The organism is Acinetobacter sp. I-MWF, assembly GCF_025433935.1.
Taxonomy (GTDB): Bacteria; Pseudomonadota; Gammaproteobacteria; order Pseudomonadales; family Moraxellaceae; genus Acinetobacter; species Acinetobacter guillouiae.
The window spans coordinates 424,026-506,740 of the sequence record NZ_JAMBAR010000001.1; the positions used below are offsets into that span (position 1 = coordinate 424,026).

86 protein-coding genes and 1 pseudogene (1 of these 87 only partly in view) are annotated in these 82,715 nt (G+C 39.3%); 50 read left to right on the forward strand and 37 right to left on the reverse strand.

Going from position 1 to position 82,715, the window contains the following annotated elements:
- Positions 1-1,651, forward strand: partial view of an acyl-CoA dehydrogenase family protein gene (locus M2R48_RS02040; RefSeq protein ID WP_262084946.1) — the 3' portion only. It extends 8 nt beyond the left edge of the window; the window shows 1,651 of its 1,659 coding nt (coding positions 9-1,659); its start codon lies off the left edge, out of view; the stop codon is at positions 1,649-1,651.
- 213 nt (positions 1,652-1,864) lie between these two features.
- Here M2R48_RS02040 and M2R48_RS02045 read toward each other — a convergent pair whose 3' ends face one another.
- Positions 1,865-2,059: a hypothetical protein gene (locus tag M2R48_RS02045; RefSeq protein WP_004718119.1), complete on the reverse strand. Its 195-nt coding sequence runs from the start codon at positions 2,057-2,059 to the stop codon at positions 1,865-1,867.
- Between the two features lie 431 nt (positions 2,060-2,490).
- Positions 2,491-3,516 (reverse strand): OmpA family protein, encoded by a 1,026-nt coding sequence (locus M2R48_RS02050; RefSeq protein WP_262084947.1) that lies wholly within the window; start codon positions 3,514-3,516, stop codon positions 2,491-2,493.
- 327 nt (positions 3,517-3,843) lie between these two features.
- Between M2R48_RS02050 and M2R48_RS02055 the strand changes: the two genes are divergently transcribed.
- Positions 3,844-4,032 carry a hypothetical protein gene (locus M2R48_RS02055; RefSeq protein ID WP_004718115.1) on the forward strand — a complete coding sequence of 63 codons (189 nt, stop codon included), beginning with the start codon at positions 3,844-3,846 and terminating at the stop codon, positions 4,030-4,032.
- A gap of 31 nt (positions 4,033-4,063) precedes the next feature.
- On the opposite strand, the gene ptsP is transcribed toward M2R48_RS02055, so the two are convergent.
- The gene (ptsP, locus tag M2R48_RS02060; protein ID WP_004718112.1) at positions 4,064-6,358 is read right to left on the reverse strand and encodes a phosphoenolpyruvate--protein phosphotransferase; all 2,295 of its coding nucleotides are present in this window, start codon (positions 6,356-6,358) and stop codon (positions 4,064-4,066) included.
- A gap of 77 nt (positions 6,359-6,435) precedes the next feature.
- Positions 6,436-6,939 (reverse strand): RNA pyrophosphohydrolase, encoded by a 504-nt coding sequence (locus M2R48_RS02065; RefSeq protein ID WP_004718109.1) that lies wholly within the window; start codon positions 6,937-6,939, stop codon positions 6,436-6,438.
- 184 nt (positions 6,940-7,123) lie between these two features.
- On the opposite strand from M2R48_RS02065, the gene M2R48_RS02070 reads away from it, so the two are divergent.
- Complete coding sequence (locus M2R48_RS02070; RefSeq protein WP_096732890.1) at positions 7,124-7,774, forward strand: HAD family hydrolase; 651 nt, start codon at positions 7,124-7,126, stop codon at positions 7,772-7,774.
- Positions 7,775-7,952: 178 nt separating this feature from the next.
- A complete protein-coding gene (locus tag M2R48_RS02075) occupies positions 7,953-8,195 on the forward strand; it encodes a DUF2789 domain-containing protein (protein WP_004718105.1) in 243 nt (80 codons plus the stop codon).
- Between the two features lie 118 nt (positions 8,196-8,313).
- On the opposite strand, the gene M2R48_RS02080 is transcribed toward M2R48_RS02075, so the two are convergent.
- Positions 8,314-9,171 carry a LysR family transcriptional regulator gene (locus M2R48_RS02080; protein WP_262084949.1) on the reverse strand — a complete coding sequence of 286 codons (858 nt, stop codon included), beginning with the start codon at positions 9,169-9,171 and terminating at the stop codon, positions 8,314-8,316.
- 208 nt (positions 9,172-9,379) lie between these two features.
- Here M2R48_RS02080 and M2R48_RS02085 point away from each other — a divergent pair, with 208 nt between their 5' ends.
- Positions 9,380-10,231, forward strand: coding sequence for a hypothetical protein (locus M2R48_RS02085; RefSeq protein WP_262084950.1), 852 nt, complete (start codon positions 9,380-9,382; stop codon positions 10,229-10,231).
- Positions 10,232-10,260: 29 nt separating this feature from the next.
- Here the strand turns inward: M2R48_RS02085 and M2R48_RS02090 are convergent, their stop codons facing one another.
- Positions 10,261-10,509 carry a DUF2061 domain-containing protein gene (locus M2R48_RS02090; protein WP_171066891.1) on the reverse strand — a complete coding sequence of 83 codons (249 nt, stop codon included), beginning with the start codon at positions 10,507-10,509 and terminating at the stop codon, positions 10,261-10,263.
- A gap of 424 nt (positions 10,510-10,933) precedes the next feature.
- On the opposite strand from M2R48_RS02090, the gene leuC reads away from it, so the two are divergent.
- From leuC to leuB, 4 genes are all read left to right on the forward strand, one after another.
- Positions 10,934-12,382 carry a 3-isopropylmalate dehydratase large subunit gene (gene leuC, locus M2R48_RS02095; protein WP_004718099.1) on the forward strand — a complete coding sequence of 483 codons (1,449 nt, stop codon included), beginning with the start codon at positions 10,934-10,936 and terminating at the stop codon, positions 12,380-12,382.
- 21 nt (positions 12,383-12,403) lie between these two features.
- Positions 12,404-13,054, forward strand: coding sequence for a 3-isopropylmalate dehydratase small subunit (gene leuD, locus M2R48_RS02100; RefSeq protein WP_004718096.1), 651 nt, complete (start codon positions 12,404-12,406; stop codon positions 13,052-13,054).
- Between the two features lie 105 nt (positions 13,055-13,159).
- Positions 13,160-13,729 carry a hypothetical protein gene (locus M2R48_RS02105; RefSeq protein WP_262084951.1) on the forward strand — a complete coding sequence of 190 codons (570 nt, stop codon included), beginning with the start codon at positions 13,160-13,162 and terminating at the stop codon, positions 13,727-13,729.
- Positions 13,730-13,771: 42 nt separating this feature from the next.
- Positions 13,772-14,851, forward strand: a complete 1,080-nt coding sequence (gene leuB / locus M2R48_RS02110; RefSeq protein WP_004718091.1) for a 3-isopropylmalate dehydrogenase — start codon at positions 13,772-13,774, stop codon at positions 14,849-14,851.
- 144 nt (positions 14,852-14,995) lie between these two features.
- Here the strand turns inward: leuB and M2R48_RS02115 are convergent, their stop codons facing one another.
- Positions 14,996-15,397, reverse strand: a complete 402-nt coding sequence (locus tag M2R48_RS02115; RefSeq protein ID WP_262084952.1) for a hypothetical protein — start codon at positions 15,395-15,397, stop codon at positions 14,996-14,998.
- 360 nt (positions 15,398-15,757) lie between these two features.
- Positions 15,758-15,979, reverse strand: coding sequence for a translation initiation factor IF-1 (gene infA, locus M2R48_RS02120; RefSeq protein ID WP_004718087.1), 222 nt, complete (start codon positions 15,977-15,979; stop codon positions 15,758-15,760).
- A gap of 228 nt (positions 15,980-16,207) precedes the next feature.
- On the opposite strand from infA, the gene M2R48_RS02125 reads away from it, so the two are divergent.
- Positions 16,208-17,218, forward strand: coding sequence for an AraC family transcriptional regulator (locus M2R48_RS02125; protein WP_004818793.1), 1,011 nt, complete (start codon positions 16,208-16,210; stop codon positions 17,216-17,218).
- Between the two features lie 87 nt (positions 17,219-17,305).
- Here M2R48_RS02125 and truA read toward each other — a convergent pair whose 3' ends face one another.
- The 5 genes from truA to asd all read right to left on the reverse strand — a co-directional run bounded on the left by truA (position 17,306) and on the right by asd (position 23,266).
- Entirely contained in the window at positions 17,306-18,103 is a 798-nt protein-coding gene (gene truA / locus M2R48_RS02130; protein ID WP_004718082.1) for a tRNA pseudouridine(38-40) synthase TruA, read from the reverse strand.
- 8 nt (positions 18,104-18,111) lie between these two features.
- Entirely contained in the window at positions 18,112-19,086 is a 975-nt protein-coding gene (locus tag M2R48_RS02135) for an asparaginase domain-containing protein (RefSeq protein ID WP_262084954.1), read from the reverse strand.
- 48 nt (positions 19,087-19,134) lie between these two features.
- Positions 19,135-20,433 carry a hypothetical protein gene (locus M2R48_RS02140; protein WP_262084956.1) on the reverse strand — a complete coding sequence of 433 codons (1,299 nt, stop codon included), beginning with the start codon at positions 20,431-20,433 and terminating at the stop codon, positions 19,135-19,137.
- Between the two features lie 46 nt (positions 20,434-20,479).
- Positions 20,480-21,985 carry a hypothetical protein gene (locus tag M2R48_RS02145; protein ID WP_262084957.1) on the reverse strand — a complete coding sequence of 502 codons (1,506 nt, stop codon included), beginning with the start codon at positions 21,983-21,985 and terminating at the stop codon, positions 20,480-20,482.
- A gap of 162 nt (positions 21,986-22,147) precedes the next feature.
- On the reverse strand, positions 22,148-23,266 hold the full coding sequence (asd, locus tag M2R48_RS02150; protein WP_004718072.1) for an aspartate-semialdehyde dehydrogenase: 1,119 nt from the start codon (positions 23,264-23,266) through the stop codon (positions 22,148-22,150).
- A gap of 185 nt (positions 23,267-23,451) precedes the next feature.
- Here asd and M2R48_RS02155 point away from each other — a divergent pair, with 185 nt between their 5' ends.
- The gene (locus M2R48_RS02155) at positions 23,452-24,570 is read left to right on the forward strand and encodes an endonuclease/exonuclease/phosphatase family protein (RefSeq protein WP_262084958.1); all 1,119 of its coding nucleotides are present in this window, start codon (positions 23,452-23,454) and stop codon (positions 24,568-24,570) included.
- A 331-nt stretch (positions 24,571-24,901) separates the two neighbouring features.
- The gene (locus M2R48_RS02160; RefSeq protein ID WP_209828099.1) at positions 24,902-25,219 is read left to right on the forward strand and encodes a hypothetical protein; all 318 of its coding nucleotides are present in this window, start codon (positions 24,902-24,904) and stop codon (positions 25,217-25,219) included.
- 38 nt (positions 25,220-25,257) lie between these two features.
- Here the strand turns inward: M2R48_RS02160 and M2R48_RS02165 are convergent, their stop codons facing one another.
- Both M2R48_RS02165 and M2R48_RS02170 read right to left on the reverse strand, forming a co-directional pair.
- Entirely contained in the window at positions 25,258-25,821 is a 564-nt protein-coding gene (locus M2R48_RS02165) for a hypothetical protein (RefSeq protein ID WP_262084959.1), read from the reverse strand.
- Positions 25,822-26,014: 193 nt separating this feature from the next.
- Positions 26,015-26,950: a lauroyl acyltransferase gene (locus tag M2R48_RS02170; protein ID WP_262084960.1), complete on the reverse strand. Its 936-nt coding sequence runs from the start codon at positions 26,948-26,950 to the stop codon at positions 26,015-26,017.
- A gap of 117 nt (positions 26,951-27,067) precedes the next feature.
- Between M2R48_RS02170 and M2R48_RS02175 the strand changes: the two genes are divergently transcribed.
- Together M2R48_RS02175 and M2R48_RS02180 are read left to right on the forward strand one after the other, a co-directional pair.
- Positions 27,068-27,619: an O-acetyl-ADP-ribose deacetylase gene (locus tag M2R48_RS02175; RefSeq protein ID WP_262084961.1), complete on the forward strand. Its 552-nt coding sequence runs from the start codon at positions 27,068-27,070 to the stop codon at positions 27,617-27,619.
- 37 nt (positions 27,620-27,656) lie between these two features.
- The gene (locus M2R48_RS02180) at positions 27,657-28,634 is read left to right on the forward strand and encodes an acyltransferase family protein (RefSeq protein ID WP_262084962.1); all 978 of its coding nucleotides are present in this window, start codon (positions 27,657-27,659) and stop codon (positions 28,632-28,634) included.
- A gap of 127 nt (positions 28,635-28,761) precedes the next feature.
- On the opposite strand, the gene M2R48_RS02185 is transcribed toward M2R48_RS02180, so the two are convergent.
- On the reverse strand, positions 28,762-28,977 hold the full coding sequence (locus tag M2R48_RS02185; RefSeq protein WP_224964682.1) for a hypothetical protein: 216 nt from the start codon (positions 28,975-28,977) through the stop codon (positions 28,762-28,764).
- Between the two features lie 365 nt (positions 28,978-29,342).
- Between M2R48_RS02185 and M2R48_RS02190 the strand changes: the two genes are divergently transcribed.
- On the forward strand, positions 29,343-29,792 hold the full coding sequence (locus M2R48_RS02190) for a GNAT family N-acetyltransferase (RefSeq protein WP_262084963.1): 450 nt from the start codon (positions 29,343-29,345) through the stop codon (positions 29,790-29,792).
- Between the two features lie 121 nt (positions 29,793-29,913).
- On the opposite strand, the gene M2R48_RS02195 is transcribed toward M2R48_RS02190, so the two are convergent.
- A complete protein-coding gene (locus M2R48_RS02195; RefSeq protein ID WP_262084964.1) occupies positions 29,914-31,824 on the reverse strand; it encodes an ATP-binding cassette domain-containing protein in 1,911 nt (636 codons plus the stop codon).
- 35 nt (positions 31,825-31,859) lie between these two features.
- Here M2R48_RS02195 and M2R48_RS02200 point away from each other — a divergent pair, with 35 nt between their 5' ends.
- The 8 genes and pseudogenes from M2R48_RS02200 (at position 31,860) to M2R48_RS02235 (ending at position 40,859) form a co-directional block, all read left to right on the forward strand.
- Positions 31,860-32,105, forward strand: a complete 246-nt coding sequence (locus M2R48_RS02200) for a SlyX family protein (protein ID WP_004718047.1) — start codon at positions 31,860-31,862, stop codon at positions 32,103-32,105.
- 123 nt (positions 32,106-32,228) lie between these two features.
- Positions 32,229-33,137, forward strand: a complete 909-nt coding sequence (gene mumR, locus M2R48_RS02205; protein ID WP_004818810.1) for a LysR family transcriptional regulator MumR — start codon at positions 32,229-32,231, stop codon at positions 33,135-33,137.
- A gap of 331 nt (positions 33,138-33,468) precedes the next feature.
- Positions 33,469-34,720, forward strand: a pseudogene (locus M2R48_RS02210) (NRAMP family divalent metal transporter).
- A 35-nt stretch (positions 34,721-34,755) separates the two neighbouring features.
- Complete coding sequence (locus M2R48_RS02215; protein ID WP_262084965.1) at positions 34,756-35,514, forward strand: LamB/YcsF family protein; 759 nt, start codon at positions 34,756-34,758, stop codon at positions 35,512-35,514.
- Positions 35,515-35,533: 19 nt separating this feature from the next.
- On the forward strand, positions 35,534-36,340 hold the full coding sequence (locus M2R48_RS02220; RefSeq protein ID WP_004818813.1) for a putative hydro-lyase: 807 nt from the start codon (positions 35,534-35,536) through the stop codon (positions 36,338-36,340).
- A 19-nt stretch (positions 36,341-36,359) separates the two neighbouring features.
- Entirely contained in the window at positions 36,360-37,940 is a 1,581-nt protein-coding gene (locus M2R48_RS02225; RefSeq protein WP_262084966.1) for an urea amidolyase family protein, read from the forward strand.
- Between the two features lies 1 nt (position 37,941).
- Positions 37,942-39,681: an acetyl/propionyl/methylcrotonyl-CoA carboxylase subunit alpha gene (locus tag M2R48_RS02230; RefSeq protein WP_262084967.1), complete on the forward strand. Its 1,740-nt coding sequence runs from the start codon at positions 37,942-37,944 to the stop codon at positions 39,679-39,681.
- A gap of 140 nt (positions 39,682-39,821) precedes the next feature.
- Positions 39,822-40,859 carry a hypothetical protein gene (locus M2R48_RS02235; protein ID WP_262084968.1) on the forward strand — a complete coding sequence of 346 codons (1,038 nt, stop codon included), beginning with the start codon at positions 39,822-39,824 and terminating at the stop codon, positions 40,857-40,859.
- A 105-nt stretch (positions 40,860-40,964) separates the two neighbouring features.
- On the opposite strand, the gene M2R48_RS02240 is transcribed toward M2R48_RS02235, so the two are convergent.
- Complete coding sequence (locus tag M2R48_RS02240; protein WP_262084969.1) at positions 40,965-41,711, reverse strand: SDR family oxidoreductase; 747 nt, start codon at positions 41,709-41,711, stop codon at positions 40,965-40,967.
- 149 nt (positions 41,712-41,860) lie between these two features.
- Here M2R48_RS02240 and M2R48_RS02245 point away from each other — a divergent pair, with 149 nt between their 5' ends.
- The 5 genes from M2R48_RS02245 (at position 41,861) to M2R48_RS02265 (ending at position 46,954) form a co-directional block, all read left to right on the forward strand.
- A complete protein-coding gene (locus tag M2R48_RS02245; RefSeq protein WP_034611662.1) occupies positions 41,861-42,199 on the forward strand; it encodes a winged helix-turn-helix transcriptional regulator in 339 nt (112 codons plus the stop codon).
- A gap of 106 nt (positions 42,200-42,305) precedes the next feature.
- Positions 42,306-42,755, forward strand: a complete 450-nt coding sequence (locus M2R48_RS02250; protein WP_004718027.1) for an ammonium transporter — start codon at positions 42,306-42,308, stop codon at positions 42,753-42,755.
- A gap of 26 nt (positions 42,756-42,781) precedes the next feature.
- A complete protein-coding gene (gene topA, locus M2R48_RS02255; RefSeq protein ID WP_004818820.1) occupies positions 42,782-45,424 on the forward strand; it encodes a type I DNA topoisomerase in 2,643 nt (880 codons plus the stop codon).
- Between the two features lie 70 nt (positions 45,425-45,494).
- On the forward strand, positions 45,495-46,253 hold the full coding sequence (locus M2R48_RS02260; RefSeq protein WP_034611666.1) for a hypothetical protein: 759 nt from the start codon (positions 45,495-45,497) through the stop codon (positions 46,251-46,253).
- 137 nt (positions 46,254-46,390) lie between these two features.
- Positions 46,391-46,954 (forward strand): HdeD family acid-resistance protein, encoded by a 564-nt coding sequence (locus tag M2R48_RS02265; protein ID WP_004718021.1) that lies wholly within the window; start codon positions 46,391-46,393, stop codon positions 46,952-46,954.
- A gap of 187 nt (positions 46,955-47,141) precedes the next feature.
- Here M2R48_RS02265 and M2R48_RS02270 read toward each other — a convergent pair whose 3' ends face one another.
- The gene (locus M2R48_RS02270; protein WP_262087434.1) at positions 47,142-47,591 is read right to left on the reverse strand and encodes a carboxymuconolactone decarboxylase family protein; all 450 of its coding nucleotides are present in this window, start codon (positions 47,589-47,591) and stop codon (positions 47,142-47,144) included.
- Positions 47,592-47,690: 99 nt separating this feature from the next.
- On the opposite strand from M2R48_RS02270, the gene M2R48_RS02275 reads away from it, so the two are divergent.
- The 5 genes from M2R48_RS02275 (at position 47,691) to M2R48_RS02295 (ending at position 52,457) form a co-directional block, all read left to right on the forward strand.
- Positions 47,691-48,827: a glycerate kinase gene (locus M2R48_RS02275; protein WP_262084970.1), complete on the forward strand. Its 1,137-nt coding sequence runs from the start codon at positions 47,691-47,693 to the stop codon at positions 48,825-48,827.
- Positions 48,828-49,014: 187 nt separating this feature from the next.
- A complete protein-coding gene (locus tag M2R48_RS02280; protein ID WP_154130137.1) occupies positions 49,015-51,006 on the forward strand; it encodes an ATP-dependent helicase in 1,992 nt (663 codons plus the stop codon).
- An 86-nt stretch (positions 51,007-51,092) separates the two neighbouring features.
- Entirely contained in the window at positions 51,093-51,344 is a 252-nt protein-coding gene (locus M2R48_RS02285; RefSeq protein ID WP_004718014.1) for an RNA recognition motif domain-containing protein, read from the forward strand.
- 222 nt (positions 51,345-51,566) lie between these two features.
- Positions 51,567-52,070 (forward strand): DUF6586 family protein, encoded by a 504-nt coding sequence (locus M2R48_RS02290; RefSeq protein ID WP_004718012.1) that lies wholly within the window; start codon positions 51,567-51,569, stop codon positions 52,068-52,070.
- A gap of 108 nt (positions 52,071-52,178) precedes the next feature.
- Complete coding sequence (locus M2R48_RS02295; RefSeq protein ID WP_004718010.1) at positions 52,179-52,457, forward strand: hypothetical protein; 279 nt, start codon at positions 52,179-52,181, stop codon at positions 52,455-52,457.
- A gap of 247 nt (positions 52,458-52,704) precedes the next feature.
- Here the strand turns inward: M2R48_RS02295 and M2R48_RS02300 are convergent, their stop codons facing one another.
- From M2R48_RS02300 to M2R48_RS02315, 4 genes are all read right to left on the reverse strand, one after another.
- Positions 52,705-54,423: a cation:proton antiporter gene (locus M2R48_RS02300; RefSeq protein ID WP_262084971.1), complete on the reverse strand. Its 1,719-nt coding sequence runs from the start codon at positions 54,421-54,423 to the stop codon at positions 52,705-52,707.
- A 182-nt stretch (positions 54,424-54,605) separates the two neighbouring features.
- The gene (gene rpmG / locus M2R48_RS02305; protein WP_003654787.1) at positions 54,606-54,761 is read right to left on the reverse strand and encodes a 50S ribosomal protein L33; all 156 of its coding nucleotides are present in this window, start codon (positions 54,759-54,761) and stop codon (positions 54,606-54,608) included.
- A 12-nt stretch (positions 54,762-54,773) separates the two neighbouring features.
- A complete protein-coding gene (gene rpmB, locus M2R48_RS02310) occupies positions 54,774-55,010 on the reverse strand; it encodes a 50S ribosomal protein L28 (protein ID WP_000048256.1) in 237 nt (78 codons plus the stop codon).
- A 165-nt stretch (positions 55,011-55,175) separates the two neighbouring features.
- Positions 55,176-56,624: a coniferyl aldehyde dehydrogenase gene (locus M2R48_RS02315; RefSeq protein ID WP_016539261.1), complete on the reverse strand. Its 1,449-nt coding sequence runs from the start codon at positions 56,622-56,624 to the stop codon at positions 55,176-55,178.
- 111 nt (positions 56,625-56,735) lie between these two features.
- Here M2R48_RS02315 and M2R48_RS02320 point away from each other — a divergent pair, with 111 nt between their 5' ends.
- From M2R48_RS02320 to M2R48_RS02340, 5 genes are all read left to right on the forward strand, one after another.
- On the forward strand, positions 56,736-57,428 hold the full coding sequence (locus M2R48_RS02320; RefSeq protein WP_034611676.1) for a TetR/AcrR family transcriptional regulator: 693 nt from the start codon (positions 56,736-56,738) through the stop codon (positions 57,426-57,428).
- An 84-nt stretch (positions 57,429-57,512) separates the two neighbouring features.
- Positions 57,513-58,379: a formyltetrahydrofolate deformylase gene (purU, locus tag M2R48_RS02325; RefSeq protein WP_016539263.1), complete on the forward strand. Its 867-nt coding sequence runs from the start codon at positions 57,513-57,515 to the stop codon at positions 58,377-58,379.
- 221 nt (positions 58,380-58,600) lie between these two features.
- Positions 58,601-59,425, forward strand: coding sequence for an energy transducer TonB (locus tag M2R48_RS02330; RefSeq protein WP_262084973.1), 825 nt, complete (start codon positions 58,601-58,603; stop codon positions 59,423-59,425).
- A gap of 31 nt (positions 59,426-59,456) precedes the next feature.
- Positions 59,457-60,080 (forward strand): MotA/TolQ/ExbB proton channel family protein, encoded by a 624-nt coding sequence (locus tag M2R48_RS02335; RefSeq protein ID WP_004717997.1) that lies wholly within the window; start codon positions 59,457-59,459, stop codon positions 60,078-60,080.
- Positions 60,080-60,484 carry an ExbD/TolR family protein gene (locus M2R48_RS02340; RefSeq protein ID WP_004717995.1) on the forward strand — a complete coding sequence of 135 codons (405 nt, stop codon included), beginning with the start codon at positions 60,080-60,082 and terminating at the stop codon, positions 60,482-60,484. The genes M2R48_RS02335 and M2R48_RS02340 overlap by 1 nt, the downstream gene beginning before the upstream one ends.
- A gap of 115 nt (positions 60,485-60,599) precedes the next feature.
- On the opposite strand, the gene msrA is transcribed toward M2R48_RS02340, so the two are convergent.
- On the reverse strand, positions 60,600-61,121 hold the full coding sequence (gene msrA, locus M2R48_RS02345; RefSeq protein WP_004717992.1) for a peptide-methionine (S)-S-oxide reductase MsrA: 522 nt from the start codon (positions 61,119-61,121) through the stop codon (positions 60,600-60,602).
- 253 nt (positions 61,122-61,374) lie between these two features.
- Complete coding sequence (locus M2R48_RS02350; RefSeq protein WP_056516927.1) at positions 61,375-61,713, reverse strand: TIGR01244 family sulfur transferase; 339 nt, start codon at positions 61,711-61,713, stop codon at positions 61,375-61,377.
- Positions 61,714-61,839: 126 nt separating this feature from the next.
- Between M2R48_RS02350 and M2R48_RS02355 the strand changes: the two genes are divergently transcribed.
- From M2R48_RS02355 to M2R48_RS02365, 3 genes are all read left to right on the forward strand, one after another.
- Positions 61,840-62,736, forward strand: a complete 897-nt coding sequence (locus M2R48_RS02355; protein WP_262084974.1) for an alpha/beta hydrolase — start codon at positions 61,840-61,842, stop codon at positions 62,734-62,736.
- Positions 62,737-63,168, forward strand: a complete 432-nt coding sequence (gene trxC, locus M2R48_RS02360) for a thioredoxin TrxC (protein WP_056516933.1) — start codon at positions 62,737-62,739, stop codon at positions 63,166-63,168.
- A gap of 74 nt (positions 63,169-63,242) precedes the next feature.
- Positions 63,243-63,611 (forward strand): acyl-CoA thioesterase, encoded by a 369-nt coding sequence (locus M2R48_RS02365; protein WP_154130156.1) that lies wholly within the window; start codon positions 63,243-63,245, stop codon positions 63,609-63,611.
- A gap of 80 nt (positions 63,612-63,691) precedes the next feature.
- On the opposite strand, the gene M2R48_RS02370 is transcribed toward M2R48_RS02365, so the two are convergent.
- From M2R48_RS02370 to M2R48_RS02380, 3 genes are all read right to left on the reverse strand, one after another.
- Positions 63,692-64,213: an ester cyclase gene (locus M2R48_RS02370; RefSeq protein WP_262084975.1), complete on the reverse strand. Its 522-nt coding sequence runs from the start codon at positions 64,211-64,213 to the stop codon at positions 63,692-63,694.
- Positions 64,214-64,384: 171 nt separating this feature from the next.
- Positions 64,385-64,888 carry a DUF4442 domain-containing protein gene (locus tag M2R48_RS02375; RefSeq protein WP_004717985.1) on the reverse strand — a complete coding sequence of 168 codons (504 nt, stop codon included), beginning with the start codon at positions 64,886-64,888 and terminating at the stop codon, positions 64,385-64,387.
- 28 nt (positions 64,889-64,916) lie between these two features.
- The gene (locus M2R48_RS02380; RefSeq protein WP_004717983.1) at positions 64,917-65,405 is read right to left on the reverse strand and encodes a YajQ family cyclic di-GMP-binding protein; all 489 of its coding nucleotides are present in this window, start codon (positions 65,403-65,405) and stop codon (positions 64,917-64,919) included.
- A gap of 91 nt (positions 65,406-65,496) precedes the next feature.
- Between M2R48_RS02380 and M2R48_RS02385 the strand changes: the two genes are divergently transcribed.
- On the forward strand, positions 65,497-65,811 hold the full coding sequence (locus M2R48_RS02385; RefSeq protein ID WP_004717980.1) for a rhodanese-like domain-containing protein: 315 nt from the start codon (positions 65,497-65,499) through the stop codon (positions 65,809-65,811).
- A gap of 48 nt (positions 65,812-65,859) precedes the next feature.
- Here the strand turns inward: M2R48_RS02385 and mnmC are convergent, their stop codons facing one another.
- From mnmC to M2R48_RS02405, 4 genes are all read right to left on the reverse strand, one after another.
- The gene (gene mnmC / locus M2R48_RS02390) at positions 65,860-67,788 is read right to left on the reverse strand and encodes an FAD-dependent 5-carboxymethylaminomethyl-2-thiouridine(34) oxidoreductase MnmC (protein ID WP_166783085.1); all 1,929 of its coding nucleotides are present in this window, start codon (positions 67,786-67,788) and stop codon (positions 65,860-65,862) included.
- Between the two features lie 99 nt (positions 67,789-67,887).
- Positions 67,888-68,409 (reverse strand): hypothetical protein, encoded by a 522-nt coding sequence (locus tag M2R48_RS02395; RefSeq protein ID WP_056516941.1) that lies wholly within the window; start codon positions 68,407-68,409, stop codon positions 67,888-67,890.
- 4 nt (positions 68,410-68,413) lie between these two features.
- Positions 68,414-68,716, reverse strand: coding sequence for a YciI family protein (locus M2R48_RS02400; RefSeq protein ID WP_004717974.1), 303 nt, complete (start codon positions 68,714-68,716; stop codon positions 68,414-68,416).
- Positions 68,717-68,742: 26 nt separating this feature from the next.
- Entirely contained in the window at positions 68,743-69,357 is a 615-nt protein-coding gene (locus M2R48_RS02405; protein ID WP_004717972.1) for an inner membrane-spanning protein YciB, read from the reverse strand.
- A gap of 44 nt (positions 69,358-69,401) precedes the next feature.
- Between M2R48_RS02405 and M2R48_RS02410 the strand changes: the two genes are divergently transcribed.
- Positions 69,402-70,253 (forward strand): PHP domain-containing protein, encoded by an 852-nt coding sequence (locus tag M2R48_RS02410; protein ID WP_034611696.1) that lies wholly within the window; start codon positions 69,402-69,404, stop codon positions 70,251-70,253.
- Positions 70,254-70,375: 122 nt separating this feature from the next.
- Here the strand turns inward: M2R48_RS02410 and ybeY are convergent, their stop codons facing one another.
- From ybeY to miaB, 3 genes are read right to left on the reverse strand one after another with little or no spacing between them, the layout of a single operon-like run.
- Complete coding sequence (gene ybeY, locus M2R48_RS02415; protein WP_004818840.1) at positions 70,376-70,861, reverse strand: rRNA maturation RNase YbeY; 486 nt, start codon at positions 70,859-70,861, stop codon at positions 70,376-70,378.
- A 9-nt stretch (positions 70,862-70,870) separates the two neighbouring features.
- Positions 70,871-71,980 carry a PhoH family protein gene (locus M2R48_RS02420; protein WP_004717967.1) on the reverse strand — a complete coding sequence of 370 codons (1,110 nt, stop codon included), beginning with the start codon at positions 71,978-71,980 and terminating at the stop codon, positions 70,871-70,873.
- A gap of 38 nt (positions 71,981-72,018) precedes the next feature.
- Complete coding sequence (miaB, locus tag M2R48_RS02425; protein WP_004717965.1) at positions 72,019-73,473, reverse strand: tRNA (N6-isopentenyl adenosine(37)-C2)-methylthiotransferase MiaB; 1,455 nt, start codon at positions 73,471-73,473, stop codon at positions 72,019-72,021.
- Between the two features lie 289 nt (positions 73,474-73,762).
- On the opposite strand from miaB, the gene M2R48_RS02430 reads away from it, so the two are divergent.
- From M2R48_RS02430 to M2R48_RS02445, 4 genes are all read left to right on the forward strand, one after another.
- Positions 73,763-75,736 carry a lytic transglycosylase domain-containing protein gene (locus tag M2R48_RS02430; RefSeq protein WP_262084976.1) on the forward strand — a complete coding sequence of 658 codons (1,974 nt, stop codon included), beginning with the start codon at positions 73,763-73,765 and terminating at the stop codon, positions 75,734-75,736.
- A gap of 38 nt (positions 75,737-75,774) precedes the next feature.
- Positions 75,775-76,434, forward strand: coding sequence for a ribonuclease T2 family protein (locus M2R48_RS02435; protein WP_004717962.1), 660 nt, complete (start codon positions 75,775-75,777; stop codon positions 76,432-76,434).
- A 170-nt stretch (positions 76,435-76,604) separates the two neighbouring features.
- Positions 76,605-77,591, forward strand: a complete 987-nt coding sequence (locus M2R48_RS02440; RefSeq protein ID WP_004717959.1) for a malate dehydrogenase — start codon at positions 76,605-76,607, stop codon at positions 77,589-77,591.
- A gap of 232 nt (positions 77,592-77,823) precedes the next feature.
- The gene (locus M2R48_RS02445) at positions 77,824-78,078 is read left to right on the forward strand and encodes a DUF2789 family protein (protein ID WP_004818847.1); all 255 of its coding nucleotides are present in this window, start codon (positions 77,824-77,826) and stop codon (positions 78,076-78,078) included.
- Positions 78,079-78,192: 114 nt separating this feature from the next.
- Here M2R48_RS02445 and M2R48_RS02450 read toward each other — a convergent pair whose 3' ends face one another.
- Both M2R48_RS02450 and M2R48_RS02455 read right to left on the reverse strand, forming a co-directional pair.
- Complete coding sequence (locus M2R48_RS02450; protein WP_262084977.1) at positions 78,193-78,720, reverse strand: hypothetical protein; 528 nt, start codon at positions 78,718-78,720, stop codon at positions 78,193-78,195.
- Between the two features lie 104 nt (positions 78,721-78,824).
- Positions 78,825-79,427, reverse strand: coding sequence for a 2OG-Fe(II) oxygenase (locus M2R48_RS02455; protein ID WP_056516955.1), 603 nt, complete (start codon positions 79,425-79,427; stop codon positions 78,825-78,827).
- 116 nt (positions 79,428-79,543) lie between these two features.
- Here M2R48_RS02455 and M2R48_RS02460 point away from each other — a divergent pair, with 116 nt between their 5' ends.
- From M2R48_RS02460 to M2R48_RS02470, 3 genes are all read left to right on the forward strand, one after another.
- Positions 79,544-80,401: a 23S rRNA (adenine(2030)-N(6))-methyltransferase RlmJ gene (locus M2R48_RS02460; protein ID WP_262084978.1), complete on the forward strand. Its 858-nt coding sequence runs from the start codon at positions 79,544-79,546 to the stop codon at positions 80,399-80,401.
- A 164-nt stretch (positions 80,402-80,565) separates the two neighbouring features.
- Complete coding sequence (pssA, locus tag M2R48_RS02465) at positions 80,566-81,393, forward strand: CDP-diacylglycerol--serine O-phosphatidyltransferase (protein ID WP_004717950.1); 828 nt, start codon at positions 80,566-80,568, stop codon at positions 81,391-81,393.
- A 34-nt stretch (positions 81,394-81,427) separates the two neighbouring features.
- Positions 81,428-82,513 carry a DUF6670 family protein gene (locus tag M2R48_RS02470; protein ID WP_056516960.1) on the forward strand — a complete coding sequence of 362 codons (1,086 nt, stop codon included), beginning with the start codon at positions 81,428-81,430 and terminating at the stop codon, positions 82,511-82,513.
- Positions 82,514-82,715: the final 202 nt, after the last annotated feature.

Sequence of the window (82,715 nt, forward strand, 5' to 3'; positions counted from 1 at the left end):
AGCAGAGAATTGGCAAACACATGAAATCAGCAATCAGTTTGACGAACTGCAAAATTATAATTTATTGACTACAGATCAAGTCTTACAAGAAATTTTGCAACGTTATGGCAGTCAGGATCAGCAACGCCTAACTGAATTTTCACAGATTGCGGGTTCTACTGAATATTATGAATATGCCGATTTGGCCAATCGACATACTCCTGAGTTACATAGTTTTGATGCTCGTGGTCGCCGTAAAGATTTTCTAGAATTTCATCCTGCATGGCATAAATGGATGCGGCTAAATCGACAATTTGACACACACGCACATCCATTTAATCATCCACAATCAAGTTCAAAATGGGTCGATTGGGCGGCTCGATTTTTCCTGAGTGGACAAGTTGAGTGTGGCAATCTATGCCCTAATTCTATGACGTTAGGTAGTATTCCCTTAATTCAAAATGAACCAGAATTGTGGGCAAAAGTCGGTGAAAAGCTCTTATCGACGGAATACGATGAACGTGACATTCCGATTTCTCAGAAAAAATCAATTTGGTTAGGTATGGGGATGACGGAAAAGCAGGGCGGGTCAGATGTGCGCGCCAATGAAACACGGGCTGTTCCTGTAGCTGAGTCAGGACGTGGGCAAGCATATTTACTGACAGGACATAAATGGTTCTTTTCCGCACCAATGTGTGATGCACATTTAGTCGTGGCAAAAACTGAACAAGATGGATTGGCCTGCTTTTTTGTACCACGTTGGCTAGAAGATGGGACAAAAAATCCGGTTCAAGTACAACGACTCAAAAATAAAGTAGGTAATCGCAGTAATTCAAGCTCAGAAGTTGAATTTAAAAATGCTTGGGGCATTATGATAGGTGAAGCTGGGCGCGGGATTCCCACGATTATTGAAATGGCAAACTATACACGTTTGACCTGTTCAGTCGGTTCAAGTGCGATGTTACGCCAGGCTTTGGTGCAATGTATTGCCTATACCCGTCAGCGTAAGGCCTTTGGTAAACATTTGGCGGAACAACCGTTGATGCAAGCGGTATTGGCGGATTTAGCCTTGGAAACAGAAGCAGCCATGCAATTGAGTTTTCATCTTGCGCATTGCTATGAGAGTGATGATGAATTATCTCTGGCATGGAGACGAATCATGACACCAGCAGCAAAGTTCTGGGTGTGTAAGCGTGCTGTAGAGTTGACGGGTGAGATGATGGAAGTCTTCGGTGGCAATGGATATGTCGATACAGGAATCATGGCTCGTATTTTTAAAGAAGCCCCTGTAAATACTATTTGGGAAGGTTCTGGTAATGTGATGTGTTTGGATGTATTACGTGCAATCCAACGTGACCGTGAATCAATTGAAGTCTTATTTAAATCATTTGCACAAGTTGCAGCTCAAGATTCAATTTTACAAGATGAATTACAAGCTTTATTTAAATTATTTAGTGGCTTACAAGCAGATGAATTGCAATTTATGGCACGTAGCTTAGTCAGTCGTTTGGTCATCTTGGCACAAGCTATCTTACTGAAACAACATGCACCAGATTTTGTTGCGGATGCTTTTATTGCAACACGTTATAGTGCGTTTTATGGACGCGTGGTCGGGATGTTAGATGCACAAACTGTGGATGTAAAACGTTTGTTAGATAGAGCTTTAGCTTAACCCCTTCGAAAACGCAAAAAGCGGCATTATGTAAATAATGCCGCTTTTTTTAAGCCACTTTTATCAAAGTTCAAGCTTGGGATGTGTAATCGAAATTACTTTTGTTTTTTAAGCTTTTTTTTGAGCTTTTTCAATTTACCTTCGTGTTTGGAGATTTTTTCCAAACGTGCTTTGATTTTCTGTTTTAAAGATTTAACTTGCTTAGACATCATGTTACTCCTTAGTTTGAGTATCCGTTGGCTGATGTTTTTTGATAAAACTACGGATAAATTTTCTTAACTCACGTGCTGCACTGGTATCCATCGTTTCACAGAGTTGTAAAAACTGGTCACGCTCAGCACTGTTAATGCGAATTAAGAGTTGCCCATCTTTTTTATTCACCTTTGTCTTTTTGGGTAATTCAGCCATGACGTATTTATCCCCAAAGGTGATAATCAAAAAAATGTATATACAATATATATGCATTTTTTGACTTCGGCAAATTTATATTGTTGAAAATATTTAATATTTTTGTTTTTTTATTGAAAGTTGTTGTAATTAAGCTTTTATTTCTGTAAATAAGTTGTTGTTATCGCAGTTTTTATCTTTTGATAAAAATTTGTTTGTGAGCGGAAGAATCAACAGTAGATTACAAGCGAATGCTTTTATTAAAACACCTTATAGTGTGTTTTATGGACGAGTGGCTGGAATGTTAGATGTGCAAGCTGTGGATGTAAAACGATTGCTAGATAGAGTTTTACTGAGTACATCGTGTATGTAGTGAGTGAGCTATTTTTAAAAGAAAACTCATTTATTTATAATGAGTTTTCTTTGTTCATTGAACTCAGCATTTCACAGAATTAATTAGATTTAATCAGCTCAACTCTACGATTTAAAGCTTTACCGTCTTCAGTTGAATTATCCGCAATAGGGTGTGTATCTCCCAAGCCTTTGGCTGTTAAACGGCTTTGTTGAATTCCAGTATTATTGGTTAAAGCCTTAACAACAGCATTTGCACGTTGTTCTGAAAGCGTTTGATTATGTTTGGTATCACCTGAATTATCTGTATGACCATTAATACTCAATTTGAGTTCAGGATTGTTTTTTAGCAGTTGAATGACTTGTTCAATTTGGGGTTGAGAGTCAGGCAAAATATTCGCTTGATCCGTGGCAAAGTTAACCTCAATATTGACTTTATTGTCCTTATCCAAAGCTGCTTTGAGTTGGTTTGAACTTAATGCTTTTGCAGTAATTTCAACAGGTTTAGTTTCTGCGACGAGTAGGCCAGCATGTCCATTCCCTGTCTGTGTCAATTGAAACCAAATATTTTTATTCGCTTGGCGTATCACAAAGGTCTGTGTCGGGTTATTAAAAACATCTCCCAATCCTGCAACATAATCGACTTGGAATTTTTGTGGGATCTTTTCTAATTCTTGTTGAGGAATTTTACTCTGGGTAATTTGTTTGCCACCCAATTGCTGGATTACATTTTCCAAATTACGTTGCAATTCTAAAAAACTTCCTTCTTTATAATTTTCATTTTGTTGAATGGCTGCACTATATAATTGACCTTCAACATTTTCGATATGTTGACCTGTCCAAAATGGTATTTTCTCAAAATTTACGCTTGTTGCTTCGTGAAACTGATAGCCATTTGGCAAAGAAATATATGGAAACTGACCGAGTGTAATATTTGAAATTGGAATCTTGGAGAGATCAAAAGTGTTCTCTGTAGATTCAGTTTTCACAGTTTCAGATGGTACAGAACTCGCACTTGATTCAGTTGTTATGACTTCCGCTTTTTCAGGTTTACTACATGCGATTAAACCAAGTGTAGGGATAACCAACAATAGTAGAAAACTCGATAATTTCTTTTGATTGAACACATGATCCTCCAGTTCTAATTCATTACCCTATATTTTATTGAGTATATTTATATTCAAATTTCTTTAAATACTATAGATAACAATACTCATGAATTACATGAAGTTTTCAATCTGATTTGTAAAATTTTAATTAAATTAAAGATGACCTTCTGATGATTAAAATCAATTTGAGATAAATCTGTAAATTTGCCTTGATGTAATAGGTAAAAAGAGTGCACTAGGAAATTGTCACAAACTTGATCAATACAAATACTTGTATTCTACACAAAAAAGCGTAATATCAGATTCCCACTGATCAAGTGGTATACAGCAAAATAGGTAAAGAAAATGGCAAAGAAAAAAGCAATGCCAGAGGTTGTGATTCACAACTTTGTGGCTAAACACATGCATGAAGTCAACAAAAGCCAAGTGTTTGTAGATCGTAAAAAGAATGCAAAACGTGGTTACGATAAACACAAAAAAGGTCGATATTCTGATGATTATCGGCCTTTTTTGTGGACTGCAATTTTTGCTTGAATAATTATAAAAATCTAATAAAAATAAACAATTAAATATTGACTAGACGATTCGATTTCACCATATCAGCCAGACCATGATGCTTAAAGTAATACTCCATCCAGCTCTTGACCATGAGTGGGTTATTCATCGCAATCACTTCTTCTAATAGCTTTTGTGCATCTGTCATTGATACATGACAAATCGCTTTACGCACTCGCAGAATATTACTTGAACTCATCGACAAGGTATTGAATCCCATTGCCATAAGTAAGATAGCTGAGAGTGGGTCGCCTGCCATTTCTCCACAAATACTGATCGGTTTTTCATACTTATGACATTCTTGAACCAAACGCGTTAAAGCACGAAGTACAGAAGGGTGGAAATGTGAATAAACACTGGATACACGTGGATTATTACGATCAACTGCCAATAAATATTGAATCAAGTCATTTGAACCGACTGAGAAGAAATCGACCAATTCAGCAAATTCACCAATTTGTAAAAGTACACTCGGTACTTCAACCATAATCCCGATTTTCGGTTTGGCGAAGTTAACTTGCTCTTCTTCTTGAACCGCAATCCAGTCACGTTCCAGTAAGTAAAGTGCTTCTTCTACTTCACTGACACTGGTGACCATTGGCAATAAAATATGTAGATTGTTTAAGCCGATACTGGCTTTTAACATTGCTCGGATTTGTGAGGAAAAGATTTCAGGGTGATCGAGAGTAAAACGAATGCCACGCCACCCCAACGCTGAGTTTTCTTCTTCAATTTGGAAATATGGCAGGTCTTTATCCGCACCAATATCAAGTGTACGCATCACCACAGGTTTGTTGGCAAAGTGACTAAGCTGTTGACGATAAATCGCACGTTGTTCTTCTTCGCCTGGGAAGCGTTCACGCAGCATAAATGGAATTTCAGAACGATAAAGCCCTACACCTTTTGCACCACGTTGAACCCCACGTACCACATCAATCATCAGACCAGTATTTACATACAGCTTTACAGCAACGCCATCAGGTGTAATGGCATCTTTGGTTTCATATTGCTTTAAATCTTTGGCAATTTGTTCTTCTTCTTTTTGGATCTCTTTATAACGTGTACGTAAACGACGTGGTGGATTGACAAAAACCCGACCTTGATAAGCATCGACAATCATTTCAACGTCATCAAGGGTATTTACCGGCAGCTCAGTAACACCCACCACAGTTGGAATACCGAGTGCACGGGCGACAATTACCATGTGGGAGTTGGCAGCCCCTTCAGAGGTTACAATCGCGGCGATTTTATCTACAGGAAGCTCAACCAAAGCAGCTGTACTGATCTCATCTCCAATTAAAATACTTTCAGAGGTGATCTCTTTATGGCTGGTATCGCCTTCTTGTAATGCTGCGAGGATCCGGCGTCCCAAGTCTTTTAAATCAGATACACGTTCACGTAAATAGTCATCTTCCATTTGTGCAAAAAGTGCAACATGGCGTTCAATCACATTTTTAACTGCACCTTGCGCCCAGCTTCCATCTCGAATAATTTCTTTAATTTCAGCAGGTAGGGCATTTTCATCCAACATACGTAAGAACACGCTAAATAAAGCACGCTCCTCCGCCATGAGCGAATCTTGCATTTTGTCATCAAGCGATTGAATTTCATTGCGTACAGAAGCAATGGCTTGATCTAAAAGCTTAAGTTCTTCACTAATATCATCCGCATCACGGTCTGGAACTGAAGCTAAATCTGCCGGAGGGTAAAGGATGATGGCACGGCCAAGTGCAATACCGCCTGCACCAGATGAACCTTGGAAGGTCTTGTAGTTAGATGAATTGCTGGGTTTACGGAAAACATCAATATTGCCCACTGCATGTGCATGAGCAATTACCCCAGAGAGTTGCGCACATAAGGTCACCAGAAATGATTCTGCTGCCTCGCTAAAATCTTGAGGTTCGGTGTTCTGAACCACCATCACGCCCATCACTTTGCGGCGATACATGACTGGAACACCAAGGAACGAGTTATAGATCTCTTCCCCTGTCTCGGGGAAGTAGGCAAACCGTTCATGTTTAAACGCATTGTCTAGGTTGACAATCTCTTCACGTTGCCCCACTAAACCAACTAAACCCTCGCCAAGTTGTAAGGAAACTGTCCCCACAGATTCTTGGTTTAAGCCTTTAGTTGCCATGAGTACATAACGTTGGTTACGTTCATCTAAAAGGTAAATAGAGCAAACATCAACATGCATGGCTTCGGAAACTTGATTGACCATGATTTCCAAAGAATCATGCAAACTGACTGACGCATTGATCTCTTGTACAATACGTCTTAATGTGTCCAGTTGCATGTTCGACATGGATGTATGCTCCTAATTTAAGCTATGTTTTAAAGCGACTTCATCAGTATTATTTATAACAGTACTACCTTGAAAAATCATTCATATTTTGAAGAAATTTCAGCTGTATATTGCGGCATTCGCATACATAACTCCATCATCGCTTTACGATAAACATCTCGTTTAAAATTCACCACTTGTCCAAGCGGATACCAGTAACTAACCCATTGCCATTGATCAAACTCCGGCGGGTCAGAGAGATTCAACTGAATATGTTTCGTTGAAGCTGTGAGTTTCAGTAAAAACCATTTTTGCTTTTGTCCAATACAAATCGGATCGGAATCCGAGCGAATGTATCGAAGCGGCAAACGATAATGCAACCAGTCATCTGTCTGGGCAATAATTTGGACATGTTCGGGTAGGAGCCCAACTTCTTCTCGTAGTTCTCTAAATAGAGCTTGCTCAGGAGTCTCTCCAAACTGGATACCTCCTTGAGGAAATTGCCAAGCATTGTGTCCAATGCGTTTTGCCCATAAAACTTGTCCAATATCGTTTGCCAAAATGATCCCGACGTTGGGTCGGAAACCTTCTGAGTCGATCATTTGGCTACCTAAAATTTGTTAATTTCATTTGACTTTATATATGGGGACATACACTCTTTTGTCCAACTCGATAAAGTCAAAGTAATAATGTTTTAAAATTGCTATGATCTTAACGAATTTCTATCGACTAGCGGTGATAGATTTACAATTTTTTTCTTAAATTTCAGTTTAAACGAGTATTTTCATGGAATTGGCGCTGTTTGACTTAGATCACACCTTATTAAATACAGATTCTGACCATTCTTGGGGAGAGTTCTTAGTCAATGAAGGCTTGGTCGATCCAGTCCGACATCGTGCGATGAATGATCAGTTTTATGAAGACTATAAAGCAGGCAAGCTTGATCCAATTGCTTATAATGAATTTGTGTTTGAGTTTCTTACTCAACACGATAATGATTATTTAACTGAATTACATCAGTTGTTTATGCAAAAAGTGATTCGTCCACAAATGCGTCCAGCTGGTTTTGCCGCGATTCAAAAACATAAAGATTTAGGCCATGCGTTGGTTGGTATTACGGCAACTTCAGATTTTATTACAGCACCTATTTTCCGTGAATTTGGTATCAGCGAAATTATTGCGACCAATGCTGAAATAAAAGATGGCAAGTACACAGGGAAAGTGACCAATATTCCATGTTACCAAAAAGGTAAATTGGCACGTTTGGATCAATGGCTCGATGGTCGTACTGTCACTGAATCATGGGCTTATTCAGATTCGATTAATGATCGTTTTTTATTGGAATATGCTGACCATGCGATTGCAGTAAATCCTGATGATCGTCTTGAGCATCTGGCAAAAGAACAGGGTTGGGATATCCAAGATTGGTCGATTTGAGCTGGGCCGATTATTGTGATTTAAAGCAGTGTTGATCACTGCTTTTTTATGGCTTGATTGTTTTGTCAAGAATGAGAAGTTTTGTAAATATTTTTATAAATGAAGATTTTGTACTTCATTTATAGTGTAAAAATGCTATGTTGATTTGAGCACTTTTAAAACTGACGGAGATTATATAATGAGCCAGACACGTCCAAGAATGACCAATTTATTTGAACAACTCGGCTTGGATTCTAGCGAAGAAGCAATTCAAAGTTTTATTGAAAATCACCAGTTGGATGCAGATACTCTAATTACAGACGCATCTTATTGGAGTGAGGGACAACGTCAGTTTCTTGCTGAAAAAATTAAATCTGATGGTGAATGGGCATTAGTGGTTGATCAGTTAAATGAGTCTCTACATGAAGACTCAGTAAAGTAAAAAATTGTGCAATGAAGACTTTATAAGGGAATGAAGGGAAAGATAAGTACGACTATCCCTGTGTAATATGTAAATCCCTTATCTTGAGTAACAAGATAAGGGATTTTTATTGTAGGGATTATTTCATCATCTCAATCAATTCCTGCACAGCTCTAGACTGGGTACGTCCAGGATGCCAAACCATACCCAATTGGCGGTTCATTTCAAAACGAATATCAAGTTGTTGTAAGTCTTGATTTAACAAGGTTTTAGGTAGAACAGACCAGCCTAAACCAATGGAAACCAACATCAGAATAGATTCAAGCGGATTATTGCTCATGGTAATTTTTGGCTTTAAACCTTTCTTTTCAAATTCTGCCAAGGTGATTTGACTGGTATAAGTCTGTGCTGCTGGTAATAAGCTTGGGTATTCGATCAGATCTTCAAGCTTAAGGTTCTTTTTTTGTGCCAAAGGATGAAAAGGTGCAACCACAAATACCAAAGGATCATTCCAAATCGTGATATAACGCAAACGCTCATCACCTTGTGGCGGAAGGGTTAAAAATGCCAGTTCTAAATCCCCAGCAAGCACTTGTTCATGCGCTTGTTCAGAGTCCACAAAATGTACATCTAGTTTGACTTCAGGAAAGTGCTGTACATATTTTTTTAAATGCTGTGGTAAATGGTGTAGGCCAATATGGTGACTGGTGCCAATCTTGAGTTTTCCTCGAACTTCACCTTGCTCATGACTCAGGGTATGGTGAATATCTCCCAATTCATTTAACCAGTTTTTTACTTTAGGTAATAATGAATGCGCTGCATGTGTGGCTTGAACACCACGACCTGCAGACTCAAAAAGTTTGACGCCGAAATATTCTTCTAAGCTATGTATGCGCTTGGTGACAGCTGGCTGAGTAATAAACAGATGTTCTGCTGCCATAGAAATCGAACCAGTTTCCATAACTTTGACAAAGGCTTCAAAAGCAGCGAGATTCATAATATTTCCATCCATAAAGAATTTTTATGCGTAATTCATTATTTAGAAAATTTAAGAATTAATCAAAGTAATTTTCAAATTTTTTTATTTTTAGCAAAGTGATTGGTTCTATTCGTGCTTTGGAAAAATTTTAATACAACTTTTTACTGTACAATTTAAGCAAAGCTCATTTATATTCAGCGCATAAAAACAACAAAAGGAAAGCTATTTGAATCAACCAACAAACACCACCATTCACTATTTTCAACAACATACTAGAAATACCTTCTCTAAAACTTGGCTTCGATTTTTTACCACGATACTGATATTTTCTGCTCTAGGCTTAATCTTTGTATATTTTTTCAATATCTATTTCCCCAGCATTATCATCGCTATTCTCAGCATAATTTGGTTGAAGCTTCGGTTAAATCGCCTAAGAAAAATGCAAGAGTTGGAGAATTTTAAATTTCCAAATCGTATTTGGCTTGCTTTTAAACAAAGACACCCAAACATTCGACAATCTTCTTATCCATTGATTGAAGAAGGTTTTAAAGACTATTTAGCAATTCATTTGTGGCGTAGGGGAGCTTATGCAATGCCTTCACACTCAGTGGATGCGCTATGGCATATATTGATTGAAGAATTTGATGACTTTTATCAGTCCATGAGCCAACGTTTTTTAGGCTATGAACTGATTCATAAACCGCATGATTTACAAGTAACAGAATCACAGCGAGCTGCTCAAAGACAGCAATTGCTCAATACTTGGCATGGGGCATGTGCTTTACATGGATTGAATCCACAAAACACGCAGGTCTTAGCTCGAATTTTTCAGGTTGATGCCCATGTTCGATGGGAGCGGGGTTTAATTTTTAGCTTACCGTTTATGATGACAATGTATAGCCAAATGATGAGTTCAACTTCAGATTTTCCACAGGCTTCTGCAACATCGTCATGTTCTTCTAGCTCATGTTCAGGATCAAGTTCATCCAGTGATTCGAGCCATTCACATAGTACAAGTTCTGATTCATCTTCCTCTTGTAGTAGTTGTAGCAGCTGTGGAGGAGGCGGTGGTGATTAGCAGCTCCAACCACAGAAAATACATATGATTTAGATTTTAATTTCAGTGCTTTGTGCTGCCTTTTGGTCTCGTTTATTCCAAGCCTTTTCATGGAAAAAGAATGCAAATGCTTGTACAGTCGGTTCAAGTAAACTTAATGTCACAGCCATCCAAAAATTACCAGTCACTGCATAAGCAACCAGCATTGCTACTGTGATATGCATGATGTAATAGCTTAAGGTTTTTTTGAAAACACGTTGATTGCTTTGTAGGAAATTTTGGATACTCGCCATGAGAATCACCACTTATTAATTCAATAGTTAAATAATAATCATTATCAATTGTAATGTAAAAAGGTTTTTTTGATTAATGTTGATTGGATAAAGCGATATTTTATTCTTTATACATTGCATCGTGATTGTTGATATAGGACGTATTGAGTTCTTTTTAAATCATGGATTTGCTTAATTTATGGTTTAGGACATACATTTATTTGTCTAAGCTCTATTTTTTTATTGATGATTAAGCCAAGTGCTTTTAAAGTCATTGAAAATATATCATTGATTTAAATACTTTATAAAGGTGATTTTAGGAGCATTTATTTGGATAGGATTAATTCCAAAAAGTTTTTAAATTAATAAAAATGATAAATTAGATTTATGTAAAAACGTGGTTATAATTGAGTGAATGAAAGAATTACCCAGTCCAGTGGAGCATTTCGACATGGCAGGCGAAAACCAAAAAGCAAAAACAGAATCAGTAAAAACTTTGTATGACAAATTGTGGGATGACCATCTTGTAACACAACGTGATGATGGCTCAGCATTACTTTATATCGACCGTCATTTATTGCATGAAGTGACTTCTCCACAAGCATTCGAAGGCTTACAACTTGCTGGACGTAAACCTTGGCGTTTAAGTGCTAACGTTGCAACACCTGACCATAATGTTCCTACATCAACCAAAGAGCGTTCAGAAGGGATTGCTGGGATTGAAGATGATACTTCTCGTATCCAAGTTCAGACCTTAGACGATAACTGTAAAACCTTTAATGTAGTGCAGTTTGACATTAATGATGTCCGTCAAGGTATTGCACATGTCGTTGGACCAGAACAAGGTTTAACTTTACCGGGTATGACGGTGGTATGTGGTGACTCGCATACAGCGACACATGGTGCATTCGGTTGTTTGGCACACGGGATTGGAACATCAGAAGTTGAACATGTATTGGCAACACAATGCTTAGTACAGAAGAAAATGAAAAACATGTTGGTGCGTGTTGACGGAACATTAGGTCAAGGCGTTACCCCAAAAGACGTGGTTTTGGCAATTATTGGTAAAATCGGAACGGCTGGTGGTACTGGGCATGCGATTGAATTTGGTGGTCAGGTATTCCGTGATATGTCGATTGAAGGGCGTATGACTGTGTGCAATATGGCAATCGAAGGCGGTGCGCGTGTTGGTATGGTTGCTGTCGATGACAAAACGATTGAATATGTTAAAGATCGTCCTTATGCACCAACAGGTCAACAGTGGGATGCGGCAGTCGCGTATTGGAATACTTTACATTCTGATGAAAATGCACATTTTGATACGATCGTGGTTTTAAATGGTGAAGAAATTGAACCACAAGTGTCTTGGGGGACTTCTCCTGAGATGGTGATTCCTGTATCTCAAGCAGTTCCAACTTTGGAACAGGCCAAAGATGATGTACAGCGTAATGACTGGACCCGTGCGTATCAATATATGGGTTTAAATGCAGGTCAGGCATTGGCTGATATTCAATTAGACCGTGTATTCATTGGTTCTTGCACCAACTCACGTATTGAAGATATTCGTGCTGCTGCAGAAGTGGCAAAAGGTAAAAAAGTAGCGTCTAGTATTAAACAGGCCATGGTTGTTCCAGGCTCTGGTTTAGTGAAACAACAAGCGGAAGCGGAAGGTTTAGATAAAATCTTGATCGAAGCTGGTTTTGAGTGGCGTGAGCCAGGTTGTTCAATGTGTTTGGCGATGAATGCTGATAAGTTACAACCCGGTGAACATTGTGCATCGACTTCAAATCGTAACTTTGAAGGCCGTCAGGGCAATGGTGGACGTACTCACCTTGTCAGTCCAGCAATGGCAGCTGCGGCAGCAATTGCAGGTCACTTTGTTGATGTACGTTCATTCTAATCAGGCTTAAGGAGCAAAGAGATGAAAGCTTATACCGTTGAACAGGGTATTGTTGCACCCTTAGACCGTGCCAATGTAGATACCGACTTAATCATTCCAAAACAGTTTTTAAAATCAATTAAACGCACCGGTTTTGGTGATAACTTATTTGATGAATTACGTTATTTAGATGAAGGTTATCCGGGGCAGGATAATTCTAAACGTCCGAAGAATCCTGATTTTATTTTGAATCAGCCACGTTACCAAGCGGCATCTGTGCTTATTTCTCGTGCCAATTTTGGTTGCGGTTCGAGTCGTGAACATGCGCCTTGGGCATTGGAAGAGTATGGTTTTCGTACTGTGATTGCACCAAGCTACGCAGACATCTTTTTCAATAACAGTTTTAAAAATGGCATGTTGCCAGTGATTTTGCCTGAATCTGTTGTGGATCAATTGTTTAAAGAATGTGCTGCTCAGGAAGGCTATCAATTAACTATTGATTTAGAAGCTCAAGAAGTCCGTACACCAAGTGGTGAAGCTTTTAAATTTGAAGTCGATCCATTTCGTAAACACTGTTTATTGAATGGCTTGGATGATATTGGTTTGACTTTACAGGCTGCGGATGAAATTCGTGCTTATGAAGAAAAAACCAAACAATCACGTCCTTGGGTATTTGCTGAAATTCAAGGTTAATTTTCAGCGAACATTTTACACATAGCGTGAATGCCCAACTCTTGCTAACATGCGAGTATAACAAAATGAATGTTGACTCAGTGAAGTGAGGGTTGGGGTTGAGCAATGACTAAGTTTTTGAGTTGCAGTGTTTTAATCGGTTTAACAAGCTTTATGCTTAGTGCGTGTCAATCCACTCAAATGGTTGATTTAATGCGTATCAAGCAAGCTGAAAATAAACATATCAGCCAAAATTCGGTTTCTGTCTATTGTTCAGGTGCAGAGCATTGTGAATTTGCGCGCTTAAATGATGTGATTATCATGGATGAACGTGCACAACGTGCCAATCGTAGCGCCATTCAAAAGGGTTATCTCAAATTAACGGGTGAGCCTTTAGATCAAAATGGTGTTTATTTAACGATTCCACCTCAGCAATATGAGATGGTGATTCGATTCTATCCAATCACTAAACAACATGCTGAAGTTTTCCATGTTATTCATGATTTTAAAGCAAATCAAAAATACACATTTAAGATGTATCGCTTAAGGTCACAGGGTTCAGGAAGTTTACTGAATGTTTCTTCACCGACACCGCTATGTGTCGATATGATTCAAGAAAAACGGACAATTCGCCGTTTTTGTCGCCCGCATAATGCGGTGACTGGCGTGAGCGAATTTGTTGAACAGAAGATTTAATCTCACATCAGTATAGATACTGAAAAATAAATGGAACTACAAATGTCTAAACAAATTTTGATTTTGGCAGGTGATGGTATCGGTCCTGAGATCGTTGCTGCTGCTGAAAAAGTACTGACACGTGTCAATGATAAATTTAATTTAGGTTTAACATGGGAACAAGGTTTGTTAGGGGGTGCAGCAATTGATGCACATGGCGAACCTTACCCAGCAGTGACAGCGGAACAAGCGAAAAAAGCAGATGCAATCTTACTGGGTGCTGTAGGCGGTCCAAAATGGGATAATATTGAACGTTCAATTCGTCCAGAACGTGGCTTATTGAAAATTCGTAGTGAATTAAATCTATTTGCTAACTTACGCCCTGCAATCCTTTATCCGCAATTGGCGGATGCATCTAGTCTTAAACCAGAGATAGTTTCGGGGTTAGATATCCTTATTGTTCGTGAACTGACGGGTGGCATCTACTTTGGTCAACCACGCGGTATTCGTGAACTCGAAAATGGTGAGAAGCAAGGTTATAACACCGACGTTTATTCAGAGTCTGAAATTAAACGTATCGCAAAAGTTGCTTTTGAAATGGCAAACTTACGCGGCGGTAAAGTTTGTTCAGTGGATAAAGCCAACGTGCTTGAAGTGACTGAGCTTTGGAAGCAGACAGTGACTGCACTTAAAGAACAACAATATCCAAATATTCAACTTTCACATATGTACGTCGATAATGCAGCAATGCAATTGGTTCGTGCGCCAAAACAGTTTGATGTGATTGTGACGGGGAACTTGTTTGGTGACATTCTTTCCGATGAAGCAGCAATGCTAACTGGCTCTATTGGTATGCTTCCATCTGCTTCTTTAGATGAGAATGGCAAAGGTATGTATGAACCTTGTCATGGTTCTGCTCCTGACATTGCTGGCCAAAACGTTGCTAATCCACTTGCAACCATTCTTTCTGTGGCAATGATGCTACGCTACACCTTCCGTGAAGAAGTGGCTGCAAAAGCCATTGAGGATGCTGTAGGGCAAGTTTTAGACCAAGGCTTGCGTACTGGCGATATTATGTCTGATGGTATGCGTAAAGTTGGTACGGCTGAAATGGGCGAGGCTGTCGTTGCAGCGATTGCATAAGCACTTGTTTTAGATACTTACTCATAAAAAACACAGCTTAAGCTGTGTTTTTTATTGTTAAATTTTGACTTCTGATAAGTTTTGATAAAAGTCTATCCATATTCTCGCCATTATACCGATGGGTATTAGATTCGCTTTAAACAGCTAACAGGCTCGACCTAAATACTCGATAGATTCAGCAACACCATCTTTTAATTGAAAAGTGACTTTACAATTAAAATTAATATCATAGCTTGGCGTGCCCATCGTATCATAACGAATCACTGGCATACCCATTGCATTAGGGCCTACAGTCGCATTGCCTCCTGCCATTGGGATATTGATTGGTCTAAGGATGGTATAGCTTAAGGTGCTATTACTGGTTTGGACTTTATCGCTTACCTGATATCCCATTGCCTTAAAATTTAAATTGCTTTGAATTTCAGCACTGGTTTTACCAATGAATTGCTGTAAATATTGATCTAAATTTGCAGGCCGGGTGTTTAAGCTTTTACATCCAACAAGTGCAATAGATGCCAATAAAAACATACATACATGTATTTTCATAAGCTTCACCTGATCCATAGTTAACTTAATTTAGAAATGATCTCTACTTAGTATAATAAATATACACGCATATGTATCTAGATCTTTTGCTGGGCAAACCAAGTGGTATAGATTTTACTAAAAAAGCATCAAACAGACTGGACTGGTGAAGCTGTGAAAAGATCAGTTGTATTAAAATTTAGAACAAATTAGTGCTATCAACTTTGAAGTAAATGGATTACAAATGATAAATAGGTATAGGAAACAGATTTTAATGTGTCAGATGTATAGTTGCCAGACGATAAAAGATCGTAAGCAGGAGGGTAAATCTTGTGGATAATGAAAAAGCCACCTAAAAGTGGCTTTTGCTTACACTAAAACTTAGCGTGCACGATATGTAATACGACCTTTTGTTAAGTCATATGGTGTCATTTCAACTTTTACATTATCGCCTGTTAAAATACGAATATAGTGTTTACGCATTTTACCAGAAATGTGAGCAATCACTTCGTGACCGTTTTCTAAACGCACACGGAACATAGTATTAGGAAGCGTTTCGGTGACAACGCCTTCGAACTCGATAAGTTCCTCTTTATTGGCCATAGCCTACCTGATGATCAAATTGGAAAGGCGCAAATTATAGGCAATTTTTTGCAGAAAGACAAGAATATTCGGCATTACAAGGCGGTAGATGACTTGAAAATAAGCGAACATATTGTTAAACAATTTCTACAAAAAAAAGCGGATAAATATTGTCAGTTTGGTCAATCGACTGTAATCTAAATTAAATGTTTTAAGTATAAATGAATAACATACAAGGAAGGGCACTGCGTGAGTCAGCTAACTGATGCTTCGGTTGTTTTACGATTAGGCTATCAAGCGATCCGTCGTGCAGGATTGCCGACAGAAGAAATATTATCAAAGGCTGGGGTAGCATTGGGTCAGGTTGACCAAAATGCTCGAACACCGTTGAATGCACAATTTGCATTTTGGGTCGCTGCGGAGGAAGTCAGTAATGATCCAGATATTGGTTTACACCTCGGAGAGCACTTGCCACTGTATCGTGGGCAAGTAATCGAACACCTGTTTATTTCAAGTGAAAACTTTGGCGAAGGCTTAAAGCGTGCCTTGGCTTATCAACGTTTAATTAGCGATGCATTTCATGCCAAACTGATCATTGATGACGATGGACGTTGTTATTTAACCAATGGCGAACAACCTTGGGGGGAGAACATCGTTAATCGTCATTTTTCAGAATGTGCTATTTCAGGGATTTTACGCTTCTTTAAATTTATCACTGAAGGACGTTTTGAACCGATTTACATCGATTTTAATTTTACCAATGGCGCTTCTGATGGTGAGTATTATCGTGTTTATGGTTGTCCTGTCAGTTTAGGTCAAAAAGAGACGCGTCTTTATTTTGATCCATCAATTTTAGAATATCCATTGTGGCAAGCGGAGCCTGAGTTATTGCAATTGCATGAACAACTTGCAATTGAAAAACTACAAGAGCTTGCACGTTATGATTTAGTGGGTGAAGTACGCCGCGCGATAGGCTCAACCTTGGAAAGTGGTGAAACAACCCTTGAAACTGTTGCTGCACAACTCAGCATTACCCCACGTCGTTTACGTACACAGCTTTCGGAAGCCAACACCAGCTTTCAGCAAATTCTTTCAGATTATCGTTGTCGCTTAGCCAAGAAATTATTGGCCAATACCACTGAAAGTGTTGAACGTATTGTTTATTTAACTGGATTCTCTGAGCCAAGTACTTTTTACCGCGCATTTAAACGCTGGACCAATGAAACGCCTGTGGAATATAGAAAGCGTAAACAGCGTTAATTCGTATGTTTGCGGGAAATGAACTGAACAGTTTTAATATAAAAAATCCTTCTATTGAGAAGGATTTTTTATATGTAGCCGCAAAAATTATTCAGGCATATTTAACCAATGTGGCCCTAACGGTGGTTGAGGCAATTCAAATTGTTCTGGGTAATCTGCATGAATAAAATAAAGTCCATCTGGTGGCGCGGTGATTCCTGCCGCTTTACGATCTTGTGCCGCAAAAATTTCATCAATATGATCCACTTCATATAGACCTTGGCCAATCTCAAGTAAGCAGCCCATGATATTACGTACCATGTGGTGTAAGAAGCCATCTGCCTGAATATCGAGAACTAGATAGTTGCCATGGCGAATTAAGCGGCAATGTTTGACATGACGTACAGGTTGATTGGACTGACATGCCGCAGCACGAAAGCTTTCAAAATTATGCGTACCTTGAAATTTTTGCGCCGCTTCAATCATCTTATCCACATCGAGTGGATAATAGGCATGTGTCACTTGTTTATGTAACAGGGCTGGGCGATTTGCCGATTGATAGACCACATAACGATAACGACGTGCCTTTGCCTTAAAGCGTGCATGGAAATCGTTATCCATTTCTTTAATCCATTGGATTGAAATGTCTTTGGGCAATTGACTATTTGAACCCATTAACCAGCCACGTATAGGGCGAATAGCATTGGTGTCGAAGTGGGCCACCATATTGGTCGCATGGACACCCGCGTCAGTACGACCTGCACCATGTAAAATAATGGGCTCGTCGGCAATTTTACTGAGCACCTTTTCCATGGTTTCCTGAATACTACGTACGCCAGGCTGTTGAGTTTGCCAACCTTTATATCGCATGCCACAAAACTCAATACCAATTGCAAAACGTTGCATAAATACCTCTATTCAGGATGATCATACCAATGGTCATGCCATTGTTCCGAAGAGGGGTATTGTAAATAAATTTTAACAATTTTGGCATAAAGATCTGCTTGGCTCAGTGCATCACTGACTAAAATTTTTGAATCTTTGATCCATTGGCTAATCGCATAGCGTTGATCCATGCCACCTAGAGGCACTTGAGTCGATAAAATGATTTGGCAGCCATTTTCCTGCAAGCTTTTAATTTTTTGGATAATGCCCGCATTTATGGCTAAATTACCTACCCCATAAGCTTGAATAATCAGGAAATGCGGAGCATGTTTGGAGAAAATTTCCAGATTATGTTCAAACTGTAATATTTCAGTCGGCACCATCATCCAATTGATGATATTGAGCGATTTGGCTTTTTCAATATGTGAAAGTTGTACCTGAATGACGGAATGATCTACCGCTATTTGTTGTTCGGCTTTGAGTCCTTTAAACGCATCTAAAGCAGTGCTATGGGCTTTTAATGTGGTTCTTGCATGAATCACTTGATGGTAGAAAGCCAAATACACGCCTAAAGGAAGTCGAGTAACGGCATCCAGTGCGGTATTTAAATTATCCAGCGCATCGGTGAATTCTCGAGTATTGTCCCCTTGAATATTGAGCAGTGGATATTGGCTTCCAGTAAGGACGACATGACAGGACTCAGCTAAAAAGCGTGATAAGGTCGCCGCAGCATAACTGAGCGTATCTGTACCATGAATAATGACAAAGTGCTGGAAATTTTGGAGTTGTAGGCTTTGTATTTGTTGAATCAGCATAAGCCAGTCAATTGCCGTGCATGCACTACTGTCTTTAATACTGGGCGCCTTAAAGCACTCAATTTTAAACTGAGGTGCTAAGACTTTTTTGAGTTGGGGAATAAACTCAGCATCAGGCATCGGCGCTAAAGGCTCGCCAATACAGCCAAAAGTTCCACCCATGTAAATTAAAGCAATTTTTTTGTTCATAATAAAAAAGCAGCCATTCATGACTGCTTTATCTTAAGACGAATAGATTTAAGAAGCTATTTGATTGAGTAAATTTTGTGATTGTTGGCGTTGTTCAGCGGTATACGCTACTTCATTTTGTGAGAGTAGCTCACGAACGGAAGCGTATGCACCCAAATTTAGATATTGTTGAGCAAGGTCTAAATTTAATTGAACTTCATTCACTTGAGCCAGCTCAGGGAATGAATGGAGTAATGGGTCGTTTACATCTATGGCCAGACTGGTTTCAGCTTCACTAGGCGTTTCAAGGTTAAGTGTTGCTGTGCTATGCACTTGCTCAACTGTTTCAGGTTTTGGATCTAAATCAAAACTAAAAGTAGGCTGTGTTTCTGGTTCAGTAGGTGTGAGTTTAAATTCAAAATCACGTACTGGTGTATTTTCTTCAGTAGCTACTGGCGTAATCGGTTCAGCAAAATCAAGTTTGAATTCTGGTGCGATTTCAACTTCTGCTGCTTTTTCAACTGGAGCTGCTGTAGGTTCATTTGCTGTAAACGTGAACTCTAACGGTTTGACAGTTTCAGTTTTAATTTCTGGGGCAGGAGGAACTACTTCAAAAGAAAGCTCAGGTGTTGCTGTTGGTGTTTTTTCAGGTGCAGGATCTAGATTAAATTCTAAAGGCTGAACAGGTTGTTGCGGTGTCTCAACTTTCTGTTCAACAAGCGTTGAATGATCGAATTCTAGCGCATCGACTTGTGCCAGATTTTGCGTTTCGGTTTTAGATACAGCGGGTTGTGAAATTGTTTCTGTATTTTCAATCAAGGCATCAAAGGCAGCTGTATTTTTGCTTTCTGGCACGACAGGGCTTGATGGCTCAAAAGCAATCGATTCAACTGGCTGATCAGCTTGATTGGCTTTTCGTCGTTCTTCGGCTTGAATGACGATTTCGTCTAAGCCCAATGAACGAATATGATTAATCAACTGATTCACTGCAAATTCATCTTTTTGTGCCAGATGCACATCTAAAAGATAAAGATAAAGTTCATGTTGAGCATTGTCTTGGTTTAAAACTTGATTGATTTTTGCTTCAGCAGAGAAATAGTTTTTCTCAGCAATCAGCTTTTCAATATTACTTTTTAATTCAGGGCTTAATGGTTTTGTTGCTTGTTTAACAATAACTTCATCTTCAACAACAGTGGTCTGTTGTTTTTTTGAGGTACGCGCAGTGCGTGCAACATTTTTCTTTGACGTCTTTTTATTGTTACTTTTTTTGTTATTGGTACTGGCGCTCTCTTTATTGGCATCCTCTCGTTTTTTGAGCACGATCGCCACGACCAAGAGTAGAACAAATGGAATCACATACAACAACATTTTATTTCCCCTTCATTGAGCACAATGAATCAATATTTTGAATATCCTAACTATTTGGTTTTTTTGCATTCTGCTGTTGTAATTGCTGTTGCAATTGAGCGAGCTGAGCATTTAATAATTGAATTCGCTGATTCTTTTGTTGTAAACCTGCTGCAAGTTGGTTCACATTCTTCTGTAATTTAACCGTTTTTTCACGAGAAGTCATAACTTTTGTAGATAATTCAGTAGTGGTCTGATTCAACTGTGTATTTTGCTTTCCTTGACTCTGAGCAGCGGGTTGTTCATTGTCTGCGACTAAACTCATTTCTGCTTGGTCTAAACGATATTTGGCAGAACCCGATTGCTTTTTGGCAATTTCAGGTGCAGCCGTTGCAACTTTATTTTTGCTTTGTGGTATTTGACGATAGCTTGCTGCAAGATTGAGCGCAGCACCACGACGAATACGGTTTACATCACCTTGAATAAACGCATTGGCATTATTTGCTTTAATTTGTCGCATCACTTCTGGAACGCTTTGATTGGTTTCTGCTGCAATCCGAGATGCAATTTTCCACAGTGACTCATTGGCCTGAACAATATGCTTAGGTTGTTTATCTAATGCTTTATTGGCTTTTTCCTGTTTAAGCGCTTTTTGTGACTCCGCTTTCGATTTCTCTACGCGAGACTCATTCGATTTTGCTTGCTTGGTCTCAGCTTTGGAATCTTTTGGCTTTTGTGATTCTGCTTTTTGCTCGTCTAATTTAGCGGGTGGGGTCTGAGCTTTTGTAGATTGCACTGGTGCTTTTTCGGTTGGTGGCTGAGGCACTTGTTGTACAGTTACCGCCATTGTTTGTGGGGTATTCTGAGCACTGCTTTGATGATTGCTTTGAAGAGAGTTCGGAGTATTGGTTGTAGCCGCAGGCGGTGTTTTTGTCGCAACTGTGGTTGGTTTTTGTTCTGTTTTGAGAGCTGGTGGTGCAATCACATTAATTGCTAAAGTACCAGCTGAATCCGTTGTCGTCGTTGCTTTGGTTGCCATAGCTGGTGGAGTTACGACTTCTGGCGTTGTCACGTGGTATTGCGTGCTGGTTGGTAAATTTAATGCAATATCTTTTTCGCTGACGATGATTTGAGGTGTCAGAGGCTTTTCTTTGACTAAAGCATTGCTCATTGGAGCAGGAACGTTACTACGCCCACGGGTCAATGGGGCTTTGACTTGCTGAATATGGGTCGCACTCCCTTCTTTGACTTTTAATAATATATTTAATTCAGACTCAACAATCGGACGAGAAGAGGTAATCACAATCACCCCAGTGCCATCTCCTGAACGACGAGTATAAAAATTTAAATGTCCAGGTGCTTGCGTGGAAATACCAATATTTTGAATATCATCTGCATCAGCTAATCCGACTTCTATTTTTTCATTTGGATTTGCATTACTAAACTTCATTTCAGCATAAAGCAGATCACCAGCCCCTGATTGAACTTGGATCGGGTCTATTGTAATCGCACTCACCGCTTGCGACGTCATGATGGCTAAAATGGCAATTTTTAATTTGTTATATACAGTCATCTCTATCCATTGCTCTGACAAAGTTCAAGGCATCCCCATAATACAATATTTAGCTGTAGTCTATATGTAAAATATTAACATTAGAGTTACATAAATATAGTTACATAAAAAAGCCGATCAAGATAGATCGGCTTTTTCATTGTTTATGAGTTTTTTGTGACTTTAAGCATTTTTATAGTCGATTAAGATACGTAACATACGACGTAAAGGCTCAGCAGCACCCCAAAGTAATTGGTCACCTACAGTGAATGCGCCTAAATACTCTTTACCCATATTTAATTTACGTAAACGACCTACTGGCACAGATAGAGTTCCTGTTACAGCGACTGGAGTAAGATCCGTCATTGATGCATCACGTGTATTTGGAACCACTTTTGCCCATTGGTTAGACTGACGAATCATGTCTTCAATCTCATCAAGCGGAACATCTTTTTTCAATTTCAATGTTAATGCTTGAGAGTGACAACGCATTGCACCAATACGTACACAGTGACCATCAATTGGAACAATCTGAGCATTCCCTAAGATCTTGTTGGTTTCAACTTGACCTTTCCACTCTTCTTTAGATTGACCGCTTTCAAGTTGCTTATCAATATAAGGGATCAACGAACCCGCTAAAGGCACACCGAAGTTTGCTTTCGGGAAACCTTCGCCACGTTGTAATTCGGCAATTCGGCTGTCGATGTCTAAAATCGCAGAACGTGGATCATCTAACAAGTCTTGAGTATTGTTATATAAATACCCCATACCTGTGATCAGCTCACGCATGTTTTGCGCGCCAGCACCTGAAGCGGCTTGATACGTCATCGCCGTCATCCATTCCACCAAATTGTGTTGGAACAGTGAACCCATGCCCATCAACATCAAAGAAACCGTACAGTTACCGCCAACAAATGTTTTAATACCATTGACCAAACCGTCTTTGATAACATTTAAGTTGACTGGGTCGAGTACGATGATTGCTTCATCATCCATACGTAATGTAGAAGCTGCATCAATCCAATAGCCTTTCCAACCTTCAGCTTTTAGCTGAGGAAAGACTTCTGATGTATAGTCGCCACCTTGACAGGTAATAATGACATCCATTTGCTTCAGACTGGTAATGTCCGTCGCTTCCATAAGTGCTGGAGCAGTTTTACCACCAAAAGCAGGCGATTCACCACCTGCGTTACTGGTAGAGAAATAGAATGGCTCAAAATGAGCAAAATCATTCTCTTCAACCATACGTTGCATAAGGACAGAACCAACCATCCCGCGCCAACCGACCAGACCTACTTTCATGTCACTTTGCCTCGGTGCGTTAAAAAATAAAAGGGGGTTTGAGTGTATCAAAAGAGTGTGTAACTGCAATAGCATACACAATGAAAACACAACTATATTGTGCAATATATCTTGTTTATGATACATGCAAAATTGATATTAATTTATGAATCATTCAAAAATTAAGAATATAAGAGTGACAAAATATGATCTGGATAGAAGTACTTGCGTTGATCGTGATTTGGCTAAGTTTCTGGTCACTGATTCCCCGTGATGAATGGTGGTTTAGATGTGCTGATTTTCCACGCTTGCAGATATTATTTGTTGGTTTGATTGCCTTGGTCTTGATGTTGTTTTGGACAGCGCCGTGGGACTTGGCTCGTGAAGTGATTTTATTTTTATTGATAGCTGCCTTAGCTTTTCAATTAAAGATGGTTTTGCCTTATACCTTCATTTGGAAGAAACAAGTCAAACAGGTGAGCAAAGATCAGCTTAATCCTGATCAGCAAATTTCAGTGATTGTGTCGAATGTGCTGACACCGAATGATCAATATCACTTATTGCTTGAGCAAATTGAACAGCACCAGCCAGATATTGTTTTGACACTTGAAACTGATCAAACTTGGCAAAATGAATTGGCTCAAATTGAAAAAGACTATCCTTATCGTGTGGCGATACCTTTAGACAATCTCTATGGGATGCATTTGTATAGCAAACTCAAGCTGGTCGATACAGAGGTTAAATTCATCCTCAGTGATGAAATTCCGTCTATTCATACCACGGTGATTTTACCATCTGGGCAAGCGGTGCAACTGTATTGTTTACATCCCAAACCACCAAGCCCAACAGAAGCCAAAGACTCGACTTTACGTGATGCTGAATTGCTTATTGTGGGGGATCAGATCAAAGACTTGGATGAGAGCTGTATTGTTATGGGTGATTTAAACGATGTTGCTTGGTCACGCACAACACGTTTATTTCAACGTATCAGTGGTTTGCTTGATCCACGTGTGGGGCGCAGATATATCAACACCTTCCATGCTGACTATAAATTTTTAAGATGGTCTTTGGATCATTTATTTCACAGTACAGATTTTGCTTTAGTACATATGCAACGACTGCCTCATGTGGGTTCAGATCATTTTCCGATTTATGTGGTATTACAAACAGGGCGTATTTTTGAGCAAACTCAAGAAGAGTTAGAGCAAACTGATGCAGATGAAAGGGAAGCGCAAGAGGCAATTCAGGAAGGGATTGAAAAAGCAGAGAAAGAGGAGAAGTTGGTGACTGATGAAATTGCGCAAAGTTATAAAGCTGGAACCTGATTGTCTAACAATAAAATTAAAAAATGGCTGATTTTTGTAAGCAATTACTTACATGGATTTAGGCCCTAAGCGGATAGCATGCAAAGCATATTCGTTTTAATCTTTACTTATCGACACAGGGAATGAGAACGGAAAATCTCACTAAGGAAGACGAAGTCGATGGAGCAATCATCAAGGATTTGATGTTGGAATGGATAACCAAGAAAATAAGAATAAGATGTGAAAGCACAACCTCATGAACCCGAGTTTTGCAGGATGCAGAACTCGGGTTATGCTTTATTTATGGTATATAATTTAGAATAGACAAGATTGAAAATAAAAAAGAGTGGCTATGTTTCTCGCAAAAGTTCAAGAGTTTGCTTCAAGTCTTAAACATTTTACTGGTTTAAGTAGTGATGCTTTATTTATCTATGCAGGTTTAATCATCTATTTTATTGTTGCTGCAATTCATAAAAGACAACTTAAATCAAATCTTGCGATTATCGCCACAGTGGTACTTGCCTTTGTAATAGAAATCTTTAATGCACGCGCAGATATTTTTGGTAGAGGTTATTGGCGTATTTGGGAAAGTATCCATAGCATAGTCAATATGATTTTTTGGCCTTATGTGATTTGGGCGATGGCACGTTTTCGGGTATGGAAAGGTTAGGTCTTTCTACTTAACCTGCTTATGATCCAGATTGTTTTTTATTTTCCATAATCTTGATTTAAGGCGTCCATTTCAGCAGAAATTTTTTGTTGAAGTGCCATTGAACGTTTACCAAGTTGCTTAAATTCATCACTGGGTGCATTTGCATTAAAATCTGAGGCTGTTGAAAGCGTATACATTTTTTGACTGGTGATTAAATTATCAATCATCTGTGTGCGTAGACTTTGTACTTCACTACTTTTTAAATTTAATGCCATGATTTGTTGTTGAGTTGTCGCTTGTATATCATTGGCTTTGAGTAAAATCTGCTGGCGTTTTTCAGGTTGGGGTGCAGCTGATTGAAGCTCTGCTCTTAATTGAAGTGCTTGAGTATTTGCTTGATTGACGATCTGATTAAGTTGAGCCAAGTCTGTTGTAATCTCTGTTGCATTGGCTGTACTCAGTTCAGTCGCTTTGCTTTTCCAATTGCCTTGAGTTGTTGCACTAGACGTAGTTTCTGAGGTTTTGTTTTGGGCGATATCTGCTTTTTGCTCAGAACATGCAGCAAACATCAAACAGGAACTGATCAAACATGAAAAAAGAACTTTATTGGTGATATTCATTGTTTTATTTTCCTTAAATTTGAATGTATTCAGCTTATTATTGATAAATCTTAATTCGCTTTGTTTGATCAAAAAAGTGGGCATGTGTAACTAGACACAGTTCGCCATGAACGATGCTATTTAGACGCGAGATGACCAAAATAAAAAAGGAGATATTTTATATCTCCTGATTGTTAAAACAAAACACTTAAACTTAATAGATTTTCTCGTAGCCTTTTGGACGTGTTTTAAAGCGACGATGAAACCACATATATTGTGTCGGTGCGATCCGCAGTTGATTTTCAATGATTTTATTGACACGAATCGCATCATCCATTTCATCTTCACTGGGTAATGGATCAACAGCAGGTTCAATAAGCACATGATATTTTGGATCTTTGATATCACCATCACGATAAAAATACAGTGGGATTGCGACAGCTTTTGATATTTTCAATAAACGTCGATGCGCTGTTACTGTTGCAGCGGGCGTACCAAAAAAGGGAGCCATCACCCCTTGTTTTAATCCAAAATCCTGATCTGGACTATACCAAATCGCATCACCTTCTTTCAGATGGCGAATCAATCCACGCATATCATCATGATCAATCTGCGCTTTATAAATCGTTGCACGACAACGATAAATCAGCATATCGAGTAAAGGATTATTCTGTGGGCGATACACCACATCGGGTTCAAAAAATTGTGCGCATAAATAACCACCAGCATCAAGCATGGTGCTATGGGTGCCGAGTAACAGTATGCCTTGACCATTTTGTTTGGCCTGTTGAATATGCTCTAGACCTTGGATGCTGACACGGTTTTTAAACCATTGTGGTGAATACCATGCATTTAAAGTTTCAAAGACCCCAATCATTTGATCAACAAAGACTTGTCTTGAGTTGTCGATGACTTGCTCAGGTGACCATTCTGGAAAGCAGACTTCTAAATTACGTGTTGTTGTTTCACGACGTGATTTTAGTCGATCAAAGGCAATATTGCCCAACAATGTCGCTAAGCGATACTGAATTGCCCAAGGCAAGATCGCGAGCATCATCAAAAATACAATTGCAATCCAGATTCCCCAATATTTCGGATGTAAAAATGCCCAATAAAATTTTCCAGGCTCGTATTGATGCTTTTTACTCATAGCAGTTTTGTAAATTTTGGGGAAGTTAAAACTGAAAGGAGTGTAGCATGAAGCGGTTTAAAGAAGAAAATTCAAGATGTCATTCACTCTCATTGAGGATACGCAAGGAAGCATGACGTGAAAATAATTCGGTTAATTCAAGGTGATATTACAGTTCAAAAGGTGGATGCAATTGTAAATGCTGCCAATACCTCGTTACTTGGCGGTGGTGGTGTGGATGGTGCAATTCATCGAAAAGGTGGTTCTGCTATTTTGGAGGATTGTCAAAAGATCCGAGCTCGACAGGGTGGTTGTGCAGTTGGTGAAGCAGTGATTACCACAGCGGGGTTGTTGCCCTGTAATTATGTGATTCATACCGTGGGCCCCACTTGGCAAGATGGACAGCATGCTGAAAATGAACTTCTTGAGAAAGCCTATCTCAATAGCTTAAGACTCGCTGAGCAACATCAGCTAAAAACACTGGCATTTCCGAATATTTCAACAGGGATTTATCGTTTTCCTAAATCAGAGGCAGCATTTATCGCCATAAACAGCGTGACTGAATTTTTAAGCCAGAGGAACAACTTAGAGGAAGTCAGTTTCGTGTGTTTTGATTTGGAAAATTTTAAAATCTATCGCCAGCATCTTGCTGAGATTGATCAAAAGCAAGTGCATGTTTTAGGTATATAATCGCAGTTATTCACTGACTATTTTAGACAACCTTGCGATGAGAGATACCTACTTAGACAGTTGTAAGGCAACACTGATATTTCTTGTGGTTCTCGGGCATTTTCTAGAACGCATGATCGGTTGGAAAGATCCGATTGATCATGTCTTATTAGGTACGATTTATTTTGTACATATGCCTGCTTTTATCTTTATTTCGGGCATGTTGTTTAAAGACAGTAAATGGTTTAAGAATATTTTATTTTTTGTCGCGCTCTATTTACCCTTTCAAATTCTATTTCCTGCATTTGATGCCATCTGGTCAGGTAAATTTCAGCTCAATTGGAATGTGTTTGAACGACCTTATTGGATCTTATGGTATCTATTGGGCATGATGGTATGGACAACGCTTAGCCATTTTTTGATAAAAACAAAATTTGCACTGCTGATTGCACTGATTCTTGCTTTATGTGTCGGCTTAAGCCCATGGAACAATTACCAATACTCAATCGGAAGAATTTTTAGCTTCTTTCCATTTTTTATTGTGGGTGCACTTTATGGCAAAACTATTGTCGAGAAAATTCAGCAATTTAAATTCACTCAAATTTTAGCTGGATTCATCGTGATGGGTATTGCAAGCTTGGTGTATTTCACCCAAATCAACCCATTTTGGTTATATGGCAGTTTAAGTTATCAGCAACTTAAGGTAAGTATGTGGGATGGTACTTGGATCAGAATAGGCTGTCTTTTGGTGTCGAGTTTGGGTATTTTCGCGATGTTTGCATGGACAAAATTATTGAATATTGGCTGTGTGCAACTTGGAAAAAACACCTTGGCGGTGTATTTGCTACATGGTTTTGTTGTGATGTTGATTGCACGCTATTGGCAACTGGATTTTAATATTTTTGTGGAAATTGGGATTTGTATTGGTTTATCTGTATTGACTTGCTGGATGTTACAACAGCAATTTTTTGATATTTTATTAAGAAAATTATCTTTATGGTTAATCAAACCTGTTGAAAAATTCGGTTTAAAGTAGCGAATGGATTTGAAGCGATCCAGAGCATTCGCTGAAAATTTAAAAGCTACACTGTTGGTGTAGCTTTTAAGCATGAGGATCATAATTTTATAAAGCGACAGTTTTAAAAACAACGTTTTAAAGTGGATTATTTGGTTGCTGCTTTACCCTCTACTTTTTTTGCTGTTGCTGATTTTTGTGCAGCGGCATGGTGTTTTTGGCTATGACCAGCTTTATGTTGTTTTTGCATTTGATGGGTTTTAACCGCTTGAGTCGAATGCTGTGCTGGAGTTGCTGCCATTGCAGAACCTGCGAAAATTGCTGTGGTGAATGCTGCAACAAGTAATGATGTAACTTTTTTCATGATCATATTCTCACTAAATAATTCGAGATCTGAACTAGATTCGATAATCATATCTTGGTGGATTTGTATGGAAACATCATGAAGTGCTTGTAGCGAAATTCAGTATAAATGAAATGATCATTGGTAAGATGAGTGGGGAATGGTAAGTGCTTTGATTTTTTAAGTTTTATTTAATTTTAATCAGTAAAGTATTGCCGTCATTTTAACTTGAATTAAGCCATTTAAATAAGTGCGTTTATTTTTAAAAATGAAAGAGTCTGTTATATATCATTTCAAGTATTATTTAGATAACGAAATGCTGATTACAGACTTAAGTTTAGCATTTTGATCTTTTACTGCTACTCCACTATTGAAATGTGCCTCACATGAATAAAACAATCAGAAGAGCAACCACAAAGGACTTAATTGCAATTACCCAATTGATTGCGCCTTTTATTGATGAATTTGCAATTAATGACAGTGGGCGACAACTGTTTTGCGCAAGTATGATTGAAAAAATGCTTGAGAATCCTGAAATTCACTATTTTGTTTATAGCGATCATCAGCAGATGATCGGTGTTATTGCGTATAAGAATCCTGCCCATTTGGTTCATTTCTTTATATCGAAAGAGAAGCAAGCTCAGGGAATTGGCCGAACAATGTGGAACTTTATCTTGCAGGAGGTGCAAAAGTCTGGTGTTTCAGTATTTACGGTAAATTCAAGCTGTAATGCACAACCTATTTATGAACGATTTGGCTTTGTGGTGAAAGATGAAACCATTGGAAATCATGGGTTACGTTATGTTCCAATGTCTTTAAATCTGGTTAATACATAAAGCTGAAAATATGTGTTGTATATCTATAAGATGATTGATCAATGTTGTTGGTTTCAATATCGGCAGGCTCAATAAAAACTCCGCATATTTGCGGAGTTTTTATTTAAAGATTTTAGAAGAATTAACCTTTGGTCATTTCTTCTAATGCATCCCAACGCTCCATTTTTTCAAGCAGCTGTTCATCAATCTCACCAAGTCGTTGCGACGCTTTGGTGGCTGCATCTGCATCAGTCACAAACCAAGAACCATCAGCAAGTTTTGCAGTCAGTTCAGCTTGTTCTTTTTCCAAAGCTTCAATTTCTGCGGGTAACTGTTCTAAAGCGCGTTGATCTTTATAACTCAACTTCACTTTTTTAACGGCTGGTTCAGCAGGTGTCGCAGCAGCTTCCGCTTTCGCAATGGCTTTTTTTACATCACTTTTCTGATCGACAACACGTTGATCTGGACGTTGTTCTAGATAGTCTTGATAGCCACCAATGTATTCATCGATATTGCCTTTACCATCAAATACCCAGGTTGATGTCACAACATTGTCCATAAATGCACGGTCATGTGAGATCAATAACAAAGTCCCTTTATAATCACTCAACATCTCTTCGAGTAATTCTAAAGTCACCATGTCTAAGTCATTGGTTGGCTCATCCATCACAATAAGGTTAGACGGTTTAAGCAATAACTTCGCCAAAAGGATACGGTTACGCTCACCACCTGAAAGTGCTTTTACTGGAGTACGCGCGCGTTCAGGCGAGAATAAAAAGTCTTGTAAATAGCTGTAGATATGACGGCGACCACCATTAACATCGACAAAGTCTGAGCCTTCAGACACATTGGCCATTACTGATTTTTCAAGATCTAGCGCATTACGTAATTGGTCAAAATAAGCCACTTCAAGCTGTGTACCTGTTTTTACCGAACCGCCATGTTCAAGTTCACCTAAAATGGCTTTAATCAAGGTGGTTTTACCTACACCATTATCACCGACTAAACCAATACGGTCGCCACGCAGTACTAACGCAGAGAAATCTTTAATAATTGGTGCATTATCACCAAAAGCCACACTTAAGTGTTCAATATCAAAGACCAATTTACCTGAACGATTTGCCTCTTGAGTCGCCATGCTCACTTTACCTTGTTGTGAGCGACGTGCTTTAGATTGTTCACGTAAATCTTTTAATGCACGTACACGACCTTCGTTACGGGTACGACGTGCTTTGATCCCTTGACGAATCCAAGTTTCCTCTTCAGCCAAGCGTTTATCAAACAGTGCATTCTGCTTTTCTTCAGCTTCCATTTGCTGTGCTTTTAGGTCGAGGTAGCGTGAGTAGTTACCTTCATAACTACGTAAAACACCACGATCTAACTCCACAATACGTGTCGCAATACTGTCAACAAAAGCGCGGTCATGGGAAATAAATAATAGGGTGAGATTGTTTTGATCGAGTAAGAATTTCTCTAACCATTCAATACTTTCTACGTCCAAATGGTTGGTTGGTTCGTCAAGTAATAAAACGTCAGGTTGCGTCAACAATGCACGTGCTAAAAGTACACGGCGTTTACGCCCGCCTGATAAATCAGCTAAATCCGCTTCAGGATCTAAGCCCATTTTGCTCAAGATAGAATTTACTTTGGTTTCTAAGGCCCAACCATCGAGCAAATCCAGCTTATGTTGTAGGTTGCCCATACGATCACAAGCTTCCATATCACCTAATACACAAGCATCGCTGGCTTCGTGGTATTCTTTTAGGACAAGCGCGGCTTCTCCTGCACCTTCGGCAACAATATCTGCAACTTTGCCCGAATCCATCGGTACATCCTGAGCAAGCATAGAAATCGTAATACCATTTTGTAATGCAATTTCACCTTGATCAGGCAATAAACTTCCCTCAATCAGTTTGAGTAAAGTAGACTTACCTTCACCGTTACGACCAATCAGACAGACTCGTTCGCCTCGTTCTAAATTGAAGTTTGCGCCATCGAGCAGGGCAGGTCCACCAAACGCAAGTTGGACATCCCTTATAGTAATATAGGCCATACGGTTTCCTAAACATCCCACACTGAGGACTAAAAATGACTAAACATAAAAATATTGATGATCAGGCGTCATTTTCCGCACCCATAGAAGATTTGCAAGTCCGAATTGCATTTTTAGATGATTTAGTCGAACAATTAAATGATCAAGTGGCGCAACAAAGCTTGGAAATCGCTGATTTAAAAAAACAAATGCAGTTAATTTACCAACGTATAGAATCTGCTGATTTGTCAGAAGGTATTGCAGCATTTGACCCAATGACCAATCGTCCTCCGCATTATTGATGCAACGGATGTGAAATATGGGTGGCTGAGGTGTGCTGAATCAGGTGTAAATTCACACATAGCAGTGATATTGGCAAAGGATTTGCATAACGCAAGCGCTAAATTTGTGGGTTAAAATGGATTATGAACTTAAAAAACCTCGAAGCATTTTATTGGGTGGTGACTTTAAACAGTTTTAATAAAGCCGCAACAAAGCTTCAAACGACACAGCCTGCAATTTCTCAAAAAATTACTGCGATTGAAAATGATCTCGGTTTTAAAGTGCTTGATCGCAGTTCTCGTCAAATCAAAGCCACGCATAAGGGCATGACCTTATTTAAATATGCTGAAAAGTTTATGCGACTGGAAACAGACTTGGTGGCTGAACTCACAGAAAGTCAGTATTTAACAGGAACGATTCGTTTGGGGGTTTCCGAAACGATTGTCCATACTTGGCTAGTGGAGTATATGGAGCAAGTCCAGCAAGAGTTTCCCAAAGTTTCCATCGAAATCGTGGTGAATTTAACTCCAGATTTACAAGAAGGCGTACGCATCGGTGATTTGGATATGGCGTTTTTACTGGGACCAACTTTGCCTTTTGAATGTATAGAACGCTCATTGTGTGATTTTGAATTAAGTTTTCTGGCATCACCTTCATTTAAAGGTGGAATCGGGCAGATGTCATTGCGGACATTGATGTCGCATACCATTTTAACCTATCCAAGAATTACCTATCCTTATAAAGAGCTCAAAGCCAAAATGAAAGAACAGAAGATCGATGAACCGCTATCCATCACAAGTTATTCATTGGTCACATTATTACGTTTAGCTGAACAAGGCTTAGGGATTGCAGTGGTACCTAAACTAACGGCAATCAAAGAAATTTTAGATGGGCGATTGGAAATTTTGGATACGCCAATCCAATTAAAGACATTCCACTTTACCGCAATCTATACACAAGGCAATAACACCGCATTAAAAGAAAAGTTGACGGATTTAGCGGTTTTAACTTCGGAAAATGCCATGAAAAAGCTGAATAATAAAATTAGATAATGAACAATAAAACGGCATTTTATGCAGCTTTGGTTTTGATTTAAAAATTGCAAAAATATGAAATATTGATAATGAGAACTTATAGAAACTGATAAACATTCATTATTAAATGATTTTAAAAATAATAAAAACATATAAATTCAATATCTTATGTTTAATGAATTTTGGATAAAGTCTTATTGTGGCCGATCTTCTCCTATGCTTTTATTTGAAATACAGATTTGGTTCAGCATAACCAGAAAATCTTAAAAGTTTAAAGGATTAAAGAATTTCGTATTTTAGAAAAATAGATGTTCTTTGTTTCACTTGAAATAGTGTTGATTAAGCTCAAATGGATGAGGAACGCCCACATGTCTTTATTGAAATCTTCTTTTTTGTCTGACCGTCAATGGGCAATTGTTGCATCTATCTTTATGATGGCAACGTCTGCGATGGGGCCAGGCTTTCTAACCCAAACCGCTGTATTTACAGTGAAATTAGGTGCTGCATTTGGTTTTGCAATCCTAGTTTCAATCATTATTGATTACGTTGTGCAGCAAAACATTTGGCGTGTGGTCACCTTAACGCAAATGCGTGCTTCAGATATTGCCAATAAAGCCTTACCGGGGAGCGGTTACTTACTCGCATTTCTGGTCATTTTAGGTGGGTTTTTCTTTAGTATCGGTAACATTGCAGGTGCTGCACTGGGCTTAAATGCACTCTTTGGGTTGGATACCAAGGTCGGCGGCGTGCTGAGTGGTGCTTTGGCAATTCTGATTTTTGCTTCCAGAAAAGCCACACTGGCGATGGACAAGAGCATGATTATTTTGGGGTTACTCAAAATCGTTTTGATCGTGATCGTTGCATTTATTGTCATGCCACCTGTGGGGCAAGCTGTTCAACAAACTTTTGCACCTGATCAAATTGATTTCGCCATCATTACAACCATTGTTGGCGGTACAGTGGGCGGTTATATCTGCTACGCAGGCGCGCACCGTTTATTGGACAAAGGTGCTGTAGGACCAGAAAATATTGATGAAGTGGCCAGAGCCGCAACCAAAGGTATTGTGGTGGTTGGGATCATGCGTTATGTATTGTTCTTGGCATTCTTAGGGGTTGTGGTCAGCGGCGCAAATATCGATTTAGCAAGTCACGATGCCAACCCAGCTGCGCAAGCATTCCAATATGCTGCGGGTACATTTGGTTTTAAACTGTTTGGCTTGATTTTTTGGGCAGCGGGAATCAGTAGCACAATTGGTGCAGCCTATACCTCGGTTTCATTTATGTCCGCATTTAAACAGAACTTAACCACCAAACATACCAACTACCTCACCATTAGCTTTATCTCTTTAGCCTTGTTGCTTTACGTGATTCTAGGTGCAACACCAGCGGGCTTACTGATCTTTGTGGGTGGTTTTAATGGTTTGGTATTACCAATTGGTTTAACGATTTTTGTCTATGTTGCGGCATGTCGTAAAGACATGATGGGTAATTATAATTATCCAAAATGGTTGCTGGTTTTGGGTGTATTAACCTGCTTACTCACATGGTGGATGGGTTATATGTCATTCACGACGGTATTTAATTACCTCACCAAGCTCTAATCAACTTCACACTCAATTGAAAAGGAATGATCACAATGTATGTCGATTTAAATAGTGACTTGGGTGAAAGTTTTGGCTCATGGAAAATGGGCAATGATGAGCAAATTTTACCTGTGGTCAGTAGCGCCAATATTGCCTGTGGCTTTCATGCAGGTGACCCGTTGGGAATATTGAAAACGCTTCAACAAGCGGTGAAGTTAGATGTCACGATTGGTGCGCATGTTTCCTACCCAGATTTGGTTGGTTTTGGTCGCCGTAATATGGATCTGTCTCAAGACGAGCTGATTGCAGATGTGCTCTATCAAATTTCGGCACTTGACGGTTTGGCAAAAGTTGCTGGCTCCAAAGTGCAATATGTCAAGCCGCATGGGGCGTTGTATAACACCATTGCCAAAGATGCTGTACAAGCTGAAGCCGTGATTGAAGCCATTAAAATGTATAACCCAGCATTGGTACTGGTTGCTTTGGCTGGGTCAAATTTGGTTGCACAAGCACGTCAGGCAGGTCTAAAAGTGGTTTCAGAAGCCTTTGCTGATCGTGCTTATAACCGTGATGGCTCACTGGTTTCACGCCGTTTAGAGGGTGCTGTTTTGCATGATGCAGAGTTTGTGGCAAAACGTGTGGTTGCGATGTTAAAAAATGGCGGGGTTGAGTCAATTGATGGTGTCTTTACCCCGATTCAAGCCGATACGATTTGTTTGCATGGTGATACCGCAGGTGCACTAGAAATGTCCGCAGCGATTAAAGCTGAGCTGTTAAAAAACGACATTCAAGTTCGTTCATTTTGTGCATAAAACAATAAGGACAAAACACATGTTTAAAGAGATTAAAGTCGATCCAGTTCAACTCAAAGCGGCATTGGATGCGCGACAACAAATTCGTGCGGGTTTTGATCAACCCACAGCAGGAATGGCTGCTGGAATGACCCAAGTGAATATGATTTCTGTACCCAAAGACTGGGCATATGACTTCTTGTTGTACGCACAGCGTAATCCACAAAGCTGTCCTGTGTTAGACGTTTTGGAAGAAGGCGTATACCACTCGCGATTGGCTACTGACTCAGACATTCGCACTGACTTTCCACGATATCGTGTTTGGAAAGACGGTGAAATGGTTGATGAGCTTACTGATGCGAGTGAGCTTTATAACGCGCATCCTGATTTAGTGACTTTTTTAATTGGCTGTAGTTTCTCCTTTGAAACAGCTTTGCAAGAAGCGGGGATTGAAGTGCGTCATATCCATGACAAGACTAATGTACCAATGTATTTGAGTAATATCGAATGCCTTTCTGCTGGACGTATTTCAGGAAATATGGTGGTTTCTATGCGCCCAATTCCTGCCCATCAAATAGCTGAGGCTGTAAAAATTACGGCGCGTATGCCGAGTGTTCATGGTGCTCCCGTACATATTGGTCATCCTGAAAGTTTGGGCATACGTGACATCAATCAGCCAGATTTTGGTGATGCCTCACGTATTGAACAGGGTGAAATTCCAGTATTTTGGGCATGTGGTGTAACGCCTCAAGCGGCAATCATGAACTCGAAAATCCCATTTGCCATTAGCCATGCACCAGGACATATGTTGATTACAGACATACCTGATCGTGCGTGGCTGCGTTAAGACAAGAAAGGATCAGTAAATGCGATTTTTATCGGTAAATTCCGACAGTTTCTTGATTGAACTTTCTAGTTTAGAAGAAACTTTGGCGTTATACAGTAAATTGCAAAATTTACACTTGAATGGAATCAAAGATTTAATTCCTGCTGCAAAAACAATTTTAATTTGTTTTGACGAAATCAAGACTGACTTTAAAACCTTGAGTGTTTTGATTGGTACTTTAAACCTTGATTCAGGTTTTGATCGCAATACGCAGGAAGTGATTATTCCGATTCGTTACGATGGCGAAGATTTAGCACAAGTGGCGGAACTGCAAGGCCTCTCTATAGCCGATCTGATATTAAAACATCATCAAAGTACTTGGGACGTTGCCTTTATTGGCTTTGCTCCAGGTTTTGCTTATATGAGTAGCCTTGATCTGCCCTTTACAGACGTTCCTCGTCTAAAAACACCGCGTAAAAAAATTCCATCAGGCTCACTTGGACTTGCTGGGCAATACTCGGGTATCTACCCAAAAGATAGTCCAGGTGGCTGGCAATTGATTGGAACAACGTTAGAAAAAATGTGGGATTTGGAGCGTCAAAATCCTGCGCTTTTACGACCGGGAATGCGGGTGCATTTTGAGGATATAACCCATCATCCTGTATCTGTGGATGTGCCTAAGCAAATCACGCCACGACAAGATTTAAATTTAAAACACCCCCTATTCAAAATCATGGCATCTGGCTTGCAAGTTTCGATTCAAGATGAAGGCCGTTTTCAGCACAGCAATATCGGTGTGGGTACAGCAGGGGCGATGGATGTCGCTTCGATGCATTGTGCCAATCGAATCGTGGGGAATCCAACGGATACGCCTGTGATTGAAGTGCTAAATGGCGGTTTAAAAGCAGTCATGCAAAATTCAGCTGTCATTAGCGTGGCAGGTGCAATTTCCAATATCCATGTGAAATTTGCAGATGGTCAAAAAGCAGATTTTGATAGCTATCAGGCGATTGCACTGGATGAGGGAGATGAATTTCAAATTCAAACGCCGAGTGCAGGGTTACGCAATTACCTTGCGGTTCGTGGTGGTTTGGATATTCAACCCGTTTTAAATAGCTGTTCTTTTGACAGTTTAGCCATTCTTGGTCCAGCCCCTTTAAAAACGGGTGATGTCATTTACCAAGGTCAAGTCGTCCCATCCAATATCAGCATCAACGAAGTGCCAAAATCCAATCTCCCATCCCTTGGCGATACGATTGAACTTGATATTGTGATGGGACCTCGAACGGATTGGTTTGAGCAAAGCAGTATTGAAAAACTGTGCAATCAAGCATGGTTAGTCACCAATGAAAGTAATCGAGTGGGATTACGTTTATCTGGGAAAGCGCCCTTAACACGTAAGATTCACCATGAATTGGAAAGCGAAGGCACATGTATTGGTGCTTTGCAGATTCCACCCAATGGTCAACCTGTATTGTTTATGAATGATCACCCCTTAACTGGTGGTTATCCTGTGATTGCTTCGGTTGCCAAGCATCATTGGGATTTGGTGGCACAAATACCTGCGGATTGCCATATCAAATTTAGAAAAATCGCCGAATTTGTAGATATCGAGAACTAAGATGAACCAGCAAAAATATGTAAATGAAAAATTATTGATTGCCAATCGTGGTGAAATTGCTGTGCGTATTATCCATGCTTGTCGTGATATGGGCATTGCTTCTGTGGCAATGTATGCAGATGACGATATCGGCAGTTTACATGTCGAACTTGCAGATGAAGCATGGGGTTTGGTTGGCGCAACCGCAAAAGAAACCTATTTAAATATTGATGCCATTATTGATATTGCTAAAAAATCAAAAGCCACCATGGTGCATCCTGGTTATGGTTTTTTATCGGAACGGGCTGAATTTGCACAAGCTGTGATTGATGCAGGCTTGAAGTGGGTCGGCCCATCTCCTGAAGCAATTACCAAGTTGGGTGATAAAATTGAAGCACGTAAAATCGCTGCTTCAGTGGGTGCTCCTTTGGTACAAGGCACAGAAGACCCATTGAATAATGCAGATGAGGCTTTAGCCTTCGCAAAACAATATGGCTTACCTATTGCAATTAAAGCGGCATTTGGTGGTGGTGGTCGTGGTTTAAAAGTGGTTTGGAAGCTTGAAGAAGTGAAAGAACTCTATGACTCTGCTGTCCGTGAAGCAAAAGCGGCCTTTGGCCGTGGCGAATGCTTTGTTGAGCAGTACTTAGACAATCCTCGTCATGTGGAAGCGCAAGTGATTGCCGACCTGCATGGGAATGTGGTGGTCTTAGGTACACGCGATTGTTCTTTACAGCGTCGTAATCAAAAATTAGTTGAGGAGTCTCCAGCACCATTTATCAGTGATGAGATTTACCAAGAGATTTTAACTTCAGCAAAAAATATTTGTCAGGCTGCTCAGTATGTTGGAGCAGGGACAGTCGAGTATTTATTAAGTCAAAACGGGACTTTATCATTTTTAGAAGTCAATACACGGTTGCAAGTTGAGCATCCTGTGACTGAAGAAACAGCGCGCGTTGATTTGGTGGTTGAGCAAATTCAGGTGGCTTTGGGCGAAGAGTTATCGATCAAAGAAACCCCTAAAGCACAAGGTCATGCCATTGAGTTTCGTATCAATGCAGAAGACCCTAGCCGTGGTTTTATTCCAGCATTTGGTACACTAAGTTTATTTGAAGCACCTTTTGGTCATGGTGTGCGTGTCGATACCGGCGTGCGCACAGGCTCTCTGGTTTCCAGCCATTTCGATTCTTTAATGGCAAAGCTGATTGTGACGGGGGAAACGCGTGAAATCGCAATACGCCGCGCAAAACGTGCTTTAAAGCAGTTTAAAATTGAGGGTGTGGCTTCAGTTTTAGATTTTCATCGTGCCGTGCTGAATGAGCCTGATTTTACCGACGAATTTAAAGTACATACGCGTTGGATTGAAAATGACTTTAAACAAGACTTAAAATCAACTCGACGTGCAATTCCTCAGCATCAACAAGCGATGGTTTTAAGCTATATCGAAATTGATGGGAAATTACACCGTCTAGGCTTGCCTGCAGGGATGTTTGCTCAAGGTGCAGTTCAGGTGGAGCAACAACCAGCGCAAAGCACAGAGTTAGCACTTCAACCTGAGCACTTACAAGCGCCTATAAACGGTGCAATCATTGCTTGGAAAGTCCAAACTGGTGAGCAAGTGAGTGCAGGGCAAGTTGTGGCAATTATGGAAGCCATGAAAATGGAAGTTCAAGTTTTGGCACATCAAAGTGGTCAAATTGAATTGCTGAAAGAGCTTGGGAGCACGTGTCAGGCTGATCAAGTGATTGCAACCATCCAATAATATTTATCTTTAAAATCTAAAACTTATACATTTAAGTCAGGTGGAATTGGGAATTTAGGATTAAATTTCCAATTTTATTTGACCTTTTGTTGAAAGCTGGTTGTAATGCTTGCCACTGTTCAGTTGCAAACTTTTTGACCATGCCGAATAAAGCTGTTCTTCTCGATCTTGAAAATAATATGCCTACAGCCAAAATGCTGCGGGAGATTATTGAACATTACCCAATACTCTATCTTTTCAATTGTACGGGGCAATTCCAGTACTCACTGGAAGATTTAACTGAATTTTCAGGCTGGGTGAGCAGTGGTCAAGTGGTGATTTTAGAAGTACCGAATGCATCTGAAAAAGAATATGAATATGCAGTTGTGGTGGGGCAATTATTGGCATTATTAGAGCCAGAGATGCAGATTGAAGTCATTTCTGCGATGCCAAGTTGTTCCTTATTGTTAGATCTGATGCGTAGCGCTGATCTAGCGTGTAGTTTTATTCAAGTCCAATCCACGCTAGAACGTCAACGCAACAAGTACTCAATACCTAGTCTACAAACCATTCAAAATAAGCCGTATTTGCAAATGGTTAAAAAGTATTGCGATGCCTTGGGAGAGATGACAGGCAAACCGAATACCATTGAAAAATTAAAGAATTCTATTGTGAATATTTTGCAGGTTGTACCAGAAAAAGCTCAGCATCTGGTTGGCATGTTAATCAATTTAAAAATTGTCAAACGCTTTGAGGATCAGGTGGCTTATCGTAAAAAAGTCTTGAAACAATGGACAAGTCTTGACATCGACAAGCCTGTTTTAGCACGCCCAGCTGAGACTGAATCCGCAGCACAATCCAATATCAAACTTGAAAAAATTGATCAAATTTTAGAAAAATTACGTGTCGATTCAGATCAGATGTTACAGGAAATGGATCAACAAGACTCAGTGGGTGCAGTACATCAGGTTTTGTTTAAAAACTTTGCCAAAATAGATCCAGTGCAAATTGAAGTGATTCATAAATTGAATAATTTAAAAACCGATAAACCTAAAGATATTTATGAGTTGCGTGATTTATTGGAGCAAATGTTTCCAAAATCTGATATCCGTTTATTGCTTAAAGAATTGATTGAAAAAGGCTATATTTATTGGAATGGTCATGAAGTTGTTTATAGTCATGAAATGTATTTAAATTAGGGCGATTTTTAAACTGCTCAGAGCAATATAAAAAAGCGCTTAGATTTGGATATTTAGCGCTTTTTTATTAAGCCATATACTATAGTTTTATAACTTTGCTTATGCTTATAAATTTGCTACGCCACCATCGACCAAGAGTTCGCTACCGACAATAAATCTAGCTTCATCAGAAGCAAGATAAATAAAGGCATTGGCAATTTCGACTGGATCTGCCAACCTTTGAATTGGCACAAGATTTTCAATACTGGCTTTGAGCTGTTCAACTTCAGCAGGCGTACTCGCAACTTTGTTGAGGGCAGGGGTTAAGGTTGGTCCTGGTGAAAGTAAGTTAAATCGTATTTTCTGGGCTAAAAGTTCTCTAGATAAGGTCTTGACCAAAGAGCGTAAGGCGATTTTTGAAGCGGCATAAACGCTACTTTTCTCTAAGGCGATATGAATACTGGTCGAACCACATAAAATCACTGAAGCATGGGGCTTGATCATTGGAAGTAAGCGTTGTATCAGAAAAAATGGACCTTTTACATTGGTATCGAAAATCGCATCGAATTGTTCAACAGTCCATTGTCCAAATGCTTCATGGCTAACACTGCCTGCATTGATATAAATTACATCGAATTTAATGGATAATTGTTGCATTTTTTCAATGAAATGATCTTGTGATGCTAAGCTTGAGTGATCACATTGGATGCCCAAACTTTGGCTGCCGAATTGTTCTTGTGTCAGTACAATTTGATCTGGATTTCGGCCAGTAAACACAACAAAAGCACCTTCTTGTATTGCGCGTTGTGCTGCTGCAAAACCAATTCCACTGGTTGCGCCAGTAATTAAAACCGTTTTATCCTTTAATCGCATGTTTTTCACTAAAATGTCTACAAACCCTTATATTGTGAAAATTTATTTGCCAAAGTAAGTACTTACCAACTGGTGACTTAGTCGTTGTTTGGTTTGAAATGGACTAAACTCAAAGGCTATAAAATGTAGCTTTATGTAAGGTAGAAAAAATGACGACACTGCAATATGAGCAAAATTGTTCGATTATGCGATTTGTTGGATTATTTTCGGGAAAATGGGTATTGCCAATTGTCTATCATCTTATTGAAGCACAGCATCCTGTTCGATTTAGCCAATTACAGAAGGCTTTAGCGCCAATCCCACAAAAAGAGTTGTCGAAACATTTAAAACTGCTGGAGCAACACCAACTTATAACCAAGCAGATTTACCCAGAAGTACCGCCTAGAGTGGAATATCAAATTACCGAATTAGGACAAACGCTGCAAAGCGCTATTCAGTCATTGGGAAGCTGGATGGAGCTTTATGAAAAAAATATGAATGAAAAATAAGAAATTAAACTGACCTCAAAATCAGTAATTGGCGGTAATTTTAATTTTAAACTTGCGTTTTATATTCAGCTTATGCAACTCTAATATAGGAATTAAAAGGTGAACTATGGAACACACTGGTCTTTGGGTTGCGCTCGTTATTATTGTTTTTGTATTGGGCTCAATTTTTGGCTTACGCGTAAGCCCTAGAGAAAAAGCATTAGGTTTAATGCGAGAGAAAGCACGCAAGATGGGCTTACACCCACGTTTAGTGGCTGCACCAGAGTGGACGAAAATCCCGATGGCAACAGAGTCTCGTGCGAGTATGGTGGCTTATTATAGTGTACTGATTCCAGATGCACGCTTAGCTTTGATGCGCGCCCGTGTAGAAGAGCAAAAGCTTCAAGTGGTCCTCGGTGATGAGAAATTTAAAGATTTTCCCATTGCATTAAAAGGGATTTATGCTATTGATATGCAGGCCAACTGTGTAGGGCTTTATTGGGATGAAGAATCTGACCTCAGAGCAACACAGCTTGATGATATGAAGGCATATTTACTTAAATTGGCTGAAATTTAACTTAATAATAGGAACAGTGGTTTATTATGGCGAACGCTCCTCGGTCCACATCCAAAAGCACAACAGCAAATTCTCCTGATGCTGGGAAAAAACGTGCATTAGTGATTGTGGAGTCGCCTGCAAAAGCGAAAACGATTAATAAATATTTAGGCTCAAATTACATTGTGAAGTCTTCGGTAGGTCATGTTCGTGATTTACCTACAGGTGGTTCAAGTAAATCGACAGAAAAAAAGCCTGCAACGCGTACCAAATTGACGGATGAACAGAAGGCTGAAAAAGCACAATCCGCTTTAGTCAATCGTATGGGTGTCGATCCTGAGCATGGTTGGAAAGCCAAATATGAAGTGCTTCCAGGCAAAGAACATGTGGTCGCTGAACTCAAAAAACTAGCCAAAGATGCAGATGAAATCTATCTCGCAACGGATTTGGATAGAGAAGGAGAAGCGATTGCATGGCATTTAAGAGAAGTGATTGGTGGTGATGATAGCCGTTACCATCGTGTGGTCTTTAACGAGATTACTAAAAATGCCATTCAAGAAGCATTTAAGCAACCTACACGTCTAGATTTAAACCGTGTGAATGCGCAACAAGCACGTCGTTTTCTCGACCGCGTGGTGGGCTTTATGGTTTCACCGCTACTGTGGGAAAAGATTGCACGTGGCCTCTCTGCAGGGCGTGTACAGTCGGTTGCAGTAAAATTGGTGGTCGAGCGTGAGCGTGAGATTCGTGCCTTTATTCCTGAAGAATACTGGCAAGTTTTTGCAGACACTCATTCTGCAAAAGATGAAATTCGTTTAGAAGCAGTCAAACAAGGCGGCAAAACATTAAAATTACAAAATAAAGCGCAAACAGATGCTTTATTGAAAATTTTAAAAGATGCTGAATATAAAGTTGCAACACGTGAAGATAAGCCAACGAAGGTCAATCCAAGTGCGCCTTATATCACTTCAACCTTGCAACAAGCTGCAAGTACTCGCTTAGGTTTTTCAGTAAAGAAAACCATGATGCTTGCACAGCGCTTATATGAAGCTGGTTTTATTACTTATATGCGTACTGACTCAACATTCTTGAGTGATGATGCTGTCAGTATGGTGCGTAATCATATTGAAACTGAATTTGGTGCAAAGTACTTACCTGCTAAAGCAAATCGTTATGGGAATAAAGCCAATGCGCAAGAAGCCCATGAAGCTATTCGTCCTTCCAATGTTGCCTTAAAAGGCGATAGTTTGGCGGGTGTTGAGCGTGATGCACAGCGTTTATATGATTTGATCTGGCGTCAATTTGTTGCATGTCAAATGACTCCAGCAGAGTATTTATCCTCAACGATTTTGGTTGATGCGAATGGTGTAGAACTCAAAGCCAAAGGTCGTACTTTAGTTTTTGATGGTTTTACCAAAGTTCGTGGTCAGAACAAGTCTGATGATGATGTTTTATTACCTGCAGTCAAAGTGGGTGAAATTCTCAAACTTGAGAAACTTGATCCTTCTCAACACTTTACTAAACCACCTGCACGTTTTACTGAAGCATCTTTAGTAAAAGAGTTGGAAAAACGTGGAATCGGTCGTCCATCGACTTATGCTGCGATTATTTCGACGATTCAAGATCGTGGTTATGTCAAACTCGACAATCGCCGTCTTTTTGCAGAGAAGATGGGTGAAATTGTTACCGATCGTCTAGACGAGAACTTCAATAACCTGATGAATTATGCATTTACTGCAGATTTGGAAGGTCAATTGGATAAAGTTGCAGATGGTGAACGTAATTGGAAAGAACTGTTAGATAGTTTCTATGGTGATTTTAAAAAGCGTTTAACCACAGCACAGGGCGAAAACGGCATGCGCCGTAATCAACCTGTAGAAGTTGAAGCTGTTCACTGTAAAGAATGTGAACGCCCGATGCAGATTCGTACAGGCACGACGGGTGTCTTCCTTGGCTGTTCTGGTTATAACTTACCACCAAAAGAACGCTGTAAAGGAACGTTGAATTTAACACCAGTTGAGTCGTTGGCTATACTTTCTGATGATGACAGTGCTGAAACTGCTGACTTAATGTCGAAAAAACGTTGTCCAGTATGTGGTACTGCAATGGACAGCTATGTGATTGATGGTGGTCGCAAGTTACATATTTGTGGAAATAACCCAGATTGTGATGGTTATGAGCTGGAAGAAGGCGAGTTCAAAATCAAGGGTTATGATGGTCCAACCATTCCATGTGATAAATGTGATGGCGAGATGCAGTTGAAAACGGGTCGTTTTGGTCCATATTTCGCTTGTATGAGTTGTGACAATACCCGTAAAGTTTTGAAAAATGGTCAGCCAGCACCACCTCGTGTCGACCCAATCAAAATGGAACATTTACGTTCAGTCAAACATGATGATTACTTTGTTCTACGTGATGGAGCAGCGGGTTTATTCTTGGCGGCAAGCAAATTCCCTAAAGTACGCGAAACACGTGCACCGAAGGTTGCGGAGTTACGTTCAGTTGCAGATCAACTTGATCCTAAGTATCAGTTTATCTTGCAAGCGCCTGATCAAGATCCAGATGGTAATCCAACATTGGTTAAGTTTAGCCGTAAAAACCAAGCGCAATATATTGGTTCAGAAACCCCAGAAGGTAAACAAACCAAATGGTCTTTGGTCTACCAAGATGGGAAATGGGTAGAAGCTTAATCCATAAATATTTAAAAATGCTGGCCTAGGTCAGCATTTTTATTGCGATTAAAAATTGAGAATATATTCAATGTGGAAAAAGATTCGAGTTGGTATTTTACTGGTCATTCTGCTGATTGTTGCAGTGAACGCTTGGCGTGATATGAACCAAGATTGGAGCAAGCCAATCGTTGTTTTATTACATCCGATCAATGCAGATGGTCAACGCTCCACATCAGCCTATATTCAGCAAATTTCAACAGATGATCTTGAGGAAATTGAACATTATTTAGGTCTACAGTCTCAAGCATTTCGTGGGCAACCGATTTCATTTCATTTTCAGCTTGGACGTGAATTAAATACCTTGCCACCTAAGTTTCCAGAATCAGGTCGTATCTTGGATACGGTTTTGTGGAGTTTAAAATTTAGATTTTATGCATGGAAACAGCATCAAGGCGAAGATGGCTCACCATCGGTAACGCTGTATTTAAATTATTATGATCCCAAGTTGCAGAAAGTATTGAAGCACTCCACTGCATTGGAGCGTGGGCGTATTGGCTCAGTGAATTTATTTGCATCACGAAAGCAAAGTTCGAGCAATAAAGTCGTTCTTGTACATGAGTTATTGCATACCTTTGGTGCAAAAGACAAATATGATTTTACAACGGGGCAGCCACTCTATCCGACGGGCTATGCCAATCCTGAGCAACAACCACGTTATCCGCAGCAGCGTGCAGAAATTATGGGCGGCTATATTGCGCTTTCAGAAAGCAAAAGCAAGACACCTGAAGATCTAGAAGATACCATGATCAGTCGACTCACTGCACAAGAAATGGGGTGGGTGAAGTAGCGTATAGAGCTGTGCTGTTTATCGCTTAGATTCTGCTCAAACAAAGCTTTATTTTGGTACAGATGCAGATTTTATACAGACAAACACCTGAATTAGATCAACAATAAAATGAATGAATAACAACCAAGAGAAGAATTATGCGTACTGTAGGAAATGATTTAGTTCGTCATCAACTCCATGAAAACCGTAAATGGTATCTTCTGCTTGGAGCTTTATTGGTGATCTTTGGATTAGTGCTATTGGCTTCACTGGGTATGGCAACATTGACGGTTGTTGCATTGTTTGGTGCTTTAATGATGATCGGTGGGGTTTTACACCTGATTGCAGCGTTTAAAATTTTTGATGGTGGTTTCCGCTGGCTTTGGGCGTTGTTTGGTGTGTTGTATATTGCAGCGGGTTATTATGCATTTAAATCTCCGATTACTACTGCAGTGGTATTAACCAATTTACTGGCAATTGCTTTATTGATTGGCGGTTTTATTCGTATTTTTAATGCGTTTATGTTAAAGCCAATGTCTGGATGGGGGTGGACATTATTTTCAGGGCTTTTAACCTTGGCAACAGGTGCAATTATTCTGGCATCACCAGACTCTCCTTTTTGGGTACTCGGATTATTTTTAGGTGTGGATATTTTGTTCCAAGGAGTCAACTATCTCACCTTTGCTGCGGCAATTAAACAAATCCCACCTGCGAGTCATTAAGGTTTCATTTAATGTTTTAAATCATATGTGCTTTTAACAAAACGCCTGATCAATGACATCAGGCGTTTTGCATTTTGGTGTAAACTTTTATGCAACTAGAGCAGTATTCAGTTAAATCTTATCTCAATTAACCTTCCTAAAAAGCGAGGTGTTACCTAGATAAATGATTTAAGCGTTGAAACTCAGCTTATTTCGCGACTTTATATTGGCTGGAAATGGCGATACGGTTCCATGTGTTGATCACAATCGCAACCCATTCAATCGCCGTGATTTCATCACTGGATAAATGCTGTGCAGCTTGTTCATAAGCGCTATCTGGAAAATGTTGATTGGCAATTAAAGTGATCTCTTCAATTAAAATTAAAGCCGCACGTTCTTTTTCAGTAAAGTATTCACTTTCACGCCAAGCACTAATCAACGCAATACGATCCGTTGACTCGCCCGCTTTAATTGCATCTTGGGTATGCATACGAACACAGAAAGCACATTGGTTAATTTGCGAGGCTCTTAATTTGAGCAAATGAGAGAATCCAGCATCAAGCCCAGCTTGCTGAACTTTTTGCATAGATAAATTTTCAAGCTCGATGACCGTTTTATATAGTTCTGGGGCAGTCTTACCAAGGTTTACACGTTGCATAGTTGTCATTTCTTTAGTCTTAATTATGAATTTATTAGTTTATCTATACTCGAAAAATCGTTATGTTAATTTTTGAATCTCACCAAAATGCATTTGCTCATGTCTAAAGTTTTTGTTCTTGCGCCTGACTCATTTAAAGAAAGTATGACAGCCGAACAAGCTTGTTTTGCAATGCAACGTGGTACTGAAAAAGTCATTGCTGATGCACAGTTTATTCATGTACCTATGGCAGATGGTGGTGAGGGAACAGTCGATGCTTTGGTCGCTGCACGAAGTGGTCGTAAAGTATATGTTGAGGTCACTGGTCCATTCGCTCAGCAACGAATATCGACCTATTGGGGATTAATTGATGGTGGTCAGACGGCTGTTATAGAAATGGCGCTGGCAAATGGTATTCACCTGATCGAAAAGTCTCAACGCAATCCTTTAGTGACGTCAACTCTGGGTACAGGCGAAATGATCAAAGCCGCTTTGGATTTGGGTGTTGGTAAAATCATTATTGGCCTGGGTGGTAGTGTCACCAATGATGCTGGTGCCGGGATGGCACAGGCTTTAGGGGCAAAATTTTTAGATGAGAATAACCATTCTGTAGACGTGGGTGGTGGGCAGCTTCAGCAGATCAAAAGCATTGATCTTTCACAACTCGATGCGCGTTTAAAAGCAACTGAAATTATTATTGCCAGTGATGTAAACAATCCATTATGTGGTCCAAATGGTGCTTCTTTTATTTTTGCGCCACAGAAAGGAGCAACTGCTGAGATGGTTGGGATCTTAGATCAAAATCTTGATCATTTTGCTGCGTTGGTGAAACAACAGTTGAATGTTGATGTTGCAAATGTACAGGGTGCTGGTGCTGCAGGCGGTTTGGGTTTCGGACTTATGGCTTTTACAGGAGCAAAAATACGCTCTGGTGTAGAAATTGTGATTAAAGAAACCCAACTTGAGGAAAAAATTGCACAAGCGGATTATGTGTTTACTGGTGAGGGCGGTATTGATTTTCAAACTAAGTTTGGCAAAACGCCTTTTGGGGTGGCGCAAGTTGCCAAGCAGTTGAATAAACCTGTGATTGCTTTTGCAGGGCATATCGGTGAAGGCGTCGATGAGCTTTATGCAGAAGGCTTTAGTGCAATTTTTGGTATTGTTGATGGTGCATGTGATTTAGCAACAGCATTAAAGCATGGTGAGCAAAATTTAGAACGCTGTTGTGAGAGTGTGGCACGGTTGTTAAGATTATAGGGTTGTTTTTATTATCGAAGCTCTCCTTTAATCTCTGCTATGGGTGATAAATTTTATTGTCTTGAATTTTTCTTCATTGGTATGTCCTGATTTAAGCGTCAATTCACGACTTGATTCTTGGGTTAAAATGCATAATTTCACTATAGCTCTGCTAAACTAGCAGCCATCCATAAAATGATGAGTGAAAATGAGTTTAGCCAACCTGATTAATGAATTAAACCCTCAACAAAAACAAGCTGCTACGACTGAAACAAAACATAGTCTAGTTCTTGCTGGGGCAGGTTGTGGCAAAACCAAAACCATTGTGGCACGAGCTGCATATCTCATTGATCAAGGCATTCCTGCCAATCAAATCCAAATTTTGACATTTACTCGCCGTTCTGCCAGCGAGATTGTGGCGCGGGTAGAGCTTGCTTTAGGTGATCAGGCCAAAGGGTTACGCGCATCTACATTTCATACCTTTTGCATGTATTTACTTAGACGTGTGCCAAAAGCTTTTGGATTAGATCAATTTTCGATCATAGATCGTGATGATCAATTGATGTTGTTCCGTTTGATTCGTGGAAAGGATGATAAAAAGAATCCCAACGCCTTACCTAAACCACAACAGCTTTGTGATTTATATTCCTTTGCACGCAATACTCGGCAAAAACTAAGTTTGGCTTTAGAAAAGCAACTGCCTGAGTTTTTAGACGATAAAGAGCAAATCGCTGAAATCATGAAAGAGTACGAAATCCGTAAGCGGGCACGTAGTTTTCTAGATTACGATGATATTCTCGCCGTGGTTGCATCTGCTTTGGCGCAGTCCGATGGTTTAGCGGATTATGTTGCGGGCTTATGCCAGTACATGCTAGTTGATGAAATGCAAGATACCAATCCTTTGCAGTGGGCAATTCTTGAACCATTAAAAGATAAAACATCACTGTTCTGCGTGGGGGACGATGCACAGTCGATTTATGGTTTTCGTGGTGCGGATTTTGAAAATATCCACCATTTTAAAGAGCGTGTGCCAGATGCAGAGATTTTCAAATTAGAAAAAAATTATCGTTCTACTCAAGAAATTTTAGATTTTTCCAACTGGTTACTCGATCAAAGTTCGATTCATTACGATAAAAAACTGGAAGCTTATCGTGGTGATGGTATTAAACCGCGAATGCATGTTTTTCCAAATGAGTTTGATGAAGCAAAATGGATCGCGATCGACATCAAAGAGCGGCATTTATTGGAAGGTTCAGCTTGGCATGACCATATGGTGTTGGTGCGCTCAGCCTTTGCGGCAAGACATATTGAGGCTGCTTTTATCCAAGCCAATGTTCCCTACCGATTTATTGGAGGGATGAAGTTGCTTGAAACAGCGCATGTCAAAGACTTATTGAGTTTATTGCGTGTTATTGCTAACCCATTGGATGATATTGCGTGGATGCGGTTTTTAACCTTATGGAATGGCGTGGGCGACGTCGGTGCGAGTAAGCTGGCGCAACAGCTCTTACTGGATGCAGATATTGAGAAAATTACAGAAAAATTAGAGAAGTTTGGGCGCATTCCTGACAATACATTGCTGATCATGAAGCAAATGAGTGTATTAAAAACCGAAGTTGAAGCCTGTGTAAAACTCGGTGTAGAGGCTATTCTCAACCAACTTGAAGAAAACTATGCCAAAAAAGATTGGCATAAACGAGTGGGTGATTTTGATCTGGTCAAGCAACTGGCGTCTAAACATACCCAACTGAGCGAGTTCTTAGAAGAATATGTACTTGACCCTGTTTCAATCAGTGAAATTGAGCGTCAGTCGCAAGATGATGTGGTGACTTTAATTACCATCCATTCTGCTAAAGGTACAGAACAAAAGGTTTGCTATGTGGCAAATGTCTCTGCTGGACAGTACCCAAATGCACGTGCGCAAGGGAATTTCGATGAAGTTGAAGAAGAGCGCCGTGTACTTTATGTGGCTTTAACACGTGCTCAAAATGAACTTATTCTAACCAAACAAAATTTAAGTTTTTGGGCACATACGCAAACAGATGAACAAGGTCGTAAGATTGAAAGTTATTTTCTCAATGATTTAACTCGAAATTTATGTAGCACAGAAACCCACTATAGACAGCGAGAGCAAACTGTAAAAAGTGCCCTAATCGAGCGTCGGGCGATTAATTTAGATTTTGGTATAGATCTAGATTAAACTATAGCAATCGTTTTTCATTCAAAAAGTAGGTAGGCGAGTGCTTTTTGATGTTTTTTGCCTCGTTTATATTTTAAGGTTGTGAGATGAAAATTTTAGTTCGTAATTTAGAACGTACTGTAACTGAAGCTGAATTGTTAGAGTTATTTAAGCAATACGGTACAGTAGATACTTGTACTCTAGTACTTGATGCGGCAACAGGTAAATCGAAAGGTTTTGCTTTTGTTGAAATGCCACATGGTAGAGAAGCAGTTAAAGCGATTAAAGGTTTAAATACCTTGCGCTTACATGGTCATGGAATTCGTGTAAAAGCAGCGGAAGATAAGCCAGAAGCATAATTGGCAGATAGTCTAAGGAGCATTTATTGCTCCTTTTTTTTATTTTAGTATTTAAATAATCTCGTCAAACCATGATAAAAATAAAAACTTAAATTGATATTCTTGCAAAAACGAGCGCTATCTATTTTATTGACATACAACATGGATAAAATTCATTGTGATTTTTGTTCAATAAAGATTAAGCTAAGACTGTAAAGAATGCCAAAATCTTAGGGAACTTCCATGTCACGTGTAGCTCGCTTTCATGCAGACCGTACCAATCAAAAACTTTATTTTGCTCGTCTTGCATGTATGCAGGGAGAACAAACTGAAAATGTTCAACAAGCTCAAGCACATCGTGAAGCAGCAGTATTTCATTTACATGGCGCGGTTTTAGCATTTCTGCAAGAGTTGGTACGTTATTACCGTTTAAATGATTTTTCCCCAACCTTAAAGTCAATCGAAGAAAATATGGCGGCTAAAGGACAAGTCTCACCAGAAGTTTTAGTGATGCAAAAATTAGCCAAAGAAGGATTTATTGCTGAACTCAAAAGAGCGTATCGACTTTGTCAATATGCACCTGAACCAAGTGCGCCAGAACCAGAGGATGAAACATCATCAAACTTAATTATCAAAGTGACGCAAACACCACAAGCTTGGTTGCCTGATACAAAGATTTTAAGAGAGTGGCACCGAGATTTATCGCAACTTATTGATGGTTTTCGTAATGAAATGGTTGAATTCTGATCTTTTTGATCAGATATACTTGAAATTTTGTTTTAAATGACTATATAAAATATCTACAAGATGCAAAGTGCATTCAGCACCTTGCCCCATGTTGAGCATGGAGGATTTATGTCTATCGAACAGTTAAAAGAGTTATTTGGAAATCAGGAAGCTATTTTGGAGTTGGTACAGCTCGAAAGTGGGGAGCTGGCACTGCGTAATGCAGGTTCTGAAAAAGAGCCCTTGGTCACTATTCAATTTAATGAAGAAGTGAAAGCATTACTGGGTGATCAAACGCCAGCGATTGCACAACAGATGATTCAGGCTGCATTATTTGCGTTACTTGAAAAACAGGCAGATGAATGGCACGCTGAAGTTGTTGATGAACAACCAAAATTTATGAGCTAGTGATTTCATTTATTCTAGAATAAATACAATAAACGCACTTTCGAGTGCGTTTTTCTTTGTATGCAAATAACCTGATATACGCAAATGGCATCAAATTCTAGAAGTTTTAAATCTTTTGTTAGATGGGGTGGTGATCCCCCATCCAACATCGTTATCGATACCATTACATAATGGAAGCACCACGACTTTCCAAGGTCCACAAAGAACAGTCGTGTGGTTTTAGCTACGTTTTAAAGATTATCCTAATTCAATGTGTTGGTTCATGATGATGAGCAATTTGGATCTGGTTTAAAATATGATTACTCATGTTTTTCGCCATTTCCTCTTTTGCATAATAGACTTCACCGACATTGTCTTTACGGATCACTTCAGCTTCTTCTTTATTTTCAGCACAGACTAACACTTGAATTTCTGGATTAAGCAGCTTGGCTGTATCGACAATTTTATGAATATCTACAATATCCATCGGTGAAATCACCAATAGTCGTGCATGTTGGATATGGGCTTGAATCAAAACACTGGGTTCTGTTGCTCGACCAGAAACCGCAGCGATGCCTTTTTCACGCAAATTCTCTACAATTTCGCGGTTCTCTTCAGCGATGACCACTTTGATGCCATCATCCATCAATGTTTTGGTAATACGACGTCCGACTTCACCATGACCAACAATCACCACTTGATCACGTAAATACGCTTGATCAACTTCATCTGGAAGCATCGCCAATGGGTCACCGCTACGCTCAAGTAAGCGCGCTAAATGCGAACGCTCACGGATCCAGTTTTGCACAGGTTCGATCGCAGAAAATAGAAATGAATTGAGGGTGATAGAAAATAAAGCACCCGCTAAGATTAAGTTTTGCGCTTCAGGGCTAAGTAATCCCAGTGACAAGCCTAAGGTTGCCAGAATAAAGGAGAACTCTCCAATTTGTGCCAAACTGGCGCCCACTGTTAATGCTGTATTGATGGGATAACGGAAAAATAACACCAATGCCATCGCTGCCAGCGTCTTACCAATCATAATAATGGCAATGACTGCTAAAATATGCAGAGGCTGTTCCACAATAATACGTGGATCAAATAACATCCCGACAGAAACGAAGAACAAAATCGAGAAAATTTCGCGTAAAGGTAAAGTTTCTTCTTCTGCACGATGACTAAAATCTGATTCTTTAACCACCATTCCGGCAAAGAACGCTCCAAGTGCCATAGATACGCCGAAGATTGCGTATGAGCCATAAGCGATTGAAACTGCTGCTGCGACTACGGTTAAAGTAAAAAGCTCTCTAGAGCCTAAACGTGCCACATATTGCATAATCATTGGCACAAGGCGTTTGCCAATGATGAGCATAAAGGCGATAAAACCAGTTACTTTTAATAGGGTGATGCCGAGTGTTAACCAAATGTTTTGATCAGATTCATGTCCTGCAATAGGATGTCCGCCTAAAAGTACAGCTGTTGCAGGCAGTAGAACCAAGACTAAAACCATGACCAGATCTTCGACCAGCAACCAGCCAACGGCAATCTTACCATTCACCGAGTTAAGTAGCCCTTTATCACCTAATGCTTTGAGTAAAACCACCGTACTTGCACAGGATAAACTTAAGCCAAAGACCAGTGCAGAACCAAAGCTCCAGCCCCAAAAGATGGAAACTGCCATACCCAGTAAGGTCGCAACCGCGATTTGTAAAATTGCACCAGGGAGGGCAATTTTTCGGACTTGCATTAAATCGTTGAGGGAAAAATGCATCCCGACACCGAACATCAAGAACATGACGCCTAATTCAGCAAGCTGATTGGCCAGCGCGATGTCTGCAACAACACCTGGGGTATTGGGGCTGATGATAATTCCCGCAATTAAATAACCAATCAAAGGTGGCAGGCGTAATCGTGCAACGATATAGCCAAAGATCAGGGCTATACCAAAACCAACTGCAAGTAAAATAATCAGATCTACATCATGAGGCACTAAATACTCCTTAAATCTTCAGGAGAAATCATTCAAAAAATCATTTCTTAAGGTAATGACTTTGTATAAAGCCATATAAAATGCACAATCAGTGCCAAATTCGCTAAAGAGTTTAACAAGTCGAAGAAAAAAAAGGCAAAAAAAACGACCCAAATGGATCGTATTTTTTAAGAAAACTAAAATTATTTAATTTTAGCTTCTTTGAAGATTACGTGTTGACGGATTTTTGGATCAAATTTTTTGATTTCCATTTTTTCCGGCATAGTACGTTTGTTCTTAGTAGTGGTATAGAAATAACCTGTACCAGCAGTAGAAACTAAGCGAATTTTATCACGCATGGTTCAGACTCCTTAGATCTTTTGACCTTGAGCACGAAGGTCAGCAACAACCTTTTCAATGCCCAATTTGTCGATAATACGCATACCTTTAGTGGTTAGACGAAGACGTACAAAACGTTTTTCGCTTTCTAACCAGAAACGGTGGTGATGCAGGTTCGGCTCGAACCGGCGTTTAGTTTTGTTGTTGGCGTGTGAGACGTTGTTACCAACGACTGGACGCTTGCCGGTAACTTGGCAAACCTTAGACATGGTGTAACTCCATTGATTTAGCCAACAGCAAATCTGTATGGCCAGTCAAAATAAAACGGATTGAATTCATTCAAGGGGCGTTTTATACCAAAATTCCGCTTAAAAGACAAGCGGAATTCGTCAAAACGCAACATGATCTAATTTGATAGATCATGCCTTGATCAGTTAGCGTAAGAAAGTTTTCTCTAAAATCTTATTTAGGGCTTTGTCATAAGGCGCTAATATGAATTTTAAGCTAAATAGCTTAGGAATAGACATTACTGAACGCTCATGTGATAAACCAAAGAAACCTTCTGGGCCATGATATTTGCCCATGCCAGATGCACCAACGCCACCAAATGGTAAATCGTCTTGTGCAACATGGGTAACTACGGCATTTTGACCGAAATGCCCAGAATGGGTACGTTGAGAAACGTATTCTGCGCGGGCATTGTCAAAGTCGAAATAGTATAAAGCAAGTGGACGCGGTCTGCCATTAATAAAGTCAATTACATCGTCAATTTGATCATATTCCATAATTGGAAGCACTGGACCAAAGATTTCATTCTTCATAATGTCCATTGTCGGTAGAACACCTGTTAAGAATGTTGGGGCAATTTTACGTACACTCGCTAATTCTTCATTTTGAGGATTGATTTCAATCAACTCAGCGCCTTGTTGACGTGCATCCTCTAAATAACCTTGAACACGGTTGTACTGCTTATCGTTGATAATGCTGGTGTAATCTTGATTATCACGAATCGTCGGGTACATTGTTGTTGCAGCTTGTTTAAAGCTTTCAATAAACTCGGCAGTTTTTCCTCGAGGTAGGAACATATAGTCTGGTGCTACACAGGTTTGACCAGAGTTCCACAATTTACCAAAAGCAATACGTTCAGCGACCAGATTGAGATCGCTTGAAGGATGTACGATTACAGGTGATTTACCACCAAGCTCAAGAATAACAGGCACTAGATTTTCGGCAGCAGCAGACATCACGGTTTTACCGACATTGGTAGAGCCAGTAAAAATGATTTTATCGAATGCTAAATGTGAAAATGCATCGGAAATTTGACCACCGCCATTGACCACGGCAACCAATTCTTGTGGAAATGCTTCTGAGAGTGCATTTTCAAGTACGAAGCCAAAATTAGAAGATGAACTTGAAATTTTGAGTATTGCGTGATTTCCAGCAGCCAGTGCACAAATCAGTGGGCCAACAGAAAGCAATAATGGATAGTTCCATGGTGCAATAATTCCAATCACACCTAAAGGCTGATATTGCACCCAAGCTTTGGCTGGTTGGTGTAAGATAGACACATGGCGCTTAGATGGTTTCATCCATGCTGTTAAATGCTTGCTATAATATTTAATTTGTTCTAAACATGTGAGTAGTTCACCAATTTTAGTTTCGCTGATTGAACGATTGCCGTAGTCTTGATTGATTGCTTCTGCAAATTGATCTTGGTATTTTACCAGAACTTTCTTTAAGCGAGCTAAACGTTCAATACGTTCCTTTGCTGTAGGAACAGGGTAGCGTTGATAAGCGACTTTCTGTTGTTCAAGAATGTCATGCATACGTTGAACTTCAGGTGAGTAAGAAGTCATTGAATTTGTTTTTGTATGACTGTTCATGACAAACACCATTTACGAATAGGTTAATATAATATAATTTTTAGAGTAAATACTCTAAATAGTCAAGTCACTTTATGTTAGCTTGTGCTAACGGTTAAAAATGGTAATAGGATGTCGAGCTCCAAAACTTTGAAAACGAAAGACCGAATTTTGCAGATTAGTCTGCAACTTTTTAATGAGCGCGGCGAACGTGCAGTTACAACGAATCATATTGCAGCAGAGCTTGGGATCAGTCCTGGAAATTTGTATTATCATTTTCGAAACAAACAAGAAATCATCAAAGAATTGATGGAACAATACCAAAAAGAAACTTTAGATATGCTGTCATTACCCGATGACCGTGGAGTCAATGCGAATGACAAAATCCGTTATTTCCAAGTTTTAAGTAGTCAGCTATGGGAATATCGCTTTCTACATCGTGATGTTTACCATTTAATTGAAAATAACGACGACTTTAGAAAAATTTATCCTCGCTTTGCTGGCAAGGTGATGCAACAAGGGCAAAAAATTTATCATGCCTTTGTTGAAGCGGGACTGATGCAGATGACACCTTCTGAAATTGAAGCACTCATCATCAATATTTGGATTGTCCTGACCAACTGGACCAACTTCCTATATATGTCTGGGCATTTAAGTGATTCCAACCATTTAGATGAAAAATGGATTTGGCAAGCATTGCGCCAGATGGTGTTTTTAGAAGGTCCTTATTTACGTGGCGAAAGTCGCGAAACCTATGAACGCTTGCTAGAAAGCTTCGGTTCTTCGGAATTATTTGCCAGTTTATCTGCTGTAAAACGCGATTGATGCGGAATCAAGATTGAAAGCTGATGAAAAAGCGTTAAAATATTCGGCTGTTTTTAAATTAACTTATAAGTGATATCCATCAACATGAACATGACTACTGCCAACACAGCACGTCTACTGATTACTTGTGAAGACAAGCCAGGAATCGTGCAAGCTGTATCGAGCTTTTTGTATCATCAGGGCGCGAACATTACTGCGCTTGATCAATACGCAACTGAAGCTCAGGGCGGGCGTTATTTTATGCGTGTTGAGTTTGAACTTGATCATTTGCAATCCCGTCGTGAGAGTCTCATTCAAACTTTCGCAACCAATGTGGCTGAACGCTATAGTATGCATTGGCGTTTGGCTTTGGTGAGTGACATTAAAAAAGTCGGTATTTTGGTGTCTAAAGTTGACCATGCTTTGCTTGAGTTGTTATGGCGTCATTCACGTGGTGGCTTACCTTGTGAAATTACCCAAGTGGTTTCAAACCATGAAGACTTACGTGAATCTGTAGAAAACTTTGGTATCCCTTTCTATGTGGTTCCAGTCAACAAAGAAAATAAACGTGAAGCCTATACAAAGATCGATGAGTTAATGCAAGGGAATGATTTACTGGTTCTCGCGCGTTATATGCAAATTCTCGATGAAGAGTTTGTACAAAAGTGGGAAATGAAAGTGATCAATATTCATCACTCATTTTTACCTGCTTTTGTGGGGGCAAATCCATATAAACAGGCTTATGAAAAAGGCGTTAAATTGATTGGGGCAACAGCGCATTATGTGACGGCTGATCTGGATCAAGGCCCAATCATTGAGCAAGATGTAGAACGAGTAAACCACGATTTTACTGTGGATCAACTGCGTGAATTAGGCCAAGATGTTGAACGTAACGTACTTGCTAGAGCGGTCAAATGGCATCTAGAAGACCGTATTATTGTCGATGGCAATAAGACTGTTGTTTTTCAATAACATGTGAATATTCATTTAATATGAGTAGTAAAAAAGGATGCTTTATGCATCCTTTTTTTATTTTTAATTTGTAAAATCGATTAAAAACATTGAAAAACCAGTTGCAAATGAAAACACTTCTCATTTATCATTGTTGCACTTTAATTGTTCTATCCGATGAGCTTAATCTACAAACTGAATAATTTTTTGTAGTTTGCTCAATTTTAGGTATTTAGATTCTTATGAGTCAGTCTTCCATTGCACCACTTCAAACGCCACCACCGATGAAGAAAAAAGTCCTTGCTGCAGTGTTAGCAGTTGTTGTCGGGCACGTAGGTGTGTTGTGGGGGGTAAGTCATATGAAACCATTTGAACTGCCTCAAATAAAGAAAGAACCTTTAAAAATCAAATTTTTAAAGTTAAAAGAAGATGTTCCACCGCCGCCACCTCCTCCATCTGAACCCATCAAACCTAAAGTTCAACCGAAACCTATAAAGAAGAAAGTTGAGCCTAAACCTGTGGTTAAGCCAAAAATCATTGAGCAGAAAAAACCTGTAGAAAATGATGATCGGGCAAGAAAGCTTGAAGAACAAAAGCGTTTAGAAGAGCAACAGAAGCAGGATAAGGCACGTCAAGATGAGCAAAAACGTCAAGATGATCAGAAGCGTGCGGAACAGCAGAAACGTGAACAAGATGAACGTGATCGTCAAAAACGTGAGCAAGATGAGCGCGATCGTCAACGTCGTGATCAAGAGCAAAGAAACACGCCGCGTAATGTAAATGAAGGTCAGGTGTCTTGGAGTCGTAGTCCACGTATCGCAAAAGAGCAATTACTTAAACTGATGTCTCCAGAAGATGGAACAAAAGTTGTGAATCTAGAAATTACTGCGGATGCGGGCGGAAATATTACCAATGTTCGTATTCTTCAATCTAGTGGTAATTCAAGTTTAGATAGTTATGTTGTTAAGCAGACTCAATCTGCAAAATTTAAAGCTTATAGAGAAAATGGTGCGGGTGTACCATTTAAAATTAGGCAAGATTTTGCATTGTCGGTCTCTAAAAAGTAAATAATTTTTTTAAGAATTAGGAAATGTGCATATGAACTTTTCAGTTTATTGGCAACATGCTGATGCGGTCAGTAAGACACTGTATTTCGTGTTATTGGCAATGTCTATTGCAACGTGGACTGTGTTCATTTTGCGTATTCTAGGCACGCGTCAACTCAAGCAGGTTGCTCAGGATCACCTTGCTCAGGCTTTAAAAGCATTAAAAGCCAAGCTTGCGCCATTAAGCTTTGACCAACGTAAAGCAGTTGCAGAACAAGCGTTACTACGTCAAATCTCAGCAGAAAAGGCCAATGCTGAAAAAGGTGTTTCAGTTTTAGGAACGATTGCTTCACTTGCACCATTTGTTGGTTTATTTGGTACGGTATGGGGAATCTTCCACGCACTTGTTGCTGTAGGTAAAAGTGGTCAAGCAGGTTTAGCTCAAGTTGCAACGCCAGTTGGTGAGGCACTGATCATGACTGGTCTAGGTCTTGCTGTTGCGATTCCAGCGGTATTGGCATATAACATTTGCGTACGTTTTAACCGTACATTGTCAAATGAGTTGCAAGATCAAGCACATGGTTTGTTAATTGATACGATGTTACAACAAGATTCTTCAACGCAAAAAGTTGAATCTGAATCTACCAGTAAAGGTTTAGTTGGAGGTCAAGCTTAATGGCTTTTCAATTGGGAGAAGACAACGATTCTGGCATGAATGAGATGAATCTCATTCCGCTGATCGATATTATGTTGGTATTGATGATCATCTTCTTGGTGACAGCCACCGTTGCTAACCCATCGATACCATTAACTTTACCAAAGACCACTGCTGAAGTAATCGCGCCTCCACCTGAAGCAATTACCATCAGTATCAATCAGAATGGCGATGTGGCTTGGAATGATAAAGTCATCACTTTAGATGAATTGGCTAAACGATTTGATGAAGAAGGTCAAAAGCCAGTAAAACCAGCTGTACAGTTGAGAGCGGATAAAGAATCTCGCTATGATACCGTTGCACAAGTGATGTCTCGTGCAAGTGAAGCAGGATTAAATGATCTTGCCTTTATGAGTGATAATTAATTTAAATAATTACAAATATTTTAAAACCTCCTTTTAAGGAGGTTTTTTTATGTTGATATTTTGGCTATTGGGTTAGTTCACTTTTGTTATATAAAGTGAAGTATTTTCAGTGATCTTATTCTTTTAAAAGATCTTGAAATTGGCTATGAAGTTTGAGTAATTTTGGTGGAATGGCAAAATTACAATAACCTTGCGCAGGATTACGGGCAAAGAAGTTTTGATGATATTCTTCGGCAGGATGGAAGGTGGGTGCTGGACTGAGTTCAGTCACAATATTTAAACCATCTGCTTTAAGCTGCTCAATAAATTGTTCAGATTCAAGTTTTTGCTGTTCATTGAAGTAATAAATCACCGAACGATATTGTGTTCCAATATCATTGCCTTGGCGGTTTAATGTAGTTGGATCATGAATTGCAAAAAAAACCGTGAGTAATTGTTGATAATTGATTTGCTGTTCATCAAATTCAATCAAAATCACTTCAGCATGATTGGTATCCCCATTACAAATTGCTTCATAAGTTGGATTGGGAGTATGCCCGCCAGCATAACCACTGACTACGTGATTGACACCTTTGAGCTGTAAAAATACGGCTTCGGTACACCAAAAGCAGCCACCACCAAATAGAGCCTGTTGCATGTGAAGATCCCTTTATTTTTAAATTATAGAAAAGACGAAAAGATGCCAAAGATCATATCGTGAACTTGCTTAGTTTGTCATATAACCATTTAAGCATAGGTACAATACCTGTTTGATTCACTAAACAGATCTGTTTAAATTGTTGCAAAATTTTAAAAGTGCAATCTATTCGAATTGCTGTAAAAACTTAAGCTTTTCCATTTAAGGTGAACCAAAAGACATTCAATAGAATGCCTTCTATATTCATGAGAATTTATTCGTCATCTAATAAATCCATTTGTTTTGCAATTTGATAGAGGTTATTTGAACGATTACCTGTACGACAAAACATGAGTACTGGTTTTGGAAGCTCGTTAAAGCGGTTGGCAAAGCTTCTGACATCAACTTCTGTGATTTGACCAGCAACGACAGGTAGAAATACATAGTCCAAACCTGCAGCACGTGCAGCTTCTTCAATTTGAGCACTTGTAGGCTGTTCTGTTCCGCCTTCCATATCAGGACGATTATTCATTATAGACTTAAAGCCTTTTTCTGCCACTTGAGCAATATGTTCTGGACCAATTTGACCAGCAAAACCAACATTTTCACTCATTTCGTCACTCCTATATGATTTAAAATCCAATATGCTATATATAATAGCATTAAGCTCAGAACTGAGTTTGAACGATAAAAGATTTATAAAAGAAATATCTATAAAAGATAACGCAATGGAGTGTGTATGTACGCATATACAGTTGAACCACTATATATCCCCATTGGACAAGAAGTCATAGCGGCAGATTTTTATCGACCTAAAAATCTAAAAAAACCTGCTGTTATTATTATGGCTCATGGATTTGCATGTTTAAGACAATTTAAGTTGGTGAACTATGCGCAAAAAATAGCACAGGCAGGCTATGCGGTTGTGCTGTTTGATTATCGTTTTTGGGGAGGAAGTACAGGCTTTCCTCGTGAACTGATTTCATTGCAGAATCAGTTGGATGATTGGAAAACCGTGGTCAGTTATGTCGCAACACAAAAGAAAATTAATCCAAAAAAAATAGTGCTTTGGGGGACCTCTTTGAGTGGAGGCTATGTACTTAGTCTTGCAAGTGAGCTAAAAAGTGTCCAAGCCATTATGGTGCAAGTGCCTTATGTGGATGGGGCAGAAACTGCAAAATTGTTTCCAATTCAACAGTTACCCAAGGCATTAAAAATATCCAGTCAAGATTATATGGGGGCAAAAGTTGGCATGCTTCCAAGAACCTTACCAGTGGTACATCCCTTTGATTTATGTTTTATTCCGACCAAAGATAGTTATAACGGCTATATGTCGATTGTAAATCCAGACTACTTTTGGAGTGGTGAAGTTCCGGCACGGGTATTTTTTAATTTAATCCGTTTTAGACCAATTCAGACCGTCAGAAGTATTAATATTCCTGTGCTATTTATTGCGGCTAAAAAAGACAGTTTTATCCCGATTGAATCTAGTCGGGAAACGGCGACAAATATTGCACCTTTTGTACAATATCATGAATGGGATATGGCGCATTTTGATATTTATCATGGGAAATGGTTGGAAAAATCAATTTTGACCCAATTAGAGTTTTTACATCAACACATTGGAGTGAGCTAGATGATTATTGTATGTCCATCATGTGGCGCAAAAAACCGAGTTCCCGAAGATAAACTAAATGCTCAACCCACTTGTGGTCAATGTCATCAAAATTTGATTGCACTTGCTCCTATTGAGTTAAATGAACAAAATTTTAGTAACTTTGTTAGTCATAGTGATTTGCCAATTATGATTGATTTATGGGCAGAGTGGTGTGGTCCTTGTAAAATGATGGCACCGCATTTTGCTGAAGTTGCAAAAAATAACCCTCATGTGGTTTTTGCTAAAATTGATACTGAAGCGAATCCACGGTTAAGTAGTGCATTTAATATTCGCAGTATCCCAACCTTGGTTTTAATGAATAAAACCACGGAAGTTGCTAGAATAAGTGGTGCGTTACGTGCTAACCAATTACAAGAATGGTTAGATCAACAATTGAATGCCCATAAGTAATTCACGGGCTCGGAGTTATTGTGTCAGATTCTCATGTAAAACCTGAAGGTACACTGTCTTTACAAACCATCGCAATGCCAGCAGATACAAACTGGAGTGGTGATGTTTTTGGTGGTTGGATTGTTTCACAAATGGATTTGGCTGGTGCAATTCATGCAGAACGCTTTAGTAAAGGGCGTTGTGCAACGATTTCGATTAATCAGATGACTTTTCTTGTTCCCGTAAAAGTGGGGGATGTGATCAGCTGTTATACCAAGCTTTTAAAGGTCGGTAATACATCGATTCAAATGCAGATCGAAGTTTGGGATAGTCATGACAGTTCTCGTGCTGCCAAACGTGTCACTGCAGGTGTATTTACCTTTGTCGCTGTAGATGTTGCGGGAAATAAACGCCAAATTCCTGAAGATGTAAAGCAGAAGTATTTAGCGTCGCAAAGTGCTTGAATGATCAAGATAAAAAATCCCAACATTGTTTGGGATTTTTTATGGAATAGGTGCTTAGATCGTTTGATTTAAATACTGTGTTAAAACATGGTATTGCTGTTGGCGCTTGATTCTGGAACAGCTTGTTGTACATCCCAGTGTTCAACAATTTTTCCATTTTCGACTCTAAAGATATCGACAATCGCAACACCACGATCTTGTGGATTTTGAGCTGAATGAACGTGTAAAAATACTAAGTTTCCTTCTGCGACAGCACGTTTGATTACACTTTTTGCTTCAGGATTTTTTTGGAAATACTGGGTAAAGTGATTTACAAAGGGCGCTTTACCATCTGGAACACGCGGATTGTGCTGAATATATTGGTCACCAATATAACGATCTGCATATGCTTTAACTTGATGCTTTTGAAATACACCTTCATAAAAATCAGTCACAATGGCTTTATTTTGTTGCGCTTGTTGGGTGGTTGAATTCGCTGCTAATGTGTTGCCCGTTGCAGTAGTAGCAACGTGATTTGGATTTTGGGCACATGCAGTGAGAAACAAAATAGGGCTTAGAATGAGGCTGAGTACAATAATTTTTCTTGGCGTAGCTGATCGCATGGTTATTCTCTATAGTTCAAATCTCAATAGTTCAAGATGGTGGTGGAAATAACACCATCTTGATGAGTAAATAAGCATGAATATAGTGAATAATCGTCACTCATTATTTGTACTTTGGTAAATTTTATACTTACTGAGCAGTAAGTTTTATTTACATTTGCAGATTTGTATTTATTTCTTTTTTAGGCGTTCTTTTGACACCCAAGCCCACACCATTTGGCATTCTACAGGCTCTTTTCCAGATTCATCCATAATGGTGACTGGAACCAGCGTTTCACCTTTTTCAGAGCTTTGCATTTCTAAAATTTGTTCTTTGCTCAATGTCGCTGTTGCTGTCATATCACCTTTAGATGGTCGTTTATATTCAATATGCATGCTTTTGATCAAGACAATTGAACTATCAGGAACATTCATACCTGTGACAAAGCCTGTTGCTGTTTCAGCAATCAACGCCATTGCAACAGCGTGTAATTGTCCAATATGGTTTTGCATGGCACGGTGGTTTTTAATTTCCACCACAACTTTTGAATGGCTGACTTCTAGGTACTTAATATTGGCTGTGCCCACCATAGGCACAACTCGACCAAACGCCTTACTCCAGAGCGTACTACGAATGCCTTTAGGGAATTTAGAAGTCGCTTTCACAAGTTTAGATAAACGGTTGGTCTGAGTCATGTCTTAACCTATAGTGTTGCTAAAGACCTTAGTCTTTGAAGTTATTAAATTGTAAAGGTACACCGAATTGTTGTTCTTTTAAAAATGCCATAACTTGCTGTAATGTATCGCGCTTTTTATCAGTTACACGTATCTTGTCACCTTGGATAGAAGATTGCACTTTGACGCCACTTTCTTTAATGGCTTTATTAATTTTTTTTGCGGTATCTGAGTCAAGTCCATCTTTAAGCTTGATCACTTGCACAATATTTTTACCTGAAGCCGTCATTTTTTGTGGATCAAGGGCTTGAATATCGATTTTACGTTTAAAGAAATGATTTTCAAGCATGCTATAGACTTGTTCACACTGGAAATCACTTTCAGTTGAAATTTTAATTTCTTTGGCTTTTTCATTAATTTCGATTGAAACGTCCTGACCACGGAAGTCAAAGCGTGTTGCAATTTCTTTTTGTGTGTTTTGAACAGCATGATTTACTTCAAAAATCTCTAATTCTGAAACAATATCGAAAGATGGCATAGTTTAGACCTTTACAAATGGAAAGAATATCTGAGATGCTAGGGATGTTTTCTTCATTTGCCAAGTGTTGTTTACATCAAAGGAGTGCACAATGATCCGTAAATTAGAAATTACAACATTTGAGTTCCCAGAAAATGCAGTTATCTGGGATGTTCGTGATGCAAAAGCCTTTGCCGAAGGCCATGTAAAAGGGGCTGTAAATCAGCCTATAGATGGTTTAAGTGCTGAGAGCTTGACTCAAGTGAATTCGGATCAGTCCATTTACATTTTATGTGGTGGTGGAAGTAAAGCGCCTCGAGCTGCTGAAAAATTAGAGAGTTTAGATGATTCTCGTGATTACGTTGTACTTATGGGGGGAACACGTGCAGCACGTGATGCAGGTCTCCCATTAGAACAGGGTTCATAAAAAAGCGCCGAAAGGCGCTTTTTTATTACGATAATCAATAAAAAAGAATCATGATTGAATCGGTTTAAAATAAGGTTTTTTGGCTTTTACTTTCTTTTGAAAGCGGTTTGGATTTAATTTTTGCAATAAATTTTGGGGAATCGGGCAAGCTTGATTAAGGACCAAAGCCACCAAGATTTCACTACACAAGGGCGCAAATAAAAAACCTTTAGAGCCAAGCCCAGAAAATGTATAAATCTCTTTCTCAGCTTCAACTTTTCCCAGTAATGGAAAATAGTCCAAACTTTGGGCTCGTACAGAAGCACGCCCGTGCCATTCATCTACTTTGCAGAGTGATTCTGCGTATTGTGGAAACACACTGTGGATAAGTTCATAGTTATGCACATGGTCTTCAAGCAAAACTTCAGTGTCATCACGATTGGGATAAAAAGAAGCACCTAAAATCAAATGCTGCTCATCAAGCTGCATGCAGTAGCCACCATAACTGTAAGCATATTGCGGATCTAATCGGTGTTTAACATTGTTGAGCCAACTGACTTGTCCACGGATCGGTTTGAGTATCGGGAACTGATCAAAAAAAGCATGGCTTTCCTTGGCACAACATACAATCACATGATTAAAATCACCAAGATCTGTGTGCTGGCTATTTTGTAGTGTTAATTGATGATGATTCGATTGAACAATACTATGAATGTGAGCATGTTTAAATTGAATCAGCGGATGTTCAAGAATTTGGTCTTTGAGTTGCTGGGGATAAATTGAACCCGCTTGAGTGAGCTGTAAGCTCTCTAGCGTGGTTTGTAGCTCTAAATCATCGGCTGTTTGAGTTTTGAGTAAATCTTGAGGATATTGCGCTGCTAAACCCAGTAAATGTTCAGCATTTTTTTGTGCTAATTGTTGAACCGCAATAGCACGAAAAGCCTGAAATTTTGGATAGTGCTGTAGGGCATGTTGCCAAGCCAAGGTCATTAAATGTTCCGAACTTTGCTCGATAGGGCATAGTTTCGGATTTAATAAGGCCAGAGGATTACCAGAAGCACCTGCTAAAGGCGCTGATTGGTCGTAAATCGTAACTTGATGTCCTCTTTGGGCAAATCCCCATGCGCAGCTTAAACCTGCAATTCCAGCACCAATGATGGCAATGTGGCGTTGATTTAAATTATTTTGATTTTTCCCTATTTTTTTTTGAATGTTTTGCGCTGCAAGGTCCATTGACTGAGATTGATTTTCTTCGGCTGCTTGTTCAGGCGCATTCCAAATGGCTTTTAGCATTTCACGTTTATGACCAAAACCGCGCGGACGTGAAATAGTGATTCCATGCTGTTTTAGACCCCGTTTAAGCACACCTGCCACGCTAAATGAGGCAAAAGTTGTTCCAAAATCTGACAGTCTGACAATATTGTTTAAAACTTTGTCTTCCCACATGTCTGGATTACAAGAAGGGGCAAATCCATCTAAAAACCATGCGTTAACTTGTTGGGCTTTTATCATTGCTGGAAATACATCATGTGCATCACCTAACCACAGATCAATTGAAAAACGCGCTTCTGGAAAGTTTAAACGGTGACAACCAGCGATGGGCAATGGATAGTGTTGAATCAACTGATCAGAAAATTGTTGAAGTTCAGTCCAGACCTTTAACGCACGGGTTAAATCCTGTTTAGACAAGGGGAACTTCTCTATACTGATCACATGTAGGTGGCTATGATTATCTGGACGAACATTGTGCCAAAGTTGCCACAATGCCAAAATATTTAATCCTGTACCAAAGCCAGTTTCACCAACACAGAAATATTCAAAATCATCTAAATCTGCAAGTCGTGTTGAAAGATCATTACCATTCAAAAATACGTGTCGGGTTTCAAGTAACCCGTTGTCTTTAGAAAAATAGACATCACCAAATTGTTTGGAAATTGGAACTTCAATTCCATCAATACATTGCCAGTCTAAATCGGCAGTTTGAATGGCATTTGACAAAGCAGATTACCTTTTGATAATTAAAATGAAAAAACCTGACATTTCGCAGTATCAGGTTATAGCGTGAAACTTTCTAAGTGCAAAGTCAAAGCAGTGGGCTTACCACTGACGACGACGTTTGGTATAGATATAACTTGCGATTAAAAAGCCAAGTAAAACACCAACAGCAATGGTCGCAGCACCATATAAGAACATTTGCGCACTTTGTTCACTTTGTAGAACTTGAACTTGTACACCCAGATTGTCATTTTTGAGTTGTAATTCTTGGTTCTGTGAAAGGGCTTCTAAATTGGCCTTTTCAAGTTGCTGTAAACGTGTTGCTTGGTCTTTAACCAAAGCTTTAGCTTTGGCATCTTGAGACGCTTTTTCTTTGCTAATTTGTTCAGCCGTTAAAGGTTTATTTTCTTGTGCTTGCGCCTGTGTTTGGGTGCTGGAATTTGCACCTGCTACAGCAGGAATAATACTCGGTTTTGGCGGTGCAACAGGTTGGGTCGCCTGAGTAGGCGCTGCCGTCGTTGCTTGAGTCGCTGAAGATTGAGTAGGCTCAGCCGATACAACAGGTGATAAAAGTACAAAAGAACTTAAAGTCAGGCTAAGTAAGCTTTGGACGACAACGCGCATTATGTTATCCCTTAGGCAATGCTTTATTGAATGGTTTAACATCAATATGACTATAAATCCCTTCTTTTAAGAAAGGTTCGTCTTTTAACCATTCATCCAAAGCTTCACGGCTGTCAAAATCGAGAATTAAAGTACTGCCATAAAAACCTGCTTGTGGATTTTCACGATCAATCGGCATCGCCCCAGCCACGATGACACGGCCTTCAGCATCTAACTTTTCGAGTCGAGCTAAATGTTGTGGGCGTACAGCAAGACGTTTTTCTACTGTACCTGCTTGATCTGTACACGTAATTACAAATAATGGCATGATATTTCTCGATTTTCTAAAACACTTTATTCATCGGTAGATTTAAAGTGTTTTCGTAATATAACAAACTGGATAATAATAAAGGAAAACATGACGATCATGTCACCAAATGCTGTAAATTCACCCCAATATTTTCCACCTGCAAATAAAAATGCGAAGAAAATATGTAAACAAGACATGACAATGAACATTGCAGCCCATGCAAAGTTTAGATTTTTCCAGCCTTTTTCAGTCAGGTTTAAAACAGGACCAAATAATCTTTGAATGAGTGGCTTCTTTTCTTTACCAAAATAGGGAGAGAGTAAGAACGCGCCAGCAAAGGCTAAATTCAAAATTGCAGCTTTCAGGCGAATATAGAAGTCATCACTCAACATTAAGGTGATTCCGCCAAAAATGACGGTCATGAACAAAACAAACCATTGTTGTTTATCCAGACGGAATTTTTGGAAAATGAATAACGCACCATAGACCACAAGCATTGAAATAATCAGACCTGTAGTTGCAACAAGAATGTTGTTGTTATTTACACCACCTGCTGAGCCGATCAATTGTAATAATGGATGATCGGTGTTTTTAGGATCAACCGTTTTGTATAAATAAAAGAAAATTATGAGGGGCACAAAGTCTAAAAGTGCTTTCATGTTAAAGTATCTAGTCTGTTCAGGTTGATGGGATAGTATAAAAGATGCAAGGCATAGATTTACATACTCACAGTAATATTTCTGATGGGACTCTGACGCCAGAGTTATTGGTTCAAGCTGCCATCGAGAAAAGCATACATACACTTGCATTGACGGACCACGATAGCATGGATGGCTTAATACAAGCTGAACAATTTGCAAAAAATCAACCAATTCAAATCATTTCAGGTGTAGAAATCTCCAGTCAATGGTCCAGACCAGAGACTAAAAAAAGTTATGGTGTGCATATTGTTGCACTCAATATGCAAAATCCTGAACCATTACAACAGCTTTTAACGCAACAGAAGAAAATTCGTGCTGAGCGAGCCAAGCAAATCTGTGATCTGCTAATTCCTTTGATTCATCAGGATATTTATGCAGAAGTTGTGGCAAAGGTAGATGGTGAACCTGATCGGATTACTCGGACGCATATTGCCAAGACCCTTGTAGAAAAGGGTTTTGTTCAGCGCGCACAGCAGGCATTTGATAAATACATTAAGGAAGGTAAAAAAGCCTATGTGAAATTTGATGGTTTAGGTTTAGCAGAAACCATTCAGGTGATTCATGAGAGTCAAGGTTTTGCAGTATTGGCACATCCAACACGTTATGATTTATCAGCAACAAATACTCGTTATTTAATTGAAATATTTGCACAATATGGCGGTGATGCTGTTGAGCTTCCACCCGCAATGGAACCCGCTTCAACACGACAAATGGTCGATCGAATGATTGCTGAACACGGTTTAAAAGTGTCTGTGGGGAGTGATTTCCATGGTGACAATATGCCTTGGATTAAATTAGGCAATATTCCACGTGTCAAAGAAGGGCAAGTTGGGATTTGGGAGAGTTTCCGATAATACACCATGATGATGTATTCAAATACTTAGATTTTCGAATGAGATCTGTTTTTGAAAGGCATCTCATTTGAATGAAACAAAAAATCCCTCTAGAGCAGAGGGATTTGGGGTTGATTATAAAATCAACTTTCTTTAACAGTATAAGGGTTTTCAAAGCCTAGTTTTTTCAAGATTTCAATTTCGAGTGCTTCCATTTCTTCAGCATCATCATCAGAAGTTTCATGGTCATAACCCATTAAATGTAAGGTGCCATGAACCAGCATATGAGTGAAATGCTCAATCGGTGTCTTTTGTTGTTCAATCGACTCTTGTAAAACCACGGGGATGCAAATGACTAAATCACCGATGGGTAATGCATCGAGCATGGGTAAAACTTCTTCTGGAATTTCACTTGGAAAAGACAATACATTGGTGGGTTTGTCTTTTTCACGATATTCAAAATTTAATTTGTGACTTTCATCTTCATCAACACACGCAATTCCGATTTCACAATCTTGGTCTACATCAATATGACGTAGTGTTGTTTCAATGACTTTTTTTACATAGACACGTTTGAGCACCAATTCTGGTGCTTCAAACGCTTGTTGTAACGATAAGCTAAGTTTCAAAAACAGTCCTTAAACATTTTCCTGATTTGCAGCAGTATGTTCTTCATGTTGAGCATCTGCGGCAGAATCATTTTCAGAAATTAAGGCTTCTTGACGTGCTTTACGTTCTGCACGTGCTTCAGCACTTAAACGGTATTGTTCACTGTCCCATCCTTCATAAGCCTCTACAATTTTTTGTACCAGCTGGTGACGAACGACATCTCGGGAATGGAAGCGAGTGATGTGAATTTCTTTGATCTTTTCGATGATACGCAATGCGTGAGCAAGACCAGACTGTTGCCCGCGTGGTAAATCGACCTGTGTAATATCCCCAGTGATCACTGCACGAGAACCAAAACCTAAACGGGTCAAAAACATCTTCATCTGTTCAGGGGTGGTGTTTTGTGCTTCATCGAGAATCACAAAGGAATGATTTAATGTACGACCACGCATATAAGCAAGCGGTGCAACTTCAATCACTTGGCGCTCAATCAGTTTTGCAACTTTTTCAAAGCCAAGCATTTCATACAATGCATCATAAAGCGGGCGTAGATATGGGTCGATCTTTTGGCTTAAATCACCCGGCAAGAAACCGAGTTTTTCCCCAGCTTCAACAGCAGGGCGAACCAAAAGGATACGTTGAATTTCATTACGTTCTAGCATATCTACCGCAGCAGCGACTGCAAGATAGGTTTTACCTGTACCTGCAGGGCCGATCCCGAAAGAAATATCGCTTTGTAGAATACGTTGTACATAACGTTTTTGATTGGCACCACGAGGATTGATTCGACCTTTACGCGTTTGCAACCAGACATCATCTAAACCGGTATGCTCATTGTCTGAAAGGTCGTCTTGTAACTCACGGTCAGTTTGGCTGCCTTGAATCATCAAATGAATCGTATCAGCACTGATTTGCTGAGAGAGTTCAGCTTCTGCATGCAAACGCTGCAATAAACCTTCAGCTCTCTCTACTGCTTCTAAATCACCATCGATATAGAAGTTATCGTTGCGATGAGAAATGTTGACATTTAAACGTTGTTCGATTTGTTTCAGATGACCGTTATAAGCACCTAACATGCTTTTTAAACGTTCAACTGAAATACCTGGAAAAGCTACTGTACGTCGAATCGCTGCAGTCAAGAGATATCCTTTTTTAAAGTAAAGTCTATACCCTTACATTACGCCACGTCAGGCTCAAGATTCAAGAGTTCTCCATAAACTAAATTTAGGGTCTTAATCTCTGTAACCTCAATCTCTGCAAAGCGTCCGACCCAAGAGGCGTCACCTACAAATGTTACTAAACGTGTATTGTCAGCTGTACCGACCAATAAATTTGGATCTTTATTGGAAACATTTTCAACCAATACACGTTGAATGGTCCCTAACATCGCATCGGTTTTACGAATACTTGATTGTTTAATCCAGTGTTGAACTTTGGCTAAACGTTCTTTCTTGACTGCATCAGAGGTGTCATCAGGTAATTCAGACGCTGGTGTGCCAGGACGTTTTGAATAAACAAAACTATAAGAATGATCAAAGTCTAAATCTTGGATAAACTGATAGGTTTCTTCAAAATGTGCATCAGTTTCACCAGGGAAGCCGATAATAAAATCTGAAGATAAATGCATATCTGGACGAGCTTTACGCAGTTTGGCAATTTTTTCGATATAGACATCAATGGTGTGGTTACGTTTCATCGCTTGTAACACATCATTTGAGCCGCTTTGTACAGGTAAATGCAGATGTGAAACCATTTGTGGTAGGTCACGGTAGCATTGAATCAAATCTTCATTAAATTCGAGCGGATGTGATGTTGTATAACGTAAACGACCGATTCCTGGAATTTCTGCAACCAAACGTAATAAATCCGCAAAGGTACAAATTTCACCTTCAAAAGTTTCACCACGGTAGCCATTTACATTTTGTCCTAATAGGCTAATTTCACGAACGCCTTTTTCAGCCAAACCGGCGATTTCTGCCAAGACATCATCCAAAGGACGAGAAACTTCTTCACCACGAGTATAGGGAACCACACAGAAAGAACAGTACTTCGAACAACCTTCCATGATTGAAACAAACGCTTTGTAACCTTCAACACGCGGTTCAGGTAAAAAGTCGAATTTTTCAATATCTGGGAATGAAATATCTACAAGTTTAATTTTGTCTTTCTTCGGCTTTTCAATTTGCTCAACATGCTGATCCAGCATTTGCGGTAAACGGTGCAAGGTTTGAGGGCCAAAAACCATATCGACATACGGTGCACGTTTTTGAATGTTGTCGCCTTCTTGAGAAGCAACACATCCACCAACACCGATGACGAGATCAGGATTTTTTTCTTTTAATTTGCGCCAGCGACCCAATTCAGAAAATACTTTTTCTTGGGCTTTTTCTCGAATTGAGCAGGTATTCATTAATAGGATATCTGCGTCACTTGGATCTTTGGTTAAAATATAACCGTGCGAGTCACCTAAAAGATCTGCCATACGATGACTGTCATACTCATTCATCTGACACCCTTGCGTTTCGATATACAGTTTTTTTACTGCACCGTCGGCTGGGGTGTGCTGTGGCTGGGTTACAGTGTTTTCTGAGGCAGCTTTGGCACCATTGGGAATGAAGGTTTGAACCGTCATGGAGGCGTCTTTCCTATGAATAAAGGGAATTTTGAATGTGTACTAAGCCTGCTATTTTAACAGACTCATAAAAGGCGCGCCATTTTATAGCATTTAGAGTGAACTCAGGAAAATATTTAGCGGCTATTGCCATTTATTGGATTGTAGGGCATTGAAAATGAAAATTATGAAGAAAAAATAGAGAACAATATTAATGATGAATCATAAGGTTACATAACACAACAGTAGAAATGGATTAGAATAATTAAACTAGGCACAAATAAGTGCATCAGTATGTTAAAGGCACATCATGCAGGTTGAGAGAAAAACGGTGTTAAAGCAGCAACTTAAGCAAAATAAATTAAAACTTTACCTTTTAGGAACAGTTGCATGTACAAGCCTGCAAGTGGCTCATGCTGTTGAAGAGCAGTTTAATGATGCTTTACGCAATGCAAATAATCCAAGTGCTTTAGAACAATATCGTTCTTCAATGCAAAATGATGCTTTGGGCTATTATCCTGAGTATTGGTCACTGAATTCAAATCTCGCTTTTCAACCTTCTGCAAATATTATTAGCTTTGCGCAACGTTATCCTCAATCGGCGATGGCGGAAAAGTTGGCTGCGGATTATGTCGAAGAGAAGGTTAAACAAGCAGATTACGCCAGCGCGCAGCCTGTATTGCAATATGTCTCTAATCCAGATCAAGCAGAACGTTGTGCCGTTGCTCAAGTTCGTGCGAAAACTGGTGACGTTTTAGTCTACGCTGAATTTAAAGATGTTTGGTTGGCAACCAACTCTCAACCTGAATCATGCAATGGTTTAGGTCGCATGATGCTTAGTAGTCCACTCATGACTGCCCAAGATCGCCAACAACGATTATATGCGCAATTGAGAGCAGGGCAGTCTGGTCTAGCCATCGCTACCGCACAAACGATAGGCGTTAATTTATCGTTAACTCAATTGAACCAAATCCAAGCGAATCCATTAAATTATTTATGGTCTGCACCAAAAAACAATGTAGAAGAATATGCTTATTTGGTTTATGCACTGGGTCGTGCAGCAGATACGGATTTAACCAGCGCTTTGCAGTCGGTACCTAAGTTAGTTCAGGGCGTACCAGCGGATGTGCAAAAATATATTTATCGTACTGTCGGTTATATCGGCGGAACGACCGTTATGAAAAATAATTTTAATCGTGAAGTACTGCAAAATTTTGATGCAAGCTATGGTGCGCCTTTCAGTGCAGAAGAAGCAGAAGTTTATGCACGACAAGCCATTCGATTTGGGGCTTGGGAAAGTGTGATTCGTGCAATAGACAGTATGAGCGTGACACAAAAGCAAGAAGACCGTTGGCAATACTGGTTGGCACGTGCTTCAGAACAACGCAATGATGCACAATCTAAAAGAACCGCCAAAGATATCTATCAACGATTGGCAATGTCGGGTGATGATTATCATAATTTGCTTGCCAAAGATCATTTGGGGCAAAAATATAATGATAGCCCTGCCAGAGAACAGCCTTCAACTGATGATCAGCAACGCTTAAATAGCGATATTCATTTCCGTCGTGCATTTACTTTGCGAAATATTAATGCGCCTGCGACTTATACCAATAGGGAATGGAACTGGGCGGTACGTCAGGCATACTTAAAACATGATGATGGGTTACTGCTTGCTGCGGCAAAACGTGCAACTGATATGGGCTGGTATGATCGTGCAATTTACGCAGCAGAACGTACTGAGAAAAAACATAACTATGTTTATCGTTATGCCACACCTCATCAGTCGTTGGTGGTGAGTCATAGCCGTAATGCGGGTATTGATCCTGCTTGGGCCTATGGTTTAATGCGCCAAGAAAGCCGTTTTGTGACTGCTGCTCGCTCACATGTTGGTGCAGGTGGTTTGATGCAAATCATGCCAGGCACTGCAAAGTTGGTGGCAAAACAAATGGGTGAAACTTATAATCCTGCTGCACTCAGTGATGCCAATACCAATATTCGCTATGGTACTTTCTATCTGTCGATGATTCATGGTCAATTAAGCAGTAATCCTGTCTTGGCAACCGCAGGGTATAATGCTGGGCCAAATCGCGCGAAACGTTGGCAGCCAGATTATCAAAATCTTTCAGCAGATCAATATACAGAATCTATTCCTCTGAATGAAACACGTGACTATGTAAAAAATGTGATGACCAATGCAGCACATTATGGAATCTTGTTGGGACAAGGGCCTCAAGCGATTGAAAGTCGTATGCCTGTTATTCCAACCCGTGTTTCACAATAAAACTATTTGGACTTGGATGAAACTTTGTTGGTAAATCAATGATTTTCAAAATTTTGCGTAAATTGAAACAATCTTGCTTAGCATGGAGCTTATGCTTTGCGGGATTGTTTGGGCTCAATGTGCAGTTACATGCTGCACCGCAATTACAAGGCTATGTCATGCAAGTCCAGTTGACACCTGCTGTCTGTGCACTTGATTCTTCAAAACAAAAGCAACGCAAATGTCTCGAAGGTTATTCATTGACAATCACAGGTCTGTTGCCTGAAACGACAGAGCGGAATTGCACCACCAATACATCTGCAAGTTTGACCCCTTTACAAGCTAAGGTGGTTGCACGGGTAATGCCTGAGGAAAATGCACGTATTCAGTTGTGGCGTAGCGTGGGTGGCTGTGTTCCAATGAACGCGAGTCAATATTTTAGAACTGTGATTAATTTAGCAGATCGTTTGAAAATTCCTGCAGATTTAACCAGCTCTGAAAACAAAAATGTGCAACATAATGCGTTAAAAACTCAATTTGTTAGATTAAACCCGGGAATGAATAACGACAGTATCCGTTTTACTTGTCAAAGTTCATCGTCAAACCCAGTGTTAACCGAGGTTCAAGTGTGTTATCGGGTCAATGGTCAGTATAAACAATGTTCAAATCACATTGTTTCAAACTGCCCAAATACATTCTCGATCAAAGGGACTTATTAGTTCTTCTGAGGAATTTTATTTATATTTCCTATCATACTTTTGTTGAAAAGCATTCTCTTTTACATGCAACTGTTAAAGGATTGGAGTACAATCTTTGCCGTTTATGATAATTCGATTAAAACGGATTTAACCGTTTAATCACATTAACGATCCTCATTGGAGATAATTACATGAAGCAACCTGTTCGCGTTGCCGTTACTGGCGCAGCTGGTCAAATCGGTTACAGCTTATTATTCCGTATCGCTAGCGGTGAAATGCTTGGTAAAGACCAACCCGTTATTTTGCAATTGTTAGAAGTTCCATTTGAGAAAGCTCAAGCTGCGCTTAAAGGCGTAATGATGGAATTAGATGACTGTGCTTTCCCATTATTGGCTGGCATGATCGGTACTGATGATCCAAAAGTTGCATTTAAAGATGCTGACTACGCGTTATTGGTTGGTTCACGTCCACGCGGTCCTGGTATGGAACGTGCTGACTTGTTGAAAGTGAACGGTGAAATCTTCATTGGTCAAGGCCAAGCACTTAACGAAGTTGCGAGCCGTGACGTTAAAGTACTTGTTGTAGGTAACCCTGCAAATACAAATGCTTATATCGCAATGAAATCTGCTCCAGATCTTCCAGCGAAGAACTTTACAGCAATGTTACGTCTTGACCACAACCGTGCGTTGACTCAAATTGCTCAAAAAGCGGGTGTTGCTGTAGCGGATATCAAAAACCTTACAGTTTGGGGTAACCACTCTCCAACAATGTATGCGGACTACCGTTTTGCAACTGCAAATGGCGTAAGCTTAAAAGACAAAATCAACGATGCTGATTGGAACGCAAACGTATTCCTTCCAACTGTTGGTAAACGTGGTGCTGCAATCATTGAAGCGCGTGGTCTTTCTTCTGCTGCTTCTGCTGCAAATGCTGCGATCGATCATATGCGTGATTGGGCGCTTGGCACCAATGGCGAATGGGTAACAATGGGTATTCCTTCTGACGGTTCTTATGGAATTCCTGAAGGTGTGATGTACGGTGTTCCTGTAATTTGTGAAAATGGCGAATACACTCGTGTTGAAGGCTTAGAAATTGATGCATTCAGCCGTGAACGTATGGACAAAACTCTTCAAGAACTTGAAGAAGAGCGCGCAGCTATTGCTGATATGCTTAAATAATTAAAATTTAATCTGTTAAAGATTAATTTTGAAAAAGCACTCTATTTAGAGTGCTTTTTTATGCTTCAAATCAAACATCTTGAGAATAGATAAATTATATTAAGCCAACATTTGTTTGTTTTTTAATCACAAATTGAAACAAGAAAATTAAAATCTAGACTATCTTTTAAAATTATTTTCTTATAAGTTAATTGAATAAAAGATGACAAATAAATTTATATAAGGAGGCAATATGCTCAGGACGAACACACCATCCTTAGAATTACTATTTTCTCAACTTGGTTTGGCAAATAGTCCCGCAGCAATTGAGCTATATGTACGCACTCATCAATTGCCAGCAAATCTTTCATTACATGAAGCGCCGTTTTGGAATAAATCTCAACGTGATTTATTAATTAGTCATTTGATACAAGATGATGATTGGGCAATTTGGATTGACGAGTTAAACCAACAATTACATCTAGATGCATATAAGCTAACAGCCTAATGATTTAGTTTCCCCCAGAGCAACAAAAAAGATGGCCGTTATGGCCATCTTTTCTATTTCGTATTGATCAAAACGAATAACAAATTGAGTCATTTTGAATGTGCATAGCGCTGATCAATGTAATTTAGACTGAATCATTTGACTAAACCAAGCTTCATCGCGAACAGGTCTAAATGCAGTGTGTTGTTGCAGTAAGGTTAAATCAAAATCAGTTGTCTTGATATATTTACTCAACCAGTGACGAGTCAATGCAAATTCATTTTTACTCACAGATGCATAAGCCAACATAAAGTAAATATCAGCATGATGATGTTGTGCCAAAGGTTTTAAAATCTGCTGCGTAATCAAGGCATAACGTGATTCTTTGGTCAGTTCAAAGTAAATCATATAAGCTTTGGCCAAATGCAAAGAAAGCTGAATGTAGACTGACATTGGCATTTCTTCATATTCAAATCGTGCAGTTTCAAGTAAAACAATGGCTTCTTGCAAGAAATGAATTTGTTCCTGCTTTGAATGACTTTGAGTGACCAGCTGTAAGCGTAAGTCCCCACGTTCAAGTGCAAGTTCAGGTGTATTGCCTGACAAATACAATTGATCTGTTTCCCCAATACGCGAGATGATTTGTTTTGTATTATCAAACATGTGCTGAATCCTCTGAATTTATGAAGAGTATTATGAGGTCTATTTCAATAATTTAAAGCTTGGCCTATAGAGATACAGCGTTGCAAATTTGAAAACTGAGTATATTACAACACAGTATTGTCGCTTCTTAGCCATGCGGTAATTGATAGTCGCTGATGTTTGGCTTCTAGCACTTCATGTAATAAATCACTTTGGAACATGGCAATACGATTAGGCTGGGGTTCTATAACATGCCAAACATTATTTTTATCCTGTAAGTGTAATTTTCCGCCCCAGTCATCCTGCCATTCTTGGTGTAGATAATACACCGTAGAAATCATACGACCATTTTTACCTTGTGGATTATCGCGATGAAGTGCATAGAATTCACCTGCGTTATAGCAGGCAAAATGTGCTTCTACATCCTGAATGCCTAAATAAAATGAGTAGTTTAAAATTTGCGAGAGCTGTTTGAGTGCATCAATATGTTGTTGTGCGATCGTGAGCTCTTCATTGATCCACAAGATATGGTCGCTGCGAATATTGCTGATCACACCATTTTGAATTGCTGCTTCACGAAAGCGATTTAAATTTGAAGTACATTCTGCAACCAGTTGAAGTCCGTATTCAGCGGAGTAAGCATGATCAATAATGGTAAATCCATGTTGATCTAAATCATCAAGAATTTGATCAACATTCCATGACTTTGGGGGTAGCAGCGCTTCCATAAATTACCAAAAAATAGTGCAATAAAGATATGTTGTTATATTAGAACAAACGATGGACAGTGAAGAAATATTTTTTCGTGTTAAAATGATTATTGAACTCAGGAATTAATCGAAACATGAATTACCGTCACCATTTCCATGCAGGCAACTTTGCCGATGTCATGAAACATGTGTTATTGCTGCAACTTTTGACACGTCTAAATACTAAAGACAAACCATATCGCTATATAGATACACATGGTGGTGCAGGTAAATATGATTTATCTACTTCTGAAGCACAAAAATCAGGTGAATTCTTAACCGGTATTCATCGTCTGGTTAAGCTTGATGAGTCGATTAAACGTAATGCGCCTGAAGGTGTAAAACAATATCTTAAAGTTGTTGACGATATGCGTGCAGGTTCAGGTAAAGGCGCTTATCCAGGTTCACCGTGGTTTGCACTTGAAGGCATGCGTGATATTGATAAAGCGACTATTTTTGAAATGCAGCGTGATGTGTTTCAACAATTGTATTTTAATATTCGCGATAAACGTGCGGGTTTACATGAGCGTGATGCTTATGAAGGTCTTTTGGGGGTTATTCCACCAAAAGAAAAACGTGGTTTGGTGATGATCGATCCACCTTATGAATTAGAACGTAAAGACTTTCCGCAATTGGTCGAGTTGATTGCCACCGCACATAAAAAATGGCCAACAGGTGTATTTGCCATTTGGTATCCAATTAAAGACCGTGCCATGATTGATCGTTTTGAAAAGAAAATGATGAAAACAGGGATTCGCCGTCAGTTGGTTTGTGAAGTTTGTGTTTGGCCAGATGACACACCAGTCGGCTTGAATGGTTGTGGTTTGTTGGTGATTAACCCACCTTGGAAATTCTCTAACGATGCTGATGAGGCATTACAATGGTTGTTCCCACATTTACGTATGAGTGAAAATGGTGGACATGCTGCTGTTCGCTGGTTAGTGGGTGAATAATCCATTCGATTGGATATCAACAGAAACATGAACGATTGTGTGAATTACAAATTAAGACGAAATACATTGAGTAATTCACATTAATTTCACTTAAAAATGAATGTGATAAAATATTTAAGTGAGATATCAACAGCTCCATAAGAGCCATAGATAGGATTCAAAAAATGACAAATATAAATAAACCAGAAAGCCCAAACTCTTCTAATCAAGACCATGGATTTGATGGCATTACTTTTGAAGTGGAAGAAGAAGAGCATACCCATGAAGGGCAGAAGGTCAAACGTCGCGGAATCTATTTGTGGCCTAACCTGATTACAACATCTGCATTGTTATCTGGCTTTTACTCGATCATTGCCAGTATGAATGGTGACTTCACTCAAGCCGTTTATGCGATTTTCCTTGCAGCACTATTTGATGGTTTAGATGGTCGTGTTGCTCGTGCAATTGGTGCACAAAGTGCTTTTGGTGAACAATTCGATTCACTGTCTGATCTCTTGGCATTTGGTGTTGCGCCAGCAATTTTGATGTATAGCTGGAGTTTGCATGATCTAGGGCGGATTGGCTTGGCTGCTTGTTTTGTTTATACCGCGTGTGCTGCATTTCGTTTAGCCCGCTTTAATGTACAAATTGGTGTGGTTGATAAGCGTTATTTCATCGGTGTGGCAAGCCCATTGGCAGCGATTATTATTATTGCATGGGTATGGGTTGGACAAGATTTTACCTATATTTTTGATTTAAAAGATGTTGCGATTCAAGCGACCAATGCATTTGTTATCATTGCAGTGGGTTTGTTGATGATTTCAAATATCAAATATTATTCTTTTAAAACGGTAGACCGTAAACGTGTTCCATTCTTTGTATTGCCTATAGCAGTTTTTATCCTTGCAGCAATCACTTATAATATTCCTGTAGGGATTTTAGTCATTTCGATTATCTATGCGATTTCTGGTTTTGTGACAACATTCTTAGCGAGAAAGAATACTGTTGAATAAAATGTAAAAAGATAAAAAGGTAAGGGGGCTTGATATGCGGTTGTTTCAAGATTTCTTAGATCAGTCTAAACAGCTGAATCAAGCTCAAAAGCCTATAGAACTTTGCTGTCATCCCCCACAAGACAGATATAAAATTATTCATCAAAAATTAGTGCTTGCCAATTTACCCGCGCCGTTGCATTACCTCAATTTTTTTAGTTTGATTGGACAGCCCAATAGTCCTGTTTTTTGCAATAACAATGAAATCTCAACAACTGCTTTAGATACAGCAACCTTACTGGTCAGCTCCAGCCCCCATATGGTGGGACAATTAAACTCATATTCAATTCAGCATGAATGTCAATTTCACCTTGATGAAAATAGCAATGTGATCTATACATTTGGTCAAAAAGAAAAAGTGTTTGGAAAAATTCCTGATTTTATTATTCAAAGACAAGATGACGAATTGAGTGTGAATTTAAGCATTACAACAATGCCTTTAATTTCTCATTTTATTCATTTGAAATTTGGATTTGCACAGCACTGGTCTTTGGTTGCACATTGTAAAGGGACTATTCAATACAAGGATCAAAATTACGAAATTGAACAAAATGCTGTTTTTGAATATATGAAAACAGTGAATTTCCCTTATCTGCCTTATGCGCTGTATACATATCAATTGATTCAAGTGAATGATGATCTACAGATTATTTTTATGCATAGTCGTGATCAGATGAATAATATTTTACATTCACGTATCTATATTCGAGATATTCAAAACAATGAAACAAAAATGCTTGATCGACAGGTCTGTTTCAATATTCATCGGGTGTTCCCTAAAGTCACAACAGTAAATCATCAGGAGATGTATTTACCACGCGAGTTTGAATGGCAATATCAAGATGAAAATACCAAAATTGATATTCAAGCACAAAGCCGTGGTGATTATAAATTTGGTTTAGCAGCAGGTTATGTTGGAAGTTTTGTTTATCAACTACATCTCAATGATGAATATTATCAAGGTGAGGGTGGTTACTGTGAATATATAGATTGTCGCCCTTTAAAATGGCAGGAAATAGATAAAGACAATAAATTATCAAATAAATCGAGCAGTCCTGTGCTGATCATGCTTAAAAAATAGACCAAAAAACAGAAATAAGGTCAATTTAGAAGAATAAATAAGCAAGTGATAGATAAAATGAAAAATAATTAAAAAAAGGGGTTGTGTTGGATTGGGAATGCTGTAGAATGCACATCCATCGGCGGTGATGTTAAATAAAACTTCTGATAAATCAGGCACTTGATTAAGTTGTTAAGATTTCGAATTGAGATTTTAAGATGAG

Bases quoted from the DNA above. Each gene is read 5' to 3' on its own strand.
- miaB (WP_004717965.1), bottom strand. From the start codon at position 73,473: ATGACGGTTCAAACCTTCATTCCCAATGGTGCCAAAGCTGCCTCAGAA.
- M2R48_RS02275 (WP_262084970.1), top strand. From the start codon at position 47,691: ATGTCTAAAGTTTTTGTTCTTGCGCCTGACTCATTTAAAGAAAGTATG.
- M2R48_RS02320 (WP_034611676.1), top strand. From the start codon at position 56,736: ATGTCGAGCTCCAAAACTTTGAAAACGAAAGACCGAATTTTGCAGATT.
- M2R48_RS02260 (WP_034611666.1), top strand. From the start codon at position 45,495: ATGTGGAAAAAGATTCGAGTTGGTATTTTACTGGTCATTCTGCTGATT.
- M2R48_RS02230 (WP_262084967.1), top strand. From the start codon at position 37,942: ATGAACCAGCAAAAATATGTAAATGAAAAATTATTGATTGCCAATCGT.
- M2R48_RS02045 (WP_004718119.1), bottom strand. From the start codon at position 2,059: ATGGCTGAATTACCCAAAAAGACAAAGGTGAATAAAAAAGATGGGCAA.
- pssA (WP_004717950.1), top strand. From the start codon at position 80,566: ATGACAAATATAAATAAACCAGAAAGCCCAAACTCTTCTAATCAAGAC.
- rpmB (WP_000048256.1), bottom strand. From the start codon at position 55,010: ATGTCTAAGGTTTGCCAAGTTACCGGCAAGCGTCCAGTCGTTGGTAAC.
- M2R48_RS02455 (WP_056516955.1), bottom strand. From the start codon at position 79,427: ATGGAAGCGCTGCTACCCCCAAAGTCATGGAATGTTGATCAAATTCTT.
- M2R48_RS02115 (WP_262084952.1), bottom strand. From the start codon at position 15,397: ATGAAAATACATGTATGTATGTTTTTATTGGCATCTATTGCACTTGTT.
- rpmG (WP_003654787.1), bottom strand. From the start codon at position 54,761: ATGCGTGATAAAATTCGCTTAGTTTCTACTGCTGGTACAGGTTATTTC.
- trxC (WP_056516933.1), top strand. From the start codon at position 62,737: ATGATTATTGTATGTCCATCATGTGGCGCAAAAAACCGAGTTCCCGAA.
- M2R48_RS02330 (WP_262084973.1), top strand. From the start codon at position 58,601: ATGAGTCAGTCTTCCATTGCACCACTTCAAACGCCACCACCGATGAAG.
- M2R48_RS02070 (WP_096732890.1), top strand. From the start codon at position 7,124: ATGGAATTGGCGCTGTTTGACTTAGATCACACCTTATTAAATACAGAT.
- M2R48_RS02440 (WP_004717959.1), top strand. From the start codon at position 76,605: ATGAAGCAACCTGTTCGCGTTGCCGTTACTGGCGCAGCTGGTCAAATC.
- M2R48_RS02265 (WP_004718021.1), top strand. From the start codon at position 46,391: ATGCGTACTGTAGGAAATGATTTAGTTCGTCATCAACTCCATGAAAAC.
- M2R48_RS02460 (WP_262084978.1), top strand. From the start codon at position 79,544: ATGAATTACCGTCACCATTTCCATGCAGGCAACTTTGCCGATGTCATG.
- M2R48_RS02370 (WP_262084975.1), bottom strand. From the start codon at position 64,213: ATGCGATCAGCTACGCCAAGAAAAATTATTGTACTCAGCCTCATTCTA.
- M2R48_RS02195 (WP_262084964.1), bottom strand. From the start codon at position 31,824: ATGGCCTATATTACTATAAGGGATGTCCAACTTGCGTTTGGTGGACCT.
- mumR (WP_004818810.1), top strand. From the start codon at position 32,229: ATGAACTTAAAAAACCTCGAAGCATTTTATTGGGTGGTGACTTTAAAC.
- topA (WP_004818820.1), top strand. From the start codon at position 42,782: ATGGCGAACGCTCCTCGGTCCACATCCAAAAGCACAACAGCAAATTCT.
- M2R48_RS02315 (WP_016539261.1), bottom strand. From the start codon at position 56,624: ATGAACAGTCATACAAAAACAAATTCAATGACTTCTTACTCACCTGAA.
- M2R48_RS02200 (WP_004718047.1), top strand. From the start codon at position 31,860: ATGACTAAACATAAAAATATTGATGATCAGGCGTCATTTTCCGCACCC.
- M2R48_RS02285 (WP_004718014.1), top strand. From the start codon at position 51,093: ATGAAAATTTTAGTTCGTAATTTAGAACGTACTGTAACTGAAGCTGAA.
- leuC (WP_004718099.1), top strand. From the start codon at position 10,934: ATGGCAGGCGAAAACCAAAAAGCAAAAACAGAATCAGTAAAAACTTTG.
- M2R48_RS02280 (WP_154130137.1), top strand. From the start codon at position 49,015: ATGAGTTTAGCCAACCTGATTAATGAATTAAACCCTCAACAAAAACAA.
- M2R48_RS02270 (WP_262087434.1), bottom strand. From the start codon at position 47,591: ATGCAACGTGTAAACCTTGGTAAGACTGCCCCAGAACTATATAAAACG.
- truA (WP_004718082.1), bottom strand. From the start codon at position 18,103: ATGCAACGTTTTGCAATTGGTATTGAGTTTTGTGGCATGCGATATAAA.
- M2R48_RS02165 (WP_262084959.1), bottom strand. From the start codon at position 25,821: ATGAATATCACCAATAAAGTTCTTTTTTCATGTTTGATCAGTTCCTGT.
- M2R48_RS02135 (WP_262084954.1), bottom strand. From the start codon at position 19,086: ATGAACAAAAAAATTGCTTTAATTTACATGGGTGGAACTTTTGGCTGT.
- M2R48_RS02240 (WP_262084969.1), bottom strand. From the start codon at position 41,711: ATGCGATTAAAGGATAAAACGGTTTTAATTACTGGCGCAACCAGTGGA.
- M2R48_RS02435 (WP_004717962.1), top strand. From the start codon at position 75,775: ATGATTTTCAAAATTTTGCGTAAATTGAAACAATCTTGCTTAGCATGG.
- M2R48_RS02380 (WP_004717983.1), bottom strand. From the start codon at position 65,405: ATGCCATCTTTCGATATTGTTTCAGAATTAGAGATTTTTGAAGTAAAT.
- ptsP (WP_004718112.1), bottom strand. From the start codon at position 6,358: ATGTCGAACATGCAACTGGACACATTAAGACGTATTGTACAAGAGATC.
- infA (WP_004718087.1), bottom strand. From the start codon at position 15,979: ATGGCCAATAAAGAGGAACTTATCGAGTTCGAAGGCGTTGTCACCGAA.
- M2R48_RS02470 (WP_056516960.1), top strand. From the start codon at position 81,428: ATGCGGTTGTTTCAAGATTTCTTAGATCAGTCTAAACAGCTGAATCAA.
- leuD (WP_004718096.1), top strand. From the start codon at position 12,404: ATGAAAGCTTATACCGTTGAACAGGGTATTGTTGCACCCTTAGACCGT.
- msrA (WP_004717992.1), bottom strand. From the start codon at position 61,121: ATGCAACAGGCTCTATTTGGTGGTGGCTGCTTTTGGTGTACCGAAGCC.
- M2R48_RS02385 (WP_004717980.1), top strand. From the start codon at position 65,497: ATGATCCGTAAATTAGAAATTACAACATTTGAGTTCCCAGAAAATGCA.
- M2R48_RS02075 (WP_004718105.1), top strand. From the start codon at position 7,953: ATGAGCCAGACACGTCCAAGAATGACCAATTTATTTGAACAACTCGGC.
- M2R48_RS02140 (WP_262084956.1), bottom strand. From the start codon at position 20,433: ATGTTGTTGTATGTGATTCCATTTGTTCTACTCTTGGTCGTGGCGATC.
- M2R48_RS02215 (WP_262084965.1), top strand. From the start codon at position 34,756: ATGTATGTCGATTTAAATAGTGACTTGGGTGAAAGTTTTGGCTCATGG.
- M2R48_RS02430 (WP_262084976.1), top strand. From the start codon at position 73,763: ATGCAGGTTGAGAGAAAAACGGTGTTAAAGCAGCAACTTAAGCAAAAT.
- M2R48_RS02355 (WP_262084974.1), top strand. From the start codon at position 61,840: ATGTACGCATATACAGTTGAACCACTATATATCCCCATTGGACAAGAA.
- M2R48_RS02375 (WP_004717985.1), bottom strand. From the start codon at position 64,888: ATGACTCAGACCAACCGTTTATCTAAACTTGTGAAAGCGACTTCTAAA.
- M2R48_RS02220 (WP_004818813.1), top strand. From the start codon at position 35,534: ATGTTTAAAGAGATTAAAGTCGATCCAGTTCAACTCAAAGCGGCATTG.
- M2R48_RS02080 (WP_262084949.1), bottom strand. From the start codon at position 9,171: ATGAATCTCGCTGCTTTTGAAGCCTTTGTCAAAGTTATGGAAACTGGT.
- M2R48_RS02065 (WP_004718109.1), bottom strand. From the start codon at position 6,939: ATGATCGACTCAGAAGGTTTCCGACCCAACGTCGGGATCATTTTGGCA.
- M2R48_RS02410 (WP_034611696.1), top strand. From the start codon at position 69,402: ATGCAAGGCATAGATTTACATACTCACAGTAATATTTCTGATGGGACT.
- leuB (WP_004718091.1), top strand. From the start codon at position 13,772: ATGTCTAAACAAATTTTGATTTTGGCAGGTGATGGTATCGGTCCTGAG.
- M2R48_RS02180 (WP_262084962.1), top strand. From the start codon at position 27,657: ATGAGAGATACCTACTTAGACAGTTGTAAGGCAACACTGATATTTCTT.
- M2R48_RS02185 (WP_224964682.1), bottom strand. From the start codon at position 28,977: ATGAAAAAAGTTACATCATTACTTGTTGCAGCATTCACCACAGCAATT.
- M2R48_RS02450 (WP_262084977.1), bottom strand. From the start codon at position 78,720: ATGTTTGATAATACAAAACAAATCATCTCGCGTATTGGGGAAACAGAT.
- M2R48_RS02190 (WP_262084963.1), top strand. From the start codon at position 29,343: ATGAATAAAACAATCAGAAGAGCAACCACAAAGGACTTAATTGCAATT.
- M2R48_RS02290 (WP_004718012.1), top strand. From the start codon at position 51,567: ATGTCACGTGTAGCTCGCTTTCATGCAGACCGTACCAATCAAAAACTT.
- M2R48_RS02155 (WP_262084958.1), top strand. From the start codon at position 23,452: ATGATCTGGATAGAAGTACTTGCGTTGATCGTGATTTGGCTAAGTTTC.
- M2R48_RS02350 (WP_056516927.1), bottom strand. From the start codon at position 61,713: ATGAGTGAAAATGTTGGTTTTGCTGGTCAAATTGGTCCAGAACATATT.
- M2R48_RS02250 (WP_004718027.1), top strand. From the start codon at position 42,306: ATGGAACACACTGGTCTTTGGGTTGCGCTCGTTATTATTGTTTTTGTA.
- M2R48_RS02170 (WP_262084960.1), bottom strand. From the start codon at position 26,950: ATGAGTAAAAAGCATCAATACGAGCCTGGAAAATTTTATTGGGCATTT.
- M2R48_RS02395 (WP_056516941.1), bottom strand. From the start codon at position 68,409: ATGCGCGTTGTCGTCCAAAGCTTACTTAGCCTGACTTTAAGTTCTTTT.
- M2R48_RS02400 (WP_004717974.1), bottom strand. From the start codon at position 68,716: ATGCCATTATTTGTAATTACGTGTACAGATCAAGCAGGTACAGTAGAA.
- M2R48_RS02225 (WP_262084966.1), top strand. From the start codon at position 36,360: ATGCGATTTTTATCGGTAAATTCCGACAGTTTCTTGATTGAACTTTCT.
- M2R48_RS02295 (WP_004718010.1), top strand. From the start codon at position 52,179: ATGTCTATCGAACAGTTAAAAGAGTTATTTGGAAATCAGGAAGCTATT.
- M2R48_RS02055 (WP_004718115.1), top strand. From the start codon at position 3,844: ATGGCAAAGAAAAAAGCAATGCCAGAGGTTGTGATTCACAACTTTGTG.
- M2R48_RS02445 (WP_004818847.1), top strand. From the start codon at position 77,824: ATGCTCAGGACGAACACACCATCCTTAGAATTACTATTTTCTCAACTT.
- M2R48_RS02105 (WP_262084951.1), top strand. From the start codon at position 13,160: ATGACTAAGTTTTTGAGTTGCAGTGTTTTAATCGGTTTAACAAGCTTT.
- M2R48_RS02245 (WP_034611662.1), top strand. From the start codon at position 41,861: ATGACGACACTGCAATATGAGCAAAATTGTTCGATTATGCGATTTGTT.
- M2R48_RS02160 (WP_209828099.1), top strand. From the start codon at position 24,902: ATGTTTCTCGCAAAAGTTCAAGAGTTTGCTTCAAGTCTTAAACATTTT.
- M2R48_RS02365 (WP_154130156.1), top strand. From the start codon at position 63,243: ATGCCAGCAGATACAAACTGGAGTGGTGATGTTTTTGGTGGTTGGATT.
- M2R48_RS02145 (WP_262084957.1), bottom strand. From the start codon at position 21,985: ATGACTGTATATAACAAATTAAAAATTGCCATTTTAGCCATCATGACG.
- M2R48_RS02340 (WP_004717995.1), top strand. From the start codon at position 60,080: ATGGCTTTTCAATTGGGAGAAGACAACGATTCTGGCATGAATGAGATG.
- M2R48_RS02235 (WP_262084968.1), top strand. From the start codon at position 39,822: ATGCCGAATAAAGCTGTTCTTCTCGATCTTGAAAATAATATGCCTACA.
- purU (WP_016539263.1), top strand. From the start codon at position 57,513: ATGAACATGACTACTGCCAACACAGCACGTCTACTGATTACTTGTGAA.
- asd (WP_004718072.1), bottom strand. From the start codon at position 23,266: ATGAAAGTAGGTCTGGTCGGTTGGCGCGGGATGGTTGGTTCTGTCCTT.
- M2R48_RS02335 (WP_004717997.1), top strand. From the start codon at position 59,457: ATGAACTTTTCAGTTTATTGGCAACATGCTGATGCGGTCAGTAAGACA.
- M2R48_RS02405 (WP_004717972.1), bottom strand. From the start codon at position 69,357: ATGAAAGCACTTTTAGACTTTGTGCCCCTCATAATTTTCTTTTATTTA.